Raw genomic sequence first — 115,343 nt, 5'->3', positions numbered from 1 at the left:
TTTATCATCAGGTACGTTAATGCTAAAGGCGCCATTTGCATCTGCAGTTACGCCCAGCGTAGTGCCCTTAAGCTTTATGCTTGCGCCGGGTAAAGGTGCTCCTTTTTCATCAACTACCTTGCCTTTAATATTAAGTGGCACAACGCTGGTTACGGCATTGTCCTTTTCCTGCAAAAAAACGGTGTTGTTTACAATTTTGTAAGTTAAGGGCAGGTTTTTTAAGCAAGCGTTTAAAGCTTCGTCAACCGAAGCATCTTTTACTTTTATGGTAATGTTTTTATTACGCACATCTTTGGTATCGTAAAAAAACAGGTACCCATTTTGCTTATTGATTTCCTTTAGCACCTGTTTTAAAGGTACGTTTGTAACGTCGAGGTTAATCTTTTGACTAAACGCGCTCGCGCTGCATTGCATAAAGGCTATGACCATAAATAGGGTAGTCAATTTCATAACCAATAGAATTTTTTTGGGCAGCCACGGCTTATAAATGGCTGTTGAAAAAGCATTTAATTTCATACTTTTGGAAAGTTTGGGTTAATACATGGTTAGGGACACTAAGCTTGTTTTTCCGGTTTACCGGAAGGGTTAACTCAAATATTTACCGTACCCTGATGCCAGTCGGGGTGCGGTTATTTAAAATAACCTTGGTTTTGGGGGAGTACCGCCTAAGGCGTTTTTTGTATGTTTTTTTTCATCCGGTTGGGTTTAGTTAGTAGTTTAATATTTGATTAAGGCCTTACGGTAATTGTTTTTCCTTCAATTGTGTAATGGATCTTTTTGAAACGCATAGCATCCAATATTTGTGAAGCATTAACGTTCATCGATATTTCGCCGGAGAACGTGCGTTCTTTTATTTTTCCTTCATATTTTACGTCCACATCATACCAGCGGCTAATTTGTTTCATAACCGATTCAATGCCGGCATCATTAAAATGGAAAACGCCATTTTTCCAGGCTAACGCCTCGTCCATATCTGCCTGGGTAATATTTACATCTCCATTTTTTAAGTGCGATTGTTCGCCGGGTTTAAGCAGGTAGCTTTTACTGCCCGCTTTTATCTTTACGCTGCCTTGAAGCAGGGTTGTTTTAATTTCATTTTCGTCGGCATATGCATTAATGTTAAAATGCGTACCTAATACCTCAACAGTTTGCCCATCGCTCTCAACCCGGAACGGTTTGGTTTTATCATGTGTTACCTCAAAATATGCCTCGCCGGTAATTTGTACTTTGCGCTCATTTCCGTTAAATACAACGGGAAATTTGATGGATGACGCGGCGTTAAGCCACACATTAGTGCCATCGGCCAATATCAGGTGGTATTGCCCGCCGCGCGGGGTACTCATTGTATTATAAGCAACAGCGGCGGGCTGTGCAGCTATCGAATTATTTTTATTGTAGGCAACCACTCCGTTGCTTAGTTTTTTTATGGTTGTGTTGCCCTGGCTGGCTATATTGCCATTGCCGGCACTGGTTAAAACAACCTTGCTGCCATTGGCTAATGTTAGGATGGCTTTGTTGCCGCCCGGAGCAATTTCATGGTTCTTTTTTATAACTGCCACAGTTTGTTGTGGCAAACGGTTTAAATAAACAGGTATACCGATAGCCATGCATAAAATAATGGCGGCCGCTGCTGCCAGTAACCAGTTGGGGAGCCTAAAGGGTTTAACAACGGTTGGCTGCAGCCTGGCTTTAACGTTGGCCAAAGCATGTTCGGTATTAAATGAGCGGTATTCGGCATAGCGGCTTTCGAGCTCGTTTTCGTTAAGGATGGTATCAAATAAAGCGGTGTTTTCATGGCTGGCTTCAACCCATGAAAATAACTCGGCATGTTCTACCCCGCTTAAATTGCCATTTAAATACTTGCTGATAAGATCAGAAATCCTTAATCGGCTGTCTGTTTTTGAATTATCCATGCGTCTATAACCGGTATTTGATGATAGAACAGGAAAGGGTGGGGTTTTATCTAAAGGAAATTGAAATAAATTTTATGTTTTATTAACGCCTACTTTACATGGCCCATAATACCGGGTAATATCAGGAGCATTCCGAGTGCAAGTCCTTCGTCAGACAGGCGGTTTTTTAACAAACTGAGGCCACGCATTTTTTGGTTGTTTACCGTACTTATGGTAATGCCGAGTTCGCAGGCAATTTCTTTGGCTTTTTTACCATCTTCAAAAGTCATCCGGATAATTTTGCGGCACTGTTCGGGCAAAGTATCCACTGCTGCAAAAACCTGCCTTAATACCTCGGCGTGTATGATGTTATTTAAAATGGTGGCCTCCTCTATATCGGTATTTACAAGGGTTTGCCGGTGGGCTATTTTAACGCTGTTTTTTTCAAGATAATTGAAACAGGTGTTCTTTACGCTTACATATAAGTAAGATCTGATAGCATCCGCAGTGCAGGGCATGTTCTCTTTTTGCCAAAATTTAACAAAAACATCCTGTACCAGGTCTTGCGCGTCAACGGTGTCATGAATAATGCGGGAGGCGAAAAAGCACAATGGCCGGTAAAATTTTTCAAAAATCTGATCGAACGCGGCTATATCTTTGCCCTTAAGTAAGGTAAGTAGCTCATGTTCTGTCAAATCGACCCGGTTGTTCATATAAATAACGAATATAAGTATTATTTAACATTAACATCATCATGCTGCCCATAGTTACAGGAAAATCACTGTAAAAATGATGAGACCTGTTTTACTAAATCTCATCTGAAAAATTTCTACACGAATGCTTTTCAAACGATCCACAATTAATCGAATTACACGAATCTTAAATCAATTGGAAATTCGTTAAATTCGATTAATACGTGAAAATTAGTGTGAAAATTTTTCATTTATGATTTCTCTATGTGCATGTGGTTAAAAGCGATTTCCCTGCTGATAGTTGCAGGAAAATTGCCTTTTGTATATGGATACATAATATTGATAATACTGACAGGATCCTGTCAGTGTTCAATTTTTAAAAAACAGGTGTTCAACGTTTTGTTTTGTAATTTCATAACTATTTGATTATTAGTGCATGTGTGTTCATTTTAAGTTTTAAGGTACTTTGGCTTATTTGTAACGTGTTGATTATCAATGGTTTTTATTTTGGAAAAATATGCAAGTGTTCACACTTTTAAAAATTGAACACTACCAGGATTGTTACGAGTGTATCAATGTAACATTCTTACATCCTCCCGACTTTTCCATCCAATCACTCTCCTCAAATTTTAATACTTTTGATTATTATGTCAGGGCTTTCCGACTTTCGGACATTCCCGACTTCCAGACTATAATAATAAATGAAAGACCTCGCATACCTTAATAAGTTTTTTTACAAATACCGCTGGCGGCTTATCCCGGGTGTGTTGTTTGTAATTATATCCAATGTTTTTGGTGTGTTGCCGGCACAGGTTATCCGCGTAGCTTTTGACCTGGTTACCGAAAACATCGGAGCCTACCAGCTTTTTTCGGGTTTCGACAGGCAGAGTTTTATTTATGATATTTTCGGTACCAGCTTATTCCTGTTTGGTACACTGGTATTGGTGCTGGCCTTGCTGCGGGGCCTGTTCCTGTTTTTTATGAGGCAAACCATCATCCTTATGTCGCGCCATATCGAGTACGATTTAAAAAACGAGATCTACAACCACTACCAGGAACTGTCGCTCGCCTTTTATCGCCGCCACAACACCGGAGATTTAATGAACCGGGTAACCGAGGATGTTAGCCGTGTGCGCATGTACCTTGGGCCGGGTATTATGTACTCCATCAATACCGTAGTATTGTTTGTTATGGTAATATATGCCATGCTCACAGTAAACGTACAACTGGCCATTTTTTCGGTATTGCCATTGCCTATTTTGGCTGGTGTTATTTACTATGTAAACAATATTATCAATCACCGCAGCGAGATGATCCAGGAGCGCCTGTCTGGTTTATCCAGCTTTGTGCAGGAAAACTTTTCGGGTATCAGGGTGATCAAATCGTACGTGCGCGAAGGCTTTGTGCGCGAAAACTTTGCCAAGGAGAGTGAAGACTATAAAGTGCACTCCATGGAACTGGCTAAAGTACAAGCCCTGTTTTTCCCGATCATGTTATTGCTGGTAGGCCTGAGTAACGTAATAACCATGTACGTTGGCGGGGTGGAAGTAATAAAAGGTAACATTACCCCGGGCAATATTGCCGAGTTTATTGTTTACCTCAATATGCTGTCGTTCCCGGTTATTTCGCTGGGTTGGGTAACCTCACTGGTGCAGCGGGCTGCGGCCTCGCAAAAACGCATTAACGAATTTTTGCATGAGAAGCCCGAGATCATTTCGCCGCTTGCAGACAAACACCATGTTAAGGGATTGATTAAGTTTGATGATGTATCGTTCATTTATCCCGATACCGGCATCCAGGCTTTAAAGAATGTTTCGTTTACCGTAGAGCCGGGACAGATGCTGGCAATTATAGGTCGGACAGGTTCGGGTAAATCAACAATTGCCAACCTGGTGATGCGTATGTACGATACTACGGGTGGGGAGATCTCCATTGACGGTCGGCCGATAAAATCGTTGAGTCTTGAAAACTATCGCTCGCAGATAGGTTTTGTACCGCAGGAGGTTTTCCTGTTTTCGGATACCATAGCCAATAACATTGCTTTTAGTGCCGATGTACTGGATATGCCGGTTGTTGAGCAGGCCGCCAAAGATGCCGCGGTATACAATAATATTATTGAGCTGGAAGAAGGTTTTACAACCCTTATAGGCGAACGCGGCGTTACCTTATCGGGCGGGCAAAAACAGCGTGTATCCATTGCACGGGCCATATTTAAGCACCCGCAGGTTTTGATCTTTGACGATTGTCTTTCGGCAGTTGATACCCGCACGGAAGAGGAGATCTTGAATAACCTTGGCCGGGTAATGCAGGATAAAACAAGCATCATCATAGCCCACCGCATTTCCACCATAAAAAATGCCGACAAGATCCTGGTAATGGATAACGGCCAAATTGTTGAGCAGGGTAACCATGCGTACCTCATGCAGCTTAAAGGCACCTACTTTGAGCTTTACGAAAAACAATTACTGGAAGAAGAGGAAAACGCATAACGAATGGGCTCAAGTGAGCATGCCCGCAACCTCCGCACAACACTTGCGCCAGTGGGAGATGAATTTGTGTGTGTCTTGTCCTGAAATAGGTTTACCTGTCACGTCCCAAAAAAGGTTTACAGTTTATAAAATAATTTTTGTTATACATTTACCCCGCATTGTAACAGGTGGCCCAAGTTAGCCTCCGCACAGCCAAACCCGCAAAACTTGCGCCAGTGAAGGAGATGAACTGGTATGCGCTCTCTTTTCACAACTCACCCGTAATTGGTTATCCACACAAAAAAATGACGCTTTTGTTTCAAAAAACTCAATAATAACGAATAAAATACTTGCACTTTGAAAATTTATTTATATTTATGCCAACCAAAACTAATTACAGGTAAATATATATGGGAGATTTTGACAATAGAGAGCGTGAAGAGGTTTATTCAAAGAAGGTGAGAGCCGGGAAGCGGACCTATTTTTTTGATGTAAAAGCAACCCGTTCAAACGATTATTATGTTACTATTACTGAAAGCAAAAAGCGTTTGGAAGATGGGGTGTTTGTAAAACACAAGATCTTTTTATATAAAGAAGACTTTGAAAAATTTGCCGAAGGTTTGAAAGATACCATCGACTACATCAAATCAAACCAGGAGGTAGTTGAAAAACGCTATGAGTACAGCGAAAACCCTGAAATTGCCAGGGCATCTGCCGATGAAGATTTTTCGTTTGAGATCTAATTATTACAGAACAATACTAAACTAAAATAATTAAAGCCCTGCTTCTTATTCAGAAACAGGGCTTTTTTCGTGTGTTATATTTGAAAACGAGGATTACAATAATATACCCCGCATAAATATTACGGCTATAGTAAAGTAAATAATCAAACCGGTAACATCTACCAGGGTGGCTACAAACGGAGCCGACGAGGTAGCAGGGTCGGCACCAAGTTTCTTCAACAAGAGCGGTAGCATCGAACCTGACAAAGACCCCCATAAAACAATGCCGATAAGGGATGCGCCTACTGTAAAACCTACCAGCATCCAGTGCGGGCCGTAAATATTGCTGAACATGCTCCAGGCCGCTATACGTAAAAAGCCTATCAAACCTAAACAAACACCAAGCATTAAACCCGAAAGGATTTCCCGGCGCATTACCCGCCACCAGTCGGCAACGGTAACTTCACCAAGGGCCATGGCCTGGATAATGAGGGTTGAAGCCTGCGAACCACTGTTACCACCGCTCGAAATAATTAATGGAATAAAATAAGCCAGTACAACTACTTTGGAGATCTCATCGCCAAAATAACCCATAGCGGTAGCGGTAAGCATCTCTCCTAAAAATAAAATGATGAGCCAGCCTACGCGTTTTTTTACAAGTTTAAAAAGGTTGATATCAAGATATGGTTCATCCAGCGCTTCCGTACCACCTATTTTTTGGATATCTTCGGTATATTCTTCGTTAGCTATCCAAAGGATGTCGTCAACTGTTACAATGCCAAGCAATACGTCATTATTATCAACAACAGGCAGGGCGGTGCGGTTATTCATCCTGAAAACGTTGATTGCTTCTTCCTGCGGATCACTGGCACTAAGCGAAATCAAACGACCATCCATTAGCTCACTCACCTTGGTTTCGGGCTTTACCAATAAGATCTCACGGATCCGGATGTCATCAAGTAAAACACCGTGCTCATCAATTACATAAATAACATCGATGGTCTCTGAGTTTTTACCATACCGGCGAATGTGCGAAAGCACACGGCTTACGTCCCAGGTGCGTTTAACGGCAATATAGTCGGGTGTCATTAAGCGGCCAACGCTTTCTTCTTCGTAACCTAAAAGTTTTAAAGCCTCCTCGCGGTTTTCGCGTGAAAGTTTTTGGATAAGTTTTTGAACGGCGTCACCATGCAATTCGCTGAAAAGTGACGTGCGGTCGTCAGGAGGGAGTTCGTTGATCAGATCTTCAAGCTTTTGACCCGAAAGTTTTTTGATGATCCGCTCCTGCACCGGGAACTCAAGGATCCGGAACACGTTAACCGCGCGGTTAAGCGAAAGGGTTTCGATGAATTTTGGGCCATGTTCAGGAAGTTCACCAATCAGTTCTTCAACATCCGATATGTTAAGGTTGTTCAAATATTCCTGTAATTGGGTATCGTCTTGTTTTTCCAGCAACAATTCTACTTGCTCAACCATTTCTTCCATATATAGGCCCTCCTTTTTTACATCGGTGTATTAATATTTAGCTTCTTTTTTCCGAGCGCAAAAGTCGTTTATTTTTTCAAATTATAAGGCAAAATTTTCTGTTATCTTTGCAGGCTTTTAGTTCATGGCCTATTGTTCATGGTTCATAGCTTTTTAGGTATAATTTAAAAGAATTTTAAGCCATGATCTATGAACCATTAACCATGAACTACAATATAAATTAGATAAAACAAAAATGGGTTTACAATGTGGTATAGTAGGTTTGCCGAATGTGGGTAAATCGACACTTTTTAATTGCTTATCAAACGCTAAGGCACAAGCGGCTAACTTTCCGTTTTGTACCATTGAGCCAAACGTGGGTGTAATTACGGTGCCGGATGAGCGCTTAACAAAGCTTACCGAAATAGTACAGCCAAAATCAATTGTACCAAACGTTATAGAGATAGTTGATATTGCCGGCCTTGTTAAGGGGGCCAGCAAAGGCGAAGGTTTAGGTAACCAGTTTTTGGCCAATATTCGCGCTACCAATGCTATCATCCACGTATTACGTTGCTTTGATAACGATAATGTGATCCATGTTGATGGCTCGGTTGACCCAATCCGCGACAAAGAAATCATTGATACTGAACTGCAGCTAAAGGACCTTGAATCTATTGAGAAAAAGATCCAGAAAGTTGAAAAGATGGCCAAAACCGGCGGCGACAAAGAGGCTAAAAAAACCTTTGATGTTTTAACCGTTTATAAAAATCACCTGCTGGAAGGTAAGTCGGCCCGTACTGCACCTGTTGAGGAAGAAGATAAAGAATATGTAGCCGACCTTTGGCTGCTTACCGCCAAACCGGTATTATATGTTTGTAATGTTGATGAAGGTTCGGTAAGTACCGGTAATGCTTATGTTGAAAAAGTAAAAGCAGCCGTTAAAGATGAAAATGCCGAAGTGCTGATCATTTCAGCTCAGATTGAATCTGAAATTTCACAACTGGAAACCTATGAAGAGCGCCAGATGTTTTTGGATGATCTGGGTCTTGCCGAATCAGGTGTTAACAAACTGATTAAAGCGGCATACAGGCTATTAAACCTGGCTACCTACTTTACTGCCGGTGTGCAGGAAGTTCGTGCCTGGACTATTACTCAGGGTTTCACCGCGCCACAGGCGGCGGGTGTGATCCATACCGATTTTGAAAAAGGCTTTATCCGTGCCGAAGTAATTAAATACGAAGATTTTGTGAAATTCAACGGCTCTGAAGCTGTCATCAAAGAGAACGGCAAGCTGGGCGTTGAAGGTAAAACCTATATTGTGCAGGACGGAGACATTATGCACTTCAGGTTTAACGTTTAGGGAATAGACCCAAGACGGCAAGAGTCAGGAATTAAGAATTTAGAGTCAAGACAAAATTTAGAGTTAAGACAATAAGATACAAGAGCCAGGAATGAGATCTAATCCATTTCTGGCTCTTTTTATGTCTTAACTCTTGACTCATGATTTCTTGACTCTATTTCTCGTCCTGATTCTTAAGTCTTGACTTCTCGCTTCTGTTTTTTCTTGTCTCTTGACTCTTGCTGTCTTGACTCTATTTTCTTGATTTCTTGACTCTCCCCCAGCGGCTACACCGCCGACGGCGCTACCCCATAAGCTTTTTTAAAGGCGAAGGAAAAGTGGGAGAGATCTTTAAAGCCCACATCCATGTACACGTCCGATACTTTGTGCTTCTTTTCTTTGATCAGGAAGTAGGCATCCTTTAATCGTTGCTGCTGGATCCACCGGTTGGGTGATATATTAAAGATCCGTTCAAAATCACGCTTAAAAGTAGCCAGGCTGCGGCCGGTTAAGTAAGCAAAGCGGTTCAAGTCTACATTAAAACGATAGTTTTGAGTCATGAAAGCCTCCAGGTCTATTTTGCCGGGTTCACTGAAATCAAAGAGGATATTTTTGAGTTCGGGGTTTGTTTCCAGCAAAATCATTACAGCTTCCTTAACCTTGTGCAGGGTAAGTGCCGGGCTAATTTCGTCGCCGGTTTTATCCATATAAGGACTTAACGATGTAATGTAATTGTTGAAAAGCTCGTTTGGTCTCAGAAACAAAGCGCTTTCGCCTGAATACTGGCCATCTGCATGCAAATCAAGTTCGGCACTCATACTTTGCAGGGTAGTCTGATCCATACCAATAGTGATGGTTTTAAATTCGCCGCCTGCGGGTGGATGCTTTACAAATTTAGCCAATTCGTTCCGCTTCAGAAAACGGTAATCGCCTTGTTTAAAATAATAGTTTTTACCGTTGACATAAAGCTCCGAATCGCCGGAGAGGATATAGCCGAATACATGGTCGGCAATAAATTGCTCGCCAGCTCGGCTTACTTGCGAGTAACAGGAATAAAGTATCCGCGGCGACGTTTTTGTATTTGGCACAGGCATGTTGTTCAAATTTAATAATAAAGAAAGACTTACGAAGTTTCAAGAGCTTCGTAAGTCTGATATATCCCGGGGAACATGTCCCCACAACCGAAATTATATTATGCTTTTTGAGCGGTTATTGATTTCCCAAATTCTGTATTCAGAAAATCTTCCGCTTCGGCATGATCAGTTGAAGTTGTAACAGGGAGCCATTTTTCAAATTCGGCCTTGCGTGCTTCGTCGGCTGCTTTTAATAAGCCGGCGGCTTCACTGCCTAATATAAGGTGTATAGGAGGCTCCGGATGTTCAACTATATCAACCATTGCTTTCGCTGCTTTTTTGGGGTCGCCCACAGGAATAAATTTGCCGCTCGATAAATAATCGGCACGCGCGTCAACCGTTTGTTCATAGCCTTCAACCTTTGGTGCATAGCTCATGGAATCACCAGCCCAATCGGTACGGAAACCTCCCGGCTCAACGCTGGTAACCAGTATGCCAAGTGGCTTTACTTCTTTAGCTAAAGCTTCAGTGAAGCCGCTAAGACCAAACTTAGCTGCCTGGTACATGCTTAAACCTGCATTGCCAACGCGACCACCAACCGAGCTAATCTGCAAAATACGGCCCGAGCGTTGCTTGCGCATATAGGGCAAAACCGCACGGGTGATCTCGATGGGGGCATATAAATTCGTTTCCAGTTGACTGCGTACCTGCTCATCAGTAAACGCTTCGGCTGCACCAATGATCCCGAAACCGGCATTGTTTACCAATACATCAATTTTGCCAAAGTGGGCTACCGCGTCGGCAACGGCTTTATATACTGCCGGGTAATCGGTAACATCTAATTTTATCGGATATACCTGACCGGGATATTGATCAGCCAGATTTTTCAATTGTTCGGGGTTACGTGCTGTTGCTGCAACATTATCGCCTGCTGCTAAAACTGCTTCTGTAAGGCTGCGGCCTAATCCGCGGGCGCTGCCTGTTATAAACCATACTTTTTTCATAGTGTTATCTTTCTTTTTGATAACACAAAGTTAGGTTGAAAGGCGGCGCGGCGTTTTGTTAAAAAGCTCAAGTTGCTTTGTTGAAAAGGTCGAGCTACAGGTTTTGGTCGTCAGGTATCGGATAAAGAAGTTATATTAGTAGATAGAGAAAGAATAATAAATGATATGGTATCTAAACAGTTAGAATATATTGATAACGGTCGTGAAGGGTACGTTATTTATAGGGATGGAGATATTAAGTTGCAGTTTCTGTACGAGTTAGCTGCCGGCAGGCACGTTGCATTAGTATATATTCCGACAACGGAAAGTTGGTTTGAAAAAACAGGGATACCTACTAATAACCGGCATCAGGTAATTGAATTTATAGCCCGCCAGGTAATAAAAGATCGGGCACCCGATGCGACTTATGAATTATATGATGATTGTATAAGTCTGTTACAAGAAACCGATTAGTAAACTATAAGCTCTTAATGTTGATAATAATAATTGCCCCAATATGCGAGCGGGTTCATTAGCTCGTTTTATCAGGGCAATCCCAAAATCCTACAAATCACGGTTAAAAGAAGCTGCTCATCTTATCCATATATTCCTCAATAGGCATCGAGCTGCGCATGTTCATTAGCATGTTGCCCATATCACCTATCACCGTACGGAACTTGTTGTTTTTGCCGGTGGCAAGATCATCAATAGCATTAACAATCAACATCGGATCATCCAGCTGCGATTCATCACGTGAGCCCATCAGGTTTTGTAGTTTGTTGGTAAGTTCATCGTACGCAGTTATATCCGGGTTTTGGTTCCAAACTACGCTTTCAACAAAGTTGTTTCCTTTTGATCCGCCTTGCTCTATCAGTCTTAAATGAATATTAAGCGGTTTTAGTTCGTAATATAGTCCTTCTGTAAGGCCTTCTAATGCAAATTTCGACATGTTGTACAGTGAGCCAAGTGGTACGGCCGAAGTGATACCCATAAAAGAGCTGATGTTGATGAACATACCTCCTTCGTTTTCCCTGAAATGAGGCAGGAAGGCACGGATGATATTAATAGGACCGCGGGCATTTACCGCAAACTGCCAGTCGATATCTTCTTCTTTGGCAAGTTCCAGTGCACCGTAAGTACCCATACCTGCATTGTTCACCACAACATCAATTTTACCGAAAGCGGCTATCGCTTGTTCTGTTGCTGTTTTTACCTGTTCAAGGTTGGTTACATCCAGTTTAAATATTTTGATATTAGGATATTGTGTTAGTTCGGTTTCCTTTTCGGGTGTACGCATGGTGGCGGCTACATTCCAGCCTTGTTGTGCAAAATGTTTAGCGGTTAATTTGCCCAGTCCGCTGCTTGTTCCGGTTATAAAAACTGTTTTTGACATGGTATTTTATTTTTTGATGCAAAAGTATGTTATAATTGGTATAATTTTGTAACCAGTTACACAGAGTATACCAGTATGGAAGAGGGAATAACGTCATACCAACGTAATCATGCCGATGAGCGGCAGGCTTTACAAGACACCATGTATGTTATTGGCGGTAAATGGACGCTGCCAATCATTAATTCTATTTGCAACGGAAACAAACGTTTCAGAGAAATTGAGCGGAGCATCCCCGGCATCACCACGCGCATGTTATCGCGCGAGCTGAAAACCATGGAGATGAACAAACTTGTTAAACGTACGGTGACCCCAACTTCGCCGGTTTTAATTGAGTACGAATCGACAGAGTACTGCCGGAGTTTTGGCGGCATCATTTTGGAGATGATAAAATGGGGCAAGGAGCATAGGGAAATGTTGAGGAAGGCTGGTAAGCAGTAGTTGTTAATCCCCATTGTAAAAGTTAAGATATCTTTAACGGTCATCCGCTATAAAAAACTATTTTCACCCGGTAATGAAACATTATACCCAATTAACCTGCAAAGGCCTTTTCCTTTTGGTTTTTATATTTTTAATTGCACCGGCTTTGGCACAGAAAAAGCAATTGCCCAATATTATTTTTGTACTGGCCGATGATATGGGGTACTCTGATTTGAGTTGTTATGGTAACCCGGTGATCCGCACGCCATTTTTAGATAAGATGGCGCAAAAAGGGGTGAGGGCAACCAATTATGTAGTGAGCAGCCCAACCTGTACGCCATCAAGGGCTTCATTACTTACGGGGCGTTATGCTTCAAGGATGAACCTGCCGGCACCGATAGGCCCCGGTTCAAAGCTTGGTATCCCCGATCAGGAAATTACCATTGCCGAAATGCTGAAACAAATTGGCTATAAAACTGCCATGATTGGTAAATGGCACCTTGGCGATCATGCGGCTTATAACCACCCTATGGCGCAGGGTTTTGATTCGTATTATGGCTTGCTGTATAGTCACGATTATCGGTCGCCTTATGTGAAAACGGATACCACAATTAAAGTATTCCGAAACCATAAGCCCGAGATCTTAAAACCTGCCGATTCATCGCTGATAGAGTTGTATCAACGGGAAGCCATCCATTTTATTAAGGAACGAAAAAAGAATGATAAACCCTTCTTTTTGTACCTGGCTCATAATATGCCGCATTTACCGGTAGCCTTTGCATCATCGGCGAAAAATAAAAACAGAAGCGATGGCGGTCATTTAGGTGATGTAGTTGAACAGCTTGATGAAAGCCTTGGCCAGGTTTGGGCAGAGCTTGAAAAGCAGGGACTGGCTGATAATACAATATTCATGTTTTCGAGCGATAATGGTCCATGGGTAGATTTTCCTGACCGGATGCTTGGCGATAGTGCCACTAAACATTGGGATGCAGGTACCGCCGGTGTATTTCGCGGCAGCAAGGGATTAACATATGAAGGCGGGGTACGTGAGCCATTCATTGTTTACTGGAAAAATCATACTGCGGTTGGCGCAAGCATCACCAGCATGATGAGTAACCTGGATGTGTTGCCTACACTTGCCAATTGGACTGGTGCCCCGCTGCCGAAAGGCCGTACCTTGGATGGGCAGTCGATAGCTGATGTATTAACTGGCAAAGTGCCTAAACATCCCGAACACAGACCTATTTACTATTATAACAACAGCGTTTGCGAGGCTGTGCGCCTTGGCGACTGGAAGTATCGTGAAGTAAAGGCAAATAACAATGTTGGTGGCGTAGCAGGTTCGCCGCTACCTGCAAAAACCGAACTGTTTAACCTGGCTTATGACCCCAGCGAACGTACCAATGTTATAAATGAATACCCTGAAATGGCTCAAAAGCTAAAAGCTCTTTTTGACCAATATCCGGGTATGAAGGAGAATTAGAATATAATTAAACGCTTAATAAAACCATGTCATTGAGGAGCGGAATGGGAAAGAGCTCGGGTGCGACGTGGCAATCGCATGCTATACAGGGCCGATATGCTTCCGTGCGATAGCCATGCTGCGCTCGCAATGACATGGTTATATATTGTCCTTAACTCTCCCTTATCGTCGTCTTATCCTCCAAAGCCATTTTAGCGATTTCATCTTTTCGTTTAAAGCTTACGCCTTTGTGCTGTTGTATGTATTTGATCAACTCATTGGAGGCCTTAACCATTTGCGGGGTACCGCCAATACGGTCGTGGAAACTGATTGACATTTGGCGGCGTTTAAATTCAGCCTCGGCATAAAGCTGGTCGAACTCCATTTTTACCTGTGTGAGGAATTGATCTGCCGAGAAATTTTTGCCTTCAATCAGCACAATATCGTTGTTGCGGATGGTATAAGGTACCACCACAAAATCTTTTTGATTTATGGGGATGATAAAAGGCTCATCGCGGCTCAAATCGTCAATATGGTATACAAAACCAAGTTCCTGTAATATTTTCAGCGTGTTTTCGCCGCGGCGCAGCCAATTGGCGTTGTAGCCTACCGGAGTAAAACCGGTTACTTTTTTAATGGCATCGGCGCCATCTTTTATAAACTGCTTTTCCTGTTCATAGGGCATGGTGTATTGCGTGGCCCAATTCATGCCATGTGCTGCAGCTTCGTGTCCACGGTCCACAATTTCTTTAGCTAAGGAGGGGTTTTTAAGTACAGCCGAACCAACCATGTGCGACGTTACTTTAATGCCCAGTTTATCCCAGTTATCCAGCATACGGGGAATCCCTTCTTTATAACCGTATTGAAACCAGGTTGCACCGGGCAGATCGATATAGCCTTTTTGCATATTCTGCGGAAACGGGCTCTCGGCATTATCCGGCTGACCACCGGCCTCAAACTGCATGGATATAGAAACCACCAGCCTTGAACCATCGGCCCATTTTGAGGTATTAAAGTTATTTACCGGTGTGTTTTGTTTAGCCGATGCCAAATTACTGCCCACAAGGCCGGCCAACCCTAAAAGTCCGCCTTGTTTTACAAAATCTCTTCTTGAGCTCATGATCTTATTTATTAAAGAAAAGGTTATCTAATGAATAGGTATTGTTAGCCGAAAACTGAAGCAGTACGGCGAAGAAAGCAGCATGGATCAGCTGTGAAGGAAGGATCTCCCAGTTCTCGATCAAACAGCTGCCAAATATTAACAGGATCATTACCAGACTGCCGCCAATTAAAGCAGGTTTAGTAAATAAGCCCGATAAAAGCAATATACCTATAATAAATTCGGCAATTGGTAACAGGTAACTAAAGGGTGTTACCATAGCTTTGGGCAGCATTGACTTTTCAAAAGTGCCAACCATCCATTGGCTGAAACCATTTAGTTTAGGTAAGCGGACCAGGCCGTGACCAAACATACTGGCTCCGACGGCCAGTCTTAGTATTACAAATGTTAAATCGTTCATGATGTGTTTGTTTTGATAAGTCAAAGTTCTGTATAATCGGTGCCTGCGCCTTGTACATTCAGGGGGATGATCTGTAACTTTACGGGTATGGAAACCAAGAACCTGTACAGGCCTTATGAACTGGAGTTGCTCGAAACAAACCAGTACACAGCCAAACCGCACCGCAATACTTTTTTTGAAATGGTATTTACGCTGGAAGGTAAGGGGATCCAGATCATTAACGGGCATGAACTGCCTTATGCCTCGGATAAGTTCTTTTTGATTTTTCCGGAAGATCACCACGGCTTTGAGGTGCACGAGCTAACCCGCTTTTACTTCATCCGCTTTACTGATAGCTACCTGAAAACACAAAGCGAAAAGTGGGTTAAAAAAATGGAATACATTTTTCATAACCATAACCATTTGCCTGGTTGTATTTTGAAAACTGTTACCGATAAGCCGCTGGTAAGGGCGCTGATAGAGGCTTTACAACGAGAAACATCAAACGAGTTTCCTCAGCATAATGAGGTAGTTGAGCAATTGATGAATACCATTATAACCATTGCCGCCCGCAATATCACGCTACAGCAGCATGCCAATATTTTAAAACAGCCTTCAACAACTACGTTGCCGCTACTTAACTATATCCACGAATATATTTACCAGCCCGACCGCCTCAAGGCCGAGTGTATAGCCTCCTCATTTAACTTTTCGCCAAACTACATCAGCGAATATTTTAAGAAAACCACCGGCGAAAGCTTACAGCAGTACATTACCAGCTATAAGCTGAAATTGATAGAAACCCGCCTGCAATACACCGATAAACGCATGAGCGAAATAGCCTATGAGTTTGGTTTTACCGATGAAAGCCACCTGAATAGGATTTTTAAAAAGTATAAAAGGGAGAACCCTACGGCGTTTAGGAAAAGGTATGCGGAAATGAATAGATGAAACAAAAAGAGACTTGAAACTTGCAAGTCTCTTTTGTGCTCCCGACGAGATTCGAACTCATATCGATGGTACCGGAAACCATAATTCTATCCATTGAACTACGGGAGCAGACAGGGGCAAAGATATAAAATTGATTTAAACCAAAAGCATTGTTTGATATATTAACGCGTATGAAATAATCCCCGGTTTAATAACGATTGTTATCGATACCGGCGCTACGTAAACGTTTACGTAAATAAAAAGTACACCGCCATCGCCAATTAAATTGAAAGTTTAATAGTTTAGGTGTTTAATGTACAATTAAACGCTTCATTGTTCGTAAACTCAATAAGCGATAAACCTGCTTAAATTTTTCTTTTAATAATAACTGATAATGAAAATCTTTCATTTTTTAACGTTGCTTATAACGCCATTTGCGGGTTATGCTCAGCAAAAAGTATTTAACATTACCGATTATGGCGCTAAAGCCGATGGTATTACCAATAACACTGTCAGCATTCAAAAAGCTATTGATAATGCAAGCGAGCAGGGAGGCGGTACGGTATATGTTCCTGCCGGAAAGTTTCTAACGGCTGCTATCAGCCTAAAATCAAATGTCACCCTTAACCTTGCCAAAAATGCTGTATTGCTGGGCAGCGCAAAAAGAATTGATTACGGCGAAGGCCATGCAGCTCCATTGATAGCTGCCAATGGCTTGCAGCATATTGCCATAACAGGTAAAGGGATAATTGACGGAAACGGTGAAGAATTACTGAAAGACCTTTTCGCGATGCTGAAGGCAGGGAAATTAAGAGATTCGTTATGGCAAAAGCAAAACCCATGGGGCCAAACTCAGCCCGAGGAACCTAACCGTCCTAAATTGATCCATTTTTCAAACTGTACCGATGTGCTGATAAAAGGTGTAACCATGAAAAACGGCCTGGTGTGGGTGCAGGATTATACCAAATGCCGCGACCTGGTTATCGATAGCATAAAAGTAGAAAGCAACACGTATTGGAACAACGATGGTATTGATTTGGTTGATTGCCAAAACGTAAAGCTTACCAATAGCTTTTTTAATGCCGATGATGATGGCATCTGCCTCAAATCGAGCGACCGGAACAGTAGCTGTGAAAACATTTATGTAGCAAACTGCACCACCAGGTCAAGTGCAAGCGGTATCAAGTTTGGCACGGCCTCGCGTGGCGGCTTTAAAAAGATAACGATAAAGAATGTGAAAATTTACGATACCTACCGGTCGGCCATTGCGTTGGAATGCGTTGATGGTGGCGTGATGGAAGATATTGATATCAGTAATATCAACGCGGTAAATACTGGCAACGCCATCTTTATTCGCCTTGGTCATCGTAATAGAGATACTGTAATGAGCCGTATCAATGGCATTCGTATCAGTAATGTAACGGTTGATGTGCCTAAGGGTAAACCCGATAAAGGTTACCCGATGGAAGGGCCTTTAGTTAAAGGGGACCATAATATCTTTCCTTCGTCAATTGCGGGCTTGCCGGGGCATCCCGTTAAAAATGTGATCCTCGAAAATATTAAGATAGTGTACCATGGAGATGCCAGCAAAGCTGTGGCAAGTGTTAGCCTCGATTCATTGGCGAAGATCCCCGAGAATCCGCATGATTATCCCGAATTTTCAATGTTTGGTGAATTGCCAGCCTGGGGCTTTTACACGCGCCATGCAGAAGGGGTAACGTTTAAAAATGTAACCCTTAGTTGCCTGGGATATGATTTCAGGGCTGCCGGCGTGTTTGATAATGTGGATGGGTTGACTATTAATGGCCTCAAAATACCACAGGTTAAATCACTGCCGGTGATTGTGTTTAACGGGGTAAGCAAATCTTCGGTTAAAGGCATTCAGATTCCCGGAACAAGTAAAAATAAGATCCTTAAGAGGTAATTCCATTTCACAGTAGGAATCAGCCTTGCTAAATCAATTTAAGGGCTTTTAACGTTGTGCGTGCAGCTTTTAACGTTAGTGTAACTTAATCGTTTACGTAAATAAATATTGCAGTTAATATAAAAGGACCGTTTTTTTTATCAAAATTTAATCATTATAAAACTAAACGGAGCATTGAATTGCAGCTCCAGTAAAACTTAAAGCCGCAATAATTAATTGGATTTTTCTGTGGTATTTGGTTTGGAGCGCAATAAATATCAAGGTGCTTAATATTTAATAAAAGGTTTACAATATGGAAAAGTTAACTGAAAAAGAGATATCGCCATTGCCGAGTCTTGACGTATGGGAAGATGATGTATTGAGCAGGTACCCGGAACCAGGTACCGAAAAGGCCAAAGAGGAGTTTAGGGTTTATAACGACGATGAAAATAACCCGGTGCGGGAGTTTTACAGGCTTAACCATACTTATCAAACCTATGGTAACGTATTGGCCAAAAAGGCCAACTTTTTACAGTTTGATAAAAAAGAGATGCCATGGTGGTCGGCAATGGAATACCTGAACACACTGGTTGATGAATCAGATCCGGATATTTCGCTTGATCAGCTACAGCATTTATTGCAAACATCTGAGGCTATCCGTGCTGATGGCCATCCGGATTGGTTTGTATTAACAGGCTTTATACATGATTTAGGCAAGGTACTTTGCCTTTTTGGCGAACCGCAATGGAATGTAGTGGGCGATACGTTCCCGGTAGGCTGCAAGTTTTCGGATAAGATAGTTTACCCGGAATTTTTTGCCGCAAATCCTGATAGCTACGATGAGCGTTACAATACCAAGTATGGCGTTTATACTCATCAATGCGGGCTCGAAAATGTGCATATGTCATGGGGACATGATGAGTACCTGTACCATATCACCAAAGATTACCTGCCCGAAGAAGCTTTGTACATGATCCGCTATCACTCATTTTACTCACAGCACCGCGAAAAAGCGTATGACCATTTGTTGAATGCGCATGACCAGGAAATGTTTAAATGGGTTGATAAATTTAATCCGTACGATCTGTATTCGAAAAGCCCGAAACCGCCGGTAGTATCGGAGTTAAAACCTTATTATGAGGATTTAATTGCCAAATATCTGCCCGCAACAGTTAAATTGTAATTTAATGGGCGGTAGTTAAGCCCGTTTTTATATATTGGTCATTCCAGTTACCTGTTTAGCCCAGGCTATAAAAAATAAGTTTATAGTCTGGGTCAAGCTTTACAAAAGGCGATAAGCCTCCTACCTGTTACTGAATAAATAATTAATGGCGCTGCTATGGCGTGGCTTCGTTGATTGAAAAATAGTTGTACTTTTAACAATAATTCCTGCCTGTTGATTAAAGAATAAATAAATAATTATCAGTTTTTTATGGATTCAAATGGAGATAAAGATTTAGTGTTTCGCTTACACGATGATGACATCGGTGCATTTGATATGCTTTATCAAAAGTATCATCAGGCTATTTATCGTAACATATTCAAACTCACTAAAGACGATGATATCGCCCGGGATATTTTGCAGGATATTTTTGTGGCTCTATGGGAAAAACGGGCTGATATTAACCCCGATCAATCGGTAAGCGGCTGGTTGTTTGTATTGAGCTTCAATAAATCCATCTCTTATCTACGCAAAAAAGTACGCGAAACGGCTGTTGTTAACACCATGCCTTTTGCCGAAATGGAAACCGATAACGGCGACGTACAGTTAATGGATGAGCAATATTATTTATTACAACAGGCTATTAACCAATTATCGCCGCAGCGAAAAAAGGTATTTACCCTTTGCAAATTGGAAGGGAAAACCTATGAAGAGGCTGCCGAGAAATTGAACCTCTCTAAACATACTGTTAAGGAATACCTCGGACATGCGGTTGTAGCAGTTAAAAACCACATAAAAGAACACCAGGCTGAATGGAAAACCGCAGGAGTTATAATGGTTTGTTATTGGATTGGAACAAATTGATGATGGGGATTTATTTTAAATAATTGCTCCAACTAATTTCTTTCTTCCTACAAACCTGATAACCGAGCCTTGTCCGCTGTGATAGGGCCCTTCATTTAAATAGATTTCCGTTTCCAGAAGTTCTAAAATCTCGTAATTATTAAAATCTCTTTTAATTTCCTCTAAAGAAAATAGTGATTCGATATCTCTCGGACCGCCCATTTTTTCATCTTTTGCAAGGTAGTTAAGGTGGTTTTTACTAAAAGCTTCAAAAATAATAAGCCCTCCGGTATTTAAATATTTATCAAGGGTTTGATGTACAAGTGATTTGATATTAGCAGGGAAGTGCGCATAAATCAAGGCGATCACGTCAAATTGCCCCGCTGTATAGTTGAGTTCCTGCAATTCTCCAACCCGATAATCAATAGCTACCTGTTTTTTTTCTGCAAGTTTCAGGGCTTTCTTTTGACCCTCAATACTAATATCGAATGCGGAAACTGCCCAGCCAAGCCCGGCGGCAAAAACAGCATTGCGCCCTTCGCCTTCTGCAGGGAAAAGAATTTTGCCTGGTTTTAAAAGTGACAGTTGTTGTTGTAAAAAATTATTAGGCTGTTCACCATAGGCAAATTCTTCTTCAGCGTATCGTTGGTCCCATTTTTCTGTCCAGGCATTTTTCATACAAGAGGTAATTATTTAGCTATTTATTGATGATAAAGGTAGTATTTAAGTAAGTTAACACAAGGGCTGCAGTACATTGATGACAATAATGTGGCCGTGAAAAAAAATTAAATGCAGCTTGCTTTTATGAGTTTTTATTTTTCTTAAAAATAATTGTAAACCCATCCCCCCGTTTTAAAGCTCCCGGCGTATTTATATAAAAATAGCTTGTGGAAACTATAGTCAAACGCTTAGAGAGGCTTTATAATACCGAGAATTTAACTCCAGAAGACAGGCGCTGGCTTGCCGAATACCTGCAAGGAGATGTTTCAGAATTATACCTTATAGCGCTTGAAGGTTTCAGTAAGGATGCACTGGAAAAGAAGGTCTCTCTGAGTGGAGAGGCATCTGATCAGATACTTAACAATATCCATCAGCGTATAATTAAGCCTCCGCCCAGAAAGGTGTTTCCTCTTTGGCGTTTGCTGATAAAGCTGGCTGTTGCCGCATCTGTAACCGCTATTTTTTGTGCCGGCTATATCTTCAGAAAACAGTTGGACAACTGGCTGAACCCGGTTCACTACCAGGAAACGGTAGCACTGAATGGCGAAATCAAACTGATTACTTTGCCCGACGGTACAACCATTTGCCTTAATGCCGGCAGTAGTTTAAAGTATCCGGATAAGTTTAAAGAGAAAACGCGAGAGGTTACACTTACAGGCGAGGCTTTCTTTAAAGTGGCGCACGATAGCAGCAAACCGTTTGTCATTCACTCGGGTAAAATTAAAACCACTGTTTTAGGTACCAGCTTTAATGTTAAAGCTTATACCGAAGATAAATCGGTTAAGATCACCGTGGTAAGCGGAAAAGTAGGAGTTGTTCCAACGATCTCAAAACATGTAGCTGTATTACTCACAGCGAATATGCAAATGGTATATAATAAAACCAGCCAAAAACTGATTACCGAAAAAATTGGAGATGCTTCGTCTGTAATCAGCTGGCAGCAGGGCAAGCTGCAATACCATAACACCCCTTTATTTGATGTTTTGGCCGATGTGCAGCGAAAATATAATGTAACAATCAGGGCCGACAAAAATTTACTGAACTGCACGTTATACGCCGATTTTAACAATATGCCGTTAGAAAAAGTATTGAAGCTGACGGAGGCCCTTATAAATGCCCATTTTAAAAAGGCAGGCGATGCTTATACTTTAAAGGGCAAAGGCTGTAATTAATGTACCCGATATACCAATTATAAAAACAAATAAATGTTTGACAACCTAAAAAAATGAAATTGCTATGAGTTAAAACAAGGAAAGAGAAAATGATCCTCCAAAATGGCCGGGCCAGTTTTGGAGGAATAAAATGTAAAGATTTTTTAATGGACCATGCACAGGGCCTCTCACAACCGCAGCACGTTCCAGCTTGACCTATAACACTTTAATATAGCAAAAATATGAAAATAAACATACCCGAAAGAGTCTTTCGAGCCATAACATTTGTTATGAAAATTAATGCGATCATTTTATTAGTAGTCTGTTCCCTGTCAACCATTGCCATGGCTGATAACTCATACGGACAAAGCGTGCTGGAAAAGCCAGTTACCGTTAAATTAAAAAATACCCCTCTTGCTGATGCACTGGAGCGGATTTCGGCCAGTACCGGCGTACGGATCATGTACACCGGGAATAACATTGAAAGCGATGTTAAAGTAACCCTTACAGCTCATAACGAAAAGCTGGAGGCTGTTTTGAAAAAAGTTTTATTAGATAACCAGTTTACTTATACCGAAGTTGAAGGAAGTTTGCTGGTTAAACCCGCCCCAAAGCCACCGGTTGAGAAGAAGATCGAGCTCCCGCCGCCAGTTATCGTTACCGGATCTGTAGTAGATGATAAAGGCCAGCCCTTAATAGGTGTTTCTGTTAAAATAGAAGGCCTTGCAACAGGTGCGGTAACCGATATAGATGGTAAATTCAGGGTGCAGGTTGCCAACGAAAAAGCTGTACTGGTGTTTTCTTACATAGGCTTTGAAACTCAAAAAATAGCCGTAGGCAAACAAACATCTATAAAAGTAATTTTACTGCCTTCGGCAAACTCGTTATCTACCGTTGTAGTAATTGGTTACGGTACTACTACCAAAAAGGAATTGACCAGCGCTATTGCGACTGTAAAAGCCGAGCAATTTAATGCCGGTGTTGTTGCAACTCCTGCCGATTTATTGGAAGGTAAAGTAGCCGGTTTAAATATCACCAACGATGGTAACCCTAATGGTAAAGCTTCGGTAACACTGCGCGGTCCATCTTCAATAAGGGCTGGCGCAGCGTCTGTGCCTTTTTATGTAATTGACGGCGTGCCCGGCGCCGATTTTAACCTATTGGCTCCATCAGATATTGCTTCGATAGATGTGTTGAAGGATGCTTCGGCAGCGGCAATTTACGGAACCAGGGCTACCAATGGTGTAATTATCGTTACTACCAAAAGGGCAAAAGCAGGTCAGTTAAGGATGACTTATAACGGATACGGATCATTTGAGAAAGTATCTAACCAGTTTAAAGTTGCCAGCGCCGACCAGTTAAGGGCCTATGTAAAAGCTAACGGACAAAGTTTTACCCCTGCGAATGACAACGGTGGCAATACCGACTGGCAAAAAGCTGTTGAACGTGGTACAGGTTTCTCTCAAAACCATAACCTGTCTTTTGGCGGCGGTACCGATAAAACTACTTATAACGGAAGCATAAACTACCTGCAAAATCAGGGTATAGTTAAAAGCAGCGATATGAAGCGTGTTATAGGCAGGCTCAATATCACCCAAAAAGCGTTGAATGATAAACTGAAACTGGACTTTTCATTAAGCAATTCGGTAACTAACGCCAATTTGTTAGTTAATGATATCCCGCTGTCATCTGCAAACGGACAAAGCCCCGGCTTGTTTAAATCAATAGTTCAATATTTACCAACACGTACTATTTATAATCCTGATGGTACTTTTTACAACGATCCTACTTTAAAATTAGGTTATAACCCGGTAGGGCTTATTACTAACGATAGCTACAAACAAAAAGTTAACTTGTTGCTGGGTAATATACGCGGTGAGTTGATACTGCCTGCCGGCCTGCTTTACAATTTTAACTTAGCTTACCAGGAAACAAATACCGACAATAATACTTATTACAACTCTGCATCAGAGCTGGCACCTGGCCTCAACGGCAAAGCCATCCGTTCAACTTATGAGGATAACAAAAAGTTGTTTGAAAACTATTTGACCTATGCTCATAAATGGGGCGATAAACATGATTTTAAAGCCCTGTTTGGCTATTCAATAGATCAAACTACCACCGGGAATGGCTTTCAATCAACCAATCAAGGATTTATTTCGGATGCTACGGGTTCAGACAATCTTAGTTTAGGTACGCCTTCCGGGAACTACCGGGTTGATTATGGTAACGTTAACGTCGAAACTTTACGTTTGATATCCTTTTACTCTCGTCTTAATTATAGCTACAGGGGTAAATACCTTTTACAGGCATCTTTACGACGTGACGGTTCAAACGCCTTTGGTACTAATAAACGCTGGGGGTATTTCCCGGCTGCTTCGGCCGCATGGCGGGTTATCGACGAGGGCTTTATGAAATCTCAATCCTTATTTGATGATTTGAAATTGCGCGTTGGCTATGGTAAAACCGGTAACTCATTAGGCTTCTCGCCTTATACGCCCCTCACGCTTTATGGCACTACCGGTAGCTTTTATTACAATAACGCTTATATTGGTGCAATTGGTGTAACTCAAAACCCAAACCCTGATTTGAAATGGGAAAGTACGGCTACGTTAAACGGCGGCGTTGATTTTTCCTTATTTAAAGGACGTTTGGGCGGCTCGGTTGATATCTACAATAAAAAAACAACCGATATGATCACCACGGTACCGGTGTCGCTTATTAACAACTTTGTAAATACAAAAGTTGAAAACGTAGGTAGTATGACCAATAAAGGTGTTGAGATAGCCCTTAACGGAACGCCAATAAAAACAAAAGATTTTACCTGGAGCAGCTATGGCAATATCTCATTTAATAAAAATAAGATCACTGCACTGGCGCCAAACCTTTCAAAAATATATGCAGGCGATCCGGAAGGTCCAGGACAAAGCGGTATCAAAACATCAATCATTGAGGCCGGTTATCCGCTTGGCGAATTTTACACCCTGAAATACCTTGGCCGCACCAATGGTGTATCTACCTTCATGGGTGCTAATGGCCAGCCAACAACAACACCTCAAAGTACCGATCAAACTTATGCAGGCAATGCCCAGCCTACATACACATTTGGTTTTGGTAATGATCTTACCTATAAAAACTTCAGCCTTAACTTCTTTTTCAGGGGACAGGGTGGGAACAAGATCATGAATGCATCATTAGCCAGCTTTAACCAGCCTACCCAGGCTTCGGTACATGGGGTACCTGCTTTAACATTAAGCGAGCCGGGTACCGATGTTAATGCCTATTATTATTCAACACGTTATCTTGAAAGTGGAGCCTTTATCAGGTTAAGTAATGCTACACTGTCTTATAAAATAAACGTTCCGGGTAATTATGTACATGGTATCCGGTTGTATGTTACCGGTACTAATTTATTTATCATCACCAAATACAAAGGCGTTGATCCTGAATTGAACCTGAACATCGATAACCAATTAAGCGGCCAGTTTATCGGGGTAGACAGCAATAATTTTTATCCAAAAACAAGGAGCTTCCTTGCCGGCGTACAAGTTGATTTATAATAGATTTTAACCTAACAGACATGAATAATTTAAAAAGATATATAAAACCTGGCCTCATTGCCATGTTTATAGGAGCAATTTACCTTTCAGGTTGTACTAAATTGGATATCACGCCAAAATCGGCGCTTACGACGGCTAACTTTCCTACTACACCAGCGCAGTATGTAGCTGCTACCGGGCCTATCTATACCTCGTTTCGCGGGGCGCCGGGCAGGCAATACTGGTTGTTGCAAAATTTAAGTACCGATGAATGCGTACTTGTAGCACGTGGTGGTAACTGGCTTGACGGCGGTACCTATTCAACCGTAAACCTGCACACTGTTACGCCTGATAACGGCATGACCGAAACTTGCTGGTCGGGAGGTTACGGAACCATCAGTTTATGTAACCAGGTATTGTCGTTATTGGCGCCTACGCCCGAAAGCGATTCAAAAAAACAAACCATTGCCGAAATTAAAACCATGCGCGCCCTGTCATATTTTTACCTGATGGACCTGTTTGGTAATGTGCCTATCAGCAAAACTTTTGGCGATACCACCAACCTGGGCACCCAGCCAAGGGCGGCAGTGTTTGCATTTATTGAAAGTGAATTGCTTGCCCAGATTCCTGATCTGAGCGGGACAGCAGGGGTAACTACTTATGGTAGGCCGACCAAAGGTTTGGCGTATGCCATACTTGCCAAAATGTATTTGAACGCGCAGTACTATATCGGCACTCCAAGATATCAGGATGCTGTTACTATGTGCGATAACGTTATAAAAAGCGGTCAATATGGTTTAGATGCAGATTATTTAGGCATGTTTAAGCCTAATAACGGCCCGGGTGTTAAAGACTTTATTTTTGCCATACCTTATGACGGCATTTTGGCACAGGGGCAGTATTACGCCCGCTGGACGCTGAACCCTAACCTGAAAAGTAAGTATAAAATGCCGTACACGCCAGATGGGCCGGTGTACACCTACAAGGAGTATTATGCCTTGTTTAATGATGCAAATGATATTCGCAAAAAGCAATTTTTAGTTGGCAAGCAGTACAACAATGATGGCTCTCCAATATTAATCACAACAACTAATATCGGACTGGATGCAAGTTATTCCGGCCCTAAGCCAAATGATATAGTGATCCACCAGTTAGAGTTTACACCTGATATCGTGTGGAAAAACCCGGCAACTTTTGACATCGGTAATGATGAGCTTGCTAACGAAGAAGGTTACAGGAACAATAAGTTTTATCCGGATAGCTTAAGTAATGACCGTAACCAGGGCAATGATGTGCCTATGTTCAGGTATGCTGATATTTTGCTTGAAAAAGCCGAGGCTATTTTACGCGGCGCATCAGCAACCAATGGCGATTCGCCTTTATCATTGGTTAACCAGGTGAGAGCGCGTGCAAAAGCTTCGCCTTTAACTTCGGTAACACTGTCTGATATTTTAGATGAACGGGGCCGCGAATTTTCTATGGAAACGTGGCGTCGTAATGACCTGATCCGCTTTGGTCAGTTTGAGAAAAAATGGGGTATAAAAACAGATGCCGATCCTAATAAACGTATTTTCCCGATCCCAAGACCGGAAATGCAGTTGAACCCGAAACTGGTACAAAATCCGGGTTATTAATTTAGTTCTATTATTTATTTAACAAACGCAGGCCCTAAAAAGCCTGCATTTGTTTTTTTAAACGGGCTTTTAACGATCCTAAAACTCCCTGAATTTTCTCCGGTATTCCATTGGGGTATTGCCGGTAGCTAATTTAAAATACCTGTTAAAATTTGAAAGGTTGTTAAACCCCGAATCGCGGCTGATTGAGTTTATATTTTCATTGGTCTCCCTAATCAGTTTACAGGAGTTTTCTATTCTTACGGTCAGTAAAAAATCAAAGTAGGTTTGGCCGGTACGCAATTTAAAATAATGGCAAAATGCTTTCGGCACCATGTGTATGATGTTTGCTATTTCCTTAAGCTTAATGTCTTTATAAAAATTGTCCATAGTATACAGATAGATTTTTGTCAATCGCACTTCATCTATCCTGTTAAAGATCTTCTTCTCTGTTTCACCGGCCAGGTTTAAGACCCGTTCCCCCTCGGCAATTTTATTTAACAGTTGCAGCAATAACGGAAGTTGTTCATGCTTGGCCGAATTTTCTATTCGACGGATAAAGTCGACCGCAACAGCTTTAGAATTTTCATTGATTAGTAATCCATTTTTGGCGCTATTTAAAAGATTGTTTATCAGGTTGTTTTCTGGTAGCGTCATGAAAGTGCTTCCCAATTTATTAGGATCAAAATGAAGGGTAAGCAGTTGTAGTGGCTTGGGTATTTTACCACTTTTCATGGAGTAATCATAGTAGCGGTTGGTTTCAAATTTGAACATATGAGGTACGTTACAGCCTATGATGATCATAGTATCCCCCGAAACCCTTTTTGAAGTATTTCCTATCGAAAAAGTGCCTTCACCACTTATAATATAAATAAGTTCCAGCTCCGGATGGTTGTGGAAGTTATTGATAGCATGGTAGGTTTTTGCTTCGGCTATTGTAAAAGCTGAATTGTCGACTTTCAGTACTTGCTCGAAGAAATCTTTCATTTTTATACTATAGTGATATAAAAAGTTAAAAATAGGTAATTTGTTATGAATATAGTATTACTTGTTGTGAATATTTAAGCATTGGGCAGTTTGTTAAGCGCCTAACTTCGTTTTATAAAATTTAAGCCATGAAGGAAAAGAAGTTTACTATGAAACTTATTGAAGCTTCGATAAGTGACATTGAGTTAGTAGGAGGTAAAAATGCATCGCTTGGAGAAATGATGCAGAACATATCGCAGTTTGGTATTGATATTCCTGATGGATTTATCATAACAAGTAAGGCTTATTACCAGTTCATTGCAGACAATCAGCTTGATAAAATGATCAGGGATATCCTTGAGGATAAAGATCTGTTCAACTTGCAGGTTCTGTTATCCTGTGGCAGTAAAATACGAAAGCTTATACAAAACGGCCGGTTTTCTGCTGTTATGCAGAATGAGATCCTTGAAGCTTATAAGGATCTGCTGATCCAATATGCAGATAACGCAGCCGACGTTGCAGTCCGCTCATCGGCTACTGCTGAAGACCTGCCCGATGCATCATTTGCAGGCCAGCAGGACACTTATTTAAATATCAGGGGAGAAGAAAGCCTATTAACAGCGATAAAGAATTGTTTTGCCTCATTATTTACCGACAGGGCAATCAGCTACCGGGAATCATTTAATTATGATCACTTTAATGTCGGCCTTTCTGTTTGTGTTCAAAAAATGGTGCGCTCAGATAAAGGCGTTTCGGGGGTTGCGTTTTCGTTAGATACAGAAAGTGGTTTCAAAGATGCCGTAATCATTAACGGATCGTACGGCTTAGGCGAAATGCTGGTACAGGGATCGGTTAATCCCGATGAGTTTATCGTTTATAAGCCACTGCTTGAAAGCGGTTTCAGGCCCATTCTTGAAAAGAAATTAGGCAAAAAGCACATAAAGATGATTTATGGAAACCCGGGGGAGGCAGCTGTAAAAATCATTGACACCCCGGTTGAGGATAGTTCAAGGTTTTGCCTGTCGGATGATCAGATCATCCAATTGAGTAATTGGGTAATTATCATTGAGGCCTATTACACAAAATTAAAAGGCAAATGGTGCCCTATGGATATTGAATGGGCTGTAGACGGGATCAGCGGCCGGTTGTTTATAGTACAGGCAAGGCCCGAAACCATCCACTCCCGCAAGCAAGTAAATCTGCTTACCGAATTTCGCATTAATGATCCGGACAGAGCGGACCGGATCTTGTTGAAAGGGATCGCTGTTGGCGATAAAATAGCGACAGGCAGGGTACATAATCTCTCCGGTATTGGTAAGCAAAATATCCACGAAATCAACTTTTTGCCCGGCGATATCATGGTTACTGATATGACCGACCCTGACTGGGAACCGGTAATGAAAAAAGCATCGGCCATCATCACCAATAAAGGTGGCCGAACCTGCCATGCCGCCATTGTTGCCCGCGAGTTAGGCGTTCCGGCAATAGTTGGCTGCGAATGCGCGACTACCATCCTGAAAACCGGTGATGAAATAACCGCTTCATGTGCCGAAGGAGATGCCGGAATTATTTACAGCGGCATAGTTGCATTTACTAAGCGGGAACATGATCTTAATGACCTGCCTGAAATTGAAACCCCGCTGATGATGAATATCGGATCGCCCGAAATAGCGTTTAATTATGCGCATTATCCAGGAAAAGGTGTAGGCCTTGCCAGGGAAGAATTTATTATCAATAATTATATAAAAATTCACCCGTTGGCCCTGCTCGAACACCGAAACCTGAATGATGCTTCGTTGACCGCCCATATTGAGAAAGCTATGCTGGGTTATGAGAGTGAAGAAGCTTATTTTATTGAAAAGTTATCCTACGGAATAGCCAAGATAGCCGCTGCATTTTATCCCAATAAAGTAATTGTACGTTTCTCGGATTTTAAAACCAATGAATACTATAATATGCCGGGCGGCAAGTATTTCGAACCGAATGAGGAAAATCCAATGATCGGTTGGAGGGGAGCATCCAGGTACTATTCTAAAGTATATAAAGATGCCTTTGGGATGGAGTGTAAAGCTATTAAGAAGGTACGAGAGATGATGGGCCTTGATAATGTGGTGGTGATGATCCCTTTTTGCCGCACAGTGAATGAACTTTCATTGGTATACGAAACCATGAACGAGTATGGCCTGAAACGCGGGGAAAACGGGCTTGAAGTTTATCTGATGGCCGAAGTTCCGTCGAACGTGATCCTGGCCGAACAATTTGCCGATCATGTAGATGGTTTTTCAATTGGCTCCAACGACCTAACCCAGCTTGTACTGGGGCTCGACCGTGATTCGTCTTTAGTGGCGGGCTTATACAACGAGCGTAATGATGCGGTAAAGTTCATGATCTCATCGTTAATAAAAACTGCAAAGAAAAAAGGCGTGAAAGTGGGAATCTGCGGGCAGGGGCCATCAGATTATCCTGATTTTGCCCAGTTCCTGGTAGAAGAAGGGATTGACAGCATCTCCGTTACTCCCGACTCATTTTTTAAAACCGTAATGGCTATCAGGAAAATAGAGGATGAGATTGAAGCGGCAAAACGGCTCTGCCTATCTGCCTGATACGAACGATTTATTAACTAATGCTAAAGCCGCTACTCAATCCGGGTAGCGGTACTAATATTAAAATTTTATTTATATGAAAGCGGTAAAAACTTTAGGCCAATTTATCATCGAAAAACAAGCAGAATTTCCATACGCCAAAGGCGAACTATCCAGGTTGCTGAGAGATATAGGCATTGCTGCAAAGGTTGTTAACAGGGAGGTTAACCGGGCGGGATTGGCTGATCTGACCCTCGATAACGGTTCGGTAAACGTACAGGGAGAAAGCCAGAAAAAGCTGGATGTTTTTGCCAATGAACAGTTTATATCGGCCTTACAGCACGGCGGCGAATGTTGTATTGTAGTATCCGAAGAAAGTGATGAATATATTGATATCGACAGTGAGATCTCAAAAAATGCTAAATATATTGTAGCGATAGATCCCCTGGATGGCTCGTCTAACATTGATGTAAATGTGAGCGTGGGCACCATTTTTTCTATTTACCGCAGAACAACAACAGAGGGAAGAGCTACCATTAAAGATGTTTTACAAAGGGGTACCGAGCAGGTAGCCGCGGGATATGTGATTTATGGTTCATCAACCATGCTGGTTTACACTACCGGGAAAGGGGTAAACGGTTTTACGTTAGATCCTTCCCTGGGCGAGTTTTGCCTCTCGCACCCCAAAATGCGGATCCCGGATGATGGTGTCATCTATTCTATAAACGAAGGTTATTATTCCCATTTTCCTGATGGTGTGAAAAAATATATCAAATATTGCCAGGTTGAAGATGTTTCAACAAACAGGCCGTTTAAAGCAAGATATATCGGATCGATGGTGGCCGACCTGCACCGGAATATGATAAAAGGCGGGATCTTTATTTACCCGGCCAACGCAAGCGATCCGAAGGGGAAACTACGTTTAATTTATGAATGTAACCCCATGGCGTTCATTATTGAACAGGCCGGAGGCAGAGCCAGTAACGGATACGAACGTATTTTGGACCTGGAGGTTACAGAACTTCATCAGCGTTCGGGGATCTTCATCGGCTCAAAAAATATGGTGACCAAAGCCGAAGAAATGATGAAGCGCTTTTCGCCAATTACAACCAATGTTGACTATAGTTATATGGAACTGATATAACCTGATCATACATAAAAAATGTGAGCTATTATTTTACTTGGTTAACATGTAAAATAATAGCTCACAGGTATCTTTTTAAAAGATTTCAATCCCTCTTGAGAGTAATAGCCGATGAATTGACAGTTTCCTCCCTTGGGAGGGGTGCGTTAGGATTGTGTGTTGGCAGGGAGGGGTATCTACGCCTTGATAACGATTAGGAATCTCGCCTAAACCCCTCCCTACACCCTCCCGGGGGAGGGAATCGCACATTCCCCCGCTTTTTATTTCTCAATTTAAGGGGTATGAACGCCGCCGCTTGATATTAGGCCACATCAAACCTATCAAGGTTTATTACCTTGGCCCAGGCGGCAACGAAATCTTTTACAAATTTGTCTTGTCCGTCGGCACTTCCGTATACTTCGGCAATAGCTCTTAGTTCGGCATTGGAGCCAAACACAAGGTCGGCGCGGGTTGCTGTCCATTTTATTGCACCGGTAGCACGGTCGCTGCCTTCGTAAAGTTCTCTATCGGCAGCTGTGGCTTTCCAGGCAGTGCCCATATCAAGCAGGTTTACAAAAAAATCGTTGCTAAGCACACCTTCGCGCGTGGTGAATACACCGTGTTTCGATCCGTCAAAATTAATGTTCAATACACGCAGACCACCTAACAATACGGTTAACTCAGGAGCGGTCAGGGTGAGTAGGTGCGCTTTATCAATCAGCAATTCTTCGGTAGAAACAGGATGTTTTGTTTTACGATAATTGCGGAATCCATCGGCTGCCGGCTCAAGGTAACCGAATGATTCTACATCAGTTTCCCCCTGCGAAGCATCGGTACGGCCCGGAGTGAACGGAACGGTGATATGATGACCCCCATCTTTTGCTGCTTTTTCAACGGCAGCACTTCCCGCCAGCGCAATCAGATCGGCCATGGAAACTTTTTTGCCATCGGTTTGAGCGCCGTTAAACTCTTTTTGAATGCCTTCAAGCACACTCAATACTTTTTGCAACTGTGTTGGGTTGTTTACCTGCCAGTACCTTTGCGGGGCCAGGCGAATGCGGCCACCGTTTATACCACCGCGCTTATCAGTACCGCGGAAGGTAGAAGCAGCAGCCCATGTTATTGAAACCAACTCAGATACGCTTAAGCCAGATGCCAATATTTTCGCCTTTAAAGCAACAACGTCGCTTTCAACTATCGGCGCATAATCAGCAGCCGGGATAGGGTCTTGCCAAAGCAATACCTCTTCAGGCACATCGGCACCAAGGTAACGTGCTCTTGGCCCCATATCGCGGTGTGTTAATTTATACCATGCGCGTGCAAAGGCATCAGCAAACTGATCAGGGTTTTCCAGGAATCGCCTTGATATCTTTTCATATGCAGGATCAAACCTTAAAGAAAGATCGGTGGTGAGCATGGTTGGTAAATGCTTTTTCGAAGCACCATAAGCATCGGGGATGATAGCTTCCGCGTTTTTAGCTACCCATTGGTGCGCGCCGGCCGGACTTTTGGTTAATTCCCATTCAAAGCCAAACAGGTTTTCGAAAAAGTTATTGCTCCATTTGGTAGGGGTTGTAGTCCAGGTTACTTCCAGGCCGCTGGTAATAGTATCGGCACCTTTGCCTGAGCCATAACCGTTATGCCAGCCAAAGCCCTGTGCGCCAATGTCAGAAGCTTCGGGCTCTTTCCCCACATTATCTGCAGATGCAGCACCGTGGGTTTTGCCAAAAGTGTGGCCGCCTGCAATTAACGCAACGGTTTCTTCATCATTCATCGCCATACGGCCGAAGGTATCCCGGATATCTTTAGCTGCCATGATAGGATCAGGATTGCCATCGGGGCCTTCAGGGTTTACATAAATCAGGCCCATTTGCACGGCTGCAAGCGGTTTTTCGAGATTGCGTGTATGAATATCGCCATCGGCATCATCGTCCGATACCAGTACACCATGACCTTCCTGCACACCCGGCGAACCATGTGCGTAACGGATATCGCCGCCCAGCCAGGTAGTTTCTGAACCCCAGTATACCGATTCATCTGCTTCCCAGGCATCCTCGCGGCCGCCGGCAAAGCCAAAGGTTTTAAAACCCATTGATTCAAGTGCTATGTTTCCTGTAAGGATCATCAGATCGGCCCATGAAATTTTGCGGCCATATTTTTGTTTAATGGGCCAAAGCAGCCTGCGGGCTTTATCAAGGCTTACGTTATCGGGCCAACTGTTAAGCGGCGCAAAACGTTGCAAGCCTGCTCCGGCACCTCCGCGACCGTCACCTACACGATAGGTACCTGCACTGTGCCAGGCCATGCGGATAAACAAACCACCATAGTGACCAAAATCTGCCGGCCACCAATCCTGCGAGTCGGTCATAAGCGCGTGCAGATCTTTTTTTACAGCTTCAAGGTCGAGGCTTTTAAAGGCTTCGGCATAATTAAAGCCTTCATCCATAGGGTTTGATAATGAAGAGTTCTGCCGAAGGATATTAAGCTTTAGCTGGTTAGGCCACCAATTGTGGTTCCGTGTACCGCCGCCGCCAACATTGTGCTTCATTGTACCGTTGTGAAACGGGCATTTACTGATGTCATTTGATCCGTTTTCCATAATTATAGTTATAAATTGAATAGACTGCTTAAACCGCCGTTGGATATTAAGTTTTATAAAAGTAGGATGTTAATAGCAACAATCACAATCAATTAATTCTATAAGCGGATAGCTAAAAGCTATAACATAGTTAATGATGGCCGGGCTTAAAAAATGGTAAAAAGATGTGATTATATCCGCCAAATTGGATGTGCCGGTAACTGTAACTTATAATCTTTATATTAATTAATAGGTAAAAAACACCTTTTTTACATCCTTCTTGATCTTTTTATTAACGAAATGTTTAGTTTTGCATCAACCCTAAACTTATCAGTATTGAAAAAAATATCCTATCCTGTAACAATAACCCTATCAAGGTCGTCTTCTTGAAATATGAAGATGTTAACGGCCGTGTCCGGTTGATTGGATTAACGATGTGTTTTTGCTGAAAAATTTACGGTATAATTTAAACATACCAGGCAGCGTTTAATGCTGCCTAACGATATTCCCGATAGTTCTTTAATGAGTATTTTCATTGTAAAATACAGTTTTAGTTAAAAAAACAATGTGTTAGCCAGGGATAGCACATTGTTTATTCGCCTTCCGGGCCAGCTCATTTTATCCAGGCACTTTCTCCCAATATTCTTCGAAACTTATAAATGCAAATTCCTTACTGACCATTGATATGCTGCATTCGTTAGCCTTACAGAAATGAATTGTTTATTAAATGTTGCCAGGACGTTTTTTAATTTGTCGGTTACACTTAACTTAGGGCCAGTCAATTCGTCAATAATTACCGTATTAAACCTAAATTAATGAACCTTAAAAAGTGTTTATCCATACTAATCGGAAGTGTATTGCTTAATGCCGGTGCATTTGCCAAAGTGATCATGCCGGGTGTTTTTAGCGATAATATGGTTTTACAGCAAAAAACCATGGCTCGGGTTTGGGGCAAGGCGAATGCGGGTAAAACAGTAGCCATTACCTCTTCATGGAACAATAAAACCTATACAACCATTGCCGATGCTGATGGTAACTGGAAAACGAAGATCAAGACGCCATCGTACGGAGGGCCTTACCAGGTAACTATAACCGACGGCAGCGACCCGGTGGTTTTAAATAATGTACTGATAGGAGAGGTATGGATTTGCTCGGGCCAGTCGAACATGGAAATGCCCGTGGCTGGTTGGGGCCAGGTAAATAACTATAAAGAAGAAATAGCCAACGCAAATTATCCGGAGATCCGTTTGTTACAGGTATCGCAGGCAACGAGCCTTACCCCGCAAACCAATATTAAAGTTGCCAATAACGGCTGGATGGTATGCTCACCTCAAACTATCGGCGAATTTTCGTCGGTAGCTTATTTTTTTGCCAGGGAGATCAATAAACAGGTTAAAATTCCTATCGGCCTCATCAGTTCAAACTGGGGGGGTACTATGATCGAAGCCTGGAGCGATGAAAACACGCTTACTAATAACCCGGTTTTCAGCGCACAGATCAAACAGCAGCAGGAATCTGCTAAAACAGAAACGCCATTAACCTTTGCACAAAAAATGGATGCTTGGAACAAACTTGCCGCCGCTGCTGATTGGGGGTATACCAATAATAACGCGTTTAATCCTGATACTGCCGGCTGGCGGAGCATGTTGCTGCCCCAGTTTTTTGAAAAAGGCGCTTTAGGAGATTTCGATGGCGTTGTTTGGTTCCGTAAAAAGATCATCATTCCTGCAGCCTGGGCCGGGCAGGATGTAAAGATTAGCCTGGGTAAGATAGATGATAATGAAATAACATTTTTTAACGGTGAAAAGATAGGCGCTACGGATGGTTACACACAGTCGCGTAATTACATTATTCCTACTGCAAAGGTAAAGGCCGGGGAGTCGGTGATCACCGTGCGGGTTTTTGACAGCGGTGGCGGTGGCGGTCTGTACGGCGCCGATGAAATGCAATTGGTATCAGCATCGGGTGAAAAGATCTCCTTAGCCGGTACCTGGGATTATAAAGTTGGTTTTAATATAAAAAGCCTGCCGCCAATGCCTGTTGCCAATAACCCGAACCGGTTGGCTGTGTTGTATAATGCGATGATCAATCCGCTTACACCTATGGCTATCCGTGGTGCTATCTGGTACCAGGGCGAAGCCAATACAGGCAGGTCGGGCCAGTATAAAGAATTATTTGAGGGCATGATAAACGGCTGGCGCACCATTTGGAACGAGGGCAATTTTCCGTTTTATTTTGTACAGTTAGCTAACTGGCAAAAACGTGAAGCCGACCCCGTTGCATCAGGATGGGCAGAGTTGCGGGAGGCTCAAACCCAAACACTTGAACTGCCTAACACTGGCATGGCCGTAGCTGCCGATCTGGGCGAAGCTGATAATATCCACCCAAAAAATAAACAGGAAGTTGGCCGGAGGCTGGCATTGGTCGCGCTTGATAAAACCTATCATAAAAAACAGCCCTATTCCGGGCCGATGTACAAATCACAAAAAATCGAGGGTGATAAAATTGAATTAAGCTTTAATTATACCGATGGCGGTTTAAAAGCACAGGGAGGCGACAATATGCAGGGTTTTGCCATAGCCGGTGAAGATATGAAGTTTCATTGGGCTACCGCTGTTATAAAAGGCGATAAGGTTATAGTGAGCAGCCCGGATGTTACAAACCCGGTTGCCGTAAGGTACGCCTGGGCCAATAACCCGGTAAGTTCGTTGTACAATGGCGTCGGATTACCGGCTTCGCCTTTCCGCACGGATAATTGGGCAGGGAAGTAAATAACAGAGTATAACGTAACCATCTTCTAAAATCCAGACTTACGAAGTTTCTAAAATTTCGTAAGTCTTCAACTGTTCTATTACTTACAACAATGGTCTCGGATCAAATATTACCCTGATGGAGTTTATCTTACCATCAACCACATGATACCACCCGCAGCTGAATATGGTGGTGCGGTCCATATCAATATCATAAAAGATACATACATCATCGCCATCGCTAAACACACGTTTAATATCATATTTTAGCTTCATGTGCTGCATATCAGTAAAATAGGCATCGGCACCGTCGCGCTGGCCAAGTACGCCTACAAATTTCAAGTCGTCTGCCACGCAATTGTGGGCCTCTGCAAAATTTTCTTCGTTTAATGCTTTTATGAAGGAAAGCACCACGTCATTGGCGCTGCCAACTGTTGCACCTGCTTCTGTTGTCATAGGAATGGTTATTTAAGGTTACAAAATGATTTAATATAACCATCAATAATTATTCCCTTACTTATCCATTCAGTAATAATTCTTAAATTTATTAGGATGAAAAAGCATTTCGTAATTAAACTCACCGGCAACCGCCCAACGTTTCCTAACGATATGACCGATGACGAACGCGTTATTATGCAAGCTCATTCCGAATATCTGAAAGGGAAAATGAAAGAAGGCCTGGTGCTTATTTTTGGCCCGGTTTTCGACCCGAAAGGCGTTTATGGCCTTGGCATCCTTACAGTTGATGACGAGGCTCAGGTGCACGAAATTATTGCCAATGATCCGGCCAATGTTTTAGGTACTTATGAAGTGGCGTTGATGATGGCCTGGATATCGGCTTAGTTTTAAGTTAACAAGAAAGCCGCCCGGTAATGCAGGCGGCCTAAAATCAAAACAACAAAATTAAAAAGGATTAATCGAGTGGTGGCTGAAGTTGGGTAGTTACACCAATGCGGTTCCAGGCATTGATGGTTATGATAGCCATAATCACTTGTGCCAGGTATTTTTCGTCAAACAATTCTGCGGCTTTTTTATAGGTTTCGTCAGATACGCGGCCGGCGATCAGGGTTACTTCTTCGGTAAGGGCTAATATTGCACGTTCCTGCTCATCAAAGAAAGGTGCTTCGTGCCAAACACTGATGTTATAGATGCGGCGTTCGGTTTCGCCGGCTTTGCGTGCATCTGTAGTGTGCATATCCACGCAGTAAGCACAGCCATTAATTTGTGAAGCGCGGATCTTGATCAGATCTTTATGACGGGTGGTTAACTCAGTGCTTTCGATGTATTTTTCAAGGGCAAACATGGCCCTGTATGCAGCCGGTTCGGCGATGTTTATTTTTAAGCGATTCATGTTTTTTTCTTTTTTGTTAATACAAAATTGGGGATAAACATGGCCTCAAAAAATGAACTGAGTTTAAGAAAATCAGATTTTTTTAGCCCTGAGCCGGCTCAAAAACTGCGGGGTAAAGCCTAAATAGGATGCCAGCATGTATTGGGGCACCCGCTGAACAAAAGCTGGAAACAAACCGGTGAAATGGCGATAACGCTCCTCATCGTTTTGATTAAAGATATAACCTATGCGGCGCTGTGATGCAATGAAAGCTTTTTGCATCATGATCCGGAAATAACCTTCCATCTGCGGAACCGCTTCAAATAATGCTATACGGTTCTTTTCGGTAAGCAACAGCATTTCTGAAGCTTCGATGGTTTGAATGTAAGTAGTAGCCGGCTGATGGTTGAGCAAACTATCCTGATCGGCAATCCACCAATTTTCCAGGCCAAACTGGATGATCTGCTCATTAAGCTTATTGTTAACAAAGTACTGCCTTACAAGCCCTTTGAGTACAAAATAATTACCTGCACAATGTTTGCCCGGTTCTAAAATGAGCTCTTTCTTTTTAAACTTCTTTAATTCAAAATGCCGGCAAATAGTTTCCTCGTCGGCCAGTGACAACTGAACATATCGTTTAACATGGCTGATTAGTTCGGGATACATAGATCAGGTATGAATTAGCAGGAGCAAATTTGTCAAATTAGGTTTGAATTGCGCGAATTAAACTTATATCTCATAAAAAATAAATGCTGTTTATATAAAAGCCCCCATTATTTATGCGCTGATATGTTTCCATATCGTCCAATGTTCATTGGCTAAATTTCTAATCTGATGCTGAACTAATGACAACTTCAGTTCTTGATAGTTTTGGTGATAATAGGTTGATAGTTTTACTATTCTTTCGTTTCCGGAAATTAGGTATAAATATTCACCAGCATTTTTCTTATAGGATACTGCATAGGTCAAAAAGCCTTCTATATCGCTTATTTTATAAACTTTTTTTAAGCCAAATCCAAAACCAGCGAACCCTGATTACTGTGTCACCATCAATAACTATTTTATGGGCTTTATGATTTAGTTGATACCCTATCAAACTACAGATAGTCCAGTTAAATATCATATAAGGAAATGAAGGGGCTTACCGTGAGCAAAAAGAATATCGAAATTAATGAAAATATAAATAAACATCAGACAGCTCAAAAACAGGCACATCAGTATAAGGAATTTAGGCCAAAATTTGAACTTAGATCTCATTTGTCTAATACATCATCAATAAACTTTACCTGCGCCATCAAGTTCTGCCTTTTCCTCATACCCTAAATTTAAATCGTCTTCAGTTTTTTGCTTTGTTGGGCGCAGATAAATAAAGTAGGCTATGATAGCTCCGGATATGCCCAAAAAAATCAGGTTGCCGGTTAGCATGAAGCTCACAATAGCAAAAAGGGAAGGCCCCTCTAATAAAGCAAACCTCACGATCAAGGCAGATTGATAAGCAGCGAGTTTAGTCTTCAACGGACTTTGGCCGTCAATTTTGTTCACCAATGTTTTAAATAATATGTTGCTTACGGCAAGACCAGTAAAGGCCATTATGGGTACAACATAAATGAACACGTTATCACGCTGCCCAGTAGTGGTTTTGTTAGTTATCATGAAAGTTACTGCGGCAAACATAATTTGTCCGGCGATCAGAGCCAGGTGGATTATTGATATAGTTTTCAGGAAGGTATTGGGGCTTTGAACTACCGGCTGTTTATTCATCATGTTAAGGTTGGTTATCTTGAGGCAATATAAATAATAGAAATGATTTGAAGGTTATTTGTGATGGAATAATATCAATTGAAGAATTGTACTTTTTGAATCATATAAGTCATATAGCACCCCGATAATGGCATTTTTGCCCCTCTTCGCCAGGCCACATTAGGCTTAACTTTATACTAAACAAAAACATACTATCATGACAACTAAAGAAATTGTACAGCAGGTTATCGACGCTTTTGATAATAATGACGTTGAAAAGATCCTAAGTTTTTTTGCCGACGACGTAAAATGGACTATGAAAGGCTCATCCGTAACTATTATGAACGGGAAGAATGAAGTGGAGCAATTTTTAGGCGGAATGGAAGACGTGAAAATGGTGTCATCAACCAAGGAGCATATTATTGTGGACGGCAACACTGCGGCTGTCGATGGCCTTGTTCGGTGCAAAGACAAAGATGGCAAAGACATGGCTATGTACTATGCGGATATATATGAACTTGAAAATGACAAGGTAAAAAAAATTACCTCGTACATAGTTGACAAAAAGGAATAGATTGTTTTTGAGGTGAAAGGAAAAAGGTTAAAGGCGAAGGGTTTTGACTTCTGCTATCTAAACTTCTTCGAGCGTTAGCAGGTTATCGATACCCGACTTATCTGCTAACGACTTAAGGTGTTTTTTGCCGTTTTCGGGTTTTACTATAGTAAGATAGGTTTTGCCCCGCTCGGTGCTCACATAAAAAGCCTGGCTGTTGACTTCGATACGGGCTATGGCTTCGGCAACGGAGATCACTACTCTTGGTCTGTCTAACGATTCATAATAACCGATGTGGGTTATTTGCTCATGTGTGCTTGATGCTTTGGGTTTATCAATACAGTTTACCTGGTAGCTTGCCATAAAATATTAGTGTGGTATGGGTAAAGATAGGGTTTATTAGATAAGATACCGAAGCTAATAAATATTGGGAGGTAGAACCTGTTTAGTCACCCCACTTGCTAAGTTTATGCAGGCATGGTGACGGCTTGTCCTATGGGATCCTGAAACAAGTTCAGGATGACGGTTACGTTTGTTTTATTTTAAAAACCTTACTTTTGCCCCTCATCAATCCCGGTAAATTGTACTCAAAAGAACAGGCAACTCAACTAAAACAGGCGTTCTGGACAGCGTTTGGGCAATACCTCAAACCCCAGCTTTCGGCCGATGGCCTGCGCACTAACTGGGTTAATTATAAAACTGGTATCAAGCACCTGTACTTTAAAATGGAAGCTGATAAAAAGTCTGCCTTTATAGCTATTGAAATGAGCCATCCCGATGCTGATATCCAACAATTGATGTTTGATCAGTTTGTTGAGCTAAAGAATGTCCTGAACAGCCAGCTTGATGAAGAATGGGACTGGGAGTTGCATACTACCGATGAGTATGGTAAAACAGTGAGCCGCATTATTAAAACCCTACCCGGCGTAAGTGTATTTAACCAGCAGGACTGGCCTGCGCTGATCTCTTTCTTTAAACCAAGAATTATCGCGCTTGATGAGTTTTGGAGCATAGCGCAGTATAGTTTTGATTTGTTCAGGTAGATCGAATAAATTTCCTGAACGGATATGGTGAAAAACTTACGAAGTTTTAAAAACTTCGTAAGTTTAAGAGTGCAATAAGAAAAATCTTTAAACCATGTGTGCCACATCATCACCGGCTGCCAAAAAGCAATGGTTAACTGTGTCGATAACATCGCTCAAATTAAAGGGCTTGGCAATAAAAGCATCGGAACCATAGCTGCCTAATGATTCCAGCACACGCGGGTAGGCCGATACCATCACCACCGGGATATGCGCCGTGGCCGGGTTTGTTTTTAGCATGTGGCAAAGTTCGCCACCGTTTATACCGAACAAAATGTAATCCAAAATTACAAGGTCGGCGTTAGCTGATAGGGCCGCCTTGCATATGTCATCAGTATAGTTCAGTACCTCAACTTCATAGTGCTCCATTTCCAGAGCTTCTTTCATCACTTCCAAAATATCCTCGCTATCATCGAGGATCAATATTTTTTTTGACATAATTAATAATTGGTAAAGAAGATAACGCGGGGAACGTTTCTTTTGTTTTCAAAGTTATATCCAATTATTGTAACAATCAAGCAACAACCTGTAGCTCTTAAATATATAATATTTAAAGCTTTAAACCATCTACCAGGCTATATACTGACGCTAAAACTATATCAAGATTTGCAGGCGAATCTGTCACTTTCGATATCATGATGCCACCCTCAATAAGCGCTATCATGCTTAAGGCAGTTTCTGTAATGTTAATGTCGGCCTTGAGCTCACCGGCCTCTATACCTGCTTTGATGAGGTTTTCGATGCCCGTTTTCCAACGGATCACCGCCCTGGCGGCTTTATCTTTCAGCAATGGGTTGGTGTCGTCGGCATCAACAGCTGTATTCAGAATAGGGCAGCCGCCGGGAATAAAATCACCCCGCGTAAAACTGTGGTATACCTGGGCATAAACCAATAATTTGTCATGGTAGCTGGTGGCCCGTTGAATCCGCTCCTGGATCTGTTTGCGCACCTTGCCCGAGTTATATTCAAATACTTCGGCAGCTACTTCTTCCTTATTTTTAAAGTTACCGTAAATACTGCCCTTGGTGAGCCCGGTAGCCTCGGTAAGATCGGAAAGGGATGTGCCGGCATACCCCTTTTTATTAAATACGGGTGAGGTACGCTCAATAATGAATTGACGTGTACGTTCAGCTTTTGACAATTCGTTTTCCATAATGCAAATATACCAATTGGTATTAATTAGTGGTCATTTATGATAACAACAGGACGGGCTTGTTTTTTACGGTTGATAACAAGGAACAAGAGCGGCATAGCCAGTAAAAATATCAAACCCGAAAACAGGTAGGCATCCAGATAGCTTAATAAAAATGATTGTCTGTTAATGGTGCTGTCAATAACTGCTATAGCTTTATTATGCGCGTCAAATGATGTAAATCCTTTGCTGCCAAAGTAATTAGTAAGCTTTGCGATACGTGCTGTGGTTTGATCATTGAAAATATTAATATTAGATAACAGGTCATTGCGGTGCAATCCGAAACGTTGGGCTACATAAGTGTTGATAACGGCGATACCAAACGAACCTCCTAACTGCCGCATCATGTTATTTAAAGCAGTTCCCTGTGGAATGTCTTTAGGTTCGAGCCCCGATACAGCTAAAGCTGTAAGCGGAACGGTCAATAAGGCAATACCCATGGCACGGTAAATAAGCGGACCAACCAAATCGCCAGGTGCTGCCTCCAGGTTCATGCGCGACATTTGCCAGGTAAAGGTGATAAAGATGATGAAACCGGCGGTGATAATAATTAATGGCGATACGCCTTTTTTTAACAATGTGGCCGAAAATAACAAGCCCACAATGGCCAGAACCGCACCCGGTAACAGAATAAGCCCGGTGATGGTAGGCGGGAACAGAAGCACCCTTTGAGCAAGAACAGGCGTAAGGAATACAGACGTAAACAGGCCAAAACCGGTCACAAACGTCAATATAGCCGCTACCGCGAGCGACTTGCTTCGCAACACCCTAAGATCGATAACAGGGTTAGGCGTTGTAAGCTCCCACCAAATGAAAGTACTGAGACTGATAACAGCAATTATAGTAAGCACGATGATATAACCTGCCGAAAACCAGTCGTCCGTTTCGCCGCGTTCCAATACGGTTTGGAGGGAGCCTATGCCGATGACGAGCAGGAGGATGCCCCACCAGTCTACACTTTTTACTTTGGCTTTGATCTCCGGTTCAGTGACCAGCAATAAACTGGATATAGTTACAGCAATACCGATAGGGATGTTGATGTAAAAGATCCATGGCCAACTATAATTTTCGGTAATGAACCCACCCAGAGTAGGGCCAATAGTCGGGCCTAAAAACACACCCACGCCAAACAGCGCGCTGGCTATGCCCACGCGTTCCTTGCCGTAAACCTCAAATACAATAGCCTGAGATACTGACAACAGCGCGCCGCCACCGATGCCCTGCAAAAAGCGAAAAGCAACCAGTGTCCATATGTTTGACGCGAGTCCGCACATGGCCGAAAAGAAAGTGAACGCGATGATAGACCCGATATAATAATTACGCCGGCCAAGCTTGGTGGTTAAAAAACTGGTCATTGGTATTACGATGATGTTGGCAATGGCATAAGCTGTAATAACCCAGGAAGTATCTTCGAGTGTGGCGCCAAGGTTACCGCTCATGTGCGAGAGGGCAACATTTACTATGGAGGTGTCTATCAGTTCCATGATAGCAGCAGCTATTACGGTAATGATAAGGATGCTTTTTTTCATTGAAGTATGAGATTTGGAACTAATAATTATCCTAAAAAATACCAATCGGTATTTTTTAGGATAAAAAAATTAAGCCAGAGAATTATCTCTGGTGAAGAGCTTTCAATGCTTCGGCTGGGTTTGACAGGAACAAGCGGTAGAATGGTTCGGTGCCACCAACGCGGATCTCGTAGTTGTCGGCTTCAAAACCGGATACAAATTCATCGGCAACTTGCGAAGCCGGGATCCCATTATGACCGCCAATCTCTGCCGAAAATTCGGTGTCAACCAATGGAGGCATCAACTCAAATACTTTAACATTGGTGTTTTCCAAAGCTGCCCTCAATGAAATGGTATAAGAGTGCAAGGCAGCTTTAGTTGCCGAATAGGTAGCAGTTTGCTTGCCAGGCAAAAAAGCAACTATTGACGATACGTTAACAATGGCGGCATCGCTTTGCTGTTGTAAAACAGGAAGCAATTTTTCGTTAAGGCGGATTACTGAAATATAGTTGGTAAACATTTCAGTTTGCGCGTTTTCAAAAACATTAGGTGTGGTAAGCAGGTCATTGATTGAAGCTGCACCGGCGTTATTGATCACCACATTTAGCTGAGGGAAATCTTTTTTCACTTTTGCGGTTAGTGCCTCTACATCATCTGCATTTGAGATATCTGCTTTAATAGCGGTTACATTTTGTAATTGAGCGGCTGCTTTCTCCAAACGTTCCTGGTTGCGGCCAATGATAATTACATGGTTATTTTTAGCTGATAGTTGTTTTGCAATTTCAAAACCTATGCCGGCACTGCCGCCGGTTATCAATACTGTATTTTGTGAAGTTTTCATGTTGTTATGTGTCCTTTAGTTTTGACAATACAAAAATATACCAATCGGTATATTTTTGTATCATATATTTGTCATTGTTGTAAATTGTTGATTTTTAGAGTAAAAGTATGGGGCTTAGTAAGTTAAGTTCTTGCGCTCGTTTGTAACGAGTGCTTAAAATGGTTTGGCGATTGCATTGCCAGTTGCGTTACAAACGCAAACCCATGTTACACACTCGTTACAAACGAGCGCGAGATAAGGTTTTTAGGGGGGAGAGTTGGGGGGGATGCAAATGAAAAGCGTCATTGCAGAGGTACGAAGCAATCCCAAACAGTACAGGTTATTAAGTATATTTTTCTGATAAATTTCATAACATGGGCGTTGCCTGCGGCCCGGGCTTTCCGTTGCAAGTCCTCGCCTTTCCTGCCCGCAACTTCTCTACGCGCTGTGGACTTTACACTGCAATCCCTAACGCGGCCCACGCGCAACACCGCTAAAATATATTTTACATGTCATTACGTTTTTTTCAGGGCTTCCCTGATGGTTACTCGCAATGACGTTACTTTTAGGTCGCTTTTAAAAGATCTTTAAGAAAGTATAAACACCGATAAACTTCTTGGCCCATGAGCCCCTATAACCAACGACTGTTCAATATCTGCAGTTTTTGAAGGGCCGGAAATAAACGAGCCATAGCCGTAATCAGCATCGCCAATAGTTTGATAAGCCTGCGCCATAGTAGGTACAAAATCATCTTTGCTAATCACTACCGCCAAATGCTGGGCAATAAAAGGTAGTACGCGGCTGCCCATATCTTTTTCGGTAAGCCAAAGGGCTCCATTTTCGGCAACGCCAAGTTGGGTGCGGAGTACGGTCAACTCTACATCGGCAAAAGTGTGACCGTCTTCGTGCTTTACAGTTTCGGCGTAAATATAATCGCTCAGTTCGTTAAGGGCGGATATGATCTTAACGCCGGCTTTAAATTCATTATTAATGATGGTTTTGATCTCGTCAAAGCCACTAACCTCATAAACAAAGCTGCCGCCTGCTGTCGCGATGGCTTTGTATTTTGATACCAGATCAGTTCTGACATCGGTTAGCTTATTCAGCACTTCCATATCTGGCAGCGGCATAGCAGCGGGCTGATTAAATTTTACAGCAGCTAATATTTTTTCCCGGCTCATGAGTTTTTTGCTCCTTTCCTTTTGGCATACCACTCGCCAAACGATTCATCGGGTGCTTTTGGCATTTCGCGTTGATTGTACCATGGGTTTAATTTATTGTTTACCGCAAATGGGACATATTTAAACACCAGTCGCCCGGTTTTGCCTCCCATGCGGTATAAAGTTGGCGATGCCAGCGTCAATGCCATGGCCTTCACGGCCATAGTTTTGGCTTTGGGCGAATATCCTTCCTTCACAATCACCTGCCGCCATTTATACAGCTGGTCATGAATATCTATCTTAACCGGGCACACGTTGCTGCACGAACCGCAAAGGGTAGAGGCAAATGGCAGGTCGGCATATTTTTTCATGTCGAGGTTAGGGGCCAGGATGGATCCTATTGGCCCGGCAACGGCGGTATGATAGCTGTGACCGCCACTTTTGCGATAAACCGGGCAGGTATTCATACAAGCCCCGCAACGGATACATTTCAACGAGTTGCGGAACTCCTCGCGACCCAGCTGAATGCTGCGCCCGTTATCAACAATAACAATATGAATTTCGGTGCCTTCCTGCGGTTTGCTGAAATGGCTCGAGTAAGTGGTAATAGGCTGTCCGGTAGCACTGCGGGTAAGCAGGCGCAGAAACACACCAAGATGTTTCCTTTCTGGAATAAGCTTTTCGATGCCCATTGATGCGATATGGATCTCGGCTAAATGCGCTCCCATATCGGCGTTACCCTCATTGGTACAGATCACGAACTCACCTGTTTCGGCCACTGCGAAATTAACACCGGTAAGTGCTGCGCGACGGGTTAAAAATACCTCGCGCAAATGTTGACGGGCAGTTTCAGTCAATATTTTAGGATCTGATTCGCCTTTGGCCGAACCTAAATGTTCGTGGAAAATATCACCTATCTCTTCCTTTTTTTTGTGGATACAAGGCAGCACAATATGGCTTGGCGGTTCATTGGCCAACTGTACAATGCGCTCTCCGAGATCGGAGTCAATTACATCAATGCCCTGCTCTTTCAGGTATTCATTTAAATGGCATTCCTCGGTAAGCATCGATTTGCTTTTTACCATTTTGGTAATGCCTTTTTGTTCAAGCAGGCCGTGTACAATTTGGTTATGTTCTGTGGCGTCGGCCGCCCAGTGTACTATGATCCCATTTTTGGTGGCATTGGCCTCAAACTGCTCCAGGTAGGTGCTCAGGTTTGAGAGTACGTTGAATTTTATTTGGGATGCCGTTTCGCGCAGCAATTCCCATTCGGGGAGTTTATGAGCGGCAATATCCCGTTTGGCACGTACCCACCATAGGGTTTCATCATGCCAGTTTACACGGGGCTCATCGCGGTTAAATTCGGCAGCTAAATGCGGGTGATCTTTGGTAGTAGCGGTACTCATTACAGGCTGTTGTTTAAAATTTCGGCTACGTGAATTACTTTAACATCGCTGTTTTGGCGACGCAGGATGCCCTCAAGGTGCATCAGGCACGAAAGATCGGCCGAGGTAATATATTGCGCCCCGTGCGATATATGATCAGCTACACGGTCTTTCCCCATTTTGGCCGATACCGCCTCCTCAACCACACAAAACGTTCCTCCAAAACCGCAGCAATCATCCTGGCGGCTAAGTTGTACCAGTTCCAGGCCATTCACCAGATCCAGTAACTGGGCCGGTTTGCTGAATGGTTCGGCAACAAGCTCACTCATTTGGGCTATGCGTAAACCACGCAAACCATGGCAGCTCTGGTGTAAACCAACTTTGTATGGGAAACTGGCCGAAAGCTGTTTAACTCTCAATATATCAACCAAAAACTCGGTAAGCTCATAAACTTTTTTGCGGATCTCTGTTGCCTGTTCCTCTTTTCCATCGGCATGTAAATGCTCTTTGATGTGCAGGGTACAACTTCCCGACGGACAAACGACATAATCGTATCCCGAAAAATTATCGACAAATAGATTATTGCAGCCGCCGGTTAAATGCTCATAGCCCGAATTGGCCATTGGCTGCCCGCAGCAGGTTTGATTTTTAGGGTAGTGAACCTCACAGCCAAGTTTCTCCAGTAACTCCAGCGTAGCAATGGCCGCTTTTGGATAAAACTGGTCAACATAGCAAGGAACAAACAAGGCAATTCTCATCGTTTATACGTTTACTTTATTGGTTAAAGCAATATTAGCGTTTATAATTTGCACAACTATCCCCTGGTATCCTGCCGGCAAATTAAACGGTTATATACTACCACCGAAAGTACAGCTAAGTGTGATACGAGTTTTCAATTTTATTTGCAAAATGCTGACGTTTATTTGCAAGTTGTCTGAACCTGGATTTGGGGGGATTTTTGGAAGACAGGATTTTGTCTGAACCGGGATTTGGGGGGATTTTTCGGAAGACAGGATTTGTCTGAACCTGAATTTATTGAATTTAAAGAAATGACAGAATCTTTTTACGGGATGAATTAACAGGCTAAATTCAATAAATTCTTTTAATTCGAGTTCAAACAAAAAGTAAAATCCTATAAATCCCTTAATCCTAAAAATCCCGGTTCAGAATATGGGCGTTACCTCCGGCCAGGCTTTCCGCTCATACGCCTGCAGGCCTTATGCGCATTGGCCGGTATCCGCTACAATCCTTAACGCGAAATGTGGGTTCAATTATAAATTCGTTGGTAACACTCCCCCTTTAGGGGGCCGGGGGGCGAACTACTGCACATACGCCAGCTTCACATCCTTATAAGCCGGTTTCTGCAATTGTTTTTTTAAACCTTTGAAACTTTCGGTAGGGCCTTGTGCGGCAAACATGTTAATAAGCCATGCAGGTACAGATCCTCCGGGATCAAGGTGCAGGGTGTACACAATACTTACATGGGAGCTATCAACAGGAGTAATAATCCACTTGCCGGTTGAATTTTCCACCCTTACAATGCCATCTTTCGCGGGTACCATGTTTGAGATAACCGGAGCGTCAATAGTGACAACTTTGGTTTTAGGGTCCTGTGTAACCTTTAAATGCGCTACGAAATCGCGGTTATGCACCGGCCATGGTATGTTTACTTCCGAGTAATAATAAATATCTGATGGCGACACCTGCTTAATAATGGTAGCCGATTTGGTGTGATAAACCCACTCGCTGCAGGTTTTAATATCCATAAGCACAGCTACCAACTGAGCAGCAGTGGCATTAAATGTGCATTCTACTTTTATGGCTTTGATTTTTGAATTTGCAATATGACGGGTGTAAACCTTGATGCCGTCTTTGTCGGTGCTTAATGACCATGGCTCTTCAGGGCCTGCCATGGCAAATTTGGCAACAAATAATAAAAATACGATAGTAAGTATCCTGCGCATGGTGTATCAGTGATTGTAAATAAGGTGTGACAAATTTATATACAAAAACAGGCCGGGGTTGCCCCGGCCTGTCAGTAAATGGTCATTTGATATGCGCAGATATTAAAATATGAAAATACTATGGCATTTGCGGTGATATTATTTTACCTCGAACACATAGCTGCCCGCATTTATTTTATACAACGCAGGGTTGTTGATTGCTTTGCCCGCAAGATAAACTTTACCAGCCGGGAAGCTAATTGTTGCACTTGAGTTTGCAGGCACGCTTACTTTATAAGTTACACTGCTACCGGTGCGTTGCCACGATGAAACAATGTTACCATAAGGCCCTTTATGCGTAGCAGCAAACTCATTTAAACCCGGTACAAAATGAGGCTGAAACAACACATTTTTAAAGCCGGGATGTTCAGGATCAGGGTGGATACCTGCAATACCTTTGTACAGCCATGCACCAATTTCACCAAACATAATGTGGTTGAGGGAAATATCAGATTTGGCATCTATTTGCCAGTTTTCATATAGTGTGGTAGCGCCGTTAACCATCCACCATCCCCATGATGGGAATGTTTCCTGTGATGCTATTTTGTAAGCCACATCCGGGTAACCGTTATCGCTTAGCGCACTTAAAATGGCTTTAGCACCTAATATCCCCACATCCAGATGGAAATTATCAGCTTCAACACGTTTGGCCAGGTTAGCTGCAACTTTGCTTTTCATGTTTTCGGGCGCAATACCCCAGTAAAGCGGCACGCTTAGTTCTGTTTGCAAGCCGTTGCCGTAAAGGCCAGTTGTAGTATCTAAATATTTAGCATTGATGGCGGTCCTGATCTTATTGGCCAATGCCGAATATTTTACATAATCGACCTGTTTGCCTAATATTTTGGCTGCTTTAGCCAGTATGCTGGCATCGGTATAATAATAAACAGACGAAGTAAGCTCAACAGGCGAAACCGATTTTACCGGCACCCAGTCGCCCAGGCCCCAGGTTGTCAAGCCGGTTGGGTAAAGCTGGTCGATGTGGTTTACGTATTTTTCGATAGCTGTGTAGCTATCGGCCAGCAGTTTGCTATCGCCATAAAACAGATAAATATTGTACGGTATAATGGCGATGGTGCTTGTCCAGTCGGGGCCGTTTCCCCATTCATAGCCCCAGCCACCAGTTGGGACAATGGATGGCAGTACGCCGTTAGGCTGTTGTTCATCGCGATGATCGGCCAGCCATTTTTCGTAAACAGTAATACCGTCGAAGTTATACAAGCCGGTTTCGCTGGCAATGTGTGCATCACCGGTCCAGCCGTTCTTTTCGCGCTGAGGGCAATCTGTAGGATAGCCGAACAGGTTGCTCAAATAGCTATTGTTGGTGGCAGTCCAGATTTGGTTAATGGTATGGTTTGATGCTTTAACGGTACCGATTGGCTCCACATCGCTGTGCATAAAAAACGCTTTGATGTTTTCTTTGCCGATTTGAATAGGCTTGCTGCTGCTCACCTCAATATATTGGAAACCTTTGTAGTTAAAGCGAGGGGAGAAAGTTTCTTCGCCCTTGCCGCCTAAAATGAAAATATCGGTCTGGAATGGATCTTTATCATCAGTAGGGCGGTAATGCAGATCGATGTTTGATTGATCAACATGTCCGTTTTTGTTCAATCTTTCTGCATGTTTAAGACGGATCACCGTGCCTGAATCTCCCTTAACAGTAATTTGGCTTACGCCCGAAATATTTCGGCCCATATCAAACACCCAAACATCGCTGTCAATTTTGGTAACGCTTTTGGTGCTGATGGTATCAACCGCACGGATAGGCTGCATAGCTTGCGATACAATGTTCATGGATGGGGCCGAACGGTTAATGACTGGCTTCCATTTGCTGTCGTCAAAGTTGGCGGTGTTCCAACCCGGTTGTTCCAGCCTGCCATCGTAATGCTCGGCAGTATAAATGCTGTTGAAAATTACAGGGCTAAGTGAGGTTTTCCAGTCGGTGCCGGATTTTATGGTTTCAACCGTACCATCGGTATACGTGATGCGCAAATCCATACAAAACGTCGGGCGACCGCGCCATGGTGCCTGGTGAAAAAACCAAACAGCCGTACTTTGATGGTTATACCAGCCATTGCCCAGCAACACGCCCACTGCGTTTTTACCGCTTTGCAGCTGCGCGGTAACATCATATGAAACGTAAAGCGTGCGCCTGTCGAACCGGGTATACATTGGGTCGAGGCGGTGATTGCCGATTTTTTTTCCGTTGAGATATAATTCATATAAACCAGCCACAGCAATATAAGCCCTCGCCGAGCGGATTGGCTTAGCTACTTTAAATGTATTGCGGAAATAGGGAGCCGGGTTAACAGCTATACCTTTGTTATCGCTTATCCATGAGCCCTTCCAGTTTTGCATGCCCATCATGCCGGTTTCAAAACTGTTTATAGCTGATGGGGCAAGCTTTTTACCTGCCCGGTCCCAAAGCTGAACCTTCCAGAAATACTTAGTAAAAGGTTTTAGTTGTTGGCCACTATAAATAACAAGATTATTTGACGAAGCAATTTTGGTGGTGGCCCACGCGTTGCCTTTACTTGTAACAACGGCAACTGAATCTGTACCAACAAACAACTGGTAAGCACTTTGAGCTGCTCCCTGTGCTTTATCATTCATGAGCCAGGTTAAGCGGGGATGTGTATTATCGATACCTATCGGGTTTACAAGATACTCACTTTTAAGACCTGTAGCCCCTTGCGTCTGGGCTTGTATTTTTGAAAAAAAGAAAAATAATAAAACAATGCAGAGCAATGGCTTACATAGAGGGTGTTTCATGTGGTTAAGATAGCGGTTTATACAATATTGGCCAAAGCCTATGATATGTTGTCACAATCAACAATGTTAACCGGATAGATTGAGATTGGCATCCTGAACTGTCTGAACCGTTGATTATTTGATTACGTTGATTTTTTGTCTGAACTCGAATTTATTGAATTGAGAAATTAACAGAATGATTAGCAAATTCGAAAAATTCATTAATACAATAAATTGGAGTTCAGACAATCTGCGTTGCGCTTGTATCCACCAAATCCTGGTTCAGACAAAAAATCCTGTTAATCCTTAAATCCCATAAATCATGGTTCAGATAATTTATACATTTGCACCATGAGCAAGCTATGGCAAAAAACTACCAACGTTAACGAACTGGTTGAAAACTTTACTGTTGGTCGCGACCGCGAATTTGATGAGCAAATGGCTGCGTTTGATGTTTTGGGGTCACTGGCCCATACCCGCATGCTGCAAAGCGTTGGGCTGATGGACAGCACCGACCTTGAGCTTGTTCAGCGCGAGTTGAAAAACATTTATGCAGATATTGCCAAAGGCGGTTTCCGTATTGACGAGCATGTGGAAGATGTACACTCGCAGGTTGAGTTGCTGCTTACGCAACGTATTGGCGATGCCGGTAAAAAGATTCACAGCGGCCGTTCACGTAACGACCAGGTTCTGGTCGACCTAAAGCTTTTCTTCCGTCACCAGTTGCAGGAAGTTGTTGAAAGCACCGAAACTTTGTTCCGCCAGTTAATTGAACTGAGTGAAAAACACAAAGATGTTTTATTGCCGGGTTATACCCATTTGCAGGTGGCCATGCCATCATCATTTGGCTTATGGTTTGGCGCCTATGCCGAAAGTTTGGTTGATGACCTTGAACTGGTTTTGGCTGCTTACCGCATTACCAATAAAAATCCGCTGGGTTCGGCTGCCGGTTATGGCTCGTCGTTTCCACTTAATCGTACTTTAACTACACAGCTTTTAGGTTTTGATAACCTTAATTATAACGTTGTTTACGCACAAATGGGCCGTGGTAAAACCGAACGGATCATTGCACAGGCCATATCAACCATAGCAGCGACGTTGGCTAAAATGGCGATGGATCAAACCTTGTACCTGAGCCAGAATTTTTCATTTGTAAGTTACCCGGACGCATTAACTACCGGCAGCAGCATTATGCCGCATAAAAAGAACCCCGATGTTTGGGAAATTATGCGCGGCAAATGTAACCGCCTGCAAGCACTGCCTACCGATGTAGCCATGATGACTACTAATTTACCATCAGGATATCACCGCGAGCTTCAATTACTGAAAGAATTGCTGTTTCCTGCTTTTGCCGATTTGAAACACTGCCTGCAAATGGCAACCTTCATGCTGCAAAATATAACCATAAAAACGGACATTTTGGATGATGCCAAATACGCTTACCTGTTTAGTGTTGAGGAAGTGAACCGTTTAACCTTAAGCGGCACGCCATTCCGTGATGCTTACAAGCAGGTTGGTTTGGCTATTGAAGCAGGCAACTTTAATCCTGATAAAACGGTGAACCATACCCACGAGGGTAGCATTGGTAACCTTGGTAACGAGCAGATTGCTGCCTCATTTGATAGGCTGATCAATAATTTTGATTTCGGAAAAGTAGAGCAGGCAATAAAAGGACTGGTTGAATAGTTATCTTAGTAGCGGGAAACTCTTAAATTCCTGATACTAAACCTATGAAGAAGCCTTATTGCCTCATTCTGTTGATACTTATTAGCTTATTTTCGTGTAAACGCAATAACGGTGTAACTATCAAAGGCGACATACGGGGCCTTAAAAGTAAGTGGGTTTATTATAAGCCCGTTTTTCCACAGATGGTCCGACCTTCAGACTCCGCTAAAGTTACAGATGGAAAATTTGAATTTAACTTTCAGTCGGATACTGCTTTTTTTGCTAACCTTGTTTCTATAAGTTATCTGGATGAAAAAGGGGTCAGGAAACCTATAGCTGTTGCTAACCCTTATGAGCCCGCAAAGAACCACTCCAAGTATACTGATTTCGTATTGGGGCCAGGATTGACAACCATAACCGGCGATTTTTCTAAAAATACAGGCGCTGTACTGAATGGTGGTACGCAGACCGATTTTTATCTCAGGAATATCACGTTACCTTTCATTCAGATGAGCGAAGACGGCGCCGTTAGAAATAAACAGGCAGCACGGATCGAAAGAATAATTAAGCGGGCGCCTGACGCATATTGGACTTTATATGCATTTAATAATCTTAGATTTTACTTTAATCACAAAGAGTTGAAAAGCTTCTACGCAATGTTTGGCAATGAAGCAAAATCATCATATTATGGCAGACGACTTAAACTATTTATAGATAATCAACCTTTAAACCAAAATCAATTCGTCAATAGTATTTTCGCCGATCAGGAAGCAAAACCGGTTACCCTGATAGATAATACGAAAAAGTTGAACATGGTGATATTCTGGGCAAGCTGGTGCGGGCCATGCAAGCGGGAAATTCCATCATTAAGAAGAATAACAGAGAAGTTTAGTAAAGATGATGTGAGATTTGTAAGTGTATCATTAGATGCGAAAAAAGAGAATTGGCTACAGGCACTGAAAAAAGAAAATATGCTATGGCAGCAACTAATCATACCTCAACAAGAATATGCAAAGGCTCAGGCAAAATACAATTTAGGCTTTATCCCACAAGTATACCTTGTAAACAACAAAAATGTGATTGTAAAAAAAATTGATGGCTTTGACAATGGCAACGAAGAACGTGTTAAAACTTTTATAGCCGATTATCTTGCGAAAAATTGATATTTGCCTGGTTTTTTCGATAAGACTATTGTCGATCTAATCAATCGGTGAAATCAAATCAATCAGACAAAATCAAGAAAATAAAAATCAGCGAAATCAACGTAATCAAAACAATCAACGGTCATGAACGGACAAAACAGAAGCGATATATATCCCGGCCTTGAGGTTGACATCATACTAAAAAAAGATCAGCGTACCGGTACGCTTACCCGCGGCTTCGTAAAACGATTGTTAACCAGCGCAGCCTACCATTCGCGCGGAATAAAAGTGCAGTTGGATGACGGGCAGATAGGCCGTGTAGCCTGGATTGTTGAGGAAGACGATTTTTAGTATCTTCATTTAATCTACATCAAACATTATCATATTTATGGTGTAGCTTAAATTGTATGCCTCAAAAAGCCAAAGCCAAAACAAAAGTTTTTTTTAGTCTTGATGCCCATCACCGCCTCCTGATCTCATTAGGGGCCGCAGCAATAACACTGTTTTTATCCTGGGCGCGTTTTTCGGCGCCAACGGTTGCTTTGGTAACCTGGATAGCATTTGGTTTATGCATCATTATTATGGATTGGATCATTATTCTGACGGCCAACCCCGCCGAAATCCGTAAAATAGCCAGTATCGAAGACTCAAGCCGCACGCTAATATTTTTGTTTGTGATAGTATCATCAATGATGAGTTTGCTGGCAATAGTGTTCCTGTTGTTATCCACAAAAAACCAGTCAGATGCGGTTGTGACGGCACGGGTTTTATTGGCCATGGCATCGGTTATTGTTTCATGGTGGCTGGTACACACTATATTCACCTTGCGTTACGCCCATATGTATTATACTACAGATCCCGATGATGATAAAAAACTCAAATATCTCGGCGGTCTTGAATTTCCGGGTGATGAAAAAGAGCCGGATTACCTCGATTTTGTATACTTTTCGTTTGTAGTAGGCATGACCTTCCAGGTATCTGACGTGGAGATCTCCGCACGCTCTATCCGCAGGCTGGCCTGGCTGCACGGGTTGATTTCTTTTGCGTTTAATACAGCTATCGTGGCATTGAGCATTAATGTGATATCGGGGATGATATCGAAATAAGGGTAAATAAATAAAAATAGGGTGTCATGCTGAGTGTTTAAATCCGTGGCCTCTGAAGGTGAAATGACATCTGCGTCACGTCATTGCTGTAGGAATGAAGCAATCCCCGACAGACTGGTAACAGGCTTCATTAGTAGTTAACTTACATCGTCGCGCTCTTGGCCGCGCGGGGCCAGTTACTTTTTTCTTGATAAAAAAGTAACCAAAAAATCAAGTCAGCAGAGAGGCTTCTTTGCGCTCACCCTGCCCCAATATCCATCGCCCGGCCTTTTCCCTGCAAAACGGTCAGAACCACGGCTGCAATTATTTTGCCCCGCTTCGCCCACACATATCCCCAGCTTCTGCAAAAACTTGCTATGCCCTTTCCTTCGCTCAAGGCCACCATTGTTCTGCCCGTTTTTGCCCGAAGCTTACCTGCTGACAAAAATGTATTTTTTAAACATGTCATGGGTAGCTTGTCGGAGACTCGCTCGTAGAGGCTTGCCCGCCATGCTTCGACCGGTAGCGTGACATCTGTTTTTATCCTGTTATGAGTAAACACGATTTGCACCGCCACTTTATTGTAACATTTAACTATCTCCAACCTCCACACCTTTCAAAGTAGTTAAATATTTTGTTACTTGTAATGCCTTTATTTAAACAGTTATGCACAGAAGAAATTTCCTCAAAACCGGTTCATTAGCCGGGTTAACGATATCTACTTTAGTAGCGGCTTCCTGCAATCAGCCATCTGCCGAAAATAAAGCCGATGAAACTGCCGCTGCCGATAACAGTAAGGACGAAATATTTGAACTGAGCGAAATAACCATTACCGATCTGCAGCAAAAAATGCAGAGCAAACAGTTTACTTCAAGGCTGATTACCGAGCTGTACCTGAAACGCATTGATCAGATAGATAAAAAAGGCATCATGCTTAACTCGGTTATCGAGCTTAATAAAGACGCCCTGAACATGGCCGATGCGATGGATCGTGAACGTGAAAAGGGTAAGGTGCGCGGCCCGCTGCATGGCATACCGGTGCTGATTAAGGATAATATCAATACCGGCGACAACATGCACACCACGGCCGGTTCGATGGCGCTGGCCGATAATTTTGCCAAACAGGATGCTTTTATAGTGCATAAACTCCGTGAGGCGGGCGCGGTGATATTGGGCAAGACCAATTTAAGCGAGTGGGCAAACTTTCGTTCAACGCATTCAACCAGTGCCTGGAGCAGCAGGGGAGGGCAAACCAAATGTCCTTATATTTTAGACAGGAACCCCAGCGGTTCAAGTGCCGGTACCGGAACCGCCGTCGCAGCCAATCTTTGCGTTATTGGCATCGGTACCGAAACCAACGGCTCGATAGTGTCGCCGGCATCGGTTAACGGCCTTGTGGGCATTAAGCCAACTGTGGGCTTGTGGAGCCGGTCGGGTATAATCCCCATTTCCAAAACACAGGATACGGCCGGACCAATGGCGCGTACGGTTAGGGACGCCGCCATACTGCTTGGTGCGCTTACTGGTATTGATACGCTCGACCTGGCAACACTTGGTAGTAAAGGCAGGATCGAGGCGGATTATACCAAATTTTTAGACGGCAATGGTTTACAAGGTAAGCGCCTGGGGATTGAGAAATCTGCGCTTAATGATAACCCAACCGTTGTGGCATTATTACAGGATGCCATCAAAACCCTGAAAAGTAAAGGTGCCGAAGTGGTGGAGATAGAATTGAACAAGGAGCTAAAAACCATAGGCAAAAATGAATTTACCGTGCTGCTTTATGAATTTAAAGAGGGCCTTAATCAATACTTTGGCAATGCCAACAGCAAAATAAAAACCCTGGCCGATGTAATTGCCTTTAACAAGCAAAATGAGGTTAAAGCAATGCCTTTCTTTAAACAGGAAACGATGGAGTTAGCTCAAGCCAAAGGTGACCTGAACAGTAAGGAATATCTTGACGCAGTTAAGCAAACCAATACAGGTACCCGTAAAGTTATTGACGATATGCTGACCAAATATAAACTTGATGCCATCATAGGTACCACTAATGGCCCGGCTGTATGTATCGACCTGGTAAATGGCGACTATGATAATGGTTTTAGCTTTTCTGGCCCTGCAGCTATGGCGGGGTATCCGCATATTACAGTGCCCATGGGGTTGGCCCATGGCCTGCCGGTTGGGTTATCGTTTTTTAGTACAGCCTACAAAGAGGGCGACATCATAAAGTTGGGATATGCTTATGAGCAGGCATCTAAAAAGCGGGTAGCACCGCTGTTTAAGCCCGATCTGTTTGCTTAATTTTGTATGATGGAAGCAACGCTTACTGTTCCGAAAAAGATACTGGCCCGTCAGCATGAAATTACCGCCGACTATTTGAAAGCTATTGATAGGCATCTTGACGATGTGCTGAACAACCGAGTATTGGACATGTACGAGATCCGTGATTTTGCTGATGAAATGCATATCCATCCCACACATTTGAGCAATACTATTAAACTGACCACAGGTAAACATCCCTGTTTCTTTTTCGAAGAAAAAATCATGGGGATTGCCAAAACCATGCTGCAGGAAAACAAGGTCAGTGTAGCCGAAATAGCTAACCGACTTACTTTTGATCCGTCGAACTTTACCAAGTTTTTTAAGCGTTTTGAGGGAGTTACACCAAAACAGTATCGTGAACAATGGTTGGTAAGGAACCTTGATTTATAGGATTGGAGGATTACAGGATAAATAGTTAAAGAGTTATGCCGTTTGCAGACAATTCCCATCGTGATAATATTAAAAATATATTTTTGCAATGCTGCGCGGGGGGCGCGTTAGTGATAGGAGCGGATACCAGCCAAGTGGCTAAGGCTTGCGTAGTATGAGCTGATGAGCACGGGCCGCAGGCAACACCCATATTTAAAAAAAACGATCAAAAAAATATACTTAATAAATCAGTAACTTATAATCACGTCATTATAAGGAACGTAGCAACCGCACGGAAGCATGGCCACCCTGTAAAGTATGCGATTGCCGCGCTACGCTCGCAATGACACATCTTCTTTATTCTCCAATAACTTTTTAGACAGGAGATAAAGCCGGCTAATAACAAATGTTAAACATATAAAGTACCAGGCAGGACGTATTAACGCCTGTTATTATCCCTGAAATTTTGAGTACGCACGGCAATTTGTTCCAAAGTAAGTTCGCCGTATTTTTTAGCGCGATCTGCCCATTCGGGGGCGTTGTCAACCAGGTTATCGATAATTGATTTACCGTCGGGTCCTTTTTTGGTTACGTAATTTATTCCGTAAGCAACTGCAGCACCTATAGCAAGAGTTTTGATAAAGCCCATAATTTATTTTTCTTTTCTGATATATGACAATGATGATGCCAGTTTGTTACTTCACCTGATAAAAGCTTCTATATTTGAAGTACTTAAACACCATAACCGCTATATGTTTTTTATTTTTTCAAAAGTTCTTTCGTTTTTAATGAATTTGCTCCTATGGGTATTCGCAATTTTATTGATCGCCCTTTTTTCAAAGAACGTAAAACGTAAACGGAAATTTTTGCTTGCAGGTATTATTGTGCTTTATATTTTCTCTAATTCATTGTTACTTAACCTGGTTAGCTGGTGTTGGGATATCAGGGAAACCGCTGTACCAGTCGGTAAAAAGTATACCTGTGCTATAGTGCTGGGTGGTTTTAGCTCGGATGATGGCGATGGCGGCGGTTTCTTTAACTCTGCCGCTGACAGGTTTATCCAGGGTGTTCGTTTGCAAAAAACAGGTAAAGTCAGCCATCTTCTTATCACAGGAGGAAACGGGCTTTTGAGGCCATCGGGTTTTAGGGAGGCCGATTGGGTAAGGGAGCAACTCAGGGAAATGCAGGTTGCGGACAGTTGCGTACTAAGCGAACCGAAATCCCGCAATACCATTGAAAATGCCGCTTTTTCAAAAGAACTTTTGCAGCAGCATAAACTTAAAGGGCCTTATTTACTGGTTACCTCGGCATTTCATATGCGCCGTTCCCTGATGATATTTAAAAAACAGGGTGTTGACGTGGTTGCATACCCCTGCAATTTTTCCAGTCGCAGGTTTTCGGTATCTGCTGATGATTTTTTGCCCAATGCAGGTGCTTTAGCAGGCTGGGGTACTTATATAAAGGAAGCCATCGGTTATGTGGTAACCCGTTATTTTAAGTGATCAGCCTTGTTTAAGATGCGCCATATTGGGGGTAATACCCGGTTCCCGGCGGTTGTGTTTATTCCAATTGGCTATATCCACCAGTCCGGGTGGAGTTTGATAATGATTTGCGTTAGCGCCGCATCTTACTATAAATTTACCTTTAGCCTGTGCAATGACAGGCCTGCTGCCGCAGATAATGCAAGGCTCGCAAAAGATGGATACCTGAATTTTAATGGGTTCGCTCATAATAGACTAAAGTGCCATCAATCGTGTGAAAATTCAATACCAAGTAGTTGGTATTTTTAGCAGTGTGGCGCTGTTCATTTTTTAACAGGCTGGTGCATCATCAATTGTTCAATACTCTTTGCAATATCCCCGGGCTGCATAGCAAATTGAAGATATAGAAACCGCTCTCCCGGTACCACTACATCGGTACCGTTGTCCTTTATTTCCATGTTAAGTTTGCGATAGGTAAAATAAGGTTCGGGCCCTCTGATGGCTGTTAGTACGGCGGTTTCGTCCCAACTGTTTCGGCCGGTTGTGTTATTGTCTTTTGTAAGCGCTATCTGGAAGGCGTCTTTTACCGGGCTATTTTTTATTGATGTATTGTTGATCAGGCGGATTCCGGTCAGGATTTTTTCACCTATTTCAAAACCGCTAAGGGTAATAGGTGTAGGCCAGTCTTTAAATACTTTTTGCGCAGAGGCTGCGTCCACATTTACATTGTATTCGCTAAAGGTTTTACCGTCGGTACCTATTCCCGTAGCCATGGATGTCAGTTTTTTTACTTTCTTTTTCACCAGTTGTTCTCCATCCAGTTTGCTGTATTTATCAGCTCCCGATCGGAGCAGATCGGCCAGGTTCGTGAAAAATCCTACCGAAATAATAGTTACGCTGCCATCGGCTTGCTTTGCCAGTATCTTGCGGTAAAGGGCTACCGCTTCAACTGCCTGGCTGTTTGATTTTACGTTATGCGGATATTTGGCAATAATAGCCTGTGCCCAGTGCTGTGCACAATCTTTATTGGGTTTGTCTTTTTTTACAATACCTATGGGGATATTGGGCCTGCCAAAATAGGTATTGATCACACTGATGGTTGGTGCGGTAGTTTCGAAGGCATTGCAGGATATGGTTGCTAATATTTTGGCCTCACCCTTATCTTCAAAGGCATGCAGCATAGCCATCGCACCAACATCGTCATAATCTCCGGCAATATCCGTGTCGAAAATAACAGGGACAGGGCTGTGTTTTTGCGCTTTGACAAAGTTGAGGTTAAAAATAAATGCCAGGATGAGTAATGCTGATTTGAATTTCATTGTATGCAATAAAATAAAAGGTAGTTAGGCCCGAAAAAAGATGTATCGGCAAATAAATGGTTTATGAATAACCGGTAAATAAATCTCGCATTATTTAATTACTTTGGCAAGTATTAATTTATAACGAACGACGCTAATCAAATGACTTATTGCCTGGGAATTAAAGTTAAAGAGGGCTTATTGGCCATTGCCGATACCCGTATAACTTCGGGGACGGATACCACTGTAAAAAAGAAGATCACTATAGAACAAAAGGATCATTTTTCGCTGTTTATCATGACCAGCGGTTTGCGCTCGGTGCGTGATAAGGCCGTGATATATTTTAATGAATTATTGGAGACAGCCGAGTTTAATAAGATGTATAAGGCCGTGAATGCATTTGGCGAACAGGTAAAGCGTGCCGCACAGGAAGATAAAGCGTCGCTTGATGCAGCCGGGTTACGATTTGACCTGAATACCATCATTGGCGGGCAACTGCGCGATGATGATGAACACAAGCTTTTTTTGCTATATCCCGAAGGAAACTGGGTGGAGTTAGGGCAGGGGGCGCCATACGTGGTTATCGGAAATTCGGGGCATGGTAAAGCTATCCTTAACCGTATCCTTAATGAAGATTCGAGCCTGAAACTGGCGCTAAAAACAGGTTTTCTTTCATTCGATTCAACAAGGGTGAGCTCGAACAATGTCGATTTTCCGATAGATGTGGCTGTTTATAAAAAGGATAGTTTCAATATTGTTGAGCAGCGTTATAATAAGCAGGACCTTGAACATATCTCAACCCAATGGGCCGAGGAACTGAAACTGGCACTTGAGCATATTTCGGAGGATTGGATGGATGCCACATTTAACAAATTAGAAGAAATAAAAACAGAAAGCTGATAACATGAAATTCGATGTGTTTACCCAAATGGAATATGTAGTACGGTCGCCGGGCACATTGATTTTAAACATACACGCGTTACGCAGCCCAAATCAAACGGTAATAAGTGAAGAATTTGGCCTGGAACCATATATCAAGTTTGAAGAGCTGCAAACCCTGCAAGGCGAAAATCGTTTGGTACGTTTTGATGTAAGTGCCGATACGCCCAATATTAAAGTTACCTACAAAGCTACAGTTGATAATTGTTATGAAATAACCAATTTCGGTAATTTACAGGAAACCCACGTTTCTGAGCTGCCTTCGCCGGTGCTGCCATATTTAAATCCAAGCCGCTATTGTCAGTCGGACAAATTATACCGGCTTGCACATAATATGTTCGGGCATGTTACCAACCCTTTTGAGCAGGTGGTTGAATTAACCAACTGGATCAATAAAAACGTACAATATTTAAGCGGATCAACCAATTCACAAACATCAGCTTTTGATACCGTTACCGAGCAGGCCGGCGTTTGCCGTGATTTTGCACACTTGGGCATTGCCCTTTGCCGTGCGCTTACCATACCTGCCCGCTATTTTACAGGGTACGCCTATCATCTTAAACCTGCCGATTTCCACGCCTGCTTTGAGGCTTATCTTGGCGGCAAGTGGATCCTGTTTGATGCAACGCGGCTGATACCTTTAAACGGCCTTATCAAAATAGCTACCGGCCATGATGCTGCCGACTCGGCCATAGCCAATATTTTTGGCGATGTTACTTTTACCACCATGCAGGTAAGTTGTGAACTTGCCGAAGACGGTTTTGAGCCCTTTTATTATAGTGATGGGGAATTTAATGGGTTGTCGTATTTGTAAAAAGAAGCCTCATCTCCAGGAGAGAGGGACCTTAAAAGTCTCCCCTACCGGGGGAGATTTAGAGGGGGCTTACTTTTTTCCCTTTTTTACCGGTACTTTTTTGTTTTCTCTTATAGCATAGATCCAGTTAATTGCCAGTACTGCTACACAGATCAGTAACCCGAAAAACTCACGCACTTCTTCAATCCAGGGCTTTTCGGCTTTCATGGTTTGTACAAGGCTTTCGGCATGATGGAACTTAAACCAGTCGATAAGGCCGTTGTTATCAAATATCTTATAAATGGCATAACCTGTAAAAATGATTATGCCGGCTGCATAGCCAATGGGGTAAAACTCTTTTTTTGCTGCCAGGTAGCAAAACCAGGCACAATAAAGGTAAATGGGCATCCAAAGGTAAGGGTCTGGATCGTTATACTGTAAACCTGCAAAAATGACAAAAAGTACAACCCATATGATATTGAAGATCTTCATAAGTAAAAAGTAATTGCAATAATTTATACTGGTTATGGTGCTTAATATACAGGTTAAGCAATGCTAAATATATGAAAATATGTTTCAGTACTTAAATAAGGAAATAACAATTATTGGTACCCATTACCGCCCAATGCATTATCAAAATTATATCCGCCTTAACATTAATTAAATATTGTTCAAACATTTTTTAACCTAATTCACTTCATCCTTTATAACTTTCGTAGCTGTATCTTTTAAATTGTTAGTGTATATGACTTTAACGGATTACCATTTTACCAGGCAATACTCCGGAAGGTTAGGAATTATACTGCCGCTTTTACTGTTCATGCTTTTCTGCAGCCGGCAAGTAGGGGCCCAGGTTAATATTTTTGACCTGCGTAAGGAAAAAGATACCATAACACGATTTTCAGATCCGCCGGCAAAACAGAAACGTTTTGGAAGGGCTGCCTTAGGGCTTGGCCTCGCCGAGATTGCGCCCTGGACATATGATCGCTATATAGTCAACGTTGATTATGCCCGGATTTCCTGGAAAACAACAGGCCATAACCTGAACCCAGGCAGTTGGACCTGGGACAATGATCCGTTTCAAACCAACCAGTTTGGACATCCATATCACGGCAGCATGTTTTATAGCGCTTTCAGGAGTAATGGTTATAGTTTTTGGCAATCAGTACCGGCTACTATGGCGGGCAGTTACCTGTGGGAAACATTTGCCGAAAACCAGGCACCCGCCCCTAACGATTTTATCAACACCAGCTTTGGCGGCATCGTATTGGGCGAAATGACCTATCGGCTATCAAATAAGATCATTAATAACCACCGCCGCGGTTTTAAACGGCAGGCCAGTGAGGTGCTGGGTTTTTTGGTTAACCCGATGAATGGCCTTAACCGCATTATTGATGGAAAATGGGGAAAGGTTGTTGGGCCGGCAAATAGGTCGCAGGATGATTCATCGAAAGTAAGTGCCGAATTTGATCTGGGCGCACGTAAGTTTAACAGCGGCAACCAGGGATTGTTAACCCACGGACGGTTTGGTTGGTTTGGCCGGGCGAAGCTGCTTTACGGCGCTTCTAACGAAAATTTGCACACACCTTTTAGCAATATTTCCATCACAGCCGAGTTTGGGAAGGACGATAGCAGTGCGGTTAATGTGATCAGTGTTTACGGATCTCTTGCAGGATGGGACGTGTCGTTATCGGATAGCGTGGAGAACCTGATCATCATATCAGCTAATTATGATTACATACGCAATGCTGCGTTCTTTTACGGAGGACAAAGCGTAAAGGCTAATCTACTATCTGAATTTAAATTATTGAATGGCTTTAAAGTGAATACAGCGGTGGGTGCGGGGCTTATCATTTTAGGAGCCGCTCCCGATCCCTACCTGTATAGGGGGCGCAATTATGATTACGGCTCGGGTTTTGCCATAAACGGCAGAGCCGGTTTTAATATAGGTAACAGATTTTATTATAGTATTAATTATCGCGGTAGCTGGCTCATGACTATTAATGGTAATAAGTCGCATTATTTTTTACATACCATAACCAATGAGATAAGTTACCGCGTGTTAAAAGATCTCTCGATAAGTGCCGAACCCGGATATTTCAGGCTGGAAGGAAACTATAAAAATCACCCGGATGTAGACAAAATTTACCCGTACCTGCGGATCTCAACAAGGTACAGAGTTAACCTGTAAGCTATAAAAAAAAGGATTGGAAAAATTTGATGTCGCGGGCAGATTCGAACTGCCGTTTAGGGTATTGCGGACCCCCACCTATCCTCTCGGTCACGCGACTTGAAAACCATAAAAATTCACTTAATCAGATCGGTTGTGGGGTGTAGATATAATTATCTCTCTCCCGTTTTGCACAGGAGCAGGAATTAGCACCTTTTACATTATGCGGATGTACAGGTTGCTAAGACGTCTTTGGGCCTTTCCCTCAGTCTTTCTTGATAAGTTATTAAAGAACACTTTGTCGTTGTTGACAATGCAAATGTAGTAATAAATTATATAATTCCTATAGTTTTAGTAGTTTAATTGATTTTTATTTCTTTTTTGTTGATTTTGAGATGGATAAATTTATTGATGCTGCCTCAGCCCAATACTTTTTGGGGGATTTCCGATAGAAATATTTGGAAAAAAACTGAAATGGTCACCATTTAATCTGAAGTAGTCACCATAATTTTCATTCCCAACTATTGCACCTTTGTATTGTTAAAACATTAAAAAAAACATCACAATGGGAACAAATAAAATTGCACTGATAACCGGCGGAAGCCGCGGGCTTGGAAAAAATGCGGCATTGCACCTGGCTAAAAAAGGTATTGATGTAATAGTTACTTATCGCAGTAAAAAGGAAGAAGCTGAAGCAGTAGTTGCAGAAATTGAATCGGCAGGGCAAAAGGCTGCTACTTTACAACTGGATACAGGTATCGTATCCACCTTTGATGCTTTCATTACAAAACTGAAAGCAACCCTGAGCGAAAAATGGAACCGTGATACCTTTGATTTTCTGATCAATAATGCAGGTATCGACGCTGCCTCGCCATTTGCACAAACCACCGAAGAAGATTTTGACAACCTGTTTAATGTTCATTTTAAAGGTGTTTACTTTTTAACCCAAAAAAGCTTACCGGTAATTGCCGACGGCGGCCGGATCATTAATTTTTCGACCGGGCTGGCCCGTTTCTCAACTCCGGGGTATGCCGCTTATGCCTCCATGAAAGGTGCCATCGAGGTATTCACCAAATATCTGGCAAAAGAATTGGGCAGCCGTGGTATAGCCGCAAATGTTGTGGCTCCGGGTATTATTCAAACCGATTTTACCAAAGCGGCATTTGATTCGCATCCTGGTTTGGAAGAAATGATGTCGAAGTCAACAGCTTTGGGCAGGGTAGGCCAGCCGGATGATATTGGTGGCATAGTAGCTTTTCTATGCACTGAGGATGCCCGCTGGATCAACGCTCAGCGTATTGAAGCTTCGGGCGGGATGTTTTTGTAGTTAATTGTCTGAATCAGAATTTTTAAATTAACAGAATATAATGCAAACAAATTATTTATTCTGAAAATTCATTAATCCTGTAAATTCTGATTCAGACAATTTCCTATCTTTCGCACAAAAAAAGCACATGGAATTTGGTAGAGTAACGGACGAAGAATTACCCCGGGTTAATTTTACCTTGCCGGCCGATCCGCAGATAACTGTTGAAACCCTTGCCGCTGTGAAAAATGATATGCCTTTGCTGGTACATGTTGGCTGCGCAAAATGGGGGCGCAAAGAATGGATAGGGAAAATTTATCCGCCAAAAACCAAGGATGCCAATTTTTTAGATGAATACGTTAAGCACTTTGATTGCATTGAGCTTAACGCTACCTTTTACCAGGTTTACGGTCCGGATACCATTTCCAAATGGAAAGAAAAAGCCGATAGCAATCCCGGTTTTAAATTTTGCCCTAAATTTTCTCAAAGCATCAGTCACATCCGCCGGTTAAAAAACGCGGAGGATATCACGACCACGTATTATGAAGGCATTTTGGCCTTCGGCGATAAGCTTGGTCCGCTGTTTTTGCAGTTGAGCGATAATTACACGCCAAAGAGTTTCCCGGAGCTTAAAGCCTATCTTGAACAACTACCAAAAGATATTCCCGTATTTGTTGAGCTGCGCCATAAAGACTGGTTTGCCGTTGCCGAAAACCGCGACAAGGTATTTAATCTTTTCCGCGATCTCAATATTGGCTCTATCATAACTGATGCCAGCGGCCGCCGCGATGTGGTGCATATGGCATTGCCTACACCCCACGCCTTTATCCGCTTTGTAGGCAACAGTCTGCACCCAACAGATTATGCCCGTGTTGATGAATGGATTGAGCGGATCAAAAACTGGAAAGAGCAAGGCCTTAAATCGGTATGGTTTTTTATGCACCAGCATGATGAGCGCTACTCACCGGAGCTTGCTGATTATGTGGTTGAAAAACTAAACGACGCTTTGGGCACCCAATTAATGCGCCCTCAATTTATCCAGAGAGACGATAATAAGCCAACAGCCCAAACCTCGCTGTTATTGTAGTGGCTCTGTAGTAGCCGGCGGAATTTTCATAGCCGGGTTAAAGTTGGGGATCAGTTGCTGCACTTTATCAGCAGTTGAATTGTTCATATCCAGGAACGACCAGTTTTTGCCACCATCGCCGCTAACCGCCAATAGGTTGCTGTGCATGGCCATACGGCCTTTTGGGCTTGCCATAATGATAGTTTCGGGCAGCAGGCAATGGATTTCCTTCCCGGCTTTATAAAATTTACCAGGGGTGCCAACTGTAATGTTTTCAAAGCTGATGCCCGCAGTTTTCATTTGCTGCATAGCTGCACCAATCATGGCCGTCATTTTTTCTTTGCCTCCGGCCATTTGAATGGCTTTGGGGTAGGTATAATTAACTATGCTTTTATAATCGCTTTTAGTCATGCTTTGGGCCATTAGGGTTGCCTGCTGCTTTACTACGGCAGGGTTTTGGGCGTGTAAAGCCAGTGGCGATAATATGAAGATCAGGAGCCTGAATGCGTTTTTCATAGGATGTTTTTATCTTTTTGTAAGGATGTTATCAGCAAGCTGGCCGGTATCATCAACCTTGCTATTGTATTTAAGCCCCAATATCCGATTTACTAAATTAAAAACATCAACATTTTTAAAAGAAGGTATTTGTTTGCCTGTTTTAAAGGCGTGTCCCCAGGCCATGTTGTAGAAGACAGACTTGCGAAGTTTTTAAAACTTCGCAAGTCTTCCCCGGCTTTATCATTCCTCCTAAAAGTCCGGCAGATTCCAAAACTCAGCAACATTTGCTAAAGTTTATCTGGCCTGCTTAGTCTTCAACGCTTCCGCGATCCCTTTTTCAACCAATGGCCCCATTATCCGGTATCCTTCAACAGTTGGATGTACACCATCGGCAGCAAGGTTCTTCGGTAAGCCCTTGCGCTCGTCGGCCATGGCGCTATGGTAATCTACATAAACCATTTTATTGGCATCGGCAAAAGCTTTAATCATGGCGTTAAGCTGCACCACTTTTTGCGCAGGTTCCATACCGGGACGCCATGGAAAGGCATAGGCGGGCAGTACTGAACATAACACCACTTTAATATTGGCAGCTTTGGCCAGCAATGCCATGGATTGGATATTGCCAAAAATATCTTCAATATCTATCGGACCGTTATTTTGGGCGATGTCATTTATTCCTGCCAGGATCACCACGGCGCCAGGTTTCAGATCTATCACATCCTCACGAAAACGCACCAGCATTTGGGTGGTGGTTTGTCCGCTGATGCCGCGGTCAAAATATGGTTTACCGCTCCAGAAGGTTGAATCCCTGCTGATCCAGAAATCTGTAATGGAATCGCCCATATAAACTACACTTTTGGGGTTTGGGGCCGATGCTTTTACCTTTTCATTATCGGCCTTGTAACGGGTCATGTTTGCCCAGTCTTTATGAAATGCATCTTCCCATTGCTTATGGTAGGCTTCCCATTGATCGGCCCTTTCTTTAACTGATTTTACTTGAGGGTCTATGGGTTTTAAAAAACCTTTCAGATCGAGCCACTCGTTAAAGCGGTCTATCCAGTTGTCGGTAGGCAGGCTTTGTTTGCGCATGCCAAAACCGTGGCCTCCTTTAGCGTACATATGCAGCTCGGCGCTATGTTTTGATGCCAGCCATTTGCTATAAAGCTCAATACTGTGCGGCGCAAGGCCGAGCTGGTCATCAGTAGCTGCAGCTATAAACATCGGCGGCGCATCGTCAGGGATTTTTGAGATCAGCTCTGGAGGCACGTATGCATAAATAGGCGCGTCAAAATCGGGTTTGTTAGCTGCTGTGTAATTGAAAGCTGCGGCACCGGCCAGTGTGCCGCCTGCCGAAAAGCCCATGATCCCGATTCGTTGCGGAGAAACATGGTATTCGGAGGCATGTTCACGCACATAAGTCAGCGCTGCACGCGCGTCAGCGATAGCCAGCGGAATAACCGGCGCTACCTGTTTAGGGAAATCCTTCTGACTCATTTTGGCTATCAATTCTTTTACCGGATCGTTAGTTAAACTGTGAGCCAGCCTGTATTTCAATACAAAGCAGGCCACGCCCTGTTTATTAAGCCATTTTGCTACGTCATAACCCTCGCTGTTGATCGACAGGGTATGGAAGCCGCCGCCCGGGCAAATAACCACCGCGGTGCCGGTAGCGATGGATGAATCGGGCAGGAAAACACCCAGGGAAGGGTGCGTAACATTATAAACTACTTTGGTATTAAACGCGTTGCTGTCACTTTCGCCCTCATTCCAGGTCCAGTTTTCGGAACCGGGAGCTGCGCCGGGGTAAAGAGAGATAACTTTTTGCTGGGCCTGTACGCCAAGGGCCGACAATAGGAGTAAGGTGCCTATCAGTTTTAATTTCATGGGAGGGTTAATTCAGGTTAAATGTTGATGTGCAAAAATAACAGCATAAAGCTAAACTGCAAGATGCCTAAACGTTTTAGCAAAGATAAATTCCGTTTTTAATTACAGCATCTGTAACCTCGCTGTAAAATATCTGTTATCAGCATTATTGACAGATATTTTCGCTATCTTAATCATTCCTGATTTATATGGCCGCGGTATTTATCCATATCAAAAAATTGCTCCGGATTTTGCCGCTGTTAGTTTTGCTTGGTGCGTGTGCCAAACAAAAAAAAGTTTTCCAAAGCGATTGCAATAGTTCAAAAGATTATAAAAAGATTTCATTTACAGAGCTGGCCAGTCATATTGAAAAATATGATAAGCAATATGTTGAAGTGAGCGGTAAATACAAGGAAGGGAATGAGCAATCCGCGCTTTTTAATGACAGCCTGTTCTCGAGCCACGCATTACATAATGCCATTTGGGTTGATTTTAGCCAGGATTGCCCCCTTTATCTGCCGGGCACTCATATAGGTTTGTTTACCTATAACGATGGTCAGTTTATCGGTATGAATAAACGTAAAGTAACTATTCGGGGTGTGGTTGATGCAAGCGATAAAGGACATTTAAAACAATACAGAGGAACTATCGACAGGGTGAGCTTTATTGAGCTGTGACCTTCAACCCCTTTGAAAATAAAAACAATGTGCCCCGGTAACAGTTGTAATTATAAAACAAATAGTTATGGCTATCAACCCAAATGATATACCCGACAATGGCTTTTTTGACGAATCGGACGATGAAGAGATCATCAATCAAAATAAACTAAAAGGCTCAAACACGGTAAAAGATCCGGATGATTGGACAACCGGTGATGAACCCATGACCGGCGCGCAGCACTCCTATCTCAAAACATTATCTGACGAGGCCGGTGAAGAGTTTGACGGATCGCTTACCAAAGCCGAAGCATCAAAACGGATAGACGAGCTGCAGCATAAAACAGGCAGGGGCTTAAATAATTAATTAAAAGATAAGGAAAGCTTGTTGGTTTCGGCAAATGTTTTGAGCATGATTACAGCAGTATGGTTGTTATCGGACGCGACATTTTTATTTGCCGGATTAAGGAATCCTTCTACATTTTTCAGCAAGTCTGCATTTACCGACGCAAAAGCCATTGACCATTTTGGGAAAATTCTTTCCTCAATCATTCCGGTTATCATCAGGACAATGTTACGATGACGTGAATCAAGCTGGATGGCGTTATAAATTTTGTAAAGATCTTCTTTTTCGCCCTCAAGCGCCTGTATAAAAGTACCTTCACTGTATAGGAGCATACCGGTGACGTTATGGGCGAAATTTTTTATTCGTGCTGTTTGCAGCAGGTTCAATAATTCATCATCGCCCATTAATTTTTTAGCGGTACTTATATAAACAAGATATTCCATAGATGAGAAGAAATTTTGCCCAAGATACGGGAAATTTAGAAACGCAGATTTAATGTTGGGGTTAAATAGTCAGTTTTAAACCGTCATACGCCAGTTCGATACCAGCAGGCAGCTCTTTAGAAACATCAGCATGTTTGCCCAGCCTGTGGCTGATATGTGTAAAGTAGGTGGTTTCGGCCCCAATGTCGTTTGCAAAAGCTATGGCTTCCTCAAGTGTAAAATGGGAAATATGGGTTTCCTTTTGCAGGGCATTGATCACTAATATTTTTGTACCTTTTATTTTTTCCCTTTCTACATCCGGAATTGTTTTGGCATCGGTGAGGTAGGTAAAATCTTTAATCCTGAAACCTTTTATAGGCAATCTGTAATGAAACACCTCGATAGGAACGAACTCAACATTACCGATCATAAAGGGATCAAGCGCAATAATGTGCATGTTTACCTGCGGAATGCCCGGATATCCCGTGCCATCAAAAATATAGGGAAATTCACGCACCAGGGCTTTTTGCACCCTTTCATCAGCGTAAATATCAATCGGGGCGTTTTGTTTGTAATTAAACGCGCGGATATCATCCATACCGGCAATATGGTCTTTATGCTCATGCGTAAAAACAATGGCATCAAGGTGCTGTACTTTGGCACGGAGCATCTGGTACCTGAAATCGGGGCCCGAATCAATGGCAATTACCTTATCCTCGGTTTCAATTAAAACAGAGCTGCGCAGCCGCTTATCGTGCTTATCTGTTGAGAGGCATACCTCGCAGTTACATGCTATAACAGGTACCCCCTGCGATGTTCCGGTTCCTAAAAATGTTATGGTCACAGCTGCAGTTTAGTTTGTTTAATTTCCTGCAAAAACGCAATCTGTTTATCATCAAGCAGCTTGTAATCTACCTCAAGTTCGCGCAATAGTTCAACCAGAGCAAGGATCTTACTTTCCAGGTTAGAGAAACGGTTTACCACAATCATTTTACTGTTAAGCAGCAGGCAGGCGCCGGTTTTGAAGTTACCCTTTTCATAACGCACCTTGTAACCGGCCGTTTTTAACAGCAGTTCCAATTTCTCGAGGGTATGGTTAGTCGCGGGTAGCATTAATTTCAAAAGTAGCAAAAATGGGTGTATTTGCCCGGCTTAAATTGGCATTTGCATGTCACATTTGCTAATTTAATTTCTAATTTTATTAACCTGTTATACCCTAAAACCATCCGGATGAAGAACTTACTGCTTACCGTTACAGGCATTGTTTTTAGCATTGCTGTTTATGCGCAGCAAACCAAAACCTATGCCGAAAAGCTAGGCTGGCCTAAAGGCGCACGTGTAATTATCCTGCATGTTGATGATGCCGGGATGTCGCATGAATCAAATGAAGGGGTTGAAACAGCTATTGGTGAGGGTGTAGCCACTTCAACCAGTGTGATGATGCCCTGCCCCTGGGTGCCCGATTTTAAACATTATATGGATCAGCACCCGGGAATTGATGCAGGGCTGCACTTAACCCTAACTTCCGAATGGCAAAATTACCGCTGGGGGCCGCTTGCAGGTAAGGCAACAGTTCAGGGACTGATTGATAAAGAAGGCGCTTTCTGGCCCGGAGTAGTCGCCGTTTATTTCCATGCTACTGCCGATGAGATTGATAAGGAGATCCGCGCCCAGCTTGACCGTGCCTTAACCATGGGCTTTATACCAACCCACCTCGACTCGCATATGGGTACTTTATTTGCCAAGCCGGCTTTTCTCGAAAAATATATTAACCTCGGCATCGAAAAAAAGATACCGGTAATGTTGCCCGGAGGCGAGGATCTATTTTACCGCGAGGAAGCAAAGAATGCTACGATAGCACAGTTAAAAAAAGATGGTAAATATATCGACGGGATGATCATCGCCGAACCTGCAGAACTGGCAAAAGCACGCGAACTTGGTGAAATAGCCTGGAAGGGAGGTTTACCGGTACTGGACGATCTTGATAATTCAAGCTATGACTGGGTAATGCCCGATATTGACAAGGCTACTGATAAGGAACTGCAAAAATGGTACACAGACCACTATATCGAAAACTTCGACCGTTTTTCGCCGGGATTAACTATGGTATTGATGCATTGTACACAACCCTCACCTCAGTTTAAAAACATTTGTAACGAAGGCCAGAAACGAAAAGGCGACCTGCTGGCCATGACCGATCCTCGCCTGAAAGCTTATCTTAAACAAAAAGGCTTTATTTTAACCACCTGGAAAGAGGTGATGGAGCGTAGGGTAAAGGTGGGAAATGAGTAAGTTTGTGGCTTAAATCTATTGTTTCGTGCACATCAATATCTTCGGCGCTTCGGGTTCGGGCGTAACCACTTTAGGCAAAGCGTTAAGCAATAAACTTAGCTACCCGTATTTTGACAGCGATCATTATTTCTGGTTCCATTCCGATCCGCCTTTTACTAACCGGCGACCGCCCGAAGAACGAAATGCTATGATTAACAGTGAAATGGCTGGTAATGAAAACTGGATCCTTGGCGGGTCCGTCATCAACTGGAACAATAACTGGCGATTTGATCTGTCTGTATTTTTATATATCCCGCCAGCCATCAGGATTCGGCGTTTACAGCAAAGAGAGCTTGAACGTTACGGAGATATTATCTATACCGACAGGGAGCGAAATAAGCTTTATAATGAATTTATTGACTGGGCACGTGGCTATGATGAGCTTATCACCAACAGCCGAAGCCTGCATTCGCACAAGAATTGGATGAATAAGCTCACAACTCCTTTGCTGGTTATAGAAGGGGATACTACTGTGGAGGAAAGGGTAGAGGCTGTTTTAATGAAGATTAAGGCGTTAAGTTTGTAATATAATAACCGCGGCAAATAGTTCTTCGACCAGAAATGATGGAAGCAGTCTGCTTCCGAAGGCAAAATAATTTATTAATAGTTTGATACTTTGTGTGTTAAACTGAAAGCTTAACTTGTTTTAGGATGAAGGTACACTATCGCTAAACTCCGACCAGTAAAGGGACCTTTAGTGTAACCCCTTGTTTTTATAAATATTTGATTATCAGATGTATAAAATGTGATTTTTGAAATTGTGTTAACCCTGTTAACCCCCTTTGTACGTAGTTTGTAGTGGATGTACAACATACTACCGGAGTTGGTAAATGTTGTTCTGAATGAGAAGGTAAGTTTAACGTGATGCGAAATAATCCTTAACAGCAACCCCGGTTAACCGCCGGTTTCAAACAGCCATAAGTCGAGTCTGATTTATTTAGCTTCGGCGGCGGGATGCCGCGGAATAGTTGCCACCGGGCTGGAGCCGAGCGGCGGCGAAAACCAATAAAAAAAGCGGAAGGTAAATCCCCCGCTTCAAAATATCTCAATTCTTATGTCTCAAATCTGAGACAGGTTACCTTAAATCAACAACCTCAACGCCCGGGTGGCCTTTGGCATCCCAGGCAAAAGTTGCGTCAGGAGCAGGTACGTTAGGGGTAAAGGTGCGTACGGTATAAGTATACCTGTTGCCGTTTTTATCGAACAATAAAGCACTGTAGAGTTGTTTTTTTACTTTGTCGATGGTAAGCTTCACTTTAAAGATGGCTTTTTTATCATCTTCGGGTGTAAGCTCTATGTTTTGATAAACTTTGCCTGCTATCTTCTGTTCGCCGGTGTACAGGTATTTAAAGCCTTTTTCATACATCGTAAAAATCTGGGCAGGGTTATTTAGTCCGTCGCCGCTTTTGTCGGCATCGCTTACCTGTACCTCTTTATCTTTTTTAAGGTATGTCCACTGGTTTTTGCCGTCGCTCAAAATTTCTTTGTCTACTTCGGGTTTCACGGCTGCGCTGTAAAGGGTAACGCGGTATTTACCGGTTTTCGCCCTTGATATCAGGGTGCCGGTTTGTGTTTCTTTAATATTGGCCTGTTGGTTATTCAGGCTAAAGGTAAAATCGGTTTTAATAACATCGTACGACCGGTATTTTTGGCTTACCTGGTTTAAAATCGCTTTTGCCTGGCTGTCTTTTTGTGCAAAGGCGGTGCTGTATGTACTTATTGCTAAAATGGTATATGCTATGATCTTTTTCATTCAGTTTTATTCAACAACAACTATTGTTATTAATAGTTATTGGATTAGAGTAATTAAATTTTGCTTGGTTTAATCTTTAATTGGTTTTTGCAGTGTTTCGAGGTAGCGCTCAAGGCTGTATTCGTCGGGATAGAGTACATCACGGGCCTTGCTGCCTTCAAACGGGCCTACAATTCCGGCTGCTTCCAACTGGTCAATAATGCGGCCGGCGCGGTTATAGCCCAGTTTCATTTTGCGTTGGATAAGCGATGTTGAGCCTTGCTGATGCAGTACAATTAAACGTGCAGCTTCTTCAAACATCGGGTCGCGGTCGTCAGGGTCATATTCTTTGGCGCCGCTGCTGGCTTCACCTTCTCCCACATATTCGGGCAGGTACATGGCCGATGGATAGCCTTTCTGGTTGCCGATAAAATCAGATATAGCTTCAACCTCCGGCGTATCCACAAACGCACACTGTAAACGGATCAGGTCGCTACCTGTTGAAAATAGCATATCCCCACGACCGATCAACTGATCAGCGCCGCCGGCATCCAGAATGGTGCGCGAATCGATCTTAGAAAGTACCCTGAAGGCCAGCCTTGACGGGAAGTTGGCTTTGATAGTACCGGTAATGATGTTAACAGAAGGGCGCTGCGTTGCAATAACCAAATGGATCCCCACCGCACGGGCCAGCTGCGCAATACGGGCAATCGGCATTTCCACTTCTTTACCGGCCGTCATCATCAAATCGGCAAACTCGTCAATTACTAAAACTATAAATGGCAGGTAACGGTGTTTTTCAGGGTCGCTGATCTTACGGTTTACAAATTTGGAGTTGTACTCTTTCAGGTTGCGTACCTGCGCGTCTTTCAGCAGGTCATAACGCTGGTCCATTTCAATACAAAGCGAATTGAGCGTATTTACCACCTTTTTGGTATCGGTGATGATGGCATCGCCATCATCAGGCAGTTTAGCCAAAAAGTGCCTTTCTATCTTACGGAAAAGCGTAAGCTCCACCTTTTTAGGGTCAACCAGTACAAATTTGAGTTCGGCAGGGTGTTTTTTATACAGCAGCGATACCAGGATGGCGTTAATACCAACCGATTTACCCTGGCCGGTGGCTCCGGCAACCAGTAAGTGTGGCATCTTGGCCAAATCGGCAATAAATACTTCGTTAGATATGGTTTTACCTAAAGCGATAGGCAGGTCCATCGTGGTATTCTGGTATTTTTCGGTCGATAGGATAGAGCGCATCGAAACCATCTCAGGATTTTGATTAGGCACTTCAATACCGATAGTCCCCTTGCCAGGCATAGGGGCGATGATACGGATGCCCAGTGCAGCTAAACTTAAGGCAATATCATCTTCAAGGTTCTTGATCTTGCTGATCCTCACACCTGGCGCGGGGATGATCTCATATAAGGTAACCGTTGGGCCAATGGTTGCCTTGATCTTATCAATTTCGATATTATAGTGGTTCAGTGTTTCAACAATTTTGTTCTTATTGGCTTCCAGCTCTTCGGCATTAACCGAAATCTTGTTTGAGCCGTGGTTTTCTAATAACTCCAGGTGCGGAAGTTTGTATGAAGCCAGATCGAGCTTGTGGTCATATATACCAAATTTGCTTAGCAGGTCATCCTGTTTGGCTTCATCAGCCTGTTCAACACTTAATTCGGGCAGAGGCCTGTTGGTATCAATGGTGAGCGGGATTTCTTCTTCCTCTTCGGGTTCGTGTTTAATTGTATTTTCAGGACGCAACACCACAGGTTCATGATATCCGGGCATTTGCTCCATAGGAGGGTGCCTAAGCGGTGATGGAGGTATAAGCGGTTCCTGTACCATGGGCTCGGGCATGATGCTGCTTACATGGGTTTCGCGGATGTTGTTATTGCCCCGGGGCCATTCAAGCGGCATTGACGGCTCATCATCAATCAGTTCAACAGGTTCAGGTGCTATCTCATCAACACTCATAGCTGCAACCGGGCGGTTTTTACGCTGGGGTATTTTAAAGTCGATATTATAGGCTATTACCAATACGGTAAGCGCCAAAAACACCAGCAATCCGCCGGTACCCGCTTCACCTATCTGAGCCGCAAGTAAGCGGTTAGTCCAAAAACCGAAACCGCCTTCAAGGTAATGGGGATAATCAATCACAAATGAATGAAAATAAGCTATCGCCACAGAAATAAAGACAATGCTGAATAACGAATATGCAAGTGTTTTACGGATAGAAAATAGCCTCGCTTTAAACAGCAGTCGGTACCCTACAACAAAAAATACAAAAATAAACAGGAATGAAGCTACGCCAAACCATTCATAAATAAACTGATTGGATAATAACGCGCCAAACTTGCCCAGCCAGTTTTGCGCCCTGATGGTCGGGTCGCTCAGGTCGGCAATTTCATGAACCGTAGTGCCCGTCGACAGGTTATGCCAGCCACCGTTTGTTTTAGAAATATAGCTCTGGTCTTCCTGCCAGGTAAACAGGTATGATGTAAAAGCGATGAGGAAAAAAATGGATAATAGCAGTGAAAACAAACCCGCTATTTTAACAGCCTTGCCGTTTTCATAGTCAAAGTCAAAACTGGGCAGTTTAGGTAATTTCCTGCCTGCCACTCGTTCCTTTTCGGCCTTGCCGCCTTGGCGAGGCTGATTTTCTCCCTTGAAATTATTTGATCTAAACTGGTTTCCTTTTGCCGGCATCCTGATGTAACAATCGTTTATGTGCAAACTTACGTAAAATTTCACCTATGTGAACTTTGCAGTTACACCCGGTAAATATTTTATATAAGATTCGTTAACCCGCAAAAAATTACAGGCCGAATGAATATAAAGTTAACAGATTATATAACTTATTGTCAACATTTTTAATTTTTTAGTATAATTGAAAAACAACATTTACCCGTAACATAAACGTAAATTTAACAAAGTGAATATAACAACGCCGTTAATAGTAAACGCTTTACTTAATTAAGTAATGAGCATAGAAAGACTGGAAGAATATATCGCATCCGCCGATTTAGATAGTATCAATACCCTGCTTGGCCGCGACCCTGCGCTGGCTACTCAAAAAACAAGCCTCAGGGTATCGCCGCTTATGCTTTCGTGCTATTATAAAAAGCCGGAGGTTACCGGTTTACTGTTAAATTATGTAAACGATATTAGTTTGTTTGAAGCGGCTGCGGCCGGCAAATTTGATACGGTTGCCCACCTGGTTACTACTAACCCAAATACTCTTGATGATTACGCCGAAGATGGCTTTACTGCTTTAGGGCTTGCCTGTTATTTTGGACAGTTTGATGTTGCGCGCTACCTGGTGCTCAAAGGCGCAAATGTTAACCTGCAATCAAATAATGGTTTCAACGTGTTCCCAATTCATTCGGCGGCGGCAGGTAATTATACTGAGATTGCCCGTATGCTCATTGAAAACGGTGCGAAGGTAAATGTGATACAGCAGGCCGGTGCTACGCCGCTGCATTCGGCCGCGCAAAATGGTAACCTGGAACTCATTATCCTGTTGCTGGAAAACGGTGCCGAGCTTTTTATACGCATGGAAGGTGGCAAACTCCCCGCCGACCTCGCCCGCGAAAAGGGCTTTGAAGAGATAGCCGAAATCTTGAGTTGATGTTTAAACGCTTAATTTTAAATTGGTTAAGTGATAGCTTTTTATCAATGATCTGCGTTTTTTAAGGCTTATCGCATGTTTTTGTGCCGGGTGCTTTTATATATTTGTAATAACCTGAATTATAACAAATGAAAGAAATAGCGCTGCTTATTCACGAAGACATTAATCTTTCAACCATATCGGGCGTATTGGATATGGTGAGACATACTAACCGTTTTTTGGTAGAAAGCGGCAAAACCGAGGCCTTTAGCGTAATGCTTGTAGGTGAAAAAATAAATAATAACCTGCTTTATTTCCCTGCCCAGTTTACCGGTTTTAAAACCATTGATGAGATCAAAGATGTCGACCTGGTAATAGCCCCGGCGTTTTATGGTCCGCCTGATTTGGTGATGCGTAAAAACAAAAACCTGATTGATTTTATAAGGAACATGTACAATAAGGGCGCGGAAGTGGCCAGCCTGTGTTTCGGCAGTTATTTTTTGGCCGAAGCGGGTGTGCTTAACGGCAAACCCTGTACTACACATTGGGTTGCTGTTGATGATATGAAACGCCGCTATCCGGATGTGAATATTTTACCCGATATGGTAACCACCGATGAAGACGGGACTTATACCAGTGGCGGTGCTTTTTCAAGCATGAACCTGATCCTGTACCTGATTGAAAAATATTGCGGCAGGGATACCGGCATTTGGGCCAGCAAAATGTTTTCGCTGGATATTGACCGTACCAGCCAGGCGCACTTTAAAGTGTTTGAAGGGCAGCATCAGCATGAAGATCAGGAAATTATGCGCTCGCAGTTGTTTATCGAAAATAATTATCATCTGCCTATTTCAGTAGAGGAGATTGCCGGACAAACCAATATGAGCAAGCGTAATTTCATTCGCCGGTTTAAAAGCGCCACGCAGAATACACCAATGGAATACCTGCAAAAGGTAAAGATCGAATCGGTAAAAAAAGGATTGGAGAAAACCAATTTCAATATCAGTGAGCTGATGTATAAGGTTGGGTATAATGATTTAAAGACATTCAGAAAGATCTTTAAACGGATAACAGGCTTAACCCCGCAGGACTACAGGAGTAAGTACTGCCGCAGGGCAGTGCTGGAGAATTAAAGATGAAGTATTTAAAATAAAAGACATGTCATTGTGAGTGTTTAAACCCGGAGGCCTCTGAAGGTTAGATGACAAAGAGGGCCTGTCAGTCTGAGCCTGTCGAAGACTCGTGCGCAGAGGCCTGCCCGCCATACTTCGACAGGCTCAGTATGACACCCCCTTTTTTAAGTTGTCATGGGTAGGAGGAATGACGGCTGTGCTTCCGTTCAGTTGCCACGCTTCTTCGCAATGACATGGTTTTATAAGCACTTTTAAACCATTTCTTCTTTTTCGCCCTGCTTCACAGCTTTTTTTTCCTGCTTATTTACCTCTTCTTCAAGCGATTCAAAATAGGCTTTCTTAACCACAGTTGTCATTTTATGATCGCCGGTATGGCTCCAGCCGGGGGGCATTATAATGTACAGAAACTTGTTTTTAATACCGGGTGCCTTGCGTACATCTTTGGCCAGCGCTATGATCTCGCCAAAATAAGCATCCAAAAAGCTGTTTTTAATCATGGGGCGACTGATGCCATATTCAATAGGGATCTTGCGGTCTTCATTTTGGAAGGTGCCGAAAACTTTATCCCATATCGGTAACAGGTTACAGAAATTGGTATCCATATATAATGGATTACGCGCATGATGCACCCTGTGATGCGATGGCGTAAGTACAATTCTGTTCAGGAAGCCAAGACGCCCATCTTCAATAAGGTTTTCACCAATATGGATCATTGATCCCCAAAAGCCATCCACAAACATGATCACAAACAGCATAGGCGGGTTTACACCCAATAAAATACAAATGCTGGTGCGGATGAGATCGGCATAGGGTGCTTCAAGGAAAAAATGGGCGAAAGTAACCGAAAGGTTCATGCTTTCGGGCGCGTGATGGGTTGAGTGGAGGCACCACAGGATCCTCACCTTATGCGCAAGATAGTGATACCAAAAATGTGCAAACTCCCATACTATGTACCCGTAAATAAACCAGTACCAGGTAAACGTTGTTTTAAAAATGGCAAACCTCGAAAAGAAGCCGATACAAAACCCTACCATGGCAATGGAAAGTACGCTGCCTATAAAAGCATTTAGCACATATGTCCAAAAAGAGATCTTGTAATGGATCACCTTGAATTTTTTATAGAAAGCCCCCCTAATGATCTCAAACACCAGCAATACGGGTAGCATAGGGCCTAATAAGGCTGTAATACCATCATAAGTAAGCAGTTTGCCATAATCGCCCGATTTGATGACGGCATACAATCCGCCGAGGCCAAAAAATCCTGTAATATGCTCGTATATCGCTTTTAAAAAATCCATATCGAAAATTAGGTTTACCGGTAAAAGGTTTTATTCAAATTTAGGAAAATTTATTTGTATATATGTAGGTACATGTAAATTCTTTCAAAAAGTATTAACATCACACATGACGGCTGACCTGCCTGCGACCTTCGTTTTTTTTATTATCAATGATAAATTAGCTTATTAAAAAAGTGAAAAGAAATGAGGGAGCATCAAATAAAAAGGGTAACGAGCGTAGTGATGTCAGGAGTGAGTAACTCTGCATCAATCCTGAAACAATCCATTAACAGCAAGGTTATTTCTCTAAATTTACCTCAAAAAACCATCTGATATGAAATTATTTAACCGTGCTTTTATATTATTTTTAGTGTGTATGACCCGGTATAGTTTAGTTAACGCCCAATCAACACCTATGACCCAAACTTCTGCCAGCAATCCACTACAAAACAACCGGATCAAAATTGATTCCATCGATAAAAAAATTATAGCCTTACTGGGTGAACGCGAGAGGGTAGTAAAAGAGATAGGCATTTACAAAGCAAAAAACAATATACCGGCCCTCCAGGCCGACCGTTTTAAACAGGTACTGGAAAAAACTGTCGAAGCCGGAAAACAGGAAGGGCTCTCCGCCACATTCATTACCGAACTTATGAACGCTATCCATAAAGAAAGCCTGCGCATTGAGGAAGAAATTAAGGCTCAAAAACAATAGCCGGTGTAAAAAATACACTATAATTTAAAATGTATTTTAGCGCATCAAATTTGTAAGTAATTTCCGTATGAGTTATCGTTCAATGTACTTATTATCAATTGATTAAACTAAGATAAAATTTGGTATTAAGGCGTATCAATTTGCCCGGCACGACCTTTTGAGGCGATAATTTATATCGGGTTTTTTGCTTTTTTTTAATTAAGTTTAATAAATTTGACAACTCCGGTTAGCCACAGTCCAGGCTTGTAACCAAGCCGGTAAGCCTATTAATTAAACTCATGCAAAAAAAGTATTTAATTGCCTGTTTGATCGCGGGCGGATTATTAAAGATTGGCTTTGTCAGGGCCCAGGGTAAAGCGCCTTATTCGGTAATGGGTAGATCGGTCAAGGTGATTGTCTCTGAGCAAAAGGCCGGGTATAAATTTAAAGAAACCGAAACCCTGAAGTTTGCAGATAAGCCTCAACCTGCAGAAACAGAGGTGGCAGTTTTTATTGATCCGGCCAAAACATTCCAAACGATGATAGGAATTGGTGGTGCGCTTACAGATGCGGCAGCCGAAACCTATGCTAAACTGCCAAAAGATAAACAAAAAGAATTTTTAACTGCTTGCTATAATAAAGCCAAAGGCATTGGTTACTCCTTTGGCCGCACCAATATTCAAAGCTGTGATTTTTCGAGCGATAGCTACAGCTATGTAAAAGATGGTGATAAGGACTTAAAAACCTTTGATATCAGTCATGATAAAACCTACCGGATTCCTTTTATTAAAGCGGCCGCAGCGGCTGCGGGAGGTAAACTGACCATGTTTGTATCACCCTGGAGCCCTCCCGCTTTTATGAAAGATAATAACGATGTACTGCATGGAGGTAAGCTCAAAAAGGAATTTGATCAAAGCTGGGCCAACTTTTACGTTAAGTTTATTAAAGCTTATGAAAAAGAAGGTGTCCCTATATGGGGTCTTTCGGTACAAAACGAACCGATGGCTAAGCAAACATGGGAATCATGCATGTATACTGCCGAAGAGGAGCGTGATTTTGTAAAGAACTTTTTGGGCCCAACCTTGCAAAAAGAAGGCTTGGCCAATAAAAAACTGATAGTTTGGGACCATAACCGAGATTTGCTTTACCAGCGCGCCAGTACTATCCTGGAAGATCCGGCAGCGGCCAAATACATCTGGGGTATCGGTTTCCATTGGTATGAAACCTGGACCGGGGCAGGCCAAAATTTTGAAGCCACCCGTCGTACCCATGAAGCATTCCCAGGCAAAAACCTGGTATTTACCGAAGGGTGTATCGAAAAATTTGATTTCAACAAGATCAATGACTGGTCGCTTGGTGAACGTTACGGCCTTTCAATGATCAATGACTTTAATGCCGGTACCGTAGCCTGGACCGACTGGAACGTATTGCTTGATGAAAAAGGCGGGCCAAATCACGTAGGCAACTTTTGCTTTGCCCCGGTACATGCCGACTTGCGCAACGGAAGCCTCATCTACACCAGTTCATACTATTACATAGGCCATTTCTCTAAATATATTCACCCCGGTGCAAAACGCATTAGCGCGGTAGCCAGCAGGGATAAGCTGTTAACAACCGCTTACCAAAACCCCGATGGCTCAATTGCAGTGGTGGTAATGAACAAAACCGACGAAAAAATAGATTACAGCCTTTGGATTAAAGGAAAAGCGGCAGGCACTATTGCCCTGCCGCACTCAATTGCTACACTTATAGTGAAGTGATCTTTATAAAAATCTTTAGTTTAATCAATCAACTAAATCTCTGGTATGGTGGGTCATTTATGATCCACCATTATCATTACCGGGAAGTGGTCGCTGGGCTCCTTAGCCTCATATTTATCCGATCCTTTAGCCTTTGCCCTGTAGGTATCTGTTAAGATCCCGTATCTCTTTACCGTAAAATCTTTGGTTACAAAAATATGATCGATACGGCCGCTGGTTTTACCATTAGCATCAAAATCATTAAAAGTACCATTGGTAGCATATTTTATGGGCGATAGCTCATAGCTATCCTTCAGCGTCCCCGAGTTATTGATTACCGCGTAGCTGTCAGACGTTTGATCAACATTAAAATCGCCTGATAGAATAGCAGGGGAGCTACCACCTAAGTCTTTCACTTTTTTCAATACCAGCTTTGCGCTTTCGCGGCGGGCAACAACACCTATATGGTCCATATGCAGGTTAAAATAGTAAAACTTGTAACCGGTTTTTATCTCCTGGAAATATCCCCATGAGCAGATCCTTGGAAGTGCGGCATCCCAGCCTTTGTTGGGCCTGTCGGTAATCGGCGCCATCCAGAAATCGCCATGTTTCAACAGTCTAAATTTGTCCTTTTTGTAAAATATAGCCGAGAACTCGCCGGCAGTTTTACCATCATCCCGGCCTATGCCGGTATAAGCGTACTGGGGCATGGCCTGTTTTAAACCATTAAGCTGGTGTACCAACCCCTCCTGGGTGCCAAAAATATCCCAGTCATGAAAGTGGATAAGCTGTGTTATAACCGGCAGCCGCTGTTTCCAGCCATTACCTCGTACAGAATCATCATTTGTAGCATTATCATTACGTAAATTATACGTGGCAATAGTAAGCTGATGCTGGCCATAACTTGCTGAAACAGAAAGTATAGCCGTAAATAACAAAGAAAGTAGTTTTTTCATAGTAATATTTAGATAAGATGCCAGCGGCACTTGAACAAAGTTAAATTAAGTTACACGCTGAAGAGTATTTAACCGGCGAAAACTTACGAGGCTTCAAAATTTTGTAAGCCAGGAGTAATTCTATTCAGAATTTAGAGAAACATGCAAGGAGGCCGGGAACAAGCTTAGCTTCGCATTGGCGGTATCGGTACTATCCCGAACATTGGCTGGTGTGTTTACTCAAACACTACCGTTTTGTTCTTATAAACAAATACCCGGTCTTCAAAAACAAGCTTCAGAGCCTTGGCTAATACGGCAGTTTCCACTTCCTGGCCGGCTTTTACCATGTCTGTCCAGCTATATGAGTGATTTACCGGAACAATTTGCTGAGCGATGATCGGCCCTTCGTCCAACTCATTTGATACGTAGTGCGCCGTTGCCCCTATGAGTTTCACACCCCGTTCAAACGCCTGCTTATAGGGATTGGCACCTATAAACGCCGGTAAAAACGAGTGATGGATATTAATGATCTTCATAGGAAATTCAGCCACAAACAAGGGCGACAGGATCCGCATAAATTTAGCCAATACCACGTAATCAGGAGTATATTGTTTAATGGCACCGATCACCTTTTGTTCAAATTCGGCCTTGTTTACCTGCTCATGGCTGATATGATAAAAAGGAATGTCAAATCGCTCGCATATGTTTTGCAGCTTGGCGTGATTACCAATAACGCATTGCACGCTTGCACCCAGGGTATTAAAGTGGTTACGCACCAGGATATCGCTCAGGCAATGATACTCTTTGGTAACCAGTACAACCACCTTCTTTACAGGCTCAGGGTTTACTGAAATATAAGCCCCTTCGGGTAGTATCTTACGTAATGAATCTTCGAGGCCGGCGTCATCGCCTTGTTCAACTTCCAGGCGCGTAAAAAAAACATTTTCGTTATGATCAACATGCTCACGCATGGAAACTATATTGAGCAGGTGTTTAGCTAATGTTGCAGATATGGCCGCTACAAGGCCCACTTTGTCTTTACACTGTATTACAATAATCATGGTTTAATGATACAAAGAATTTTGCTGAATATACAACAGGCATTTCCCTTTAAATTATTTTACAACTTATTGTAGCAAAGCCATGTGCTGTACCGTAAGGTATCTTATAAACCCACAATTATGAAAATTATCCTGTTGGCAGCATCCGTAATTTTATTAGGTAGTATAACCGCCTGTAATAAAGGCGACCTTCCTGGGCCGGGCAGCAGCAGTATAGTTGGCAAATGGCGCTGGGTAAAATCAGTTGGCGGTATTGGCGGCTTTACCGTTACGCCACAAAGCAGCGGCTACAATATTCGAAGTGAATTTTATCCTGATAGCAGTTTCAAAAGGTTCCAAAACGACGTGCTGCAGATCAGCGGCAATTTCCGCACTACTCCAAACTATCAATATAGCCCGACAGAAAAGACAGACATATTATTGATTTCCGGGCCTACGCTTGATACGCGCCCGGTTTCATACCTCATCAGGCACGATACGCTTTACCTGAATGAAATTTATATAGCCGATGGGTATAATGAGGTATACGTACGGATGAAATAATTGCTGTTACTTATCCTGGCATCGCTGTGCTCATTGCCTCCTCTCTAAATACGCATAAAGAGAGGAGGGTATTTTTTCTTACCCTCTTTGCAAAGCAGAGAGGGATACTGACGGGGTGAGTAAACTGTAAGCTACGCTTACCCTATATAATAATTATTTAGCGTAATGCCCTATCTTCATCATATCCCGTACGGCGCTTGCTAATGAGGTCTTCTCATTATTATCAAGTTCCTTTTTCTTTTCGCCGTCATTAAACTGATAGGTAATACGCCCGTTATAATCGCTTTCGGCACTTATTTCAAAGTCATTATTTCTGTATCTCACTCTCCCATTGGGCGAGATCCTGCTGATGCCCGTGCTATCAGCGGTAAAATACACGTGCCCCCAGTATTCAATCCGTCTTTCTCTGCCATTGCCATTTTCAGAAATTACTGTATGCCTTCCACCTATGTGGCAGGCATCTAACAAGGCTATCAAACCTATGACAACCAATACATAACCTAATAATTTTTTCATGTTGTTGTTTTTTTAATGTGATTATTTTAATTGATGCTGCTCTTTGATATTGAGCAGTTTTATAAAGCAGGAGCCGAGCGATACAAACCAAACCGACCAACCCAGGTGGGCCAATCTTTGAATAAGCCCGGTATAATTGTTTTGAATGGTAGCCGAAGGAATGAAGCGGATAAAGATGAGCAGCATAATACCCAGGCTTAATAGCGAAAGCTTCCTGATCTGTCTAAACTCCTCTCTCCGCCATAAAATAGCGGAAAGCAGCGCACCTGCGTAAAGCAGTAAAAACACCGGCCCGGATGCCGAATGCAGCGGGTTGCCTGCATGAAATATAGCCGCCCAGCCAAACATGATAGGGAAACCTATCACCCCAAACACCGGCAGGATATTGAGCCCCAATTGACTGCAAGCAATAAACAGGCCCGCCATAAAAAACACGCTGAGCACTGTATTGAGCAGCGTAAATGTTTCCATCAGCGTTTCAGATTTTGTGCCGATAGCGCCCAACTCACTGATTGTATTGCTGAAATGATTGTAGTTGCCATGCACAAACCCGCAAACAATGGTTGAAAGCCAAAATACAATGGGAATAATGATGCCGGTATGGAGTAGCGGTTTAGTGTTCATTTTAATAATATTCAACTTGTTTTTCTTTCGATTAAAACAAAGTTAATATTAAACATGGTACTATACAATACATAGTACTATATTTTTTATTTTATTTTTTCAAGACTGTTTAATGGCTTCGCCAACATGTGTTAGTTTAAAAATGGATTGACGAAAGCCTGAATTGATTTAGATGCACTTCGCTCTTGTCAGGCAGGGAGGCAATACAGCATAGGATCACAGAGATGAAACAGATGCCGGTTATACCATACTTTTATTCACCATTACAAAAATGTGCTAACTTCGCGGCATGTATCAGTTGATAAAACCCATCCTGTTTAAGTTCGATCCGGAAAATGTGCATTACTTTGTTACCCGCAACCTCAAGCGCTTTAATCGTTTTCCGGGCGGTGCGTTGTTAAGTAAAGCGATGTGGGATGTAAAAGATCCGAAGCTTGAACGCGAGGTTTTGGGTCTGAAGTTCAGGAACCCGGTTGGCCTAGCCGCGGGTTTTGATAAAAACGCCGAAATGATGGGCGAAATGGCCAACCTTGGTTTTGGTTTTGTTGAGATTGGCACTGTTACACCGCTGCCGCAACCTGGTAACGAAAAGCCACGCATGTTTCGCCTGCCGGAAGATAGCGCGCTCATTAACCGCATGGGGTTTAATAATTTTGGTGTAGACATAGCTGCCGAACGAATCGCAGCTTTCAGGCGCGATCAGAAAAATATCAACAAACAACTGATCATTGGCGGCAACATTGGTAAAAACAAGGTTACCCCTAATGAGGATGCTGTTAACGACTACATTAAATGCTTTGACCGCCTGTTTGATGTAGTTGATTATTTTGTAGTAAACGTAAGTTCACCCAATACCCCGGGCTTGCGTGCCCTGCAGGAAAAGGGGCCTCTGATGGAAATTTTGAACACATTGCAGCAACGCAATGGTAAAAATGGTATCAGCAGACCTATTCTGCTAAAAATAGCGCCTGATTTAACTGATTCCCAACTGGACGATATTGTTGACATCGTACAGCAAACAGGTATAGCTGGGGTAATAGCCACTAATACTACTATCAGCCGGGAAAACCTTTCATCGCCGTTAAAAGAAGAAACCGGCGGGTTGAGCGGTAAACCGCTTACCAAACGCTCAACAGAAGTGATTGCATATCTGCATAAAAAATCTAACGGGTCGTTCCCCATTATCGGAGTAGGAGGGATTCACTCTGCGGAGGATGCCATTGAGAAATTAAACGCGGGTGCTTCATTGGTACAATTGTATACCGGTTTTATTTATGAAGGGCCGGGGTTGATTGGCAGGATCAATAAAAAAATTCTGAACCATGATTCTTAGAATTTAAGGATTGTCGGAGTTTACCTTTGAAGCGTGCTCGTCAGAACACGGGCTTGGAATATTTTTATATAACTGTAATCTATAATTGTTTCCCATCTTTTGTGATATAAACGCTGGACAGGTTCTCCCAATTGCTTTTGATCTTATTGTATAGATCAATGCTTACCGAACTGCTGATGTATACCGCATTTACCCTGTTCGGATCTTTGTATGCATTTTCTAATTGCTGAATGGTTATACCGGCTAATACCTTGTTCAGCTCAAAATTAAAAAACATGTTGTAAGTTGAGCTTTTTTCGACAACTACATTATTAACATTAAGGTTAACATTAAATAAATCCGAATTTCCGATATACAAAGAAGTAAGGATGCCTTTGGAATTGGTAAAGGTTCCGTGTAATTCAAAGGTAAGGTCCGAATGCTGGGATTTTCTCATCAGTAATCTTGATTTAACGTCTTTATAGGAGCCTACCGGCAGTTGAATATCACCAACATAAGGATTGGATGAGAGCATATCGACCTTTTTTTGAACGGTAATTGTTGAATCTACAGTGCCATTTCCCATGGATCCGTTAAAGCTAATCTGGTCAATAAAAATAGTAGCTGAATTCCACGTAACTGCGGGGCTAATAGCAGATGAGTCCACAGTAGCATTCAATTTTAGGAACTTATTTTCCAATGAGGATTTTGCTCCATTAATTGTTTTAGCCTGGGCAAAATAAGAAATTTTGGTTGATCCTGTTTGTGTGGCTTTATCGGAGTTTTTATCTTTTTGACATGAGATAGTCAGTGCAGAAGCGGCAATTATAATAGTATATAAGTACTTTTTCATTATGCGATAAGTTAAGTAGAGTTAAAGATAAAAAGCTTTTTGGATGTTTTATACAGATGATAAAAATTGAACATTATGATTAGAAATATGCAATGTCCTGTCTCTATACTCCCATTGTAATTAGATTGCAAAATCATAATACAAAAAAAGTCCTGCCGGAAACCGGCAGGACTTTAAAGTCTTTTCTTCCGAAGAAGGAGAGAATTATTTGCCTAATGCGATATCTAAAGCTGCATTGTTTTTAGCTATCTGGCTGTGTTTTGACTCAGCAGAACGGCTTCCGTATTCTAGGTTAGTAGCCAGTTTCAAGAACTGTACTTCTAAGCGTGAAAAAGTTTTATTTCTCCTGTCTTTTCTTTTTAAACGAGTAACGCCCATTGTCTTTTATTTTAAATTTTTTTAACCCTGAGGTCGGAAGCGGATTCGAACCGCTGTAAAAGGTTTTGCAGACCTCTGCCTAGCCACTCGGCCATCCGACCCTTTTTTAAGGACTGCAAAGATAGTAATTATTTTTAGCGGACAAATTTATTTGAACGAATTTCTTTTTATTTCTGAACATAATATGGCCGTAGCTATAGCTACATTCAATGATTCGGCATAGCCTATCCGGGGTATGGTTACTGTTTTATTTATTAACTGCTGTATTTCAGGGCGTAAGCCATTACCCTCGTTGCCCATAGCCAGTAAACCTTCACGGCCGAAATTGGTGTTGTAGATATTTTCGCCATCGAGCATGGCGCCAAATAATGGGAGCTTTATTTCGGGGATGATAGTCATTAAGTCGCCGTAATGCACATTTACCCGTGCTAATGAGCCCATGGTAGCCTGCACCACTTTGGGGTTATAAACATCAACGGTATCATCTGAGCAAATAATATCGGTAATGCCAAACCAGTCGGCCGTGCGGATAATAGTGCCCATATTGCCGGGGTCCTGCACCCCATCAAGCACCAGCGAGAAATTGTTTTTCAGTAAGTTATAATTTAATCTGGGCCATTTTGGTATTTTTATCAAACCAATTACATCCTGTGGGGTTTTCAAACTGCTGATCTTTTCCAGATCGGTCAATGAAATTTCCTGAAAATTTATTTTTCGGGATAAATTCATCATTTTTGGAGCAATTTCGGATGTATGGTATATAGCATCAACCTGGTATGCAGCGTTTACAAACTCAACAACTGATTTGTAACCCTCAACCAAAAACAAACCATGCTCTTTACGGAATTTTTTATGTTGTAAGGATTTTAATAAACTGATCTGTGATTTTGAAAGCATATACTAAGCCTGCTGTTTACCGCCTTACAATATTAAGTATTTTACTGGTTATTATCGGTTCGGGCTGCAGCATTACCCGTGGCATCCGCAAAGACCAGGCACTGGTGCGCAAAATTACTATAAAAGGTATTGACGAGCAATTTGCGGAAACCGCTATAAATTATGTGGATAAGGAGCAACAACCCAATAACTGGCTCAACCTGCAGTTGTACTATACTTTTAGCAATAAAGGTAAAAAAAATATAGGCGAGGCCCCCGTTGTTGTTGATAGTAACCTGATCGAGTACTCGCGTGTACAGATGGAAAAATACATCCGGAGCCGTGGTTACCTGAAAGCGAAGGTCACCGACAGTGTGGTGATAAAAAAGCAAAAAGCTGAGCTGATTTTTACTGCTAATGAAGGTCCTATGTTCCGCATCCGCAAATTTACCGATAGTATTGCCGATAATAATATTAAAGCATTGTATAACGGTAATCGTAACAGGATCTCGCACATACAGCCAGGCGGCAGGTTTGACACCGATAGTTTAGCTTACGACCGCGACCAGCTCTATTTGCTCATGAAGCATAACGGTTACTACGATTTTTACAGGCAATATATCAATTTTACCTATGATTCCACCTTTAACAGCAGTGTGGTTGATGTAAAAATGATAATTGATAACCCGGCGGGGAAAACACAGCACCCGGTTTATACCATCAACAATACATTAATTACGATATCAAACAGCCAGGGGCGTACACCGGGCAAAGTTGATACGATACAGGTTGATTCACAATTCAGGTTTGTTGACTATTCAAAAAGGTTTAAACCAAGGGTGGTAACCGATTACGTTTTTCAGAAAAAAGGCGAGATCTATGATATTGATAAGCAAACACGCACCACCACTCGCTTATCCGAGTTAAATGTTTTCAGAAATGTGCCCAACCCCGTCTACGAAAAACTGAAGGATAGCTCTAACAGGCTTAATACCCGGATAGATATCGTGCCGCTTAAACGGATGAGCGACCGTGTAGAGGGTGAGGTGCTTTTTAGCGGCGGTCGTTTTGGTTATAACGTGGGTAACACCTTTACCGACAGGAATTTATTTAAACAGGCCGCTATATTGCAGTTAAAAGTTAACTGGAGTATCCTTTTTGATAATGGCAATAATGTGGGTAATGATCACAGTAGTATCCAAAACCAGGAGTTTAGGGTAGGAGCACAGCTTGTCTATCCGCGGCTATTGCTTCCGTTCAAATTTCCGTTTCTTGGTAAATTTGCGGTTCCACACACCACATTTTCATCAAACTATTCGCTGTTTTACCAAAAGGACCTGGTTAAGCGCGAAAGTTTTATCAATTCCATTACGTACGACTTTTTTGATACGCCGTATAAAACACATACCATTACGCCTATCAACATTGAGTTTTCGAGGGGCATAATTGATCCGGCTGCAAGGGCGGCGCTGCTTGCACAAAACAGGTACTCCTATGTTTATTTAATCGGGCGTACGGTTTTTACATCCGGTAGCCAATACACTTACCAGGTTAATGCCATAAAGCTTAATGGTTATGAAAATTTCACCTATTTCCGGGGCAGTTTAGATATTGGCGGGAATTTTCTTAACCTGGTAAGCAATCTCACCAATGCTCCTAAAGATACTCTTGGGCAACACAAGCTTTTTGGATATACTTTTGCGCAGTATACCAAAGTTGAGCTTGATACGCGCATCTATCGAAACTTTGGTGGCGAGAAACAATTTGTTTTCCGTATAAACCCGGGTATAGGTATCCCTTACGGTAATAGCAATCAGCTTATTTTTGAAAAGAATTTTTATGCAGGCGGAGCCAATGATATCAGGGCCTGGCTGCCGCGAACCTTAGGACCAGGGCAATTTAACCGGGGTGCGTATTACGGTACCGATGTTAATAACCGGGCACGTTTGAAATATCTTGACCAGTTTGGCGAGATCAAGTTTATAACCAATGCCGAGTACCGGTACCTGTTGGCAAATAACTTTTTTGGTGCAAAACTTAAAGGTGCGGTTTTTGTTGATGCCGGTAATGTATGGCGCTTGCATGATGAGCCTGATAACCCCAACGGACAGTTTAAACTGAACAACTTTTTAAGCTCAACGGCTGTAGGTATTGGTACCGGGTTGAGGTTCGACCTAAGCTTCTTCGTTTTTCGGCTTGATGCCGCCTTTAAACTTAAAGACCCGCAATTTAGCGGAGCTAACCAATGGGTGCTTGTTAACCATGCCGGCGAACTGTTTAGCAAAGGTTCATTCAAACAAGCTTACAAAGCAGCCAACGGAGAAGATTACAACTTTATGCAGTTGAACTTTGGCATTGGATTACCTTTTTAAGATTTTTAGGTAAAAGGATAAAGGTGAAAGGCAAAAGGTAGCTGCAGCTTTACGTGTGCATCTGTTTTTTTAAAACTTTTACTTTTCGTTTTACTTTCACCTCTCCATAAAAAACCTTTGACCTTTCGCCTTTGACCTTCCTTCTAAAACATATTCTTCAACCCATCAATAATGCTTTCAAAAAAGGTTGGAATGCTTAAGCCGTTGTGGTAATTGAAATACAGGAAGATACAGAAGATTACTACGGCAATAATGATAAACCGCTTAAACATATAAGCCAGCAATACCAGTAACAGGGGAATGGCTATCAACAGTACCCAGCTGATATGGAATGGACTTAGTTTACTATCATGCTTGTAAATGTAGTATAGTATGGCATGTGTGCCGGAATCGTTCATATGTTTGGCGTACAGGAAGGTTGAACGGTCAAGCTTGTGGCGGTAAAAAGCCGTGCCTTTGTCAAACTTAAGTTCTTCGGTAAAACCGTTCATTACAAAGGTGAAAATGCCGTTTACATTTTCCTGTATCACGCCTGCAGTATCGGTTGCAACTACGGCTACCTCATCAACCGCAAAGGGGTTTTCTTTAATTACAAAATGGTTGATAGCAGTTTTATCGGCAAACGCAAAGCTGTGTGCTGCTGTAATAAAGCAAAAAATAAGTAAAAGTTTTTTCATGGTTTGATAGAAAGCTCTTATCGGTGCTGTAATTATCTGCAATAAAAATAGCGTTTTTTATGAGCTATCGGTTAAAGAAATAAATACTTAAAGGTTTACTGGAAATAGGTAATCTTTAACACTAATCAAAATGAACACTTTACATAAGTGGTACAACTGCGTTATAATAATTACATAATAATTGAGCTGAATTAGCACTTAAATATTAGTTTAGCCTGCATGATAAAAGCCTACAGGTTATATACCGGTGATGACGGTCATTCGCATATACAAAAAGGGATGGTTGAATTAGGGTCGCTTAACGAAGCTCTGGCAATAAGGTTCCAGGAATCGGAACCGCATGCGTTTTATGATTACCATAATGCCCCAACCAATCAGTATGTGATAACCCTTACCGGTACGCTTGAATTTGAAACCTATCCCGGCGAAAAATTCATACTTAGGCCCGGCGAGATCCTGATAGCCCAGGATATAACCGGAACAGCACACAAATGGCGACTGATGGATGATGAGCCCTGGAAACGGGTATATGTTACCTTTGATCCGGAAAAACCGATAAATTTTGTGGCTGATAAATAAGAACTGTTGCTACAATTGTGGAGGCACGTAATATTCCTTTTACAAATACTGGTACAAAACCCGACAAAATTTTAATAGTTATAGCAAATCAGTATTTTCGGCAAATACCCTTATAATCCTCAAATGAAAGATACCAAACAAAACTACCGTCGGCATTTTTTAAAAACCACCGCTGTAGGCACGCTTGCGGCTATGGGCATACCCTCAATTGTTTCATCGGCTTTAGCTGCCGAAAGACCTGCAAAAAAGCTAACCTTTAACCAGGGCGATGTAGTGCTTTTTCAGGGCGACTCCATTACCGACTGGGGGCGTGACCATAGCAAAACCGAACCCAATACTACCAGCGCTTTAGGCTCGGGCTATGCTTTGTTAACTGCTTCACAATTGCTGCTTAAACACGCTGATAAAGGTTTAAAAATCTACAATAAAGGTATCAGCGGTAATAAAGTATATCAGCTTGCCGAGCGCTGGGATACCGATTGTCTTGCCCTTAAACCAAACATATTAAGTATTCACATAGGCGTGAATGACTTTTGGCATACCCTTACCAGTGGTTACAAAGGTACAATAGATACTTATATCGCCGATTACAGGGCGTTGCTTACCCGTACCAAGCAAGCCCTGCCCGATATTAAACTGGTGATCTGCGAGCCCTTCGCCGAAAAAAACGTGAAGGCCGTTGATGATAAATGGTACCCTACATTTGATACCTTCCGTAAAGCTGCTAAAGATATTGCTGCAGAGTTTGATGCGGTATTTGTGCCTTACCAATCGGCATTTGACAAAGCCGAGCAAACAGCACCAGCCACCTACTGGAACCTTGACGGCGTACACCCCAGCGTTGCCGGTGAAGCCCTCATGGCCCAAACCTGGTTGAAAGCGGTTGGAGCTCTTTAGAAGGTAAAAGGCTAAAGGTGAAAGGCAAAAGGTAGCTGCGGCTTTGCAAATAAAAGGTAAAAGGCAAAAGGTAGCTGCGGCTTTTCAAATAAAAGGTAAAAGGCTAAAGGTGAAAGGCAAAAGGTAGCTGCGGCTTTGCAAATAAAAGGTAAAAGGCAAAAGGTAGCTGCGGCTTTTCAAATAAAAGGTAAAAGGCTAAAGGTGAAAGGCAAAAGGTAGCTGCGGCTTTGCAAATAAAAGGTAAAAGGCAAAAGGCAAAAGGTAGCTGCAGTTTTGCATGCTTCACCTCCTCCTAAAGAACCTTTCACCTTTCGCCTTAAAACAAAAAGCGTATCTTTGCGCGTAAATGATTGCTATAAATAACCTTACGTTCGAGATTGGTGCGCGGGCCTTATATGATGAAGCCAACTGGCATATTAAACCCGGTGAAAAAATTGGTTTAATTGGTGCCAACGGTACTGGTAAAACCACCCTTTTAAAAATTATTGTAGGCGACTATAAGCCTACCTCCGGAACTGTTTCAATGGCTAAGGACCTTACCATGGGGTACCTTAACCAGGATCTGCTTTCATACTCATCTGATAAAAACATCGTACACGTGGCTATGGAAGCCTTTGAGCGCCAGAACCAACTGCACGACGAGATAGAGAACCTGCTTAAAAAGCTGGAAACGGATTATAGCGAAGATCTTTTAAATAAACTGAGCGACAAGCAGCATGAGTTTGAACTGCTTGACGGTTACAATATCGAATATAAAGCCCACGAAATTTTAGCCGGTTTGGGTTTTAGCGATGACGATTGCAAGCGTAAGCTGAGCACCTTTTCGGGTGGATGGCGCATGCGTGTAATGCTGGCCAAGATCCTGTTGCAGGCACCTGATATCCTGCTGCTGGATGAGCCTACCAACCACCTCGACTTGCCATCTATCCAATGGCTGGAAGATTACCTGAAGGCTTTTACCGGTGCTATCATCATCGTATCGCACGATAGGTGGTTTCTGGATAAGGTTATCAACCGTACCGTTGAATCGCGCAAAGGCAAGCTTACCGTTTACGCGGGCAACTACTCTTTCTATCTCGAAGAAAAGGCCCTGCGCGAAGAAATTCAGCGCGGTGAGTTTAAAAACCAGCAATCAAAAATTAAACAGGAAGAGCGTTTGATCGAGCGTTTCCGTGCTAAGGCTTCTAAAGCTAAAATGGCGCAATCCCGCATCAAAATGCTGGATAGGATGGAGCGTATTGACGATGTGGATGACGATAATCCATCCGTTAACTTCGCTTTCCGTTTCAGCAAACAGTCGGGTAGGCACGTGATCACTTTAGAGGATATCACCAAAAAATACCCTGCTATCGATATTCTTGACCACGCCGAAGCTGTAATTGAAAAAGGTGATAAAATTGCACTCATCGGTGCCAACGGTAAAGGTAAATCAACCCTGTTGCGCATTATTGCATCTGCCGATAAAGATTACACTGGTACGGTAACCACTGGTCATAACGTAACTACTACTTTTTTTGCCCAGCACCAACTGGAATCTTTACACCTCGAAAATCAGATATTACAGGAGCTGCAATCATTTGCCCCCAAACATACTGATACCGAGTTGCGTACCATTTTAGGTTCATTCCTGTTCACCGGTGACGATGTGTTTAAGAAGATCAAAGTACTCTCGGGTGGTGAAAAATCGCGCGTAGCACTGGCTAAAGCGCTTACTGCCGATGCTAACTTCCTGGTACTGGATGAGCCTACCAACCACCTGGATATGCAGTCGGTTAATATCCTGATCCAGGCGCTTGACCAGTATGAGGGTACTTTCATTGTGGTATCGCACGACAGGTATTTCCTTGATAATGTAGCCAATAAGATTTGGTTTATTGAAGATCAGAAGATCAAGATTTATCCGGGTACTTATGCCGAGTTTGATGAATGGTATGCCAAACGTAAACTGGAGCCCAAAGCTGCCGCGCCGGCACCTCAGCCTAAAAAGGAAGAGAAAAAGCCCGAGCCGGCTAAACAGCCGCAAGGCGAAAACAAACATCAGCAGCTTAAAAAACTGAACCAGGACCTGGCCAAAATGGAACAACAAATTGCCGACCTTGAAAAAGAAGTAAAGCAGTTTGAAACCCAGCTGGCCGACGAAAAAATATACAGCGATAACGCCAAATTAAAACAAACCAACGCTGCCTACAGCGCCAAACAAACCGAACTGAAACAATTGCAGGAAAAGTGGGAAGCACTTGCCGAGCAGATATTGGAGTTGGAATCGTAAACCCCACCCAACCCTCCCCGAAAGGGAGAGGGCTTTGATGAGCGTGTGGAGTAAACTGTTATTGTGAATTAACGTCCCATCAATTAACGTCCCATCAGGGTCTCTCGAAGAGGGCCCTGATGAACACGAAAGTCGCTATTGCGTTGTAATAGCGACTATAAACCTAAATTAATAAATGACCAATCAATACCGTAGCCTTGTCATTGCTATAATAATATCCAGTTGCCTTATTATAGTTGGGGCAGGTCACGGCGCGGTACCAATGATGTTGATTGAAATCATGGCCCCGATAGCAAAAGGGCTTAAGTTTTCATTACAACTATCCAATAATAATGAAGACACCCTTGCGGCATCAGCGTTGTTCTTTTTTATCGGACAACTTTTGTTGTTTTTCGGTACACACAGAATGCATGTAATTACACGGCTTATTGGTGTTATATTTATGTGGACAGGTTTATTTTACCAGACACATAATATGTCCAACGATGGTGGTGCTAAGTTTACATTTGCTACAGGCGCCCCATTCTTATTTTTGTCAATTGCATTGTTTAGTTTTGATGTCAGGCAGAATTGGCTGCAGGATAAAACAAATATTGAAGAGGAATGAAATTGATGAGATTTTTTTTGAGTATTGCGCTCTTTATCTTATTTGCTCAACAAAGCTTTGCACAACAATCCCCCTACAACAACAACGTTTACTCTCCGGCTATAAAAAGCGTTGAGTTTTATAACACTGCCAAGCAGGGCTCTTTCCCGGTTATTAATTTGGGGGCCGATGAAAAGGTGCTGCTAACTTTCGATGACCTGCGCGGGGGCAGCCGTAATTACTATTATACCATTGAGCATTGCGATGCTAATTGGAACTCGTCAAACCTTTCATCTGCCGAGTACCTGCAAAGCTTTACCGACGACCGGCTGTACAATTACAGCTACTCAACCGGCACCATGCAAAAATATACCCATTACGAAATTTCGTTGCCCAACAATAACATCGCCCCCAAAATATCGGGCAACTATGTGCTGAAGGTTTATGAAGATGGCGATCAAAACAAAATGGTGCTTACCCGCCGCTTGTACGTGCTGGGCAAACGTGTTTCGATAGCTGCCGATCTGGTAGCTTCGGCCAATAATGCTATCCGGCAAACTAATCAAAAAATCAATTTTACGGTTGATTATTCGGGCCTTGTTGTGCAGAACCCGGCTTATGCCCTGCGTACTTTTATTATGCAAAACGCCCGTACCGAAACGGCGGTGCTTAACGGGCAGCCAACTTATATTCGTGGTTCGCAGTTAATTTATAATGATGTAAGCATTAATGATTTTCCGGGCCGTAACGAGTTCAGGCTGTTTGATATGCGTACGCTCAAACTTAACTCGCAAAGGGTAGCCAAAATTTACAAAGACTCCGTTAACGTAGTGGTACTGCTTGGCGACCCCGTGCGCGACCAGCCCAACTACATTTTTCAGTACGATAACGACGGTAAGTTTTACATCCTGAATAATGATGGTACCACGCCGGCCACCGATGCCGATTACGCTCACGTATACTTCACGTTATCAACCAATAAAAATCCTAAAGACGGAGCACCTTATGTGGTAGGGCAGTTTAACAATTACCGGCTTGATGATAGCAACAAGCTACACCCGCTTGATAACGGAAGATACACCGTAAACATGCTGCTAAAACAAGGCGTGTATGATTATGAATACGTTTGGGTAGATGCTAAAACCGGCAAAGCTGATGATATCCCTTTTGAGGGCAGCCACTTTGAAACTGAAAACGAATACCAGGTACTTACCTATTATCGTCCTCCCGCGGCCCGTTGGGATGAGCTGGTGGGTTATAGGGAGTTGGTGACGAAGAGGTAGATCTCTCCTAAATCCTCTCCCTTTTGAGAGGGTTTTGAATACCAGCAAAGCAGGACTGGCACGAACTACTGACTACTTTAATAGTTAATAATTGCAGAGGCTTGCAAGTTGTAAACGATTTTGCTACCTGCGGGTTAATGGGGCAATTGGTTGTAAAGTAAAGTTCAAACATCTGCACAATCAATAGTTTTCATGTATTGTTAGATATTAAAGCGTAGGTGCCTGCTACAAATTAATAAATTTTCTGAATATCCATGCGGCGTAGTAAGCCCTCTCTAACAAAAAACGCCCTCCGGTTATCCGAAGGGCGTTTTATATGATCTAAAAAAATCAGCGATTATAATTTGCCAATTTCCTGAACAAGGTCAATCAGTTTGTTTGAGTAACCCCACTCGTTATCGTACCATGAAACAACTTTTACGAAGTTATCATTCAGACCGATACCTGCTTTAGCGTCGAAAATTGAAGTACGCACATCGCCTTTAAAGTCTTCAGATACAACTTCATCTTCAGTGTAACCAAGGATACCTTTTAATTCGCCTTCAGAAGCTTCTTTCATAGCAGCTTTGATGGTTTCGTATGAAGCACCGTTTTTCAAACGTACAGTTAAGTCAACTACAGATACGTCGGCAACTGGTACGCGGAATGACATACCTGTTAATTTACCTTTTAACTGAGGTAAAACTAAACCTACAGCTTTAGCGGCACCTGTTGATGAAGGGATGATGTTTTGGTAAGCACCACGACCACCTCTCCAATCTTTTGCAGATGGGCCGTCAACTGTTTTTTGAGTTGCAGTAACAGCGTGTACAGTAGTCATCAAACCTTCTTCGATACCAAATTTATCGTCCAATACTTTAGCGATAGGAGCTAAACAGTTGGTAGTACATGAAGCGTTTGAAACGATGTTTTGATCGGCTTTCAACGCTTTGTGGTTAACACCCATTACAAATGTAGGGGTATCATCTTTTGCAGGAGCGCTCATTACTACTTTTTTAGCACCGGCGTCGATGTGTTTTTGAGCAGTTTCCTGAGTTAAGAACAAACCGGTTGATTCAATTACAACCTCAGCACCTACTTCATTCCATTTAAGGTTAGCAGGGTCTTTTTCGGCAGTAACGCGGATGGTTTTACCGTTAACAACCAAATGACCGCCTTCAACAGCAATAGTACCATTGAACTGACCATGGGTTGAATCGTATTTTAACATGTAAGCCATGTAATCCGGCTCAACAAGGTCATTAATACCAACAACTTCAATGTCTGGTCTTTCAATTGCAGCCCTGAATGCCAGGCGGCCAATACGGCCGAAACCGTTAATTCCTATTTTCATGATTTTTTAATTTTTACTTGAATAGTAGGTTAATAAATTATTTATGGGTTCTTTAATTATATTAGTGATTTGCAGATCAGCTTCGGCGGCAGCTTCATACAAGTGTTCCTGAAAATTAAAAGCAACAGAGCCTGCAAAGTGAACAGACGTACCCGGGTGTTGCTGATATAAAGGTAACAAATATGTGTAAATTAGCTTGCTAAATCCTTTTTTTATGACGTTTTGCAGATGATGATCGTTTTTATTATCGAGATAAAAATCGGTGAAGGAACTTAAAAATAAAGCAGGTTGCTTTTGACGATAAACCTTTTCGAGCAGATTTTTACGGTCTGCATCGTATTTGTGTATAAACTTTTTACGGATAGATAGAGGCAGGGTATCGTTCATGAATTCCTTGATGAGCTGCCTGCCCAGCCAGTTGCCCGATCCTTCATCGGCCAGGATATAACCCAAGCCATAATTGTTTGGCCAAACTCTTTTTCCATCATACCAGGCGGCGTTGCTGCCGCTGCCGCAAATGCTCACAATGCCGGGTTCGTTTTTACAGCAGGCTATAGCCGCCCCGGCAATATCATGCTCGACAGAAACTTTTCCGAACTTGAAAAAGGTTGAAAAAGCACTATGTACTATCTTCTTCCGCTCATCTGACGAGGCGCCCGCACCAAAAAAGTAGATGCGTCTGATCACTTCGGCGTGGTGTATAAGATTGATGTTTTTATTGAGCAGTTGAAGGATGTGCTTCTCGTCGTTAAAATAGGGATTTATGCCATTGGTTTTAAAGGAAGCAACAGTTCTTCCCTTATCAGTAAGCCTCCAATGTGCAAAGTACGATCCGCTATAAACAACTGCAATCATTAATAATCTATATCGATAATATATCCATCATTTGTAAAAGGTCTTCTTCAAGCTTAAACTCGTGCTGGTTAAGTGCTGCTTCCAGGTCTGTCATCATGATCTGATTGGCCTGCAAACCTACCATTTTTTGTGATTCGCCGGCAACCAAAGCGTTAACTGCAGCAAAGCCAAGCCTGCTGCCCAAAATACGGTCAAAGCTTGACGGCGCACCGCCCCGTTGCAAGTGGCCTAAGATAGTAACTTTTATGTCGTAATTTTTAACTTCTTGTTGTACAGCCTTTGCCACGTCATAAACACCGCCGTTTTTATCACCTTCGGCAACAATTACAATGCTTGATGATTTTTTGTTCATGTGGCCCTCTTTAAGGTTTACGATCAAATCATCAATAGCAGTAGCGCGTTCAGGAAGTAAAATAGCTTCGGCACCGCATGATATACCTGCACGCAAGGCAATAGCGCCCGAGTCGCGGCCCATAACCTCTATAAAGAAAAGGCGGTCATGCGCATCGGCAGTATCGCGGATTTTGTCGATAGCCTGGATAACCGTATTGGTAGCGGTATCAAAACCAAGGGTATAGGTTGAACCGCAAAGGTCATTATCAATTGTACCCGGTACGCCCATTACTGCAATGTCGGGATACTTACGTGAAAAACGCAGGGCACCGGTAAAAGTACCATCACCGCCAATAACCACAAGGGCATCGATACCACGGGCTTTGGCGTTTTGGTATGCTATCTCCATGCCCTCGTCAGTTTTGAAAGGCAGGCAACGCGCGGTTTTTAAAATGGTGCCGCCCAAATTAAGGATGTTACTTACCGAGCGTTTATCCATTTCATACATGTCGTTTTCGATAAGGCCTTTATAACCCTGCCTTATACCTACAACTTCCAGCCCGTTATACAGTGCGGTCCTCACAACGGCACGTATACAAGGGTTCATTCCGGGGGCGTCACCGCCTGAAGTTAAAACCCCTATTTTTGAAATTTTACGCATCTTTCGCTCCTTAATTTTACGCTACGAAGATACTGTGTGTAAATTACACCATTAAATTTTATTTATTTTTTTTTGGATTAGGAATTAAGGCTATATCTTTAAACTTATTAACTAAATCTCACTAATAGTTTGGAACTAATGTTACCCAAGTTTGATTCCGTATTCTCGATTGACTGCGTGATATTCGGCTTTGAAGCCGGCGAGCTTAAAATTTTGCTTATTGAGCGAAACGAGGAGCCATATAAAGACTGGCTTGCACTGCCCGGCTATATTGTTGAGCAAGACGAGAGTATTGATGATGCGGCTGAGCGGATCCTGTATGAGCTTACAGGTTTACGTGATTTGCACATGCAGCAGTTTCATACTTTTGGCGAAGTGAACCGCCACCCCCAGGGCCGTGTAATTACGGTTGCTTACTATGCATTGATCCGCATAAACGGGCAAAAGGAATTACGACCGGTTACCCAATATGCCAAAAAAGCATTCTGGCATCCGGTAAGCGAATTGCCTAAACTGGCGTTTGACCATAGTGAGATCTTTAAAACAGGGTTCAATAAGATAAAGCGCCGGCTACACTACCAGCCGATAGCGTTTGAGCTATTGCCCGAAAAATTTACGCTTACCCAATTGCAGTCGCTTTATGAGGCTGTTTTGGATAAGAAGCTTGATAAACGCAATTTTCGCAAAAAGATGCTCAGCTATGGCTTTTTGAAGGAGCTTGATGAAAAGCAGAAGGGGGTATCATACCGCGCCGCTAAACTGTACAAGTTTGATAAACGTAAGTACGGCAAGATTTTTCAGGGAGAGATGAATTTGGTATAGCTTTTAGAGAGTCAGGAAGTCAGGACAGAGTCAGGAAGTCAAGAATCAAGAGCCAAGAAAGAAATAGAATTATAAGACAGAAGGGTTGGGAGATTTTCCAGCCCTTTTGTTTTTAGTGATCGTTTCACCCCGTCATTGCGAGGCGCGAAGCAATGACGGGTGGAGGGGGCAGGTATCCACTATCTGTAGAAAGTGTAGTGACACAGGTATACAGACGGCAGAATCATCCCATTCATTTGTTGAAGAACACGTAAAAAGCAAAAGGACCGGAAAATGTTCCAGTCCTTTTTAGCTAAAATCTTGACGTCTTAGGTCTGGATTCTTGATGTCTTGCTTCTAACTATAAAGAAGAAGGTGCTAATTCCAAATGGTATTTCACCAGGTTATCTATAGGCGAGCGGATGATGTTGCCAACAACCATGCCATTTTCAGTAACTACTTCTTCCAGCACGTTACGGAAGTTATAACCTACCGAACCGATGCAGTTGAAAGTGTATTTTTGGTAATCAGGGTAGTGGGTTACCAGGTTGCGAAAGAAATCTTCGAACGAGGTACGTACCAGGTTGCGTGAATATTCGATGTGTACGTTGTTATCGTAAACAAATTTGCTGAAGCTTGCACAAAAACGGTTAGCACGCGGCTGGGTATAAACCTGCTCATTGATATCATCAGGAGTAAGTTTGTAAGTTTCCCAGAAAAGGGCACGTACAGGCTCAGGCATATAACCGCGCAGGTAATCTGTTAACAGCTTTTTGCCGATGTAGCAACCGCTGCCTTCGTCACCAAGAATATAGGCGCCCGAATCAATATTGTGTACAACTTCTTTACCATCATAAATGCAGGTATTGGTTCCGGTACCTAATATAGCGGCAAAACCTTCGCTGTTGCCAAGCAGGGCACGGGCAGCAGCAAGCAGGTCATGACCAATATTAACCTTTGCGCCAACGAAAACTACTTTCATAGCTTCCTCAACAATTTTGCGCATTTCGGGGGTTGAACAGCCGGCACCATAGTAATTTACCTCTGTGATCAGGTTTTTTTCAAGATCGGTTGGCAGGCTTTCGTTCAGTGACTGTATAATATACTCTGTACTTGAAAAGTAGGGGTTATAACCCTCGGTATTGAAGTAAACTTTTTTTCCCTCTTCGGTAACCAGGCACCAATTTGTTTTGGTTGAGCCACCGTCAGCAATTATGATCATAAATTTTTGTTTTTTTAAAAATCGGTTAAAAGTAGGATTTACTTATTGTAAAAAAAACACTTAGTATTTTAAAAATTGAAAATTGCGATTTTTACTTAAATTATAGCTACTTTTTTGTATAAATTAAACTTTAAATGGTGCTTTTATACCATTGTTATCAATAATTAATCAGGTCAACTATACCTTTTTTTAAATGTAAAGTTTACAGATAAGCAGTGCGCCCTACAATTTAAAAACAGAGTAATTTACAATTGTACGCAATGTTACATTATTAAGCAAAATATTGGCTTTAATTAATGCTAAAACGTGTATTTTGTATTACAAACGGGTTACATAAACGCAAGTGAATTACCCGGGTGAATGTGTGTGGCTTTAATGCCGGGTACGTTTTGCTTCAGCCATCCTATCATAAACTCCGAACCCGGTTCTTCGCTGGCAATATGCCCTAATACAATTAATGAAAGTTTATCGCCTTTGGCTTGGGCATCCCTCACATATTCGGCAGTTTCCCATTCTGAAATTTCACCGCAAATCAGTACATCTGGTTTTTTGGTGCTCATTTCGGTGATCTGTCTTTTACCGCCGGCCGCTCCAGGTAACAGCAGCACCTTTTGGCAGCTTTGTGATGGATTGCCAATGTAGCGTACCTTCTCAATTTTTAGCTTCTTTTTAAGTGTATCGATAAGCGAACTTAAGGAGATAGACGGAATGGTTAACAGGTTCCCTGTTTCGGGTTTGTAATAGCTTACCCAATCAAGCTGCTTTAACAAACCAATGCCAATGCCATCGGGTTTAAGGCTATGTATGGTATCATGGTTGCGCCAAACCGCAATGTTGTGCTTGTCGAGCAATTGTTTTTTATACTGAAATACGTCATCGTTGGCCAGCCAGGTGGTTTCATCGGCATGGTTATAAAAAGTTGGTTCGTGTGCTATGATAAAATTAGCCCCTAAGCTGATTGCTTTTTCAATAATGCCAATGGTTGCAAACATGGTGGTAACTATGCCGGTAACAACAATATCGCGGTTACCCGATTTTAGGGTATCAACCGTATTAGGGAAGGGAGCGCCCGGCACTTGTTTCATAAACAGATCGATGATTTGCCCTACAGTAACTTGTTCGTCAGGGTTAGTAAAGATGATGGCATCGGCAGCAAATGGAGCCGACAACAATGCTGCAGTACCGGCTAAGGCACCTAACTGACCAATAAATTTACGGCGATCGGGGTTATGCTTGATGGGGGAGGGGTTTGGTTTCATGGTAATGATTGGGTTTGATCAAAGATAGCACAGGTAAGTTAATTTAGGGATTTGTAATAATTGTGTGACATATTTATATCTTCGCATAAATTTAAAGACCCCTAATCCGTGCAAAAACTTGCTAAGCTTATCACCAACAAACCTTTTGTATATTCTTTATGGTTTGGCCTAAGTTTATTTTTGGTAATTAAAGGTGTTTTAGCCCACCAGGGCTTTAACAATTACACCATATTTAAATATAACTTTTTAAATACCATTCATCAGCATAACCTGTACGCTTACCAGCCCGAGCATTATTATGACCTGAACCACTATGGACCGGTATTTTCAATAATCATGGCGCCATTTTCTATCCTGCCAGATAGTATCGGGGTTATTTTATGGGTGATGTTTAATGCGTTTATCCTGTTTAAGGCTATTCAATTATTGCCGCTAAAAAAAGATCAGTATGTTATTGTGCTTTTGTTGTGCGCCCATGAGCTGATGACGGCATCGGCCAATGTGCAGAGCAACCCCATGATAGCGGCGCTGATCATATTGGGGTTTAATTTTATCAAACGCGAACAGGATTTTTGGGCTGCATTAATGATTGCCCTTGGTGCGTTCATCAAGCTGTACGGTATAGTTGGACTGGCTTTCTTTTTCTTTTCAACCAACAAACCAAGGTTTGTGCTCAGCTTTATATTTTGGTCGGTAGTGTTGTTTGTGTTGCCGATGGCTATTTCGTCACCTTCGTTTATCATCCAAACTTATCACGACTGGTATACCGACCTTATGATCAAAAATTCAGGTAATCAACATTCGTTAATGCAGGAGATTTGCGTTACCGGTTTTATCCGAAGGATATCTCATTATGAGGACCTCAAAAATATGTATGTAATAGGACCGGCGCTAGTGCTGTTCACACTTTCATACCTGCGCATAGGCGCTTATAAAATTTTGGAATATCAGCGGCTCATCCTATCGTCGGTGCTGATCTTTGCGGTGATATTCAGCAGTTCGGCCGAATCATCAACTTATATCATTGCTTTTGTCGGGGTAGCCGTTTGGTTTATGAATTTAAACCGCCCGGTAACCGGCTTCGAGATTTTCCTGTTGGTTTTGACGCTGTTGATAACAAGTCTTTCGCCTTCAGATCTTTTTCCCTCCTTTATCCGTACCCAATATATTGTTCCTTATAAACTAAAATCGATACCCTGCTTTTTGATCTGGCTTAAAATAATTTACGAAACGCTCACCAGGGATTTTGCGGGCGAAAAGAAAAGTGTATTGAATACGGCCGCAGTTTAGAGGATTACTGATATGAAAACAATTCTGCAGGGGCTAATTTTTGATGTAAACCCCGGAAAACTTGCAGATTAATAAATAATTTTTATGTTTGTAACATAAAAGTTACATTTGAGGAATTTGACACCTTTATTTAAATCTGATTACGGCAGTTACATTTTGTAACAAATTAGCGTAAGGTTATTTAAGTAAAAAAGCGGTGCCTAAAAGGTATTCAAATATAAGCTTTAATTACTATACCACCTATTACAATTAAAAATCCATAGTATAACTATGACTTACCTTGCCGATAAGAAGATCTCTATTGTTATACCCTCTCATAACGAAGAAAAAAACATTAGTTATTTAATTGAGCAACTTCGTGAAACACTTTCGCCCACGGGATATGCCTATGAGCTGATCTTTGTTGACGACGGAAGCCGCGATAATACCCTGAATGAGTTAAAGATCAATGCCGAGCTGCATTCCAATGTATTTTATGTAGAACTTTCGCGCAACTTTGGTAAAGATTATGCTCTTAAGGCCGGTATTGCAATGGCGCAGGGCGATGCCGTGATAACAATGGATGCTGATTTGCAGCACCCGCCACAGCTGATCCTGAAGATGTTAAACCTTTGGGAAAATGGCTATGATATTGTTTACACCTATCGCGAAGGCGAAAACCCTCATGGCAAGGGTTATCAGAAAGTTACGTCAAAATTGTTTTATAAAGGCCTTAACATGCTTTCGGATATCAAGATGGAAAATGGTACCGCCGATTTCAGGCTGATTGACGAAAAGGTTGTGAAGCAGCTTAAGCTCATTGATGAGTACGAGATCTTTTTTAGGGGGATAATTAAGTGGGCGGGTTATAAACAGGTTGGCATTCCTTATGTGCCATCAAAACGGCATACCGGCGAGGCAAGCTACTCGTTTGCAAAGCTGGTTAAACTTGCTGTAGGCAGTATCGTAGCCTTCAGTGCAAGGCCGCTTTATATTGTATCGTTAATTGGGTTACTGGTTTCATCACTGGCTATTTTGTATATCCCTTATGTATTAGTAAGCTACTTTTTAGGTTACGCAGTTTCGGGATGGGCATCAATTATTGCTACCATAGCCTTTTTTGGCGGCCTTCAGTTACTTGTAATGAGTGTTATTGGAGTGTATGTTGGCAAAATATTTATGCAGTCTAAACATCGCCCGCATTATATCATCCGGTCGTCAAACGTTGTTATTGTAAATAATGATTTTATTAGGGTTTGATGTTGAAGAGTTTGATATGCCGTTTGAGTACGGTAAATCAATACCATTTGATGAGCAGCTTGAAATTTCGACAAGGGGTACCAACACGGTACTCGATTTATTAAAAGACAGAGGTATAAAGGTTACCTTCTTTTGCACAGCTAATTACGCCAATCATAAGCCCGAAGTTATCAAAAGGATGGTAGCCGAAGGGCATGAGATAGCATCACACGGGTATTATCATTCAGATTTTAAGGCCGAACATTTAAGGCAGTCGAAGCTGGCCTTGGAGGATATTTCCGGAACTGAAGTAACAGGCTTCCGCATGGCACGGATGATGCCTGTTGATGAGACTGAAATAGCAAAAGCCGGCTATGAGTATAACTCGTCTATAAACCCAACCTGGCTGCCCGGGCGGTATAATAATTTTGATAAACCACGTACCTGGTTTTATGACCATGATGTGCTGCAGATTCCGGCTTCGGTTTCGCCGTTGGTACGCTTTCCGCTGTTTTGGCTAAGCTTTCATAATTTGCCGCTATCTTTATTAAAACGTATGGCTTCGGCAACGCAAAAAAAAGACGGTTATCTGAACTTGTATTTCCACCCCTGGGAATTTACCGACCTGCACGATAAAGAAAAGTTCGGCTTCCCGGGCTATGTTTCCAGAAACTCGGGCGAAGCTTTTGCACGAAGGATAGCTGATTTTATCGATTGGGCAATGGACAAGGGTTACACCTTTGGACGGACGGACGGATTTTGTGAAACAATTAAAAACAAAAATAAACAAGAGCCCGTATTACATTAACAAGCTGTTAAGCAGCTTATAGCAAATCAATTACCAAATTGATTGTTATTTTCAGCATAATTTTGCATATTTGCACCGCAAAAAAATATACAGTATACCATGGGTTCGAAACCATGCTTATATTTGTAGTTTAGGTGCGATGGTCCTATAGCTCAGCTGGATAGAGCAACAGATTTCTAATCTGTAGGTCTTTGGTTCGAATCCAAATGGGATCACATCTTCTACAGCCTCTTAGATTTATCTAAGGGGCTTTTTTATTGGCTAAAACGGGCTATTGATACTCTAAACGCTGTTTTTGAAACTTGTTGGTTAATTAATTGAATAGTTTGGTGATTTGTTAATTTACTCTTTCTGTGTTGTAATTTAAAGTTTTGAAGGTGTATTTGGCGCATTTTTGGCGCATTTTCAATTCAATTTTAGCTGTGAACAGCTTAATGATACTTTGTGATTGCATAGTTACGAAGATTAATGAGTGAATGAATTATGATGCCCATGCACGCTTATAGCAATCAAGTGCAAGGAGGAACGGAATAAATGAGAGGCTGCGCGTTGGCTTGTGTTTATGCCGTAGTTCCTTGCCACGCTTCAGCAGCTATAAGCGTAACTTTGCCTAATAATTCATTTCTTGCTCTCCTTTCCATTTCTAATTTTTTATAGAATCTTGTAATTACCCTTATAAAAGTAACATTTCAATAAAAATAAGAAAAGTTAGAATTGAGTATAGCGTTAAAGTTCGCTATTCAACCAGTTTCATTTAAAAGGTAAGCCTTGTAACTGCCTTTCTAATAATTTCGATGGCCTTGTAATTACCCTTATAAAGTGAAATTGATAAATAAATTAGAAAAGTAGAATGAGGTTGTAGACGCTCAATGTTGTGTTTGGTTTGATTGTTTGGGGTGGCATTTCCACCACTCGACTTAAAAGGTCACTGAATCCGATAGTTTTACAAACGACTGTTAAATGAACTTTGCAGTCAATTGAAATCAGTGACCTTTTAAGAATAGTATTGAGAGCTATTATTTCTATACATTACTTTACTATAGTCAATTCATATATTGCTTCGGCAATCATAACCTCCATAAAAACGGCTGGTATCTGCTTTCGATTGACAAGTTTCACTACTGGAGAAAAATCTTTAAGATATCGATCTTGATGTGGTTTTAGTATGACGGCAGAAAGAGGTATTCAAAAAAAGTTGCAACTGTAAAAAAATCTGTTAGTTTTGTTAATGTAAACCAAGCACTAAAATCCTTATCGCATGTCAACAAAAATACCGCCGCCCATCATAGTTTAACCTTCAAAACGCTCAAGTAAAAAACCTATCAACTTTTCCCTTACCTAAATTTTTACACCTAATGTTATCACGGCAACCAATCAAAGTATTAGCGCTGCTATGTTGTGCGCTATTCATTACTATAAATTTATTTGCGCAAACAAGTCCGCCGCCATATGTGCCTAATGTACTGCCGCCTTCGCCAAACGCGGCAGTCTTGATGAAATTTGCAGATGTACCGGTGAGTCCATATACCGGAACTGCAGATGTTTCCGTACCGGTTTATACGATACAGGCTAAAGGCCTTAGTATGCCGATCAGTTTAAACTATCATACCGGAGGTATCCGGCTTAACGAAGAGTCAGGCTGGACAGGTCTTGGATGGGCTCTGAATGCCGGAGGAATGATCTCCCGCACCGTCCGGGATAAAGACGATTTTTACAGCGGGTACTTCGGATCCGCCGAACTTCCATTGATTCCAGGTGATTTGGCTGACAATCAACCGGCCAATGGCAACGGCGATCCCAAACACCCGGAAATGCCGATGCTGAATATCAATAAATACATTTTTGATTTTAATTGCAGTTATCTGGTCTATTTGACCAACGGAACTGTTATGGATTATTCGCATGTTTTTTCGACTGCGACCTCCGGAACAAGCCCTTCAGATATGGAGCCGGATAGTTATAGCTTTAATTTCTTGGGGATGAGCGGCAAGTTTATCATACGGCCGGATAAAACCGTGGTTCTGGAAAAGCAGGATAATATCAGGATCCAACTAACTGCCGCCAATACATTTATCGTTACAGATGAGAAGGGTGTCCGTTATTTTTTTAATGATAAGGAATATGGCGGGTCAAGCTCAAGTCCCGACCAGTTAAGTACCTGGCACCTTAGTAAAATAATTACGCAGGAAAATGATGTAATTACCTTTAATTATGCATCAAACGGCGCAGTAACCGTAGCAGAGCAACCAATGTTGAGCTATAGTTTTGGTTGCGGCAACCAGGGGCTTTACCCGGCGCCGGTCACCGCCACAACTTATACCAATTCGGTATTGCAAAGTATTGATTTTACTAACGGAAGGATTGTTTTTGATTTCGACAACATTCGCCCGGACCTTTCTGGCGGTAGCAAGTTAAATGACATTAAAGTTTATTCAAAAAGCAAAGCTGGATTGAAAATGATCAAGGAAAACGACTTGTATTATTCCTATTTTAACGCGAACGCTGCAAATAAACCAGAGATGTCAAGGCTCCGGCTGGATAGTGTCAAGGAGGTAAACGGCAGTTTATCGGTCAAACCATACCGTTTTATCTATAATGAAGACGGAAGTTCCCTGGCCGGAAAACATAATTATGGTGTTGACCACTGGGGCTTTTTTAATGGAGCCACAGGAAATACCACGCTGATCCCAACCACGAGCACTTCTTATGAGGCAAGTGGGTCGGCAGGCTTGCAGGTAAATTTCACAGGGGCCGACCGCTCTCCCTCATCTCAGTATATGCAGCTATTTTCGCTGCAACAGGTCGTTTATCCTACAGGAGGCAAAACCGTATTCGAATATTCGGCCAATGAATATGATTATGATAAGTCTATCATTGGTGTTACCGAATACCCACAGCTTGACCAGGTGACTATTGATACAGTTTTTGTGATCAGCACGTATGGCGCAAAAAACGGGACTTTTGACCTTAGCCACATCGTAGCCGGTACAGATGCAACAGTCAATGTGGCCTTTGTTTCGAAAATCAATTCCGGCTGGCCTCCGGCTGACAGGGCAACTTACGGAAAACTGTACTTTTCGGTGAACGGGAGCGTTGTCGACCTGTCCAGTAGTAACCTGAGTTGTGGTGGACCGGCGTGCAGTACCAGTGTAACCCTTCATGCGCCTACGCAATCAAGCACCATTTATACCTGGAATTCATACGTAGATCCCAGTATTCCCACAACTGACTTCTCGCTTATTCATGTACAGGTAACCTATCAGGGCTATAAACTGCGCGTACATCAGAGCAATGGTATCCACAAGGAGATCGCAGGGGGGATCAGGATCAACTCCATAACTGATTATTCGGATAACGTAACGATAACAAAAAAACGTATTTGGGATTATGGGTACACTTCCGGATCTGATCAATATACCTATGGGAGGCTGATGTCATTCCCATCCTATATCCACAAGGAGTTTGTTGCTAATACGATCAATCAGGGTGTTTGCCCCAGTGTGGTCATTTTGGGTACCAGCAATACCGGTTTAACCAGTGTGATACAGGGCAATATCGTAGGGTACTCCCAGGTCAACGAAAGAACTATTGATCCCGTAACCAATGCTGATATCGGGAAAAGCGTTTACAATTTCTTCAATTCTCCCGATTCCGTCATTAATTATAATGGTTTCCGGAGGCCTGGAACGTTAAACATAGGCAACCATTTAAACGGTTCGCTGTTATCAAAAAAAGAATACAGGAATACAGGCGGCAATTATTATAAAGTTCATGAAACCTATAATTATTATCATACGGCAAACCGCAACGTATATTTTAACCCCAAATACTTCCTGGCCTGGCCAATAGGTTCTGGGGGAACAGGCATCGGGGATTGCAACGGTAACGCCGGGGTTCCTGTTGAAATGATCGCATTGTTTTACCCATTATTGAAATCGGAACGGGTGTTACAGGATTCTGTCAGGGAAATTACGTATGATCAGAATGACACTACGAAATTTGTAACGGTGAGCAACAAAAGTTTTTACGATAATCCTTTGCATTACCAGTTGACCCGGAGCAGCATGACTGATGAAAAAGGAGATCGCCATGTATCAAGAACCACTTACCCTCAGGATTACATTACAGGGGGAGGAGTGACAGGAAACACTGTACTCGATACGCTGATCCGGCGAAACATGGTCGCTACGACAATAGAAAAGCGGGACAGCCTGTATTATAAAGGATCATCCACTGGGTACGTAGCGGGGGCATCTGTAAGCAGGTTCCGTCAGCTTTCATCGGGAACGGTAGTGTCAGACAAGATGTATAAGCTTGATGTGATCAAGCCGGTAACGGATTTTGTACCGATGTCGGTAAGCGGGAATACCATTAACCAGGACAGCCGGTACCGCCAGCTGATTAACTTCGATGCGTATGATGATAAGAACAATATTGCGCAATATACGGCAACAGGTCAGTTACCGATAAGCATTATCTGGGACTACCGCCAGATGTCACCAGTCGCCCAGGTGAAGAACGCGGACACGTTGTCGGTCGCTTATACCTCTTTCGAGACGGAGGGAACAGGCCACTGGGCAGTAGCGTCAACCCAGCGAGATAGCGTTACCGCAGCATTTTCAGGCTATAAATCCTATAACCTTTCTAATGGCGGTATCACCAAAGGCAACTTGACCGCAGCTAATACCTATGTAATATCATACTGGACCCGCAATGGATCGGCGTTAGCCATAGCCGGTACCGTAGCCGGTTACCCGCTGAAAGGAGGGACTATTAACGGGTGGACCTATTACGAGCACCAGGTTACCGGGCAGACGACAGTTGCCGTATCAGGTACAGGTAATATTGATGAACTCAGGTTATATCCGAAGGGCGCTCAGATGACCACCTATACTTATACGCCGCTGATCGGCGTGACCAGTTCGATAGATCCGAAGAACAATGCCTCGTACTACGAATATGACGGCCTCGGACGTTTGCAAAACATCAGGGATAAAGACGGCAACATCGTTAAACATACAGATTACCATTACCAGGGACAATAACAAATTAGAACCAATCACATGAAAAAATTAACCTTAATCAC

The 115,343-nt window shown here is 42.5% G+C and carries 104 protein-coding genes, 3 tRNA genes and 1 riboswitch (1 of these 108 running past the window's edge); of the genes, 53 read left to right on the top strand and 54 right to left on the bottom strand.

Annotated features, from left to right (window positions below; genetic code table 11):
• The 3 genes from BLP33_RS11510 to BLP33_RS11500 all read right to left on the bottom strand — a co-directional run.
• Positions 1–450 carry the start of a SusC/RagA family TonB-linked outer membrane protein gene (locus BLP33_RS11510; protein ID WP_175489997.1) on the bottom strand. The gene continues 2,982 nt to the left of window position 1, outside the view, so only the first 450 of its 3,432 coding nucleotides appear in the window; its start codon is at positions 448–450; the stop codon falls past the left edge of the window.
• A 278-nt stretch (positions 451–728) separates the two neighbouring features.
• The gene (locus BLP33_RS11505; protein WP_090528022.1) at positions 729–1,913 is read right to left on the bottom strand and encodes a FecR family protein; all 1,185 of its coding nucleotides are present in this window, start codon (positions 1,911–1,913) and stop codon (positions 729–731) included.
• Between the two features lie 89 nt (positions 1,914–2,002).
• A complete protein-coding gene (locus BLP33_RS11500) occupies positions 2,003–2,605 on the bottom strand; it encodes an RNA polymerase sigma-70 factor (protein ID WP_090528019.1) in 603 nt (200 codons plus the stop codon).
• A 680-nt stretch (positions 2,606–3,285) separates the two neighbouring features.
• Here BLP33_RS11500 and BLP33_RS11495 point away from each other — a divergent pair.
• Positions 3,286–5,073 carry an ABC transporter ATP-binding protein gene (locus tag BLP33_RS11495; protein WP_090528016.1) on the top strand — a complete coding sequence of 596 codons (1,788 nt, stop codon included), beginning with the start codon at positions 3,286–3,288 and terminating at the stop codon, positions 5,071–5,073.
• Positions 5,074–5,462: 389 nt separating this feature from the next.
• A complete protein-coding gene (locus BLP33_RS11490) occupies positions 5,463–5,795 on the top strand; it encodes a DUF3276 family protein (RefSeq protein ID WP_090528014.1) in 333 nt (110 codons plus the stop codon).
• A gap of 93 nt (positions 5,796–5,888) precedes the next feature.
• Here the strand turns inward: BLP33_RS11490 and mgtE are convergent, their stop codons facing one another.
• Entirely contained in the window at positions 5,889–7,259 is a 1,371-nt protein-coding gene (mgtE, locus tag BLP33_RS11485; RefSeq protein WP_090528011.1) for a magnesium transporter, read from the bottom strand.
• Positions 7,260–7,494: 235 nt separating this feature from the next.
• On the opposite strand from mgtE, the gene ychF reads away from it, so the two are divergent.
• Positions 7,495–8,598, top strand: a complete 1,104-nt coding sequence (gene ychF / locus BLP33_RS11480) for a redox-regulated ATPase YchF (RefSeq protein ID WP_090528008.1) — start codon at positions 7,495–7,497, stop codon at positions 8,596–8,598.
• Positions 8,599–8,864: 266 nt separating this feature from the next.
• On the opposite strand, the gene BLP33_RS11475 is transcribed toward ychF, so the two are convergent.
• Complete coding sequence (locus BLP33_RS11475) at positions 8,865–9,671, bottom strand: helix-turn-helix domain-containing protein (protein WP_090528005.1); 807 nt, start codon at positions 9,669–9,671, stop codon at positions 8,865–8,867.
• Between the two features lie 98 nt (positions 9,672–9,769).
• A complete protein-coding gene (locus BLP33_RS11470) occupies positions 9,770–10,654 on the bottom strand; it encodes an oxidoreductase (protein ID WP_090528002.1) in 885 nt (294 codons plus the stop codon).
• Positions 10,655–10,819: 165 nt separating this feature from the next.
• Here BLP33_RS11470 and BLP33_RS11465 point away from each other — a divergent pair, with 165 nt between their 5' ends.
• Entirely contained in the window at positions 10,820–11,107 is a 288-nt protein-coding gene (locus BLP33_RS11465) for a hypothetical protein (protein WP_090527999.1), read from the top strand.
• Between the two features lie 103 nt (positions 11,108–11,210).
• Here the strand turns inward: BLP33_RS11465 and BLP33_RS11460 are convergent, their stop codons facing one another.
• Positions 11,211–12,026 carry an SDR family oxidoreductase gene (locus tag BLP33_RS11460; RefSeq protein ID WP_090527996.1) on the bottom strand — a complete coding sequence of 272 codons (816 nt, stop codon included), beginning with the start codon at positions 12,024–12,026 and terminating at the stop codon, positions 11,211–11,213.
• A 75-nt stretch (positions 12,027–12,101) separates the two neighbouring features.
• Between BLP33_RS11460 and BLP33_RS11455 the strand changes: the two genes are divergently transcribed.
• Positions 12,102–12,464 carry a winged helix-turn-helix transcriptional regulator gene (locus tag BLP33_RS11455; protein ID WP_090527994.1) on the top strand — a complete coding sequence of 121 codons (363 nt, stop codon included), beginning with the start codon at positions 12,102–12,104 and terminating at the stop codon, positions 12,462–12,464.
• Positions 12,465–12,537: 73 nt separating this feature from the next.
• Complete coding sequence (locus BLP33_RS11450; protein WP_090527991.1) at positions 12,538–13,926, top strand: sulfatase family protein; 1,389 nt, start codon at positions 12,538–12,540, stop codon at positions 13,924–13,926.
• Positions 13,927–14,077: 151 nt separating this feature from the next.
• Here the strand turns inward: BLP33_RS11450 and BLP33_RS11445 are convergent, their stop codons facing one another.
• A complete protein-coding gene (locus BLP33_RS11445; RefSeq protein ID WP_090527988.1) occupies positions 14,078–15,025 on the bottom strand; it encodes a polysaccharide deacetylase family protein in 948 nt (315 codons plus the stop codon).
• Between the two features lie 4 nt (positions 15,026–15,029).
• A complete protein-coding gene (locus BLP33_RS11440) occupies positions 15,030–15,425 on the bottom strand; it encodes a DoxX family protein (protein ID WP_090527985.1) in 396 nt (131 codons plus the stop codon).
• An 87-nt stretch (positions 15,426–15,512) separates the two neighbouring features.
• On the opposite strand from BLP33_RS11440, the gene BLP33_RS11435 reads away from it, so the two are divergent.
• The gene (locus BLP33_RS11435) at positions 15,513–16,355 is read left to right on the top strand and encodes a helix-turn-helix domain-containing protein (RefSeq protein ID WP_090527982.1); all 843 of its coding nucleotides are present in this window, start codon (positions 15,513–15,515) and stop codon (positions 16,353–16,355) included.
• Positions 16,356–16,391: 36 nt separating this feature from the next.
• On the opposite strand, the gene BLP33_RS11430 is transcribed toward BLP33_RS11435, so the two are convergent.
• Positions 16,392–16,463, bottom strand: a tRNA-Arg gene (locus tag BLP33_RS11430).
• Positions 16,464–16,728: 265 nt separating this feature from the next.
• Between BLP33_RS11430 and BLP33_RS11425 the strand changes: the two genes are divergently transcribed.
• The 3 genes from BLP33_RS11425 (at position 16,729) to BLP33_RS11415 (ending at position 20,263) form a co-directional block, all read left to right on the top strand.
• A complete protein-coding gene (locus tag BLP33_RS11425) occupies positions 16,729–18,258 on the top strand; it encodes a glycoside hydrolase family 28 protein (RefSeq protein WP_090527979.1) in 1,530 nt (509 codons plus the stop codon).
• A 292-nt stretch (positions 18,259–18,550) separates the two neighbouring features.
• Positions 18,551–19,420 carry an inositol oxygenase family protein gene (locus BLP33_RS11420; RefSeq protein WP_090527975.1) on the top strand — a complete coding sequence of 290 codons (870 nt, stop codon included), beginning with the start codon at positions 18,551–18,553 and terminating at the stop codon, positions 19,418–19,420.
• A gap of 249 nt (positions 19,421–19,669) precedes the next feature.
• Positions 19,670–20,263 (top strand): RNA polymerase sigma factor, encoded by a 594-nt coding sequence (locus BLP33_RS11415; RefSeq protein ID WP_090527972.1) that lies wholly within the window; start codon positions 19,670–19,672, stop codon positions 20,261–20,263.
• A 15-nt stretch (positions 20,264–20,278) separates the two neighbouring features.
• Here the strand turns inward: BLP33_RS11415 and BLP33_RS11410 are convergent, their stop codons facing one another.
• Positions 20,279–20,920 carry a class I SAM-dependent methyltransferase gene (locus tag BLP33_RS11410; RefSeq protein WP_090527970.1) on the bottom strand — a complete coding sequence of 214 codons (642 nt, stop codon included), beginning with the start codon at positions 20,918–20,920 and terminating at the stop codon, positions 20,279–20,281.
• Positions 20,921–21,129: 209 nt separating this feature from the next.
• Here BLP33_RS11410 and BLP33_RS11405 point away from each other — a divergent pair, with 209 nt between their 5' ends.
• The 3 genes from BLP33_RS11405 (at position 21,130) to BLP33_RS11395 (ending at position 27,286) form a co-directional block, all read left to right on the top strand.
• On the top strand, positions 21,130–22,134 hold the full coding sequence (locus tag BLP33_RS11405; RefSeq protein WP_090527967.1) for a FecR family protein: 1,005 nt from the start codon (positions 21,130–21,132) through the stop codon (positions 22,132–22,134).
• 269 nt (positions 22,135–22,403) lie between these two features.
• The gene (locus tag BLP33_RS11400) at positions 22,404–25,673 is read left to right on the top strand and encodes a SusC/RagA family TonB-linked outer membrane protein (RefSeq protein WP_175489996.1); all 3,270 of its coding nucleotides are present in this window, start codon (positions 22,404–22,406) and stop codon (positions 25,671–25,673) included.
• A gap of 20 nt (positions 25,674–25,693) precedes the next feature.
• The gene (locus BLP33_RS11395) at positions 25,694–27,286 is read left to right on the top strand and encodes a RagB/SusD family nutrient uptake outer membrane protein (protein ID WP_090527961.1); all 1,593 of its coding nucleotides are present in this window, start codon (positions 25,694–25,696) and stop codon (positions 27,284–27,286) included.
• Positions 27,287–27,364: 78 nt separating this feature from the next.
• On the opposite strand, the gene BLP33_RS11390 is transcribed toward BLP33_RS11395, so the two are convergent.
• A complete protein-coding gene (locus BLP33_RS11390) occupies positions 27,365–28,252 on the bottom strand; it encodes an AraC family transcriptional regulator (protein WP_090527957.1) in 888 nt (295 codons plus the stop codon).
• Between the two features lie 128 nt (positions 28,253–28,380).
• Between BLP33_RS11390 and ppsA the strand changes: the two genes are divergently transcribed.
• Positions 28,381–30,834: a phosphoenolpyruvate synthase gene (gene ppsA / locus BLP33_RS11385; RefSeq protein WP_090527953.1), complete on the top strand. Its 2,454-nt coding sequence runs from the start codon at positions 28,381–28,383 to the stop codon at positions 30,832–30,834.
• Between the two features lie 76 nt (positions 30,835–30,910).
• The gene (fbp, locus tag BLP33_RS11380) at positions 30,911–31,957 is read left to right on the top strand and encodes a class 1 fructose-bisphosphatase (RefSeq protein ID WP_090527950.1); all 1,047 of its coding nucleotides are present in this window, start codon (positions 30,911–30,913) and stop codon (positions 31,955–31,957) included.
• Positions 31,958–32,258: 301 nt separating this feature from the next.
• On the opposite strand, the gene katG is transcribed toward fbp, so the two are convergent.
• Positions 32,259–34,535: a catalase/peroxidase HPI gene (katG, locus tag BLP33_RS11375; RefSeq protein ID WP_090527946.1), complete on the bottom strand. Its 2,277-nt coding sequence runs from the start codon at positions 34,533–34,535 to the stop codon at positions 32,259–32,261.
• Positions 34,536–35,329: 794 nt separating this feature from the next.
• On the opposite strand from katG, the gene BLP33_RS11370 reads away from it, so the two are divergent.
• Positions 35,330–37,285: a sialate O-acetylesterase gene (locus tag BLP33_RS11370; RefSeq protein ID WP_090527943.1), complete on the top strand. Its 1,956-nt coding sequence runs from the start codon at positions 35,330–35,332 to the stop codon at positions 37,283–37,285.
• Between the two features lie 84 nt (positions 37,286–37,369).
• On the opposite strand, the gene BLP33_RS11365 is transcribed toward BLP33_RS11370, so the two are convergent.
• The gene (locus BLP33_RS11365) at positions 37,370–37,720 is read right to left on the bottom strand and encodes a nuclear transport factor 2 family protein (protein WP_090527940.1); all 351 of its coding nucleotides are present in this window, start codon (positions 37,718–37,720) and stop codon (positions 37,370–37,372) included.
• A gap of 96 nt (positions 37,721–37,816) precedes the next feature.
• On the opposite strand from BLP33_RS11365, the gene BLP33_RS11360 reads away from it, so the two are divergent.
• Entirely contained in the window at positions 37,817–38,107 is a 291-nt protein-coding gene (locus BLP33_RS11360; RefSeq protein ID WP_090527937.1) for a YciI family protein, read from the top strand.
• 70 nt (positions 38,108–38,177) lie between these two features.
• On the opposite strand, the gene BLP33_RS11355 is transcribed toward BLP33_RS11360, so the two are convergent.
• From BLP33_RS11355 to BLP33_RS11345, 3 genes are all read right to left on the bottom strand, one after another.
• Positions 38,178–38,615, bottom strand: a complete 438-nt coding sequence (locus tag BLP33_RS11355; RefSeq protein WP_090527934.1) for a carboxymuconolactone decarboxylase family protein — start codon at positions 38,613–38,615, stop codon at positions 38,178–38,180.
• 72 nt (positions 38,616–38,687) lie between these two features.
• Positions 38,688–39,260, bottom strand: a complete 573-nt coding sequence (locus tag BLP33_RS11350; protein ID WP_090527932.1) for a Crp/Fnr family transcriptional regulator — start codon at positions 39,258–39,260, stop codon at positions 38,688–38,690.
• Between the two features lie 606 nt (positions 39,261–39,866).
• Entirely contained in the window at positions 39,867–40,358 is a 492-nt protein-coding gene (locus tag BLP33_RS11345; RefSeq protein WP_139159976.1) for a hypothetical protein, read from the bottom strand.
• Between the two features lie 193 nt (positions 40,359–40,551).
• Between BLP33_RS11345 and BLP33_RS11340 the strand changes: the two genes are divergently transcribed.
• The gene (locus BLP33_RS11340; protein ID WP_090527926.1) at positions 40,552–40,908 is read left to right on the top strand and encodes a nuclear transport factor 2 family protein; all 357 of its coding nucleotides are present in this window, start codon (positions 40,552–40,554) and stop codon (positions 40,906–40,908) included.
• 57 nt (positions 40,909–40,965) lie between these two features.
• On the opposite strand, the gene BLP33_RS11335 is transcribed toward BLP33_RS11340, so the two are convergent.
• A complete protein-coding gene (locus BLP33_RS11335) occupies positions 40,966–41,250 on the bottom strand; it encodes a DUF3892 domain-containing protein (RefSeq protein WP_090527923.1) in 285 nt (94 codons plus the stop codon).
• Positions 41,251–41,444: 194 nt separating this feature from the next.
• On the opposite strand from BLP33_RS11335, the gene BLP33_RS11330 reads away from it, so the two are divergent.
• Complete coding sequence (locus tag BLP33_RS11330) at positions 41,445–41,930, top strand: DUF4268 domain-containing protein (protein WP_254780106.1); 486 nt, start codon at positions 41,445–41,447, stop codon at positions 41,928–41,930.
• A gap of 87 nt (positions 41,931–42,017) precedes the next feature.
• Here BLP33_RS11330 and BLP33_RS11325 read toward each other — a convergent pair whose 3' ends face one another.
• The 9 genes from BLP33_RS11325 to BLP33_RS11285 form a co-directional block, all read right to left on the bottom strand.
• Positions 42,018–42,407, bottom strand: a complete 390-nt coding sequence (locus BLP33_RS11325; protein WP_090527920.1) for a response regulator — start codon at positions 42,405–42,407, stop codon at positions 42,018–42,020.
• A 112-nt stretch (positions 42,408–42,519) separates the two neighbouring features.
• On the bottom strand, positions 42,520–43,122 hold the full coding sequence (locus tag BLP33_RS11320; RefSeq protein ID WP_090527917.1) for a TetR/AcrR family transcriptional regulator: 603 nt from the start codon (positions 43,120–43,122) through the stop codon (positions 42,520–42,522).
• A gap of 26 nt (positions 43,123–43,148) precedes the next feature.
• Positions 43,149–44,690, bottom strand: a complete 1,542-nt coding sequence (locus BLP33_RS11315) for a DHA2 family efflux MFS transporter permease subunit (RefSeq protein WP_090527914.1) — start codon at positions 44,688–44,690, stop codon at positions 43,149–43,151.
• Positions 44,691–44,772: 82 nt separating this feature from the next.
• A complete protein-coding gene (locus BLP33_RS11310) occupies positions 44,773–45,510 on the bottom strand; it encodes an SDR family oxidoreductase (protein WP_090527911.1) in 738 nt (245 codons plus the stop codon).
• 566 nt (positions 45,511–46,076) lie between these two features.
• Positions 46,077–46,670 (bottom strand): LutC/YkgG family protein, encoded by a 594-nt coding sequence (locus BLP33_RS11305; protein ID WP_090527908.1) that lies wholly within the window; start codon positions 46,668–46,670, stop codon positions 46,077–46,079.
• The gene (locus BLP33_RS11300) at positions 46,667–48,055 is read right to left on the bottom strand and encodes a lactate utilization protein B (protein ID WP_090527907.1); all 1,389 of its coding nucleotides are present in this window, start codon (positions 48,053–48,055) and stop codon (positions 46,667–46,669) included. Before BLP33_RS11300 ends, BLP33_RS11305 begins: the two co-directional genes overlap by 4 nt.
• Positions 48,055–48,792, bottom strand: a complete 738-nt coding sequence (locus BLP33_RS11295) for a (Fe-S)-binding protein (RefSeq protein ID WP_090527904.1) — start codon at positions 48,790–48,792, stop codon at positions 48,055–48,057. Before BLP33_RS11295 ends, BLP33_RS11300 begins: the two co-directional genes overlap by 1 nt.
• A gap of 561 nt (positions 48,793–49,353) precedes the next feature.
• Positions 49,354–49,998: an START domain-containing protein gene (locus BLP33_RS11290; RefSeq protein WP_090527900.1), complete on the bottom strand. Its 645-nt coding sequence runs from the start codon at positions 49,996–49,998 to the stop codon at positions 49,354–49,356.
• A 138-nt stretch (positions 49,999–50,136) separates the two neighbouring features.
• Complete coding sequence (locus BLP33_RS11285; protein ID WP_090527897.1) at positions 50,137–52,806, bottom strand: alpha-L-rhamnosidase; 2,670 nt, start codon at positions 52,804–52,806, stop codon at positions 50,137–50,139.
• 330 nt (positions 52,807–53,136) lie between these two features.
• Between BLP33_RS11285 and argH the strand changes: the two genes are divergently transcribed.
• From argH to BLP33_RS11265, 4 genes are all read left to right on the top strand, one after another.
• Positions 53,137–54,471 carry an argininosuccinate lyase gene (gene argH, locus BLP33_RS11280; protein WP_090527894.1) on the top strand — a complete coding sequence of 445 codons (1,335 nt, stop codon included), beginning with the start codon at positions 53,137–53,139 and terminating at the stop codon, positions 54,469–54,471.
• 44 nt (positions 54,472–54,515) lie between these two features.
• On the top strand, positions 54,516–55,613 hold the full coding sequence (locus BLP33_RS11275; protein ID WP_090527892.1) for a TlpA disulfide reductase family protein: 1,098 nt from the start codon (positions 54,516–54,518) through the stop codon (positions 55,611–55,613).
• 123 nt (positions 55,614–55,736) lie between these two features.
• Positions 55,737–55,943, top strand: coding sequence for a YwbE family protein (locus BLP33_RS11270; protein ID WP_090527890.1), 207 nt, complete (start codon positions 55,737–55,739; stop codon positions 55,941–55,943).
• Between the two features lie 56 nt (positions 55,944–55,999).
• Positions 56,000–56,698 carry a DUF1345 domain-containing protein gene (locus BLP33_RS11265; RefSeq protein WP_090527887.1) on the top strand — a complete coding sequence of 233 codons (699 nt, stop codon included), beginning with the start codon at positions 56,000–56,002 and terminating at the stop codon, positions 56,696–56,698.
• 238 nt (positions 56,699–56,936) lie between these two features.
• Here BLP33_RS11265 and BLP33_RS11260 read toward each other — a convergent pair whose 3' ends face one another.
• A complete protein-coding gene (locus tag BLP33_RS11260; protein WP_090527883.1) occupies positions 56,937–57,281 on the bottom strand; it encodes a hypothetical protein in 345 nt (114 codons plus the stop codon).
• 62 nt (positions 57,282–57,343) lie between these two features.
• Here BLP33_RS11260 and BLP33_RS11255 point away from each other — a divergent pair, with 62 nt between their 5' ends.
• Together BLP33_RS11255 and BLP33_RS11250 are read left to right on the top strand one after the other, a co-directional pair.
• Positions 57,344–58,978: an amidase gene (locus tag BLP33_RS11255; protein WP_090527880.1), complete on the top strand. Its 1,635-nt coding sequence runs from the start codon at positions 57,344–57,346 to the stop codon at positions 58,976–58,978.
• Positions 58,979–58,987: 9 nt separating this feature from the next.
• Entirely contained in the window at positions 58,988–59,389 is a 402-nt protein-coding gene (locus BLP33_RS11250; protein WP_090527877.1) for a helix-turn-helix domain-containing protein, read from the top strand.
• Between the two features lie 418 nt (positions 59,390–59,807).
• Here the strand turns inward: BLP33_RS11250 and BLP33_RS11245 are convergent, their stop codons facing one another.
• Positions 59,808–60,017, bottom strand: coding sequence for a hypothetical protein (locus BLP33_RS11245; protein ID WP_090527874.1), 210 nt, complete (start codon positions 60,015–60,017; stop codon positions 59,808–59,810).
• Between the two features lie 139 nt (positions 60,018–60,156).
• On the opposite strand from BLP33_RS11245, the gene BLP33_RS11240 reads away from it, so the two are divergent.
• On the top strand, positions 60,157–60,870 hold the full coding sequence (locus BLP33_RS11240) for a YdcF family protein (protein ID WP_175489995.1): 714 nt from the start codon (positions 60,157–60,159) through the stop codon (positions 60,868–60,870).
• Here the strand turns inward: BLP33_RS11240 and BLP33_RS11235 are convergent, their stop codons facing one another.
• Both BLP33_RS11235 and BLP33_RS11230 read right to left on the bottom strand, forming a co-directional pair.
• Positions 60,871–61,098, bottom strand: coding sequence for a hypothetical protein (locus BLP33_RS11235; RefSeq protein WP_090527868.1), 228 nt, complete (start codon positions 61,096–61,098; stop codon positions 60,871–60,873). It abuts the gene before it with no gap.
• A 74-nt stretch (positions 61,099–61,172) separates the two neighbouring features.
• Positions 61,173–62,168, bottom strand: coding sequence for a nucleoside hydrolase (locus tag BLP33_RS11230; protein ID WP_090527865.1), 996 nt, complete (start codon positions 62,166–62,168; stop codon positions 61,173–61,175).
• Between the two features lie 141 nt (positions 62,169–62,309).
• Here BLP33_RS11230 and BLP33_RS11225 point away from each other — a divergent pair, with 141 nt between their 5' ends.
• Both BLP33_RS11225 and BLP33_RS11220 read left to right on the top strand, forming a co-directional pair.
• Positions 62,310–63,047: a proteasome-type protease gene (locus BLP33_RS11225; protein WP_090527862.1), complete on the top strand. Its 738-nt coding sequence runs from the start codon at positions 62,310–62,312 to the stop codon at positions 63,045–63,047.
• A 4-nt stretch (positions 63,048–63,051) separates the two neighbouring features.
• Entirely contained in the window at positions 63,052–63,900 is an 849-nt protein-coding gene (locus BLP33_RS11220) for a transglutaminase-like domain-containing protein (protein WP_090527859.1), read from the top strand.
• Positions 63,901–63,969: 69 nt separating this feature from the next.
• On the opposite strand, the gene BLP33_RS11215 is transcribed toward BLP33_RS11220, so the two are convergent.
• Positions 63,970–64,371, bottom strand: a complete 402-nt coding sequence (locus BLP33_RS11215; RefSeq protein WP_090527856.1) for a transmembrane 220 family protein — start codon at positions 64,369–64,371, stop codon at positions 63,970–63,972.
• 253 nt (positions 64,372–64,624) lie between these two features.
• Between BLP33_RS11215 and BLP33_RS11210 the strand changes: the two genes are divergently transcribed.
• The 3 genes from BLP33_RS11210 to BLP33_RS11200 all read left to right on the top strand — a co-directional run bounded on the left by BLP33_RS11210 (position 64,625) and on the right by BLP33_RS11200 (position 68,442).
• Entirely contained in the window at positions 64,625–66,070 is a 1,446-nt protein-coding gene (locus BLP33_RS11210) for a DUF3943 domain-containing protein (RefSeq protein WP_090527853.1), read from the top strand.
• 149 nt (positions 66,071–66,219) lie between these two features.
• A riboswitch (SAM riboswitch) is annotated at positions 66,220–66,334 on the bottom strand.
• Positions 66,335–66,614: 280 nt separating this feature from the next.
• The gene (locus BLP33_RS11205; protein WP_090527848.1) at positions 66,615–67,376 is read left to right on the top strand and encodes an SDR family oxidoreductase; all 762 of its coding nucleotides are present in this window, start codon (positions 66,615–66,617) and stop codon (positions 67,374–67,376) included.
• Positions 67,377–67,503: 127 nt separating this feature from the next.
• A complete protein-coding gene (locus BLP33_RS11200; RefSeq protein ID WP_090527844.1) occupies positions 67,504–68,442 on the top strand; it encodes a DUF72 domain-containing protein in 939 nt (312 codons plus the stop codon).
• Here the strand turns inward: BLP33_RS11200 and BLP33_RS11195 are convergent.
• Together BLP33_RS11195 and BLP33_RS11190 are read right to left on the bottom strand one after the other, a co-directional pair.
• Positions 68,434–68,937, bottom strand: coding sequence for a hypothetical protein (locus BLP33_RS11195; protein WP_090527841.1), 504 nt, complete (start codon positions 68,935–68,937; stop codon positions 68,434–68,436). The genes BLP33_RS11200 and BLP33_RS11195 overlap by 9 nt on opposite strands.
• 276 nt (positions 68,938–69,213) lie before the next feature.
• Positions 69,214–70,803, bottom strand: coding sequence for a GDSL-type esterase/lipase family protein (locus BLP33_RS11190; protein WP_090527837.1), 1,590 nt, complete (start codon positions 70,801–70,803; stop codon positions 69,214–69,216).
• Between the two features lie 188 nt (positions 70,804–70,991).
• On the opposite strand from BLP33_RS11190, the gene BLP33_RS11185 reads away from it, so the two are divergent.
• The gene (locus BLP33_RS11185; protein ID WP_090527833.1) at positions 70,992–71,459 is read left to right on the top strand and encodes a hypothetical protein; all 468 of its coding nucleotides are present in this window, start codon (positions 70,992–70,994) and stop codon (positions 71,457–71,459) included.
• A 67-nt stretch (positions 71,460–71,526) separates the two neighbouring features.
• Entirely contained in the window at positions 71,527–71,805 is a 279-nt protein-coding gene (locus BLP33_RS11180; RefSeq protein WP_090527829.1) for a DUF3072 domain-containing protein, read from the top strand.
• Here the strand turns inward: BLP33_RS11180 and BLP33_RS11175 are convergent.
• The 3 genes from BLP33_RS11175 to BLP33_RS11165 all read right to left on the bottom strand — a co-directional run bounded on the left by BLP33_RS11175 (position 71,802) and on the right by BLP33_RS11165 (position 73,319).
• Positions 71,802–72,227, bottom strand: coding sequence for a BLUF domain-containing protein (locus BLP33_RS11175; RefSeq protein ID WP_090527826.1), 426 nt, complete (start codon positions 72,225–72,227; stop codon positions 71,802–71,804). The two genes, BLP33_RS11180 and BLP33_RS11175, sit on opposite strands and share 4 nt — an antisense overlap.
• Positions 72,228–72,288: 61 nt before the next feature.
• A complete protein-coding gene (locus BLP33_RS11170) occupies positions 72,289–73,050 on the bottom strand; it encodes an MBL fold metallo-hydrolase (protein ID WP_090527823.1) in 762 nt (253 codons plus the stop codon).
• Positions 73,047–73,319 (bottom strand): hypothetical protein, encoded by a 273-nt coding sequence (locus tag BLP33_RS11165; RefSeq protein WP_090527819.1) that lies wholly within the window; start codon positions 73,317–73,319, stop codon positions 73,047–73,049. Before BLP33_RS11165 ends, BLP33_RS11170 begins: the two co-directional genes overlap by 4 nt.
• 117 nt (positions 73,320–73,436) lie before the next feature.
• Between BLP33_RS11165 and BLP33_RS11160 the strand changes: the two genes are divergently transcribed.
• Positions 73,437–74,498, top strand: a complete 1,062-nt coding sequence (locus BLP33_RS11160) for a polysaccharide deacetylase family protein (protein ID WP_090529611.1) — start codon at positions 73,437–73,439, stop codon at positions 74,496–74,498.
• Positions 74,499–74,523: 25 nt separating this feature from the next.
• Positions 74,524–75,063, top strand: coding sequence for an AAA family ATPase (locus BLP33_RS11155; RefSeq protein ID WP_090527815.1), 540 nt, complete (start codon positions 74,524–74,526; stop codon positions 75,061–75,063).
• A gap of 549 nt (positions 75,064–75,612) precedes the next feature.
• On the opposite strand, the gene BLP33_RS11150 is transcribed toward BLP33_RS11155, so the two are convergent.
• Together BLP33_RS11150 and BLP33_RS11145 are read right to left on the bottom strand one after the other, a co-directional pair.
• Positions 75,613–76,290 (bottom strand): outer membrane lipoprotein periplasmic chaperone LolA1, encoded by a 678-nt coding sequence (locus BLP33_RS11150; RefSeq protein ID WP_090527812.1) that lies wholly within the window; start codon positions 76,288–76,290, stop codon positions 75,613–75,615.
• A gap of 69 nt (positions 76,291–76,359) precedes the next feature.
• Positions 76,360–78,972: an FtsK/SpoIIIE family DNA translocase gene (locus tag BLP33_RS11145; RefSeq protein WP_090527808.1), complete on the bottom strand. Its 2,613-nt coding sequence runs from the start codon at positions 78,970–78,972 to the stop codon at positions 76,360–76,362.
• Positions 78,973–79,246: 274 nt separating this feature from the next.
• On the opposite strand from BLP33_RS11145, the gene BLP33_RS11140 reads away from it, so the two are divergent.
• Complete coding sequence (locus BLP33_RS11140) at positions 79,247–79,894, top strand: ankyrin repeat domain-containing protein (protein WP_090527806.1); 648 nt, start codon at positions 79,247–79,249, stop codon at positions 79,892–79,894.
• A 128-nt stretch (positions 79,895–80,022) separates the two neighbouring features.
• Positions 80,023–81,006 (top strand): GlxA family transcriptional regulator, encoded by a 984-nt coding sequence (locus BLP33_RS11135; protein WP_090527803.1) that lies wholly within the window; start codon positions 80,023–80,025, stop codon positions 81,004–81,006.
• 251 nt (positions 81,007–81,257) lie between these two features.
• Here the strand turns inward: BLP33_RS11135 and BLP33_RS11130 are convergent, their stop codons facing one another.
• Positions 81,258–82,304 (bottom strand): sterol desaturase family protein, encoded by a 1,047-nt coding sequence (locus tag BLP33_RS11130; protein WP_090527800.1) that lies wholly within the window; start codon positions 82,302–82,304, stop codon positions 81,258–81,260.
• Positions 82,305–82,617: 313 nt separating this feature from the next.
• Between BLP33_RS11130 and BLP33_RS11125 the strand changes: the two genes are divergently transcribed.
• Together BLP33_RS11125 and BLP33_RS11120 are read left to right on the top strand one after the other, a co-directional pair.
• Positions 82,618–82,998, top strand: a complete 381-nt coding sequence (locus tag BLP33_RS11125) for a chorismate mutase (RefSeq protein ID WP_090527797.1) — start codon at positions 82,618–82,620, stop codon at positions 82,996–82,998.
• Positions 82,999–83,276: 278 nt separating this feature from the next.
• Entirely contained in the window at positions 83,277–84,737 is a 1,461-nt protein-coding gene (locus BLP33_RS11120) for a glycoside hydrolase family 30 protein (RefSeq protein WP_090527794.1), read from the top strand.
• Between the two features lie 53 nt (positions 84,738–84,790).
• Here the strand turns inward: BLP33_RS11120 and BLP33_RS11115 are convergent, their stop codons facing one another.
• Positions 84,791–85,672 carry an endonuclease/exonuclease/phosphatase family protein gene (locus BLP33_RS11115; protein ID WP_090527791.1) on the bottom strand — a complete coding sequence of 294 codons (882 nt, stop codon included), beginning with the start codon at positions 85,670–85,672 and terminating at the stop codon, positions 84,791–84,793.
• A gap of 215 nt (positions 85,673–85,887) precedes the next feature.
• Positions 85,888–86,712: a formyltetrahydrofolate deformylase gene (gene purU / locus BLP33_RS11110; RefSeq protein WP_090527788.1), complete on the bottom strand. Its 825-nt coding sequence runs from the start codon at positions 86,710–86,712 to the stop codon at positions 85,888–85,890.
• A 120-nt stretch (positions 86,713–86,832) separates the two neighbouring features.
• Here purU and BLP33_RS11105 point away from each other — a divergent pair, with 120 nt between their 5' ends.
• Positions 86,833–87,255 (top strand): phage tail tape measure protein, encoded by a 423-nt coding sequence (locus tag BLP33_RS11105; protein ID WP_139159974.1) that lies wholly within the window; start codon positions 86,833–86,835, stop codon positions 87,253–87,255.
• A 153-nt stretch (positions 87,256–87,408) separates the two neighbouring features.
• Here the strand turns inward: BLP33_RS11105 and BLP33_RS11100 are convergent, their stop codons facing one another.
• Together BLP33_RS11100 and BLP33_RS11095 are read right to left on the bottom strand one after the other, a co-directional pair.
• Entirely contained in the window at positions 87,409–87,771 is a 363-nt protein-coding gene (locus BLP33_RS11100; protein ID WP_090527781.1) for a hypothetical protein, read from the bottom strand.
• Positions 87,772–87,792: 21 nt separating this feature from the next.
• Positions 87,793–88,395 carry a DUF998 domain-containing protein gene (locus tag BLP33_RS11095; protein WP_090527779.1) on the bottom strand — a complete coding sequence of 201 codons (603 nt, stop codon included), beginning with the start codon at positions 88,393–88,395 and terminating at the stop codon, positions 87,793–87,795.
• A gap of 289 nt (positions 88,396–88,684) precedes the next feature.
• Between BLP33_RS11095 and BLP33_RS11090 the strand changes: the two genes are divergently transcribed.
• Positions 88,685–89,728 carry a quinone-dependent dihydroorotate dehydrogenase gene (locus tag BLP33_RS11090; RefSeq protein ID WP_090527776.1) on the top strand — a complete coding sequence of 348 codons (1,044 nt, stop codon included), beginning with the start codon at positions 88,685–88,687 and terminating at the stop codon, positions 89,726–89,728.
• Positions 89,729–89,807: 79 nt separating this feature from the next.
• Here BLP33_RS11090 and BLP33_RS11085 read toward each other — a convergent pair whose 3' ends face one another.
• From BLP33_RS11085 to BLP33_RS11070, 4 genes are all read right to left on the bottom strand, one after another.
• Complete coding sequence (locus tag BLP33_RS11085; RefSeq protein ID WP_090527773.1) at positions 89,808–90,560, bottom strand: hypothetical protein; 753 nt, start codon at positions 90,558–90,560, stop codon at positions 89,808–89,810.
• A 204-nt stretch (positions 90,561–90,764) separates the two neighbouring features.
• Complete coding sequence (locus tag BLP33_RS11080) at positions 90,765–90,938, bottom strand: spore protein (protein WP_090527770.1); 174 nt, start codon at positions 90,936–90,938, stop codon at positions 90,765–90,767.
• A gap of 30 nt (positions 90,939–90,968) precedes the next feature.
• Positions 90,969–91,039: transfer RNA gene (locus tag BLP33_RS11075), tRNA-Cys, on the bottom strand.
• A 46-nt stretch (positions 91,040–91,085) separates the two neighbouring features.
• A complete protein-coding gene (locus BLP33_RS11070) occupies positions 91,086–91,835 on the bottom strand; it encodes a TrmH family RNA methyltransferase (RefSeq protein ID WP_090527767.1) in 750 nt (249 codons plus the stop codon).
• Here BLP33_RS11070 and BLP33_RS11065 point away from each other — a divergent pair.
• On the top strand, positions 91,826–94,186 hold the full coding sequence (locus BLP33_RS11065; RefSeq protein ID WP_090527764.1) for a translocation and assembly module lipoprotein TamL: 2,361 nt from the start codon (positions 91,826–91,828) through the stop codon (positions 94,184–94,186). The genes BLP33_RS11070 and BLP33_RS11065 overlap by 10 nt on opposite strands.
• 143 nt (positions 94,187–94,329) lie before the next feature.
• Here the strand turns inward: BLP33_RS11065 and BLP33_RS11060 are convergent, their stop codons facing one another.
• Positions 94,330–94,863: a hypothetical protein gene (locus BLP33_RS11060; protein WP_090527761.1), complete on the bottom strand. Its 534-nt coding sequence runs from the start codon at positions 94,861–94,863 to the stop codon at positions 94,330–94,332.
• Between the two features lie 219 nt (positions 94,864–95,082).
• Between BLP33_RS11060 and BLP33_RS11055 the strand changes: the two genes are divergently transcribed.
• The 5 genes from BLP33_RS11055 to BLP33_RS11030 all read left to right on the top strand — a co-directional run bounded on the left by BLP33_RS11055 (position 95,083) and on the right by BLP33_RS11030 (position 100,477).
• The gene (locus BLP33_RS11055; RefSeq protein ID WP_090527758.1) at positions 95,083–95,442 is read left to right on the top strand and encodes a cupin domain-containing protein; all 360 of its coding nucleotides are present in this window, start codon (positions 95,083–95,085) and stop codon (positions 95,440–95,442) included.
• Between the two features lie 123 nt (positions 95,443–95,565).
• Positions 95,566–96,339: an SGNH/GDSL hydrolase family protein gene (locus tag BLP33_RS11050; RefSeq protein ID WP_090527756.1), complete on the top strand. Its 774-nt coding sequence runs from the start codon at positions 95,566–95,568 to the stop codon at positions 96,337–96,339.
• 346 nt (positions 96,340–96,685) lie between these two features.
• Complete coding sequence (locus BLP33_RS11040; protein WP_090527750.1) at positions 96,686–98,608, top strand: ABC-F family ATP-binding cassette domain-containing protein; 1,923 nt, start codon at positions 96,686–96,688, stop codon at positions 98,606–98,608.
• 175 nt (positions 98,609–98,783) lie between these two features.
• A complete protein-coding gene (locus BLP33_RS11035; protein WP_090527747.1) occupies positions 98,784–99,215 on the top strand; it encodes a hypothetical protein in 432 nt (143 codons plus the stop codon).
• A 5-nt stretch (positions 99,216–99,220) separates the two neighbouring features.
• Positions 99,221–100,477 carry a type IX secretion system plug protein gene (locus tag BLP33_RS11030; protein ID WP_090529608.1) on the top strand — a complete coding sequence of 419 codons (1,257 nt, stop codon included), beginning with the start codon at positions 99,221–99,223 and terminating at the stop codon, positions 100,475–100,477.
• 337 nt (positions 100,478–100,814) lie between these two features.
• Here the strand turns inward: BLP33_RS11030 and gap are convergent, their stop codons facing one another.
• From gap to pfkA, 3 genes are read right to left on the bottom strand one after another with little or no spacing between them, the layout of a single operon-like run.
• A complete protein-coding gene (gap, locus tag BLP33_RS11025) occupies positions 100,815–101,810 on the bottom strand; it encodes a type I glyceraldehyde-3-phosphate dehydrogenase (RefSeq protein WP_090527744.1) in 996 nt (331 codons plus the stop codon).
• A gap of 6 nt (positions 101,811–101,816) precedes the next feature.
• The gene (locus tag BLP33_RS11020; RefSeq protein WP_090527741.1) at positions 101,817–102,665 is read right to left on the bottom strand and encodes a hypothetical protein; all 849 of its coding nucleotides are present in this window, start codon (positions 102,663–102,665) and stop codon (positions 101,817–101,819) included.
• A 7-nt stretch (positions 102,666–102,672) separates the two neighbouring features.
• A complete protein-coding gene (gene pfkA, locus BLP33_RS11015) occupies positions 102,673–103,659 on the bottom strand; it encodes a 6-phosphofructokinase (protein WP_090527738.1) in 987 nt (328 codons plus the stop codon).
• 129 nt (positions 103,660–103,788) lie between these two features.
• On the opposite strand from pfkA, the gene BLP33_RS11010 reads away from it, so the two are divergent.
• Positions 103,789–104,481, top strand: coding sequence for an NUDIX hydrolase (locus tag BLP33_RS11010; protein WP_371328320.1), 693 nt, complete (start codon positions 103,789–103,791; stop codon positions 104,479–104,481).
• Positions 104,482–104,821: 340 nt separating this feature from the next.
• Here BLP33_RS11010 and BLP33_RS11005 read toward each other — a convergent pair whose 3' ends face one another.
• On the bottom strand, positions 104,822–105,682 hold the full coding sequence (locus BLP33_RS11005) for an N-acetylglucosamine kinase (RefSeq protein WP_090527730.1): 861 nt from the start codon (positions 105,680–105,682) through the stop codon (positions 104,822–104,824).
• A gap of 329 nt (positions 105,683–106,011) precedes the next feature.
• Positions 106,012–106,941, bottom strand: coding sequence for a Nif3-like dinuclear metal center hexameric protein (locus BLP33_RS11000; protein ID WP_090527727.1), 930 nt, complete (start codon positions 106,939–106,941; stop codon positions 106,012–106,014).
• Between the two features lie 108 nt (positions 106,942–107,049).
• Here BLP33_RS11000 and BLP33_RS10995 point away from each other — a divergent pair, with 108 nt between their 5' ends.
• From BLP33_RS10995 to BLP33_RS10975, 5 genes are all read left to right on the top strand, one after another.
• Positions 107,050–108,231: a glycosyltransferase family 87 protein gene (locus BLP33_RS10995; RefSeq protein WP_090527724.1), complete on the top strand. Its 1,182-nt coding sequence runs from the start codon at positions 107,050–107,052 to the stop codon at positions 108,229–108,231.
• 270 nt (positions 108,232–108,501) lie between these two features.
• Entirely contained in the window at positions 108,502–109,470 is a 969-nt protein-coding gene (locus BLP33_RS10990) for a glycosyltransferase family 2 protein (RefSeq protein ID WP_090527721.1), read from the top strand.
• Positions 109,451–110,257 carry a polysaccharide deacetylase family protein gene (locus tag BLP33_RS10985; protein WP_090527718.1) on the top strand — a complete coding sequence of 269 codons (807 nt, stop codon included), beginning with the start codon at positions 109,451–109,453 and terminating at the stop codon, positions 110,255–110,257. The genes BLP33_RS10990 and BLP33_RS10985 overlap by 20 nt, the downstream gene beginning before the upstream one ends.
• A 141-nt stretch (positions 110,258–110,398) precedes the next feature.
• A tRNA-Arg gene (locus tag BLP33_RS10980) sits at positions 110,399–110,472 on the top strand.
• 1,140 nt (positions 110,473–111,612) lie between these two features.
• The gene (locus BLP33_RS10975) at positions 111,613–115,302 is read left to right on the top strand and encodes a hypothetical protein (protein ID WP_090527715.1); all 3,690 of its coding nucleotides are present in this window, start codon (positions 111,613–111,615) and stop codon (positions 115,300–115,302) included.
• Positions 115,303–115,343: the final 41 nt, after the last annotated feature.

Source organism: Mucilaginibacter sp. NFR10 (assembly GCF_900100445.1).
GTDB lineage: Bacteria > Bacteroidota > Bacteroidia > Sphingobacteriales > Sphingobacteriaceae > Mucilaginibacter > Mucilaginibacter rubeus.
The sequence above is the reverse complement of the archived record's forward strand: the minus strand, read 5'-3'. Positions and strand labels throughout refer to the sequence as shown.

Bases quoted from the DNA above. Each gene is read 5' to 3' on its own strand.
- BLP33_RS11390 (WP_090527957.1), bottom strand. From the start codon at position 28,252: ATGAAAGATTTCTTCGAGCAAGTACTGAAAGTCGACAATTCAGCTTTT.
- BLP33_RS11495 (WP_090528016.1), top strand. From the start codon at position 3,286: ATGAAAGACCTCGCATACCTTAATAAGTTTTTTTACAAATACCGCTGG.
- BLP33_RS11125 (WP_090527797.1), top strand. From the start codon at position 82,618: ATGAAATTATTTAACCGTGCTTTTATATTATTTTTAGTGTGTATGACC.
- BLP33_RS11115 (WP_090527791.1), bottom strand. From the start codon at position 85,672: ATGAAAAAACTACTTTCTTTGTTATTTACGGCTATACTTTCTGTTTCA.
- BLP33_RS11415 (WP_090527972.1), top strand. From the start codon at position 19,670: ATGGATTCAAATGGAGATAAAGATTTAGTGTTTCGCTTACACGATGAT.
- BLP33_RS11020 (WP_090527741.1), bottom strand. From the start codon at position 102,665: ATGATTGCAGTTGTTTATAGCGGATCGTACTTTGCACATTGGAGGCTT.
- BLP33_RS11365 (WP_090527940.1), bottom strand. From the start codon at position 37,720: ATGACAACAGAAGCAGGTGCAACAGTTGGCAGCGCCAATGACGTGGTG.
- BLP33_RS11005 (WP_090527730.1), bottom strand. From the start codon at position 105,682: ATGATCATAATTGCTGACGGTGGCTCAACCAAAACAAATTGGTGCCTG.
- ppsA (WP_090527953.1), top strand. From the start codon at position 28,381: ATGAAGGAAAAGAAGTTTACTATGAAACTTATTGAAGCTTCGATAAGT.
- BLP33_RS11080 (WP_090527770.1), bottom strand. From the start codon at position 90,938: ATGGGCGTTACTCGTTTAAAAAGAAAAGACAGGAGAAATAAAACTTTT.
- BLP33_RS11205 (WP_090527848.1), top strand. From the start codon at position 66,615: ATGGGAACAAATAAAATTGCACTGATAACCGGCGGAAGCCGCGGGCTT.
- BLP33_RS11465 (WP_090527999.1), top strand. From the start codon at position 10,820: ATGGTATCTAAACAGTTAGAATATATTGATAACGGTCGTGAAGGGTAC.
- pfkA (WP_090527738.1), bottom strand. From the start codon at position 103,659: ATGCGTAAAATTTCAAAAATAGGGGTTTTAACTTCAGGCGGTGACGCC.
- BLP33_RS11475 (WP_090528005.1), bottom strand. From the start codon at position 9,671: ATGCCTGTGCCAAATACAAAAACGTCGCCGCGGATACTTTATTCCTGT.
- BLP33_RS11050 (WP_090527756.1), top strand. From the start codon at position 95,566: ATGAAAGATACCAAACAAAACTACCGTCGGCATTTTTTAAAAACCACC.
- BLP33_RS11295 (WP_090527904.1), bottom strand. From the start codon at position 48,792: ATGAGAATTGCCTTGTTTGTTCCTTGCTATGTTGACCAGTTTTATCCA.
- BLP33_RS11500 (WP_090528019.1), bottom strand. From the start codon at position 2,605: ATGAACAACCGGGTCGATTTGACAGAACATGAGCTACTTACCTTACTT.
- BLP33_RS11490 (WP_090528014.1), top strand. From the start codon at position 5,463: ATGGGAGATTTTGACAATAGAGAGCGTGAAGAGGTTTATTCAAAGAAG.
- mgtE (WP_090528011.1), bottom strand. From the start codon at position 7,259: ATGGAAGAAATGGTTGAGCAAGTAGAATTGTTGCTGGAAAAACAAGAC.
- BLP33_RS11350 (WP_090527932.1), bottom strand. From the start codon at position 39,260: ATGTATCCCGAACTAATCAGCCATGTTAAACGATATGTTCAGTTGTCA.
- BLP33_RS11035 (WP_090527747.1), top strand. From the start codon at position 98,784: ATGACCAATCAATACCGTAGCCTTGTCATTGCTATAATAATATCCAGT.
- BLP33_RS11360 (WP_090527937.1), top strand. From the start codon at position 37,817: ATGAAAAAGCATTTCGTAATTAAACTCACCGGCAACCGCCCAACGTTT.
- BLP33_RS11470 (WP_090528002.1), bottom strand. From the start codon at position 10,654: ATGAAAAAAGTATGGTTTATAACAGGCAGCGCCCGCGGATTAGGCCGC.
- BLP33_RS11450 (WP_090527991.1), top strand. From the start codon at position 12,538: ATGAAACATTATACCCAATTAACCTGCAAAGGCCTTTTCCTTTTGGTT.
- katG (WP_090527946.1), bottom strand. From the start codon at position 34,535: ATGGAAAACGGATCAAATGACATCAGTAAATGCCCGTTTCACAACGGT.
- BLP33_RS11060 (WP_090527761.1), bottom strand. From the start codon at position 94,863: ATGAAAAAACTTTTACTTATTTTTTGCTTTATTACAGCAGCACACAGC.
- BLP33_RS11410 (WP_090527970.1), bottom strand. From the start codon at position 20,920: ATGAAAAATGCCTGGACAGAAAAATGGGACCAACGATACGCTGAAGAA.
- BLP33_RS11165 (WP_090527819.1), bottom strand. From the start codon at position 73,319: ATGCTACCCGCGACTAACCATACCCTCGAGAAATTGGAACTGCTGTTA.
- BLP33_RS11355 (WP_090527934.1), bottom strand. From the start codon at position 38,615: ATGAATCGCTTAAAAATAAACATCGCCGAACCGGCTGCATACAGGGCC.
- BLP33_RS11325 (WP_090527920.1), bottom strand. From the start codon at position 42,407: ATGTCAAAAAAAATATTGATCCTCGATGATAGCGAGGATATTTTGGAA.
- BLP33_RS11285 (WP_090527897.1), bottom strand. From the start codon at position 52,806: ATGAAACACCCTCTATGTAAGCCATTGCTCTGCATTGTTTTATTATTT.
- BLP33_RS11135 (WP_090527803.1), top strand. From the start codon at position 80,023: ATGAAAGAAATAGCGCTGCTTATTCACGAAGACATTAATCTTTCAACC.
- BLP33_RS11225 (WP_090527862.1), top strand. From the start codon at position 62,310: ATGACTTATTGCCTGGGAATTAAAGTTAAAGAGGGCTTATTGGCCATT.
- ychF (WP_090528008.1), top strand. From the start codon at position 7,495: ATGGGTTTACAATGTGGTATAGTAGGTTTGCCGAATGTGGGTAAATCG.
- BLP33_RS11435 (WP_090527982.1), top strand. From the start codon at position 15,513: ATGGAAACCAAGAACCTGTACAGGCCTTATGAACTGGAGTTGCTCGAA.
- BLP33_RS11145 (WP_090527808.1), bottom strand. From the start codon at position 78,972: ATGCCGGCAAAAGGAAACCAGTTTAGATCAAATAATTTCAAGGGAGAA.
- BLP33_RS11455 (WP_090527994.1), top strand. From the start codon at position 12,102: ATGGAAGAGGGAATAACGTCATACCAACGTAATCATGCCGATGAGCGG.
- BLP33_RS11200 (WP_090527844.1), top strand. From the start codon at position 67,504: ATGGAATTTGGTAGAGTAACGGACGAAGAATTACCCCGGGTTAATTTT.
- BLP33_RS10975 (WP_090527715.1), top strand. From the start codon at position 111,613: ATGTTATCACGGCAACCAATCAAAGTATTAGCGCTGCTATGTTGTGCG.
- BLP33_RS11095 (WP_090527779.1), bottom strand. From the start codon at position 88,395: ATGAACACTAAACCGCTACTCCATACCGGCATCATTATTCCCATTGTA.
- BLP33_RS11220 (WP_090527859.1), top strand. From the start codon at position 63,052: ATGAAATTCGATGTGTTTACCCAAATGGAATATGTAGTACGGTCGCCG.
- BLP33_RS11000 (WP_090527727.1), bottom strand. From the start codon at position 106,941: ATGAAACCAAACCCCTCCCCCATCAAGCATAACCCCGATCGCCGTAAA.
- BLP33_RS11160 (WP_090529611.1), top strand. From the start codon at position 73,437: ATGAAGAACTTACTGCTTACCGTTACAGGCATTGTTTTTAGCATTGCT.
- BLP33_RS11275 (WP_090527892.1), top strand. From the start codon at position 54,516: ATGAAGAAGCCTTATTGCCTCATTCTGTTGATACTTATTAGCTTATTT.
- BLP33_RS11180 (WP_090527829.1), top strand. From the start codon at position 71,527: ATGGCTATCAACCCAAATGATATACCCGACAATGGCTTTTTTGACGAA.
- BLP33_RS11245 (WP_090527874.1), bottom strand. From the start codon at position 60,017: ATGGGCTTTATCAAAACTCTTGCTATAGGTGCTGCAGTTGCTTACGGA.
- BLP33_RS11335 (WP_090527923.1), bottom strand. From the start codon at position 41,250: ATGGCAAGCTACCAGGTAAACTGTATTGATAAACCCAAAGCATCAAGC.
- BLP33_RS11300 (WP_090527907.1), bottom strand. From the start codon at position 48,055: ATGAGTACCGCTACTACCAAAGATCACCCGCATTTAGCTGCCGAATTT.
- BLP33_RS11250 (WP_090527877.1), top strand. From the start codon at position 58,988: ATGGAAGCAACGCTTACTGTTCCGAAAAAGATACTGGCCCGTCAGCAT.
- BLP33_RS11310 (WP_090527911.1), bottom strand. From the start codon at position 45,510: ATGAAAACTTCACAAAATACAGTATTGATAACCGGCGGCAGTGCCGGC.
- BLP33_RS11305 (WP_090527908.1), bottom strand. From the start codon at position 46,670: ATGAGCCGGGAAAAAATATTAGCTGCTGTAAAATTTAATCAGCCCGCT.
- BLP33_RS11040 (WP_090527750.1), top strand. From the start codon at position 96,686: ATGATTGCTATAAATAACCTTACGTTCGAGATTGGTGCGCGGGCCTTA.
- BLP33_RS11265 (WP_090527887.1), top strand. From the start codon at position 56,000: ATGCCTCAAAAAGCCAAAGCCAAAACAAAAGTTTTTTTTAGTCTTGAT.
- BLP33_RS11400 (WP_175489996.1), top strand. From the start codon at position 22,404: ATGAAAATTAATGCGATCATTTTATTAGTAGTCTGTTCCCTGTCAACC.
- BLP33_RS11130 (WP_090527800.1), bottom strand. From the start codon at position 82,304: ATGGATTTTTTAAAAGCGATATACGAGCATATTACAGGATTTTTTGGC.
- BLP33_RS11100 (WP_090527781.1), bottom strand. From the start codon at position 87,771: ATGAAAAAATTATTAGGTTATGTATTGGTTGTCATAGGTTTGATAGCC.
- BLP33_RS11440 (WP_090527985.1), bottom strand. From the start codon at position 15,425: ATGAACGATTTAACATTTGTAATACTAAGACTGGCCGTCGGAGCCAGT.
- BLP33_RS10990 (WP_090527721.1), top strand. From the start codon at position 108,502: ATGACTTACCTTGCCGATAAGAAGATCTCTATTGTTATACCCTCTCAT.
- argH (WP_090527894.1), top strand. From the start codon at position 53,137: ATGAGCAAGCTATGGCAAAAAACTACCAACGTTAACGAACTGGTTGAA.
- fbp (WP_090527950.1), top strand. From the start codon at position 30,911: ATGAAAGCGGTAAAAACTTTAGGCCAATTTATCATCGAAAAACAAGCA.
- BLP33_RS11070 (WP_090527767.1), bottom strand. From the start codon at position 91,835: ATGCTTTCAAAATCACAGATCAGTTTATTAAAATCCTTACAACATAAA.
- BLP33_RS11185 (WP_090527833.1), top strand. From the start codon at position 70,992: ATGGCCGCGGTATTTATCCATATCAAAAAATTGCTCCGGATTTTGCCG.
- BLP33_RS11175 (WP_090527826.1), bottom strand. From the start codon at position 72,227: ATGGAATATCTTGTTTATATAAGTACCGCTAAAAAATTAATGGGCGAT.
- BLP33_RS11215 (WP_090527856.1), bottom strand. From the start codon at position 64,371: ATGAAGATCTTCAATATCATATGGGTTGTACTTTTTGTCATTTTTGCA.
- gap (WP_090527744.1), bottom strand. From the start codon at position 101,810: ATGAAAATAGGAATTAACGGTTTCGGCCGTATTGGCCGCCTGGCATTC.
- BLP33_RS11395 (WP_090527961.1), top strand. From the start codon at position 25,694: ATGAATAATTTAAAAAGATATATAAAACCTGGCCTCATTGCCATGTTT.
- BLP33_RS11270 (WP_090527890.1), top strand. From the start codon at position 55,737: ATGAACGGACAAAACAGAAGCGATATATATCCCGGCCTTGAGGTTGAC.
- BLP33_RS11505 (WP_090528022.1), bottom strand. From the start codon at position 1,913: ATGGATAATTCAAAAACAGACAGCCGATTAAGGATTTCTGATCTTATC.
- BLP33_RS11030 (WP_090529608.1), top strand. From the start codon at position 99,221: ATGAGATTTTTTTTGAGTATTGCGCTCTTTATCTTATTTGCTCAACAA.
- BLP33_RS11140 (WP_090527806.1), top strand. From the start codon at position 79,247: ATGAGCATAGAAAGACTGGAAGAATATATCGCATCCGCCGATTTAGAT.
- BLP33_RS11460 (WP_090527996.1), bottom strand. From the start codon at position 12,026: ATGTCAAAAACAGTTTTTATAACCGGAACAAGCAGCGGACTGGGCAAA.
- BLP33_RS11090 (WP_090527776.1), top strand. From the start codon at position 88,685: ATGTATCAGTTGATAAAACCCATCCTGTTTAAGTTCGATCCGGAAAAT.
- BLP33_RS11315 (WP_090527914.1), bottom strand. From the start codon at position 44,690: ATGAAAAAAAGCATCCTTATCATTACCGTAATAGCTGCTGCTATCATG.
- purU (WP_090527788.1), bottom strand. From the start codon at position 86,712: ATGATTATTGTAATACAGTGTAAAGACAAAGTGGGCCTTGTAGCGGCC.
- BLP33_RS11340 (WP_090527926.1), top strand. From the start codon at position 40,552: ATGACAACTAAAGAAATTGTACAGCAGGTTATCGACGCTTTTGATAAT.
- BLP33_RS11105 (WP_139159974.1), top strand. From the start codon at position 86,833: ATGAAAATTATCCTGTTGGCAGCATCCGTAATTTTATTAGGTAGTATA.
- BLP33_RS11085 (WP_090527773.1), bottom strand. From the start codon at position 90,560: ATGAAAAAGTACTTATATACTATTATAATTGCCGCTTCTGCACTGACT.
- BLP33_RS11055 (WP_090527758.1), top strand. From the start codon at position 95,083: ATGATAAAAGCCTACAGGTTATATACCGGTGATGACGGTCATTCGCAT.
- BLP33_RS11235 (WP_090527868.1), bottom strand. From the start codon at position 61,098: ATGAGCGAACCCATTAAAATTCAGGTATCCATCTTTTGCGAGCCTTGC.
- BLP33_RS11420 (WP_090527975.1), top strand. From the start codon at position 18,551: ATGGAAAAGTTAACTGAAAAAGAGATATCGCCATTGCCGAGTCTTGAC.
- BLP33_RS10985 (WP_090527718.1), top strand. From the start codon at position 109,451: ATGATTTTATTAGGGTTTGATGTTGAAGAGTTTGATATGCCGTTTGAG.
- BLP33_RS11445 (WP_090527988.1), bottom strand. From the start codon at position 15,025: ATGAGCTCAAGAAGAGATTTTGTAAAACAAGGCGGACTTTTAGGGTTG.
- BLP33_RS11120 (WP_090527794.1), top strand. From the start codon at position 83,277: ATGCAAAAAAAGTATTTAATTGCCTGTTTGATCGCGGGCGGATTATTA.
- BLP33_RS11240 (WP_175489995.1), top strand. From the start codon at position 60,157: ATGAATTTGCTCCTATGGGTATTCGCAATTTTATTGATCGCCCTTTTT.
- BLP33_RS11345 (WP_139159976.1), bottom strand. From the start codon at position 40,358: ATGATGAATAAACAGCCGGTAGTTCAAAGCCCCAATACCTTCCTGAAA.
- BLP33_RS11255 (WP_090527880.1), top strand. From the start codon at position 57,344: ATGCACAGAAGAAATTTCCTCAAAACCGGTTCATTAGCCGGGTTAACG.
- BLP33_RS11370 (WP_090527943.1), top strand. From the start codon at position 35,330: ATGAACCTTAAAAAGTGTTTATCCATACTAATCGGAAGTGTATTGCTT.
- BLP33_RS11195 (WP_090527841.1), bottom strand. From the start codon at position 68,937: ATGAAAAACGCATTCAGGCTCCTGATCTTCATATTATCGCCACTGGCT.
- BLP33_RS11210 (WP_090527853.1), top strand. From the start codon at position 64,625: ATGACTTTAACGGATTACCATTTTACCAGGCAATACTCCGGAAGGTTA.
- BLP33_RS11150 (WP_090527812.1), bottom strand. From the start codon at position 76,290: ATGAAAAAGATCATAGCATATACCATTTTAGCAATAAGTACATACAGC.
- BLP33_RS11190 (WP_090527837.1), bottom strand. From the start codon at position 70,803: ATGAAATTAAAACTGATAGGCACCTTACTCCTATTGTCGGCCCTTGGC.
- BLP33_RS11290 (WP_090527900.1), bottom strand. From the start codon at position 49,998: ATGCGCAGGATACTTACTATCGTATTTTTATTATTTGTTGCCAAATTT.
- BLP33_RS11230 (WP_090527865.1), bottom strand. From the start codon at position 62,168: ATGAAATTCAAATCAGCATTACTCATCCTGGCATTTATTTTTAACCTC.
- BLP33_RS11320 (WP_090527917.1), bottom strand. From the start codon at position 43,122: ATGGAAAACGAATTGTCAAAAGCTGAACGTACACGTCAATTCATTATT.
- BLP33_RS11425 (WP_090527979.1), top strand. From the start codon at position 16,729: ATGAAAATCTTTCATTTTTTAACGTTGCTTATAACGCCATTTGCGGGT.